Source organism: Mesorhizobium sp. M8A.F.Ca.ET.165.01.1.1, from assembly GCF_004792065.1.
In the GTDB taxonomy this organism is placed as follows: domain Bacteria; phylum Pseudomonadota; class Alphaproteobacteria; order Rhizobiales; family Rhizobiaceae; genus Mesorhizobium.
Map to the genome: position 1 here is coordinate 113,344 of NZ_SRTH01000011.1, position 93,440 is coordinate 206,783.

General features: G+C 58.8%; 68 protein-coding genes and 16 pseudogenes (1 of these 84 running past the window's edge). 48 read left to right on the forward strand and 36 right to left on the reverse strand.

All coding sequences use genetic code 11. The features are described 5' to 3' along the window. The 6 genes from bioB to EN808_RS25145 all read left to right on the forward strand — a co-directional run. Positions 1 to 759, forward strand: partial view of a biotin synthase BioB gene (bioB, locus tag EN808_RS25120; protein WP_245454882.1) — the 3' portion only. Its footprint begins 210 nt before the window's first position; only the last 759 of its 969 coding nucleotides appear in the window; its start codon lies beyond the left edge, outside the window; the stop codon is at positions 757 to 759. Continuing rightward, positions 756 to 1,895 carry an 8-amino-7-oxononanoate synthase gene (locus EN808_RS25125; protein ID WP_024505572.1) on the forward strand — a complete coding sequence of 380 codons (1,140 nt, stop codon included), beginning with the start codon at positions 756 to 758 and terminating at the stop codon, positions 1,893 to 1,895. Before bioB ends, EN808_RS25125 begins: the two co-directional genes overlap by 4 nt. Then, entirely contained in the window at positions 1,892 to 2,527 is a 636-nt protein-coding gene (gene bioD / locus EN808_RS25130; protein ID WP_063169254.1) for a dethiobiotin synthase, read from the forward strand. The genes EN808_RS25125 and bioD overlap by 4 nt, the downstream gene beginning before the upstream one ends. Next, positions 2,527 to 3,792, forward strand: coding sequence for an adenosylmethionine--8-amino-7-oxononanoate transaminase (locus EN808_RS25135; RefSeq protein WP_126080683.1), 1,266 nt, complete (start codon positions 2,527 to 2,529; stop codon positions 3,790 to 3,792). The genes bioD and EN808_RS25135 overlap by 1 nt, the downstream gene beginning before the upstream one ends. Then, positions 3,789 to 4,772, forward strand: a complete 984-nt coding sequence (locus EN808_RS25140; RefSeq protein WP_126063924.1) for a beta-ketoacyl-ACP synthase III — start codon at positions 3,789 to 3,791, stop codon at positions 4,770 to 4,772. The genes EN808_RS25135 and EN808_RS25140 overlap by 4 nt, the downstream gene beginning before the upstream one ends. A 173-nt stretch (positions 4,773 to 4,945) precedes the next feature. Beyond that, a complete protein-coding gene (locus EN808_RS25145) occupies positions 4,946 to 6,589 on the forward strand; it encodes an MFS transporter (RefSeq protein ID WP_126063923.1) in 1,644 nt (547 codons plus the stop codon). Positions 6,590 to 6,823: 234 nt separating this feature from the next. On the opposite strand, the pseudogene hemN reads toward EN808_RS25145, so the two are convergent. Both hemN and EN808_RS25155 read right to left on the reverse strand, forming a co-directional pair. Beyond that, positions 6,824 to 8,150, reverse strand: a pseudogene (gene hemN, locus EN808_RS25150) (oxygen-independent coproporphyrinogen III oxidase). A 470-nt stretch (positions 8,151 to 8,620) separates the two neighbouring features. Beyond that, a complete protein-coding gene (locus EN808_RS25155; protein WP_024505577.1) occupies positions 8,621 to 8,977 on the reverse strand; it encodes a hypothetical protein in 357 nt (118 codons plus the stop codon). A 682-nt stretch (positions 8,978 to 9,659) separates the two neighbouring features. On the opposite strand from EN808_RS25155, the pseudogene EN808_RS25160 reads away from it, so the two are divergent. Beyond that, positions 9,660 to 10,799, forward strand: a pseudogene (locus EN808_RS25160) (porin). 482 nt (positions 10,800 to 11,281) lie between these two features. On the opposite strand, the gene EN808_RS25165 reads toward EN808_RS25160, so the two are convergent. From EN808_RS25165 to glyA, 9 genes and pseudogenes are all read right to left on the reverse strand, one after another. Further along, complete coding sequence (locus EN808_RS25165; RefSeq protein ID WP_126080682.1) at positions 11,282 to 13,153, reverse strand: acyltransferase family protein; 1,872 nt, start codon at positions 13,151 to 13,153, stop codon at positions 11,282 to 11,284. A gap of 83 nt (positions 13,154 to 13,236) precedes the next feature. After that, complete coding sequence (locus tag EN808_RS25170) at positions 13,237 to 13,797, reverse strand: CpaD family pilus assembly lipoprotein (protein ID WP_063169261.1); 561 nt, start codon at positions 13,795 to 13,797, stop codon at positions 13,237 to 13,239. A gap of 12 nt (positions 13,798 to 13,809) precedes the next feature. Then, on the reverse strand, positions 13,810 to 15,231 hold the full coding sequence (locus tag EN808_RS25175; RefSeq protein ID WP_050580548.1) for a type II and III secretion system protein family protein: 1,422 nt from the start codon (positions 15,229 to 15,231) through the stop codon (positions 13,810 to 13,812). Between the two features lie 71 nt (positions 15,232 to 15,302). Then, entirely contained in the window at positions 15,303 to 15,989 is a 687-nt protein-coding gene (locus EN808_RS25180) for a response regulator transcription factor (protein ID WP_024505585.1), read from the reverse strand. Between the two features lie 812 nt (positions 15,990 to 16,801). Further along, positions 16,802 to 16,970, reverse strand: a pseudogene (locus tag EN808_RS37145) (transposase); the annotation flags it as partial. 714 nt (positions 16,971 to 17,684) lie between these two features. After that, positions 17,685 to 18,719, reverse strand: a complete 1,035-nt coding sequence (gene tdh, locus EN808_RS25190; RefSeq protein WP_126063920.1) for an L-threonine 3-dehydrogenase — start codon at positions 18,717 to 18,719, stop codon at positions 17,685 to 17,687. A gap of 65 nt (positions 18,720 to 18,784) precedes the next feature. Then, positions 18,785 to 19,798 (reverse strand): adenosine kinase, encoded by a 1,014-nt coding sequence (locus EN808_RS25195; protein WP_126063919.1) that lies wholly within the window; start codon positions 19,796 to 19,798, stop codon positions 18,785 to 18,787. A gap of 100 nt (positions 19,799 to 19,898) precedes the next feature. Continuing rightward, positions 19,899 to 21,074, reverse strand: a complete 1,176-nt coding sequence (metK, locus tag EN808_RS25200) for a methionine adenosyltransferase (RefSeq protein ID WP_063169265.1) — start codon at positions 21,072 to 21,074, stop codon at positions 19,899 to 19,901. A 57-nt stretch (positions 21,075 to 21,131) separates the two neighbouring features. Then, a pseudogene (gene glyA / locus EN808_RS25205) lies at positions 21,132 to 22,452 on the reverse strand (serine hydroxymethyltransferase). A 100-nt stretch (positions 22,453 to 22,552) separates the two neighbouring features. Between glyA and EN808_RS36420 the strand changes: the two are divergent. Beyond that, complete coding sequence (locus EN808_RS36420) at positions 22,553 to 22,753, forward strand: hypothetical protein (protein ID WP_024505365.1); 201 nt, start codon at positions 22,553 to 22,555, stop codon at positions 22,751 to 22,753. Between the two features lie 1,137 nt (positions 22,754 to 23,890). Here the strand turns inward: EN808_RS36420 and EN808_RS25220 are convergent. Then, on the reverse strand, positions 23,891 to 25,825 hold the full coding sequence (locus EN808_RS25220; RefSeq protein WP_024505366.1) for an HrpF/NolX family T3SS translocon protein: 1,935 nt from the start codon (positions 25,823 to 25,825) through the stop codon (positions 23,891 to 23,893). Between the two features lie 301 nt (positions 25,826 to 26,126). Further along, positions 26,127 to 26,825: a secretin N-terminal domain-containing protein gene (locus EN808_RS25225; protein ID WP_024505367.1), complete on the reverse strand. Its 699-nt coding sequence runs from the start codon at positions 26,823 to 26,825 to the stop codon at positions 26,127 to 26,129. 187 nt (positions 26,826 to 27,012) lie between these two features. On the opposite strand from EN808_RS25225, the gene EN808_RS25230 reads away from it, so the two are divergent. The 12 genes from EN808_RS25230 (at position 27,013) to EN808_RS25285 (ending at position 36,564) form a co-directional block, all read left to right on the forward strand. Beyond that, positions 27,013 to 27,522 carry a nodulation protein NolB gene (locus tag EN808_RS25230; protein WP_024505368.1) on the forward strand — a complete coding sequence of 170 codons (510 nt, stop codon included), beginning with the start codon at positions 27,013 to 27,015 and terminating at the stop codon, positions 27,520 to 27,522. 36 nt (positions 27,523 to 27,558) lie between these two features. Next, positions 27,559 to 28,395, forward strand: coding sequence for a type III secretion inner membrane ring lipoprotein SctJ (gene sctJ / locus EN808_RS25235; RefSeq protein ID WP_272483026.1), 837 nt, complete (start codon positions 27,559 to 27,561; stop codon positions 28,393 to 28,395). Next, a complete protein-coding gene (locus EN808_RS25240; RefSeq protein ID WP_269470858.1) occupies positions 28,340 to 29,026 on the forward strand; it encodes a nodulation protein NolU in 687 nt (228 codons plus the stop codon). The genes sctJ and EN808_RS25240 overlap by 56 nt, the downstream gene beginning before the upstream one ends. Further along, a complete protein-coding gene (sctL, locus tag EN808_RS25245) occupies positions 29,023 to 29,646 on the forward strand; it encodes a type III secretion system stator protein SctL (RefSeq protein ID WP_024505371.1) in 624 nt (207 codons plus the stop codon). Before EN808_RS25240 ends, sctL begins: the two co-directional genes overlap by 4 nt. Next, a complete protein-coding gene (gene sctN, locus EN808_RS25250; RefSeq protein ID WP_024505372.1) occupies positions 29,643 to 31,001 on the forward strand; it encodes a type III secretion system ATPase SctN in 1,359 nt (452 codons plus the stop codon). The genes sctL and sctN overlap by 4 nt, the downstream gene beginning before the upstream one ends. Further along, a complete protein-coding gene (locus EN808_RS25255) occupies positions 30,977 to 31,489 on the forward strand; it encodes a hypothetical protein (RefSeq protein ID WP_032899688.1) in 513 nt (170 codons plus the stop codon). The genes sctN and EN808_RS25255 overlap by 25 nt, the downstream gene beginning before the upstream one ends. 89 nt (positions 31,490 to 31,578) lie before the next feature. Continuing rightward, positions 31,579 to 32,607 carry a type III secretion system cytoplasmic ring protein SctQ gene (gene sctQ / locus EN808_RS25260; protein ID WP_095769044.1) on the forward strand — a complete coding sequence of 343 codons (1,029 nt, stop codon included), beginning with the start codon at positions 31,579 to 31,581 and terminating at the stop codon, positions 32,605 to 32,607. Further along, positions 32,600 to 33,265 (forward strand): type III secretion system export apparatus subunit SctR, encoded by a 666-nt coding sequence (gene sctR / locus EN808_RS25265; protein WP_029354851.1) that lies wholly within the window; start codon positions 32,600 to 32,602, stop codon positions 33,263 to 33,265. The genes sctQ and sctR overlap by 8 nt, the downstream gene beginning before the upstream one ends. A gap of 2 nt (positions 33,266 to 33,267) precedes the next feature. Further along, on the forward strand, positions 33,268 to 33,543 hold the full coding sequence (locus EN808_RS25270) for an EscS/YscS/HrcS family type III secretion system export apparatus protein (RefSeq protein WP_024505375.1): 276 nt from the start codon (positions 33,268 to 33,270) through the stop codon (positions 33,541 to 33,543). Between the two features lie 8 nt (positions 33,544 to 33,551). Then, entirely contained in the window at positions 33,552 to 34,370 is an 819-nt protein-coding gene (gene sctT, locus EN808_RS25275) for a type III secretion system export apparatus subunit SctT (protein ID WP_024505376.1), read from the forward strand. After that, on the forward strand, positions 34,367 to 35,404 hold the full coding sequence (locus tag EN808_RS25280) for an EscU/YscU/HrcU family type III secretion system export apparatus switch protein (RefSeq protein ID WP_024505377.1): 1,038 nt from the start codon (positions 34,367 to 34,369) through the stop codon (positions 35,402 to 35,404). Before sctT ends, EN808_RS25280 begins: the two co-directional genes overlap by 4 nt. A 356-nt stretch (positions 35,405 to 35,760) precedes the next feature. Beyond that, on the forward strand, positions 35,761 to 36,564 hold the full coding sequence (locus EN808_RS25285; protein WP_024505378.1) for a hypothetical protein: 804 nt from the start codon (positions 35,761 to 35,763) through the stop codon (positions 36,562 to 36,564). Positions 36,565 to 37,089: 525 nt separating this feature from the next. On the opposite strand, the gene EN808_RS25290 is transcribed toward EN808_RS25285, so the two are convergent. Further along, positions 37,090 to 39,204, reverse strand: coding sequence for a hypothetical protein (locus tag EN808_RS25290; protein WP_245454733.1), 2,115 nt, complete (start codon positions 39,202 to 39,204; stop codon positions 37,090 to 37,092). A 1,348-nt stretch (positions 39,205 to 40,552) separates the two neighbouring features. On the opposite strand from EN808_RS25290, the gene EN808_RS25295 reads away from it, so the two are divergent. The 6 genes from EN808_RS25295 to EN808_RS25320 all read left to right on the forward strand — a co-directional run bounded on the left by EN808_RS25295 (position 40,553) and on the right by EN808_RS25320 (position 46,461). Continuing rightward, on the forward strand, positions 40,553 to 40,882 hold the full coding sequence (locus tag EN808_RS25295; protein ID WP_081714433.1) for a hypothetical protein: 330 nt from the start codon (positions 40,553 to 40,555) through the stop codon (positions 40,880 to 40,882). Between the two features lie 71 nt (positions 40,883 to 40,953). Next, positions 40,954 to 41,196 (forward strand): nodulation protein NopA, encoded by a 243-nt coding sequence (locus EN808_RS37150; RefSeq protein WP_224570034.1) that lies wholly within the window; start codon positions 40,954 to 40,956, stop codon positions 41,194 to 41,196. 117 nt (positions 41,197 to 41,313) lie between these two features. After that, positions 41,314 to 42,204, forward strand: coding sequence for a hypothetical protein (locus EN808_RS25305; protein ID WP_024505382.1), 891 nt, complete (start codon positions 41,314 to 41,316; stop codon positions 42,202 to 42,204). A gap of 232 nt (positions 42,205 to 42,436) precedes the next feature. After that, complete coding sequence (gene sctV, locus EN808_RS25310) at positions 42,437 to 44,500, forward strand: type III secretion system export apparatus subunit SctV (RefSeq protein WP_024505383.1); 2,064 nt, start codon at positions 42,437 to 42,439, stop codon at positions 44,498 to 44,500. A gap of 53 nt (positions 44,501 to 44,553) precedes the next feature. Beyond that, positions 44,554 to 45,096: a tetratricopeptide repeat protein gene (locus EN808_RS25315; RefSeq protein WP_081714429.1), complete on the forward strand. Its 543-nt coding sequence runs from the start codon at positions 44,554 to 44,556 to the stop codon at positions 45,094 to 45,096. An 894-nt stretch (positions 45,097 to 45,990) separates the two neighbouring features. Then, on the forward strand, positions 45,991 to 46,461 hold the full coding sequence (locus EN808_RS25320) for a MucR family transcriptional regulator (RefSeq protein WP_024505385.1): 471 nt from the start codon (positions 45,991 to 45,993) through the stop codon (positions 46,459 to 46,461). 228 nt (positions 46,462 to 46,689) lie between these two features. Here the strand turns inward: EN808_RS25320 and EN808_RS25325 are convergent, their stop codons facing one another. Then, a complete protein-coding gene (locus EN808_RS25325; RefSeq protein WP_008874821.1) occupies positions 46,690 to 46,902 on the reverse strand; it encodes a cold-shock protein in 213 nt (70 codons plus the stop codon). Between the two features lie 524 nt (positions 46,903 to 47,426). On the opposite strand from EN808_RS25325, the pseudogene EN808_RS37155 reads away from it, so the two are divergent. Then, positions 47,427 to 47,643: pseudogene (locus tag EN808_RS37155) on the forward strand (transposase); the annotation flags it as partial. A gap of 794 nt (positions 47,644 to 48,437) precedes the next feature. Here EN808_RS37155 and EN808_RS25330 read toward each other — a convergent pair. Further along, positions 48,438 to 49,559 carry a DUF418 domain-containing protein gene (locus EN808_RS25330; protein ID WP_024505387.1) on the reverse strand — a complete coding sequence of 374 codons (1,122 nt, stop codon included), beginning with the start codon at positions 49,557 to 49,559 and terminating at the stop codon, positions 48,438 to 48,440. Positions 49,560 to 50,313: 754 nt separating this feature from the next. Between EN808_RS25330 and EN808_RS25335 the strand changes: the two genes are divergently transcribed. The 7 genes and pseudogenes from EN808_RS25335 (at position 50,314) to EN808_RS25365 (ending at position 60,454) form a co-directional block, all read left to right on the forward strand. Further along, complete coding sequence (locus EN808_RS25335) at positions 50,314 to 50,772, forward strand: response regulator transcription factor (protein WP_224570033.1); 459 nt, start codon at positions 50,314 to 50,316, stop codon at positions 50,770 to 50,772. Between the two features lie 244 nt (positions 50,773 to 51,016). Then, positions 51,017 to 51,449 (forward strand): annotated as a pseudogene (locus EN808_RS25340) (helix-turn-helix domain-containing protein); the annotation flags it as partial. 619 nt (positions 51,450 to 52,068) lie between these two features. Further along, entirely contained in the window at positions 52,069 to 52,728 is a 660-nt protein-coding gene (locus tag EN808_RS25345; RefSeq protein ID WP_024505389.1) for a response regulator transcription factor, read from the forward strand. Further along, positions 52,725 to 54,053: a HAMP domain-containing sensor histidine kinase gene (locus EN808_RS25350; protein WP_126063917.1), complete on the forward strand. Its 1,329-nt coding sequence runs from the start codon at positions 52,725 to 52,727 to the stop codon at positions 54,051 to 54,053. The genes EN808_RS25345 and EN808_RS25350 overlap by 4 nt, the downstream gene beginning before the upstream one ends. Positions 54,054 to 55,986: 1,933 nt before the next feature. After that, positions 55,987 to 57,291 (forward strand): annotated as a pseudogene (locus EN808_RS25355) (pitrilysin family protein); the annotation flags it as partial. A gap of 549 nt (positions 57,292 to 57,840) precedes the next feature. Next, a pseudogene (locus EN808_RS37820) lies at positions 57,841 to 58,566 on the forward strand (pitrilysin family protein); the annotation flags it as partial. Between the two features lie 412 nt (positions 58,567 to 58,978). Next, entirely contained in the window at positions 58,979 to 60,454 is a 1,476-nt protein-coding gene (locus EN808_RS25365) for an NAD-dependent succinate-semialdehyde dehydrogenase (RefSeq protein ID WP_095486045.1), read from the forward strand. A 786-nt stretch (positions 60,455 to 61,240) separates the two neighbouring features. Here the strand turns inward: EN808_RS25365 and EN808_RS25370 are convergent. Next, positions 61,241 to 61,756 carry a DUF2285 domain-containing protein gene (locus EN808_RS25370; RefSeq protein ID WP_224570032.1) on the reverse strand — a complete coding sequence of 172 codons (516 nt, stop codon included), beginning with the start codon at positions 61,754 to 61,756 and terminating at the stop codon, positions 61,241 to 61,243. 793 nt (positions 61,757 to 62,549) lie between these two features. Here EN808_RS25370 and EN808_RS25375 point away from each other — a divergent pair. Together EN808_RS25375 and EN808_RS37665 are read left to right on the forward strand one after the other, a co-directional pair. After that, complete coding sequence (locus EN808_RS25375) at positions 62,550 to 63,005, forward strand: transposase (RefSeq protein ID WP_256748481.1); 456 nt, start codon at positions 62,550 to 62,552, stop codon at positions 63,003 to 63,005. Positions 63,006 to 63,885: 880 nt separating this feature from the next. Beyond that, complete coding sequence (locus tag EN808_RS37665; protein ID WP_281035763.1) at positions 63,886 to 64,014, forward strand: hypothetical protein; 129 nt, start codon at positions 63,886 to 63,888, stop codon at positions 64,012 to 64,014. Here EN808_RS37665 and EN808_RS25385 read toward each other — a convergent pair. The 3 genes and pseudogenes from EN808_RS25385 to EN808_RS37165 form a co-directional block, all read right to left on the reverse strand. Next, complete coding sequence (locus tag EN808_RS25385) at positions 63,980 to 64,609, reverse strand: hypothetical protein (protein WP_126080679.1); 630 nt, start codon at positions 64,607 to 64,609, stop codon at positions 63,980 to 63,982. The two genes, EN808_RS37665 and EN808_RS25385, sit on opposite strands and share 35 nt — an antisense overlap. Before the next feature lie 192 nt (positions 64,610 to 64,801). Further along, a pseudogene (locus EN808_RS37160) lies at positions 64,802 to 65,115 on the reverse strand (ATP-binding protein); the annotation flags it as partial. Between the two features lie 10 nt (positions 65,116 to 65,125). Further along, positions 65,126 to 65,658, reverse strand: a pseudogene (locus tag EN808_RS37165) (IS21 family transposase); the annotation flags it as partial. A 516-nt stretch (positions 65,659 to 66,174) separates the two neighbouring features. Between EN808_RS37165 and EN808_RS25400 the strand changes: the two are divergent. Then, positions 66,175 to 66,531 carry a hypothetical protein gene (locus tag EN808_RS25400; protein WP_126080678.1) on the forward strand — a complete coding sequence of 119 codons (357 nt, stop codon included), beginning with the start codon at positions 66,175 to 66,177 and terminating at the stop codon, positions 66,529 to 66,531. 569 nt (positions 66,532 to 67,100) lie between these two features. Here the strand turns inward: EN808_RS25400 and EN808_RS25405 are convergent. Both EN808_RS25405 and EN808_RS25410 read right to left on the reverse strand, forming a co-directional pair. Further along, the gene (locus EN808_RS25405; protein ID WP_063169281.1) at positions 67,101 to 68,417 is read right to left on the reverse strand and encodes a HipA domain-containing protein; all 1,317 of its coding nucleotides are present in this window, start codon (positions 68,415 to 68,417) and stop codon (positions 67,101 to 67,103) included. Further along, positions 68,407 to 68,745, reverse strand: a complete 339-nt coding sequence (locus EN808_RS25410) for a helix-turn-helix transcriptional regulator (RefSeq protein WP_063169282.1) — start codon at positions 68,743 to 68,745, stop codon at positions 68,407 to 68,409. The genes EN808_RS25405 and EN808_RS25410 overlap by 11 nt, the downstream gene beginning before the upstream one ends. 611 nt (positions 68,746 to 69,356) lie before the next feature. Here EN808_RS25410 and EN808_RS36430 point away from each other — a divergent pair. After that, positions 69,357 to 69,853: pseudogene (locus EN808_RS36430) on the forward strand (aldehyde dehydrogenase family protein); the annotation flags it as partial. Between the two features lie 512 nt (positions 69,854 to 70,365). Here EN808_RS36430 and EN808_RS25425 read toward each other — a convergent pair. Together EN808_RS25425 and EN808_RS25430 are read right to left on the reverse strand one after the other, a co-directional pair. Further along, positions 70,366 to 70,826: pseudogene (locus tag EN808_RS25425) on the reverse strand (OB-fold nucleic acid binding domain-containing protein); the annotation flags it as partial. Between the two features lie 307 nt (positions 70,827 to 71,133). Then, positions 71,134 to 73,065: a potassium transporter Kup gene (locus tag EN808_RS25430; RefSeq protein ID WP_126080677.1), complete on the reverse strand. Its 1,932-nt coding sequence runs from the start codon at positions 73,063 to 73,065 to the stop codon at positions 71,134 to 71,136. A gap of 975 nt (positions 73,066 to 74,040) precedes the next feature. On the opposite strand from EN808_RS25430, the gene EN808_RS25435 reads away from it, so the two are divergent. From EN808_RS25435 to EN808_RS36435, 5 genes and pseudogenes are all read left to right on the forward strand, one after another. Further along, complete coding sequence (locus EN808_RS25435; RefSeq protein WP_063169289.1) at positions 74,041 to 74,319, forward strand: AlpA family phage regulatory protein; 279 nt, start codon at positions 74,041 to 74,043, stop codon at positions 74,317 to 74,319. Further along, positions 74,316 to 74,948: a hypothetical protein gene (locus tag EN808_RS25440; RefSeq protein ID WP_063169290.1), complete on the forward strand. Its 633-nt coding sequence runs from the start codon at positions 74,316 to 74,318 to the stop codon at positions 74,946 to 74,948. The genes EN808_RS25435 and EN808_RS25440 overlap by 4 nt, the downstream gene beginning before the upstream one ends. A gap of 702 nt (positions 74,949 to 75,650) precedes the next feature. Further along, positions 75,651 to 79,184 carry an autotransporter domain-containing protein gene (locus tag EN808_RS25445; protein ID WP_082826570.1) on the forward strand — a complete coding sequence of 1,178 codons (3,534 nt, stop codon included), beginning with the start codon at positions 75,651 to 75,653 and terminating at the stop codon, positions 79,182 to 79,184. Between the two features lie 243 nt (positions 79,185 to 79,427). Next, a pseudogene (locus tag EN808_RS37170) lies at positions 79,428 to 80,111 on the forward strand (integrase); the annotation flags it as partial. A 116-nt stretch (positions 80,112 to 80,227) separates the two neighbouring features. Then, positions 80,228 to 80,464, forward strand: a complete 237-nt coding sequence (locus tag EN808_RS36435; protein WP_063169293.1) for a hypothetical protein — start codon at positions 80,228 to 80,230, stop codon at positions 80,462 to 80,464. Positions 80,465 to 80,625: 161 nt separating this feature from the next. Here EN808_RS36435 and EN808_RS25460 read toward each other — a convergent pair. Together EN808_RS25460 and EN808_RS25465 are read right to left on the reverse strand one after the other, a co-directional pair. Beyond that, positions 80,626 to 80,826 (reverse strand): annotated as a pseudogene (locus EN808_RS25460) (SMC-Scp complex subunit ScpB); the annotation flags it as partial. Positions 80,827 to 80,919: 93 nt separating this feature from the next. Further along, positions 80,920 to 81,180: a hypothetical protein gene (locus tag EN808_RS25465; protein WP_095769041.1), complete on the reverse strand. Its 261-nt coding sequence runs from the start codon at positions 81,178 to 81,180 to the stop codon at positions 80,920 to 80,922. A gap of 217 nt (positions 81,181 to 81,397) precedes the next feature. On the opposite strand from EN808_RS25465, the gene EN808_RS25470 reads away from it, so the two are divergent. Both EN808_RS25470 and EN808_RS25475 read left to right on the forward strand, forming a co-directional pair. Then, positions 81,398 to 83,560 carry a prolyl oligopeptidase family serine peptidase gene (locus EN808_RS25470; RefSeq protein WP_126080676.1) on the forward strand — a complete coding sequence of 721 codons (2,163 nt, stop codon included), beginning with the start codon at positions 81,398 to 81,400 and terminating at the stop codon, positions 83,558 to 83,560. Between the two features lie 38 nt (positions 83,561 to 83,598). Then, on the forward strand, positions 83,599 to 84,297 hold the full coding sequence (locus EN808_RS25475; RefSeq protein ID WP_063169295.1) for an OmpW family protein: 699 nt from the start codon (positions 83,599 to 83,601) through the stop codon (positions 84,295 to 84,297). 307 nt (positions 84,298 to 84,604) lie between these two features. Here the strand turns inward: EN808_RS25475 and EN808_RS25480 are convergent, their stop codons facing one another. From EN808_RS25480 to EN808_RS25515, 9 genes and pseudogenes are all read right to left on the reverse strand, one after another. Then, entirely contained in the window at positions 84,605 to 84,805 is a 201-nt protein-coding gene (locus tag EN808_RS25480; protein WP_244514237.1) for a hypothetical protein, read from the reverse strand. A 144-nt stretch (positions 84,806 to 84,949) separates the two neighbouring features. Beyond that, positions 84,950 to 85,609, reverse strand: a complete 660-nt coding sequence (locus tag EN808_RS37175; RefSeq protein ID WP_063169296.1) for a hypothetical protein — start codon at positions 85,607 to 85,609, stop codon at positions 84,950 to 84,952. Between the two features lie 101 nt (positions 85,610 to 85,710). Further along, positions 85,711 to 86,366, reverse strand: a pseudogene (locus EN808_RS25490) (IS630 family transposase); the annotation flags it as partial. 68 nt (positions 86,367 to 86,434) lie between these two features. After that, a pseudogene (locus EN808_RS25495) lies at positions 86,435 to 86,669 on the reverse strand (aldehyde dehydrogenase family protein); the annotation flags it as partial. A gap of 308 nt (positions 86,670 to 86,977) precedes the next feature. Further along, positions 86,978 to 87,226: an aminotransferase class III-fold pyridoxal phosphate-dependent enzyme gene (locus EN808_RS37670; protein ID WP_063169297.1), complete on the reverse strand. Its 249-nt coding sequence runs from the start codon at positions 87,224 to 87,226 to the stop codon at positions 86,978 to 86,980. After that, entirely contained in the window at positions 87,187 to 87,414 is a 228-nt protein-coding gene (locus EN808_RS37675) for an aminotransferase class III-fold pyridoxal phosphate-dependent enzyme (RefSeq protein WP_263485461.1), read from the reverse strand. Before EN808_RS37675 ends, EN808_RS37670 begins: the two co-directional genes overlap by 40 nt. 221 nt (positions 87,415 to 87,635) lie before the next feature. Continuing rightward, the gene (locus tag EN808_RS25505) at positions 87,636 to 89,618 is read right to left on the reverse strand and encodes an argininosuccinate synthase-related protein (protein WP_063169298.1); all 1,983 of its coding nucleotides are present in this window, start codon (positions 89,616 to 89,618) and stop codon (positions 87,636 to 87,638) included. After that, positions 89,615 to 90,559: a DMT family transporter gene (locus tag EN808_RS25510; RefSeq protein WP_082826572.1), complete on the reverse strand. Its 945-nt coding sequence runs from the start codon at positions 90,557 to 90,559 to the stop codon at positions 89,615 to 89,617. The genes EN808_RS25505 and EN808_RS25510 overlap by 4 nt, the downstream gene beginning before the upstream one ends. 657 nt (positions 90,560 to 91,216) lie before the next feature. Next, complete coding sequence (locus EN808_RS25515) at positions 91,217 to 91,435, reverse strand: helix-turn-helix transcriptional regulator (RefSeq protein ID WP_029354714.1); 219 nt, start codon at positions 91,433 to 91,435, stop codon at positions 91,217 to 91,219. Between the two features lie 109 nt (positions 91,436 to 91,544). On the opposite strand from EN808_RS25515, the gene EN808_RS25520 reads away from it, so the two are divergent. Further along, entirely contained in the window at positions 91,545 to 91,811 is a 267-nt protein-coding gene (locus tag EN808_RS25520) for a DUF2285 domain-containing protein (RefSeq protein WP_063169299.1), read from the forward strand. 438 nt (positions 91,812 to 92,249) lie between these two features. Here the strand turns inward: EN808_RS25520 and EN808_RS25525 are convergent, their stop codons facing one another. Beyond that, positions 92,250 to 92,483, reverse strand: a complete 234-nt coding sequence (locus tag EN808_RS25525) for a helix-turn-helix transcriptional regulator (protein WP_082826573.1) — start codon at positions 92,481 to 92,483, stop codon at positions 92,250 to 92,252. 115 nt (positions 92,484 to 92,598) lie between these two features. Between EN808_RS25525 and EN808_RS25530 the strand changes: the two genes are divergently transcribed. Next, a complete protein-coding gene (locus EN808_RS25530) occupies positions 92,599 to 92,880 on the forward strand; it encodes a DUF2285 domain-containing protein (RefSeq protein WP_063169301.1) in 282 nt (93 codons plus the stop codon). A 438-nt stretch (positions 92,881 to 93,318) separates the two neighbouring features. Further along, positions 93,319 to 93,440 (forward strand): leucine zipper domain-containing protein (locus EN808_RS25535; RefSeq protein ID WP_245474027.1); only part of this gene is annotated, 122 nt, incomplete at its 3' end.

Sequence of the window (93,440 nt, forward strand, 5' to 3'; positions counted from 1 at the left end):
GAAACCGGTGTGAAGGCGTCGAAGCTGGTGGACGTCAAGCATGTCATCGACGAAGCGGCCATGGCGCGTGATGGCGGCGCAACGCGCTATTGCATGGGCGCGGCGTGGCGAAGTCCCAAGGAGCGCGACATGGAGGTTGTGGTCGCCATGATTGAGGGCGTCAAGGCCCTCGGCATGGAGACCTGCATGACGCTCGGCATGCTCGATCTTGAGCAAGCTGCTCGCCTGAAGCAGGCCGGTCTCGACTACTATAACCACAACATCGATACCTCTGAGCGCTACTATGGCGAGGTTATTTCAACCAGGACTTTTGCCGACCGGCTGGAAACGCTTGGGCACGTGCGCGCGGTTGGGATGAAAGTCTGCTGCGGCGGCATTGTCGGGATGGGAGAAGAAAAGACCGATCGCATCGACATGCTGGTCACGCTCGCGAACCTGCCCGAGCCGCCGGAAAGCGTGCCGATCAACATGCTTATTCCCATCGAAGGCACGCCGCTTGCCGCGGCCGACGCCATCGATCCGATCGATTTCGTCCGCATCGTTGCGCTCGCGCGGGTGATGATGCCGAAATCCTATGTAAGGCTGTCCGCCGGCAGGACGGCGATGAGCGACGAAACGCAGGCGCTGTGCTTCTTTGCCGGGGCCAATTCGATCTTTGTCGGCGACACGCTGCTGACGGCGGGAAATCCCGGCGAGGACAAGGATACCCTTCTGTTCCGGCGCCTCGGCATTGAGCCTATGGAACTCGCCACGCAATGAAGGAGGCAATTCTTGCCCGCTATGACGCAACCTTGCGGGGACTGGGGCGCAAGGACCGGTTGCGGACGCTCGCACCGCGCGCCGGGCTCGACTTCTCGTCGAACGACTATATCGGACTTGCCGCCTCCAAAAGACTGGGCGATGCGGTTTCGACGGCGATTGCGCGGGGCACGCCAGTGGGCGCCACCGGATCGCGGCTGTTGCGCGGCAATGCACCGGAACATGAGCAACTGGAGGCGGACGCAGCGGCATTTTTCGGAGCCGAGCGTGCACTGTTCTTCGGCAGCGGCTATATCGCCAACTTCGCTCTGCTGACGGCCCTGCCGCAGAAAGGCGACCTGCTGGTCCTCGACGAGCTCGCTCATGCCAGCATGCATGAGGGTGCCCAGGCCGGGCGCGCTGAGTTCAAGCTGGCCGCGCACAACGACGTCGACGCTGTCGAGGACGCAATCACCCGCTGGCGCGCCGAAGGCGGCATGGGGCGGGTGTGGATCGCCTTCGAAAGCCTTTACAGCATGGATGGCGACCGTGCGCCGATGGAGAGCCTGGTCGCGCTGGCTGATCGGTACCAGGCATTCATCGTCGTCGATGAAGCGCATGCCACCGGCGTCTGGGGACCGGACGGCCGGGGACTGGCCGCCGCGTATGAAGGCCGCGACAACATCGTCACGCTCCACACATGCGGCAAGGCGCTTGGCGCATCCGGCGCGCTCGTTACCGGACCGCGAACACTGTGCGACTATCTTATCAACCGGTGCCGGCCATTCATCTATGCGACCGCACCATCGCCGCTGATGGCAGTCGCGGCACGTGAGGCGCTGACTATTCTGTCTGACGAGCCTATGCGTCGTGCTCAGTTGCACGAGCGTGTCGCTTTCGCGAGCCGGCAATTGGCCGAACGCTGCGGCGTGATGCCCAGCGGTTCGCAGATCCAGCCGCTTGTGATCGGCGATAACAGCCGCACCATGGCGGTGGCGGCAGGACTGCAGGCACGCGGCTTCGACATACGCGGCATTCGCCCGCCGACAGTGCCTGAGGGTACGTCGCGCCTGCGCATTTCGCTGACTCTCAACGTCGACGAAGCCGACATTTCCGCCATGGTCGAGGCTCTCGTCGGAGTGTTGGCCACAGCATGACCAAACGCATCGTCGTCACCGGAACAGACACTGGAATTGGCAAGACAGTGTTTTCGGCCGGACTTGCCGGGCTGCTCGACGGCTTCTACTGGAAGCCGGTGCAATCGGGCCTCAACGAGGAGACCGACAGCGAGGTCGTCGCCCGGCTTTCCGGCTTGCCCGACGGACGCGTGCTGCCCGAAGTCTATCGACTGACGATGCCGCTGTCGCCGCATCGATCAGCCGAAATCGACGGCGTCGCGATCGAGGCCGACGATCTTTCATTTCCGGTCCTGCCGACACCGCTCGTCATCGAAGGCGCCGGCGGGCTGATGGTGCCGCTCAATCGACAGACAAGGTTCATTGACATATTCGAACAATGGCGGCTGCCGGTCATACTGTGCGCCCGCACCGCGCTTGGCACCATCAATCATACGCTGTTGTCGATCGAGGCCCTGAGAGCCCGCTCCATCCCGCTCATCGGCATTGCCTTCATTGGCGAAGAGGTGGCCGATACACAAAGGACAATCGTGGAATTCGGCGGCGTGCCGCAGCTGGGCAGGCTGCCGCACCTCGGTCCGCTGACGGGTGAAACGTTGAGAGATGCAATGATTTCCGGCTTCGACCTGGCCATGATTGCCGGAGGCGACTGATGGCGGAGTCTCGAGTCTGGCATCCGTTCACGCAGCACGCGCTAGAGCCCTCGGTCCCTGAAATCGTGCTGACTGAAGGCGCCTATCTCCACAAGGCCGACGGCTTCCGCATCCTCGATGCGATTTCTTCCTGGTGGGTCGTCACCCATGGCCATCGCCACCCCCGCATCATGAAGGCCATCGAGACGACCGCGTCGAGCCTCGACCAGATCATCTTCGCGGGCTTCACCCACGAGCCGGCCGAACGGCTGGCCGAGGCGCTTATCGGCATCGCACCCGCCGGCCTCGACCGGGTGTTCTATTCCGACAGTGGCTCCACCTCAGTCGAAGTCGCGCTGAAGATGGCGCTCGGCTATTTCCGCAACATCGGCGCGCCGCGTTCGCGCATCGCCGTCATGGAGCACAGCTATCATGGCGACACGATCGGGGCGATGAGCGTCGGCGCCCGCGGCGTCTTCAACGCCGCCTATGATCCTTTGCTGTTCGAGGTCGACGCCATCCCCTTCCCGGCCGCCGGGCGCGAGCAGGAAACGCTGGATCGGTTCGAGGCCGTTAGCCGCGACCGGCGCGCAGCCGCGCTGATCGTCGAGCCGCTGGTGCTTGGCGCCGGCGGCATGCTGATGTATCCGGCCTGGGTTCTTGCCGAATTGAAGAGGATCGCCGAAGCCTCCGGCACGCTGCTGATCGCCGATGAAGTGATGACCGGCTGGGGGCGCACCGGAACCATGTTTGCCTGCGAACAGGCGTCCGTCTCGCCCGACATCTTGTGCACCTCGAAAGGTCTGACCGGTGGTACCATCCCGCTGGCCGCCACGATCGCCACCGATGCCATCTTCCACGCTCACTTTTCGGAGGATCGCAAGAAGACGTTTTTCCATTCGAGCTCCTACACCGCCAATCCGATCGCCTGCGCGGCAGCACTTGCCAATGTCGAGATCTGGCGTGACGAGCCGGTGGCCGAGCGGATCGCGGTCTTGAGCGCGAGGCAGGCCGCCGGGCTGCAACGCTTCCGGGTCAATCCATATTTCACCGACTGCCGGACAACCGGCACCATCGCGGCACTCGACCTACGCACCGGCTCAGCCGGTTATCTGGCCGAGATCGGGCCAAAACTGCGCGCTTTTTTCCTTGAGCGGGGGCTACTTGTGCGCCCGCTCGGCAATGTCCTCTATCTTCTACCGCCCTATTGCATCACCAGCGACGAATTGGGCGGGCTCTATGACGCGATAGAGGAGGCCGGCGAACGCTTCGGCTCGCGGCCATGAACCTATCGTCGCGCGTTCTCGGCTTCGGCCATCATGCGCCGGCGCGCAAGGTCGAGAACCCGGAAATCGAAGACCGGCTCGGGCTTGAGCCCGGCTGGATCGAGCGGCGCACCGGAATTCGCTCGCGCTTCTGGGCAACAGACGAAGACACGCTGTCGGGCCTTGCCGCCTCTGCCGGCGACATGGCGCTGACCAATGCCGGTATCGACCGCGGCGACGTCGGTCTACTCTTGCTCGCCACGTCGACGCCCGATCACCTTCTGCCGCCAAGCGCGCCGCTGGTCGCACATCGGCTGGGGCTAGGCCGCGCCGGAGCGATCGACCTGACCGGCGCCTGCGCCGGCTTCATCTATGCGCTGATGTTCGCCGACGGGTTCACCCGCCTGCACGGCAAAGCGAGCCTTGTCATCGCCGCCAACATCCTCAGCCACCGCATCAATTTGGCCGAGCGCGCCAGCGCCGTGCTGTTTGCCGATGCCGCCGGCGCCATGGTGATCAGTCCTTGCGATGACCCGGATCGAGGCATTCTCGGCGCTTCGGTGGATTCCGACGGCTCGCGCTACGGGCTAATCCAGATTCCCGCCGGGGGAAGCAACACTCCGTTCCATGCCGACCTCGACCTCGCGCAGACACGGATGACGATCACTGACGGCCGTGAAGTATTCAGCAAGGCCGTGGAGATGATGACCGCCTGCTCGAGAGATGCGCTCACTGCTGCCCGACTGAGGCCGCAAGACCTCGATCGTTTCGTGCCGCATCAGGCCAATGCGCGCATTTTCGACGCGGTCGGCAGGAACCTCGGCATCGCTGATCACTCGATCGTCAAGACGATCGCCGAATATGGCAACTCTTCCGCCGCGACGATCCCGCTCTCATTGTCGCTGGCCCATCGGGCGCAGCCGTTTCGGCCTGGCGAGAAAGTCCTCTTGGCGGCAGCGGGTGCGGGTCTCAGCGGCGGCGCGCTTGTGGTGGGAATTTAGCAAAGCAATGCTTGCGCACAGGACTGCTCATGAATGAGACTATGAGAATGGCTCAATACGTAAATAGTCGCCGGCAAGCTCCATAGAGCTGGGTTCCGTGCGGTGCTCCGCGATGTCTAAGTATCGACCCGCTTGCTCAAATCGCAGCGCTCATCGAAGGCCAGCAATACCTCATGCAGAGCGAAAATCCTCAACCGCCCGTTTCAAAGACGCTCGCCCCATTTCGAAACAAGGTGTTTCGCTCAATTTGGGCGGCCACCCAGATTTCCAGCCTCGGTTGGCTAGTGCAAACGGTCGCCATCAGTTGGCTTATGGCAACGATTTCAGCGTCCGACCTCATGGTGGCACTCGTCCAGGCCGCATCCACATTGCCGGTGTTCTTCCTCTCAGTTTTCGCCGGAGCCATTGCCGACAACTTCAGCCGCCGGTGGGTGATGTTTGCGGGACACTGCCTGATAGCATCGGCGTCGACGACGCTGATGATTTCTGTGGGTCTGGGATTTGTCAGTCCTTGGCTGATTCTCGGGTTAGGTTTCCTGGCCGGCTGCGGCTTTGCCTTGAATGATCCGGCTTGGCACGCTTCGGTCGGCGATATCCTTCACAAACGCGACATTCCGGCCGCAGTGACGCTTATGTCCGTCGGATACAACATTGTGCGCAGCGTTGGTCCGGCCTTGGGGGGCGTGATCCTGGCCGTCTTTGGGCCGCTGGCCGCTTTCGCCTTGGCTGCGGTGAGTGATCTGGCGCCCATAAGCGCGATATGGCGCACCAAATGGGAGGTCCGCTCTTCGCCTCTCCCTCGTGAGAGAATGACGACGGCAATTCATGACGGAGTGCGCTTTACTGCGATGTCTTTGGAGATCAGGGCAGCGACCGCCCGAGCCGCTCTTTTCGGATTGGCAAGCATCTCCATTCTGGCGTTGCTCCCCCTCGTCGTCCGGGATCAGTTGAAGAGTGGGCCAATTGTCTACGGTATCTTATTGGCCGGCTTCGGCATGGGTGCTTTCATCGCGGGCATGGGCAACGGCTTCTTGAGGAAGGTCACGTCTCAAAACAGGCTGGTGGCCTTCGCCTCTGTGGCTTGTGCAGTCTGTTGCCTCTCCCTTGCCCTTACATCGTCGATTCCTGTGGCGGCCATTTCGCTGGCGCTCGGCGGAGCGGGTTGGCTTATCACCTGGACGGGCATTGACGTGTCGGTGCAGTTGGCAAGCCCAAGGTGGGTTGTAGGCCGCACGCTCTCCATTTACTACGCCTTGAGCGCAGGCGGTATGGCTGCTGGCAGCTGGATCTGGGGTTCTGTCGCGCAAAACTATTCCTTGACCTTAGCATTGGAGGGCGCCGCAGGCGCTCTGTTGCTGGTTGCAGCAGCGGGGATCGTGTTGCCGGTCCGTCCCTGGGAAGAAACCGATCAAGAAAGTTCAGTTTTTCATCCGCCGGACGTGGCTCTCGATCTGAAACCCAGAAGTGGCCCTATCGTGGCCAAGGTCGAGTATTTGATATCGGAGGAAAATATCGAGGCCTTTCTGGGCTCCATGCGCACGCGGCGACACGTCCAGAGCCGTGCCGGTGCACGAAACTGGACGCTCCAGCGAAATCTGCAAACACCGTCACTTTGGACGGAGACATTCCGCACCCCCACCTGGATGGACTTTCTCCGCCTAAATCATCGACTCACCGCAGCAGATAAGGAAGTCGCCCAGCATCTCCTGTCACTGCATGAAGGAGAGGTGCCTCCGCAGACAGTGCTTTCGATTGAACGGACGACCGAGGCAATTCGTACCCGTACCTCGACAATCTTTTCTCGTCCTCCAAGATGACGCCATCAAGCTGCTGTCCAGGGACAGGGTGGATCACCGGTGCTTTGCAGAGCACAGCCTCACACCGAGAGCAGCGTGCTCCGGGTTGTGCGCTTTCGCGCGCACCCAGGCGAGATGATGGTGAACGCGGCGTCAAGTGGAAGTCCCCTGCATACGCTTGCGGAGTCTTCTGCGAGAGCCCATGCCGACGAGCGCCAAACAAGGTTTGATGCCTTTCGGCGTCGTGGCCTCAACTCATCGATTCGCGAGAAAAGCATCGAATGCAGCAGCAACGGCGCGAACAACAAAGCGGTGCTCCGGCCGCACGCGGATGAAGCCGTTTTCGACGTCCAGGATCCCCTCCTCAGCCAGCGTCACCAAACTCTCAACTGAATCGAGAAAACGAGCTGGTTCGATTTCGTGGGCGGCACAGATGGTCGGCACGTCGGCCTCCAAATCGCACATCAGTCGCTCGATGATCGCTGCGCGCACCCGGTCATCGTCGGTCAGACGGTGACCCTTTGATGTCGCCAGACGTCCACTTGCGATGTGCCGGGCGTAAGAATCCCGTGTTACTTCGTTCTGAACATACCCCTCGCGGACTCGGCCAATAGCCGACGCGCCTAAGCCGATCACGTTTTGCAAGTATCGGCCGAGTATCCCAGCGAATTACGCCGTAGGCGCGCCCGGTCTTCTGCGCTAGCGCGAGTTCGTCGTCCGGCGGAGCGAAATGATCGAGCCCGATCTCCCGGTAGCCAGCGCCAACCAGTGTCTCGGCGACAGCTGCAGCCTGTTCGGCGCGAAGATCGCCGTCCGGTAGACCTGCCTGCTCGATAGGCGCTGGTTCTTTATCACGGAAGGAATATGCGCGTATCCGAACACCGCAAGCCGGTTGGGGCGCATGGCGACCGCAGCCATCGCGGTCTGGATGCAGGACTGCACAGTCTGTTTCGGTAGACCGAAGATGAGGTCGAAGTTGATATGGCCAACGCCATGCCGGCGGAGATTTTGGACTGCAGCGGCCGTCTGCACCTTACTCTGGATCCGATTGATCGCCTTTGCACATCGGGATCAAAGCTCTGCACGCCGATGCTCGCGCGGTTGACACCGTTAGCTGCCAAGGCTTCGGCCATTTCCGGTGTGAACGTTCGGGGATCGATCTCCACGGTGATCGCAGCAGTTTTGCTGAAAGCGAAGTGGCGGCGTAGAAATTCCATCAGCGCCAAGTGCTCGGCTGGCCCGATAAGGTGAGGCGTTCCGCGCCGAAATGCACATCGCTCACCGGCAGCCCTTGCCGCACTTGCTCCGACACCAAACTGATCTCCTGACGCAGCACCGCTAAATAATTAAGGATCGGGCCGTTGCGACGGATGACCGCGGTAGGGAAGCCGCAATACCAGCACATGGATCGGCAAAACGGAATGTGGAAATAGAGCGACACCGATTCGTCGGCCGGGAGGCCCCCCAGCCATTCCTCATAATCGTCAGCACCAACTGCCGCAGAGAAGTCTGGCACAGTCGGATAGATGGTATACCAAGGCGGCCGGGGGTCCCGGTACTTTGTCAGGATTGAGGTGTGCAAGGAGCTGTCATCCCACGTCGCTGATCCATCATTCTTTCGTTGCGCGCTCGTCCTGGTCTCTGACCTAAGTCAGTGCGTCCCGCTTATGTCGCAGTCTCGTTTGGACAGGATGGGGTCAACCACGCCGGGGAGCGCGCGTGCCATGGTTGCGCCTGAGGTGATGGTGCGGTGCCGCATTCAACGTCTGAGTAGTACGTGACGCCAGTGCAGTGTGCTTGAGGCGTCTGCGGAAGAACTTTGCAATGCGAAATTCATGTCCGACGCAACGGACCTGTCAAGCCTCGTTCAGACGCCATCCAGGTCCAGCCAGCGGCCTTCCCTGCCGGCCGAAAAACCATACCGGCTTTAGCCACCGAGACGCTCTAAAGCTGACGTCGGCTCATTTGATGAAAGGAGGACGCCGCTAGGGGGTGCACAAGGTTCCCCGGCTTGACGTCGCTTCGAGCGAAGAGCGGCGGTGTGGCTTGTCGTCAAGCGCCGGGCAGCGTGCCCCCTACCGATATCCCGAAAAGATCGACCAAGATGGCCATGCCGACGCCACACGCGGTCTGGATGAGGCCGACCATGAAAATGCGATTGGCGCGTTCGTAGATGGGGCGCCGCAAGGAACTCATGTCGAGCAGCATGGACAGCGCTCTCATCTGCAGTGCGATGCCGAGCAGGATCGGCACTACGGCGAACAGATCGTAGAGTTGCCATGGCAAGGGGTTCGCGGCCCAATGAGTGAGGAAGCCGAGCGAAAAGGCAAGCAGGATACCCACGGCAGTGATTGTGCCGTTGCGGAAAATGGTCTCGATCGGTTCTTCCTTCGGATCGTGCTCGTCCAAGCGGCTTCCTTTCGTTGCTCTTTCCGTCGAGACTAAGTTCTCGAGAATGCTGTTCATCGCCAATTACTCGAGGCGAGCCGTAGGCAGCCGTTTCAGGGTGCGCTCCCTCTCGCTTCCGGCCGCGCAATGTACCTGCACGGCGAACTTACAGCGGCGAAAAGGTGCTGCGGCCACCATGCGACGCCTCGGACGCGCACGCCCTCTGTTCCTGGCGCAGCCCTTGCGGAGCGTACGCGCAGTGATCCTTCTCGGTAGCGCATGGCGCGGCCTCCGTTGCGGTCAGACGGGAAGCCGTCGCTGTTAAACGAGACTGTCACATATCGAACATGGCGAACCGTGTCGCACATTGCTTTTCGCAGTGACCCTCAAAAAAAGTGATTCCAGCGAGACGAAGGCGCGTCGGCCCGATTTTGGTGTCGGCCGCATTTACGCTTCAGGTTGGCATGTCGCTTGCTGCTCTATTTCGGAGAGCTGCAGCGGTCCGACCGGAGTGTTTCACATGTAAACGATAATGAATCTCCTAACAGAAAACACTATTATAAGTACATGTGGCTTTTACGCTGGCTCACCTCTCGTGTCAAGCGCTTTGGCGTCCACATATTGGAGACAACACGCACAAAATTTAGAGGAAAAGCTTGCTCTTTCGCCTCTATCCTTTTTATTCCTTCATGGAGATCTAGACATGTACATCAAGAGTCCTCTTCTCGGCTTAACTGCTCTGATGACCGTTTCCGTCGGTCGAGCAGCTGGCGCCGAGCGGGAACCGGCCGAGTACATCAAGATCTGCGACGTCCTCGGCTCGGGATATTCCTATATTCCCAACACCGAGACCTGCCTGCGCATCGGCGGCTATGTCCGTTACGATATCGGCCTGGGTGACGTCCGATCGTATGACAGCGCAAGAACCTCGGACGTGAGAACTGGCGAGGACCAAGGCACTTGGCGAAACAGCACACGCTTCACGTTCAAAACTTGGACCGGCCAGCAGACCGAGCTCGGCGCGTTGACGACCTATACCGAAACCCACGTGAATTTTGGCAACAGCGCTAACTCGCATGACAGTCCTCAGAACTATGATTTCAACAGCGGCCTCGCACTGGCTTCTGCCTAGGTCGAGCTGGGAGGCCTGCGAGTTGGCAAGGAGGGGTCGGCCTTCGATACGTTTGTAAGCTACGCTGGCGACGTTCTCGATAGTATGCTCGTTCCGTCGGCCGGCTTCGACACCAACGTGGCTCAGTACCACTTCGACGCCGGCAACGGCATTTCGACTGTGATTTCGCTCGAACAAGGATCGGGCTCAGCCGGTACTATCGACAGCTATATTCCGCACGTTGTCGCCGGCTTGAAATACACGCAAGGCTGGGGCTCGATCACCGGCGTCGCGGCTTATGACAGCAATTACGAAGCTTTTGCCGGCAAGATCCGCGTCGACGTCGCTGTCACAAACCAGCTGTCGCTGTTTGGACTCTTCGGCTACGGTTCCAATGCCAGTCTCAACGAGGACTCAAACGGCGCAATTGCCAATCATGGGCGCGGCTCGTACAAAATCTGGAACGGCCAGTGGGCTTTCTGGGCGGGCGCCACCTACGAGTTTGACGAGAAAACTTCGTTCAACCTTCAGGTCTCGGGTGATCAGCTCAAGGATGCTGGTGTGGCTGCAAACGTCGCCTACATGGTCGTTCCCGGCTTCACGGTCACAGCCGAGGTCGATTACGACCACTACGGCAACTCTGGCCTCGGCCCTGCCGAGCCTACCGCCGTCAAGGGCACGAGCAAGCCGAACAGCGTCGGCGGCATTCTCCGCTTACAAGGCTCATTTTGAAATCTCTCCAGTCGCGAGCATGGCAAAGGCACTTGCCTCGACAACGCACGCATGGAGAGCTTCGTTCGCCATCTTGAAGTCTGCATCGACCGTCCACGGCCCATCGTACCAACTAGAAACTGAAAGTTATGAGCCCTGTGTACTACACCTAGCCCTTGACCTGCCCGATGAACCGGCCAGGGGCCGTCAGTTCAAATTCGGGGCCGCTTAGAGGGCAGTGTGAGGCCGTGTTAGGTAAGCGCCACTGCAATGTCGAGGCCGCGACACGCCTGTCGCTTTGGACGGCTGGAATTGCCCTTCGCGGCGCCATTCATTCTCTCAACATTTACGTGATAATGCACGCTGAGTCCGAGCCGCGTGGCAGCACCCATCCTAGGTCACTATCGGGGGGCCTTAAACCTGAACAGCTCCATCGTCGCGGCTGCTGCGGAAGCAGGAGCTATCACTGGGACCCGTACTGGTGCTTGTCAGCCGCTGAGCCGCTACTTCGTCTTAGGAAGAGCATTGTCCTTGCCAAAAGCCGGCCAGTATTTCGAGATTGCCAGTGTGGCGCCGGCTGAAGAGAAATGACCATAGTCGAAATATAAAAACTCTCCTCTATCGGAATAGGCGCAGCGTCCTGCGCTGCACAGGAATTTCAGCGGATCGATGAATGTGGCGCCTTTGGTAAATGAGCGCACACGTTCGTTGATGTCGGGGTCCATCGCGATCGGCCAGGACGTATCGTCCAGATTTTGGCGCTTGGCGAAGAACGCAATTTTCCGGACGTCAGTTGGGAACTGCGGAGACTGGCCGATGACAAACACGCGCACGCCCAGGGCACGAAGCGTAGCGATTGTTTGCTGAAGACCGTCGAAACCTCTGACCTCATAGTCACTCCATCTACCGCTGAGGATAACCGTCTTGATGTCCGCTTCCAAGATGACGTCCAAGGCCTTGCGATTGAACCGGACACAATCAAGACGATCGTAAGGGTAGTAATAGAGTATCGGCGCGCAGCTGGCGTACGTATATTCAACGATGTTCGCCTGCAATCGATTTATGTTAGCACCCAAGCCGGAAACATAGTGCGCGGCGAAGGAGTCGCCCCACAAAAAAACCGTTGTTGGAAAACCGCTGGTGCGCGTGCAATCCTCCATATTCCAGCTTTCGATCCGGCTGGTGCCCTCGTTGAAACAGATGCCATTCCTCCAGTCCCCGACGGAAATGCGCCGCTGGACATAGTCCGGAAACCGTTGCGGAAAGCCATTGCCGAGCGCCCCCGCCGCTCCGCCGGCACAAAGGACAACGATCGCGAGCGCTGAAAAGGCGAAGATAGGCCCCGGGGAGGTGAAGGCCCTCTTCTGTCGAAACGGCTGCTCTACAAACTTCCAGGAGAATGCAGCCAATGCGAGGCTTGCCACCAACATCGCACCGGTCATCAACGGATCGAGTTTTTGGAACGAAAGATAGTGCGCGAACGCATTGAGAGGCCAGTGAACAAGATACAACGAATACGAGATGAGCCCAATCCAGACCAGCGGCCGGACTTCGAGCATGCGGGTGGCGACCGTCGAGGGGGTATTTTGGCCAACATAGATCAGAAGGGCCGTTCCGATGCATGGATACAAGGCGTTGTAGCCTGGGAACGGATCACTCGCCGAAATCGCGAAGAACCCGATGGCGAGAAGGCCAAATCCGGCCACCCCCACCGACTCCATCAGGAATCGGTTGCCCAGCGGCGAGGGGCATTTGAGCATGAGCAGGGCGCCCAACATGAGTTCCCAGATTCGGGTCGGCAGCAGATAGAATCCGGCGGTGGGTGCCAGCGATGTCGCCATCACCGCCACTACGAAGCTGCAGAGAATTATCGGAAGAAGTGTCGTCAGCCAGCGCTTCCCGATGTAGCGATAGATTAGGAACATCAGGATTGGTGCGAAGATGTAGTACTGCTCCGCTACGGAAAGCGGCCAAGTGTGCAACAGTGGTAGAAGCGCGGCATCGATAGAGAAGTAACTTGACGTTTTCCAGAAGAAAACGTTCGACCAGAAGGTCGAGGTAGCTATGATGCTAAGACTGAATCCGCGCAGATCCGGTGGCAGAAGAATGAACAATGCTGCAATGCAGGTGAGAAGCATCACAAAGACGAGCGCCGGCAGAATGCGCCGGGCACGGCGCCAGTAGAAGTTGACGATGGAAAATTGGCCGCGTTCAAGGTCATCCAGGAGGCTTCCGCTGGTTAGGTAGCCGGAGATGACGAAGAAGATATCGACCCCGCTAAAGCCACCCGGGATCGCCGAAATTCCGAAATGAAAGAGTACGACCGGAAGTACAGCAACGGCCCTAAGGCCCTCGATATAGCGCCTATATTGCATCCAGCGGTTCCTTTTATTTTAGATCAGGACGCGATTGGAAGCTTTCAATCTCCGGTAGGAGTGCTGCCGAGATAAGGGCGGTATCAGCCACCTTTATCCGTCCCGAATGTTCTGTAAGTTGCAACTGGTACAGAAGCACGATCGCCATCGCCGGCCTTGACGGCCTGATTGTCGAGCAGATCGCGCGGATCGTTGACCATCACGGCCAGGTTATGTCCTGTCGAACAACCAAGCGGCTGTTTGAAGGATTCTTCATTGGGTAAGGCACCATATGAGGGACAGACCGGCGGACGGGCGTGATAGACAATCGCCTCAATTCGCACTGAGCCGGCGTCGTGTTGATCGCGCAATTGAATGTTGTCTTCTTCGATTGCCAACTGCCTGGCCTGATGGGCTACCCCTGCGCTGAGCTGGGGCGAACCGCTGATGAGGAGGTGGATGGCATCGAACCGGCCGCGACTGGCCTTGTCTAGGAAAACACGCAAACGCTGCCGTTCGGAAGCGCGCAGGCTTTGCAACGTCAGGACGGTGGTCTCCTCTCGGACAAGCATTGGTGCCGATGGTTCGACATCAACTGGCGTAGTGCTTGTGCAGCCACTTACGCTTGGTGCCAGAGCGACAAAGAGGATTATAAAACGCAACATCTTTGGATGACACTATTCGATGATGAAGCCGAGACCGCCCTGGGCGCTTGGCGCGCCCGCACGGATAGCAGCGCGGTCTCGCGGGGGACTTGTCACGGAATTCGTCGGAGCGCCCCCTCCGTTCAAAGCCGGTGCCGCCCGCTCGGTCGGTGCGCTCATCTGGTTTGGGTTGGAGCCTGGTCTTACAATGTAAGGCGTAACTAGAATGACCAGTTCTGACTCCTCTTTTTGAAACGAGGTCGAGCGAAAAAGCGGTCCCAGGATCGGCAGTTCTCCGAGCCAGGGAAAGGCCCTGACATCATTGTTGACGTTCCGCCTGATTAGACCGCCGATTGCGAAGCTCTGGCCGCTGGCGAGTTCGACGACCGTATCGGCTCGGCGCGTGGAAACTGCCGGCACGGAAATTCCGTTGATTTGCACGGCACCTTGCGTCGACAGTTCACTGACTTCGGGCGTTACGTGAATGTTGATTTGATTGTTGCTGAGAACTGTCGGCACAAATTCCAGACTGACGCCGAAGTGACGGAATTCAACCGATACCTGCCTGTTTTCCTGCAGGACAGGAATGGGAAATTCGCCGCCCGCGAGAAAGCTGGCCTTTTCACCCGACATAGCGGTGAGGTTCGGCTCAGCCAGGACGGAAGCTATATGCTCCTTGGCGAGCGCGTCGAGAACCGCGCTGACGTTGACGGCACCGTTGTCGAATCCGATTTCTGCTGTACCGCCACCCTGGGTTGAACCAGACCCAGCGCTTGCAGCGCTTCCGCTTAGAACGCCCACTTTGAAATTGCCGATTTGACCGAAGGCGGACAAGTTGACGCCGAGTGACTTCATGGCGCTGCGTGAGACTTCGGCTACGCGCACGCTGAGGTTAACTTGCAGGGATCCAGCGACCTTGATGTTGTTGACGACTTGCGCTCCGTCGCCCAGATATTGCTCAGTGACTCTTTTTGCGGTGTCGGCGACCTCTGCGTCGGGCGCCGTCCCGCTAAGGATTGCGCCGCGCGGCGTATAGTTGACGCGGATGGGATAGTCGCCGACCTGCTCCCGCAACATGGCGCGTAAATCCCCGATCGGTTGCGTGACAACGATACGCAATTCGGCGAGAGGCTCGCCATTGCCATCCAAGGCGAATAGGCTGGTCCGCCCCGATTTCTTGCCAAAGACGAAGATTGTTTTGCTCGATGGCGCCTGAAAATCCGCGATCGTGGGGTCAGCAACAAAGATGGTCGTGGCTGGCGCGGGCAGATGAACGGTCTCCCCGAGCGAAGAGGAAAGGGTCAGCGTGGCGTTGATGCTATTCGAAGCCGCATGCGGCGGGCCTTTGTCCTGCTTGTTTTGCGCCGCGACACCAAGTGGGAAAGTCACAATAAGCGCGCAGAGGAGATGGCCCAGGTAACGGGGAACTGCAGGTCTTGTAACCTTGTTGGCGATCGCCCGCCAATTGAGCGCATGGCAAGGATGTTGAAGGATCAGCAAAATAGATCTTCTTTCGATTCGACAAACTATGCGGACGAGGCGTCAGTCAATTCTAGGATGTAACCAATGCCTCGGATGGTCTTGATCCGTGGCGTTGCACCTGATCTGGTCAGATGTCCCCGTAAACGATAAATTCCGACTTCAAGCGCGTTGGCAGACACGTCGTCGTTGAATGAATAGAGGTGATCTTCCAATTGCGCACGGGGCACGATGCGGCCTGCCCGGTTAAGCAGGTGCTCTAGAATACAGAGTTCGCGACGTGCGATCATCATTGGGTGCCCATCAACGAAAACCTGGCGGGCGACCGGATCAAAGTCGAGATTGCCAAATACGAGCCTCAGGTCGGTCATCTGTGTCGCCCGGCGCAGAATGGCTCTCATTCTGGCAATAAGCTCATCGGTAGAGATGGGTTTGAGCAGAAAGTCGTCCGCACCACCGTTGAAGATCGCAATTCGCTTATCGAGATCGTTAAGGCTGCTCATAATGACGGCAGGAACTGAATGCCCGTGGGTCCTCAACTGCCTCAGCCAACCCAAGCCATCGCCATCTGGCAGAGCCAATTCCAGCAGGAGAATTTCATAGCTGGCGCAAGAAAATGCACTCGAAGCCAGTTCCAGAGTACCAACGACATCAACGACGAAGCCGCCATCCCCGAGCGCAAGTCGCATGGCGCGCGCAAGATCCGCATGATGATCCACGAGCAGCGTTCGCATTTCATCTCCTCTCGAAGAGGGACGGCCCATCGAACGCGTCACCGGCGGCCATCTGATCGGAGCACACGGCGCGCAACTCGTCGCAGCTCTCGGAACTGGTCCGAGTCGGAGGGACATGCAAGTCGCTCGGTGGCAATAGGCGCGGGTGAGGACCAACTGACGGGCTCAAATACGCCGGTCGGCGAACCCACGAGGCCAGCAACCCGCGTGCGATTTCTCGTTGCATCATCTCTCCTACGTGCAGCCCCTGCGCTCGCAAGGCAGCGTCGCGGCTCAGAGCCCGATTCCCACAGAGGGTAGGGTTAGCTTTCGAGAAACTGATTGAACAAATCGATTATTTGGATCGAATGCATCCACGGTATGGATGCAGCGCACCATCTTCAACGACTGCGGCGTCCTGATGCACTGTTGTGTCTGTCGTGCTCTGCTTTTTTCGCTGTCCTTCAAGGCTGGCGAGCCTGGTGGAACCTGCGCGTCATTGGCTTGGTAGCTTGAATGCTCAACAACGGAGCGCCCTGCGCAAAGCCGCTCTCATTTCCAAAAAGCCTTGCAATCTGGTTGGAGCACTTCGCGCTCGACACCAAAATAGGCGAGGAAAACTGACGTCTGACAGGGATGTACATGCAACAGCCGATTTGCGGCACCAGCAAACGACCGCGTTCAGGCTGAAGATCGACGACCAACGGCTCCTCGATTTCCGCACCGACCGCTTTTACAAGCTCTTCCTGTGCGGGCGGATGCCGGCAAACAGCAGCACAGGGTCAGCGAAACCGGGAGCGGGCCTGCTTGATCGCCATGATCACATTGCCGCTGTCGCGCGTGCGGAGCGGAATGCAATCGGTCCAGCCGGCGGCAATCCGGTCAGCACCATCGTCTGCACGAAGCTCCCTGACGAAGACGTGCCCGAATGCGCTCAACAAAGCCGGGCGGCGGATCTTTCCAATCGCCGAAGGTGCGGGCTGGCACCGAGCGGCGAACTGCGAACTCATTCCTGCCCGGCGGCGCTGGCCGCCGCGAGCGTCGATGCGGACCCAGCCGCTCCGAATCCTCCCACAACACGATGAGCGCGTCGCGGACATCGCTGCCGTAACAGCGGCTGCGGCTCTTGCCCGCAGACGGCCTCTGCTCACGACGGTTCATAAGACGGATCGCGCGCTTGCGAATAATAGCCGGTTACCGCCTCGAACTCATCCAGAATGCGCCGCTTGTCAACGCCGCAATAAAGCTCCACGATCGCCGCTTCACCGTGTCGCCATGCTGAGCCGCGCCATCCTTCCCCCGAACCGGAATGGCACGACCTGTCCATCCCCTTTGGAACAGGACACTATTGGTAACATTTTGCTTGAGGCAATGCGGCTCGTTGCCTTCCTTTTCGCTGACCGGAAGGGTACCGGAAGTCGTCTATCGCATTTTACCCGCTGAAAGCGGCAACACCTCGACCTCAATCGCAGATCATAGGAAATAGACGATCGCGTCGGGGCCTCAGCATCGGTTCACCGGGTTTCCGTCATCGACTGAAGCGAATTGCCCCATCGACCGTCACCGGGTGGGCCGCGATACGTCGCCGTGTATGATTAGCGAGCGCACGTAGCGGAGCCATAGCTCTCCACCCAGCCATGTTCCCCTAGTTGGAAAATGTCCGGCGGACCAGAGGTGCTGTCGTCAGCTTTTCCTGAATAGCGGCCAAGGCAATCCCTACCAGTCCATCACCACCTTGCCGGAACTGCCGCTCTTCATCGCATCGAAACCGATCTGAAAATCGTCGATGCCGATGCGGTGGGTGATCAGGCCGGAGACATCCAGCGGACCCTGCACAAGCGCGATCATCTTGTACCAGGTTTCGAACATCTCGCGGCCGTAGATGCCTTTGAGATGCAGCATCTTGAAGATGACCTTGTTCCAGTCGATCTCGAAGCCGGTCGGCGCGATGCCCAGAATGGCGATCTTGCCGCCATTGTTCATGGTGTCGATCATGTCGCGGAAAGCGGGGGCGGCGCCTGACATTTCGAGCCCGACGTCGAACCCCTCGGTCATGCCGAGCACCGGCATGACGTCGCGCAGCTTCTCCTTCGAGGCGTCGACGACATGCTGGACGCCGAGTTTCTTGGCTAGCGCCAGCCGCACCGGGTTGATGTCAGTGATGACCACTTTGCGCGCGCCGACGCATTGGGCGACGAGCGCGCCCATGATGCCGATCGGCCCGGCGCCAGTCACCAGCACGTCCTCGCCGACCAGATCGAAGGACAATGCGGTGTGGACGGCATTGCCCAAGGGATCGAAGATCGCGGCAATCTCATCGGGCACATCGTCGGGGATCGGCACGACATTGTGCTGCGGGATCGCCAGATACTCGCCGAAGGCGCCTGGACGGTTGACGCCGACGCCGAGTGTGTTGCGGCACAGATGCCCTCGCCCGGCGCGACAGTTGCGGCAATGGCCGCAGACGATGTGGCCTTCGCCCAATACACGCTGGCCGACCTTGTATTCGGTGACCGCTGCGCCGAAATCGGCAACGGTGCCGACGAATTCATGGCCCGTCACCATCGGCACCGGCACCGTCTTCTGCGCCCACTGGTCCCAATTGTAGATGTGCACGTCGGTGCCGCAGATCGCCGTCTTCTTGATCTTGATCAGCACGTCGTTGGGGCCGATTTCCGGCACCGGCACCTCTTCCATCCAGATGCCCGGTTCGGCCTTGGCCTTCACAAGCGCCTTCATCATGTTCGACATCAGGATTTCCCTATTCCGTGATTGCGCTTCTGGCGAGATAGCCTGCACAACGGGAAGGTAGGCCACTAACTCGTTTGAACGTCCGGAATGGTCAGCCCCGCCTGCTCGGCCTCGCGGCGCAAATTCTGACGGGGCCTGGGGCCGATCTGCTGGATCACCAATCCGGCTGCCAGTGAGCCAAGGTCGCCGCAAGTCTGCAGGTCGCGGCCTTGCGTGTAGCCATGCAGGAAGCCGGCGGCATAGAGATCGCCGGCGCCCGTCGTGTCGACCAGTTCCTTGATGGCGGTCGCCTTGATCACCACGGTCTCGTCGCCGCGCACGATCACCGAGCCTTTTTCCGAGCGGGTGACGGCGGCGATCCGGCAATCCTTGCGGATCTGGGCCAGCGCCTCGTCGAACGACGATGTCTGGTAGAGCGACTTGATCTCGTGGCTGTTGGCAAAGACGATGTCGACCGTGCCCGAGCGCATCAGGTCGAGGAATTCGTCGCGGTAGCGGTCGACGCAGAACGAATCCGATAGCGTCATCGACACTTCTCGGCCTGCCGCGTGCGCCAGCTTCGCCGTCTGGCGGATTGCCTCCTTGGCGCGCGGCGGGTCCCACAGATAGCCTTCGAAATAGGTGACCTTGGCGCCGGACGCCTTGTCGGCTTCGACATCCTCAGGGCCAAGCTCGACGCAGGCGCCGAGATAGGTGTTCATCGAGCGCTCGCCGTCGGGCGTGACGAAGATCATCGAGCGCGCCGTCGGCGGCTCACCCTTGAGCGGCGTGGTGCCGAAGGCGACGCCCTGCGCATGGATGTCGTGGGCGTAGATTTCGCCCAGCGCATCGTTGGAGACCTTGCCGAAGAAGGCCGCGCGGCCGCCAAAGCTGGCGACGCCGGCCGCCGTGTTGCCGGCGCTGCCGCCGGACGCTTCGATCGCCGGACCCATGCGGCTGTAGAGCAGTTCGGCGCGTTGTGTGTCGATGAGGTTCATCGCGCCCTTGATGATGCCGTTGGTCTCGAGGAATTCCTCGTCGCACTGGGCGATGATGTCGACAATGGCATTGCCGATGCAAAGCACGTCATAATCCGGCATCAAAATCTCCGCCAAAACCCGAGCCGGCTTCTTGCCACGCCGGCCGGGCGTGGTCTCGCGAGTTGAAATGGGTTGCCGCATGCGCTTGATCCAGCCGCCCTCACGCAGCTGCCGGTCCGGCTTCACGCAGCAAATCGTCAGCTTTGTCCGTCTTCTCCCAAGTGAACTCAGGCTCTTCACGCCCGAAGTGTCCGTATGTCGCCGTCTTGCGGTATATCGGCCGTAAGAGATCAAGCATCTTGATGATGCCTTTCGGTCGGAGATTGAAAACCTCGAGAACAAGGCGCTCGATCCTTTTTTCCTCGATCCTTGCGGTTCCGAAGGTATTGACCATGACAGAAACCGGACTGGCCACGCCGATCGCGTAGGCAAGCTGAACCTCGCAGACCTCTGCAAGGCCGCTGGCAACGATGTTCTTCGCGACATACCGGGCGGCATAGGCCGCCGAGCGGTCAACCTTGGATGGGTCCTTGCCCGAAAAGGCACCGCCGCCGTGACGCCCGGTCCCACCGTAGGAATCGACGATGATCTTCCGTCCTGTGAGGCCGCAGTCGCCGGCAGGCCCACCGACCACGAACCGCCCTGTTGGGTTGACCAGAAATCTGATCCCCGAAGTATCCAGGTGGGCCGGCAGGACCGGTTTTATGATCTCCTCAATGACGCCTTCGCGGACCGTGGCTTGTGAGACCGCTTCGTCATGCTGCGTTGACAGGACTATGGTATCCAGCGCCACCGGGCGGAGCCCTTCGTAGCGTACCGACACTTGAGATTTCACGTCCGGACGCAGCCAGCCAAGCTGTCCCGCTTTCCGGACCTCGGCCTGTCTTTTCGTCAAATGGTGAGCGAGTTGGATCGGCAGGGGCATCAATGTATCCGTCTCGTTGCATGCGAATCCAAACATGATGCCCTGATCCCCTGCCCCTTGCCCGAGATCCTGCCCTCGTCCTTCATCAACGCCCTGGCTTATGTCGGGCGACTGCTCGGTGAGGGCCAGAACGACGGCGCAACGTCGACCATCAAAGCCAATCGCATCATCGTCGTAGCCAATATCGAGTATCGTATCGCGGGCGACTTGGCTGTAATCGATGTGGGCATGGCTGGTGATCTCGCCAGCCACAACGACCATCCCCGTCTTCACCAACACTTCACAGGCGACGCGCGCCTTCGGATCGGTGCGCAGGACCGCATCGAGAATGGCATCGGAGATGTTGTCTGCCATCTTGTCGGGGTGTCCCGCGCCGACGGATTCGGAAGAGAACACGAACTGCCTGGTCATAAAAATGCCCTCGCTTCAAGTGCTGGAGTTAGTGAGGAGTTTCTGGATTGGGGTGGCTTATCGGTCGCGGATGCCGGGAACATCGAACGCAGTGCAGAAGTCGGCAACGTCTCTTCGTACGCTCGCATGAACTTCCTGGTCATCGGGCTGGCGGCAGACCGAGTCGATGAAAGCGGCGATCTGCACCATCTCCGTTTCGCGCATGCCCATGGACGTCACCGCTGGTGTCCCTAAGCGGATGCCGCTTGTGACCGACGGGTCCCGCGTGTCGCCCGGGACCATATTGAAATTCGCAATGATGCCTGCACGCGATAAGCGCTCCGCATAGGCTTTGCCTGACAGCGGCCGGTCCCGAAGATCAAGGATCAGCATGTGATTGTCAGTGCCCCCAGTGACGAGTTCATAACCTCGCTCCAGAAGCGCCTGGGCCAGAGCCTTGGCGTTGTGGACGATCTGCTGACCGTAGACACGAAAGGACGAGTTCGCTGCTTCCTGCAAAGCGACGGCAAGCGCGGCGATAGTATTCATATGCGGTCCGCCTTGCAGAAGAGGGAACACGGCGCAGATTGTGTTTGCTCTTCGGATGATGGAGGGGCTGATAACGGTCTTCATTCCTTGATAAAATGAAGCCACCCCGGGGACCGCGGATCGACTTGTGAGAGGTGCTGGTGACCACATCGCAATGGGACACGGGGTTCGGATGCACTCCTGCGACAACCAGGCCGCAGATGTGGGCGATGTCAGCCACCAGATACGAGTTCACCTCCGAAGCAATTTCGGCCATTGCCGCGTAGTCAAAAATACGCGGATAAGCAGTTCCGCCGACCCAAATTAGCTTCGGGCGTTCCCGCTTGGCGGTCTCGCGCAAGTGGTCATAGTCAATTTGCTGTGTCTTTTCGTGCAGCCTGTACGGGACGCGCTGATAATCGCTGCCGGAAAAATTGACGGACCAACCGTGAGTCAGATGGCCGCCTTCGGGTAAAGGCAAGCCCATGACTTTGTCACGGGGGCTCAAAAGCGCGCGATAGACAGCCTGGTTGGCTGGCGAGCCTGAATAAGGCTGGACGTTGGCGTGTTCACTGCCAAATAGCGCTTTCAGGCGCTCGATCGCGAGGGTCTCAAGCTCATCGACGATCTCGTTTCCGGCGTAGTAGCGCGCACCGGGGTATCCCTCGGCATACTTGTTGGTGAAAATCGACCCGGTCGCTTCCAACACCGCCGAGGAGGCAAAGTTCTCGGAGGCGATCAGTTTGAGAGTTGTCCGCTCCTGACGCTCCTGTCTTAGAAGCAGTTCGTGAACGCGGGAGTCGACGGCGGCTAAGTGAGGCCGCCCGTAAGTGTCGGGCTGCGCGATGGCGCCGCCGGCGGAGTTATCCATGGTAGTCGCGCTCCATTTGGACTGATCTATTTCACGATCAAGCAGGCGGTCCCTTCAACCGCGCGTCTTGTATTGCTTCCAGGCGTTGTAGGTCTCTTTTATGATGGCCATCATCGTGGGGCAGGAGATCGACCACCAATTGAGCCAGCCCGCCATCCTTGCCTCCTGCTTGCATATGGTACGAAGACTGCGGACGTTGTTCGTTGCAGCAAAGAAAGTTGGCTCTGCCCAGCCGCCGAACGTGGCGTCGAACCTGCTCGCGAGGCAGACTGGTAATATCGGCCAGCTCGCCGACGGTTAGATCCGCATGCGCGCAAAGGCCCAGGATTCGAAGGCGATCAAGATGCGCTGCCGTCCTTAGGCGATTTACCAGTGTCAACATTGGTTGGCATCAACCCGGACGGGATGCAGCAAGCCGCTAGCCCTTCTATCCCCATCAATCCGCATGAGACCTCTCTCGTCATTTGCTGTAAATCCGCTGGTATGGATGCTAATGGAAGATGGATCACAGTCCTTTCTACGACTAAGACGCCAGATATTGGGGCTAATGTACCACCTGACAGGAGACTACACTCACGAACATTATGTGAATTTTTTTTAACGTTGCTGAGAATCAAGGGTGAGGTTTGGCGAATGTCTCGCCGTCGACTGTCGAATCCTGCCCGACGGGATTATGGGGTGCGTAGCCTGCTTGTCCTTTCCACATGACCAGCGACGATGGGGCGGAGGCGGCAGACATAGCTCTGGAGCATGCTGCGGTATCTTTGGCCTGAAGCCGAGGAAGGCGGACCGTGGCTTCCGCGCCGCTGCCGGGAGCCCGCGAACAGGCCAAGTTGATCAGCCGGGTGTTGCCGTCATAGAGCGTGAGACCCAAAGCTGGCCAGCCGCGCCCTGAGGCTGACGCACCGCTCAGCGTCCACCTTGCTCTCGAAGCCCATCGGCATAGCGCCGATAACGACTTGACCGCGTGCGTGTCGACGAGCGATCGGTGAGCGCAAGGATCGAGGGTGCAGTGCAGGATAATGCTGTTTTAAATCAGCGCTGTTTTCAGCCGACTGCCTTGAGCGTGGGCACAAGGATATAGGCCCAAGGCAGGAGATCATCGTCTGCTGTTCGGGAGGCCGCCCTGGGCGCGCGACAGCCGTTCCTTCGGCTGCGCCGCTCCGCCACCATTCGCGCCGTGCCTTCCGGAGACCATTCCCGCTGCCGGCCGGCGCCCGTGAAAACCTCGACCCGGCGCACCGGCTCGAGATGGCTGGGCTCAGCGTAACTCTGAAGTCGTCATATACCGAAGCCTTCACAGACTTCGGACATCCCCCTCACAGTCCGATCCAGATGGCGTCAGGAACACCGCTGCGTTGATGCGGATGAACCCCTGCTTGTGCCACAATGACCCTTATGTCAGCGCGCGAGCCAAAGCTTCCGCGCAAGGCGACGGCTAGGATAAGGCAATGCCGACGAAGGGCACATTGCTTGCCACACTCTGGAATGATGGCATGCTCGGAAGGCCTAGGCTTTGCTCAGGGCCGCCTGCAAGGCGCGCTTTGAGGTTATTCACATAGCCTTCTGCGTAGTCCTGCGCCGTCGAGACCGAAAGATCAATGCCTGCCGCCAAGGCCTCTTCCATCAGGTGCTTTACGAGCCCATTTCGAATGGCCAGCTTGACCTCGGGGCCTGCGATAAGGCCGATCGCCTGCGCGGCCATATTGAGGCCAGCTTCCTCCAGCGCTCGCTTCATATCGCCTCCGTTAATGGCCGTACGCAGGAGATTGGCTGCTTGCGACTCAGCCTCGAGAACCATCGAGGCAAGATCGGCTACTTGTCCGAGGCCCGGAATGAAGCTGAGCAGTCCCACCGCCGTTGCCGCCAAGTCGAGCACTTTCGTCTCGATTTTGAGCACGGAGTCGACGACGTGCATGACGGCCCCGCCGTTCTTTTTGGCTGACTTAATGTCAGGCTGGTCCATCAGGCCCATCTTCATGTCCGCGACGGCATTCTGCTCTTCTGCGGTTTGGGCGCCGTGGGTGATTGGCTGCTGAACGTTGCGGTTCGCAGACGACATGTTTGTGCAAAAATGGGCAAAGTCTTTTTTGCTGATATTGCCGGAATCAACCGTATGCCCGCCGCCAAAGTCGAAGAATTTATGATGGGTCTTATAGCCCGTGATCGAATTGTTCAGGAGGCCAAACAGAAGAGGATCTGAAAGGAGCTGAGAGGCTGCTTCCCGCACTTTCGGATCAAGGCTCTTGTCGTCTTTCATTTTCGCCAGTTTGTCGCGAGTCAGAACACCGCTTCCAAAGAACGTGTCCTGATGGTCCTTGATCATCTCGACCGTATTCAGCTCAGTTTGCGTGAGGCTCATCGACGATGAGGCGACTTGCAGGAAATCCTCTTTGTGCATCTTCCCTTTCGAGCCACCGCACAACTGGTTCCAAGCATCGGGGTGATCGAGGAAATATTGCGCCGCCGCAATGACCTGGGGCGGAAATTTGCCGTTTTTCGATTCGCCGCCGACCATTTTCTTGAACTCATCCAGACTCAGGTCCTTGGACAGATTTTCGGAGTACCGGTAAAACTCCCGCAAGGCATCGCTCAAGGTCATGACCGAAGGCTGCAAACCTCCGCTGCCGTCGGATGGTATGTAGTTCTGCTCGTAGCTTCGCGCTTGGGCTTCCTGAAATGCAGCAACTTGTGGGTGGTGGTTTGAAAATCCGGCCAAGTCCTTGGCGTTGATCTTGCCTCCACAGCGGCCGTCGCCCTGCGAGCCAATCGCATAAAAAAGTCCCGAATCCTGCTGCAGTCCCTGGATCGCCGCTTTCAGATCCGGTGGCGTAGAGGGATCATTGGCTTTGTCGGTCAACGACTTCCAAGTAAGCGGGCATTGGTCCTTGTGACGGTTGAGTACCGCAACAATCTGCAACTCAGCCGTGGTCAGCGACCCACCGTTCCACGTGATTCCGGGGCTCGGCCTGGGAGCCGGCTCGATCTTCGGAGTGACGCCGAGCAGATGTTGGGCTTCAGTCGCCTTGGAGCGTTGCGATTGGTCCTCCTTGAGAGCCGCCCTCATATTTGGCGGCAGCAGATCCAGTGGGTGTTGCTCCAAGCCATTCAATGTCAAGACATCCGGTGCCAGATGGCCCAAAGGGTCCTGCCGCAATTTATCCATTGTCGAATCAAGATTCGACGCTGGCAGATCCCCTTGCGCGAAAGAGCCGGGCTTGTCTGCCAGCACACAAGTGGACAGCATCGCTTCGAAGCACGATGCACTTTGCTGATGCTGGGTCGCAAAATGGGAAACTTTCAGGCCCGGCCAACCCCTTGCGGACTGTAGCGAATTTGAGCGGTAGAAAGTTGAAAGATTACTGGCCGACATTATGCATCCTCAGACGTGACGTTGAAATCCCCACAAGAGACCCCGACAGAAGATCCCTTGCGTTTCACAAAATTCGACAATTCCAAGCGTCGGCAGGTCACGAATGCGCCTGCCCTGCCTTCAATTGCTGTGTTCCGGGCCGGCTCCAAGGTTCGGTCCAACACAATGGCCGGAGTCACCGCGAGAGCTGCCGGGACTCATCATGAGCGGATTAGCTTTCGAGAAACTGACGAGTTTGCGAAGAGTTCACAAAGGGGTAGCCGCAGTCATGTTCTTCAGAGCTGCGGGAAATCCTCAATGTTCATTTCTTGCCCAGCTCAGGCTTCCCGCCAACGCTATCCTGTTGTGGGATGTCAGAAGAATAAGAAGCATCCGGTCGTCCGTCGCGAACGACCGTAGTGGAGGAGCCGCGAAACAAGATCAGCACTGATTCCTTTGGCGTTGCCGCTATGTGAGTCTGCGCCTGCGCCTGCGCCACCAAGCCGTTAAAGGTCTGCTCCACGAGTGCGACGAAGCGCGGTGGACCGGAAACGAAGACGAGGCCATTGCCTGGCACGGGTTTGACCACATAGCGCTCGTCGGAGATATCAAGCTTGTCGAGAGCCCCCTTGAACGCATCGAAGCGAATCGACGTCATCAAAAGCATTCGAGTTTGCGATTCTTGTGCAGCAGACACATAGAGCACAAGGCCGTCATAGTACCATTGTAGACCGTAAAGGTTCGTCAAGCGGTCGAGGAACGCGCGCGGTGGCAAATCAGGCATACGTCCGCGAATTCGCCCCTTCACCGCAGGACTGATGTTGACCCTGATATTCAGGTTGTTGCCGAATTCCTGCAACGCTGCAGCGAGCTCCTGATCCAGAACCGTGTATCTATAGGGTGTCGCCGGAAGGGACAGCGGGACTGCATGCGCCGGGTGAATCCCGGTGGACAGAAAAAACCCGGCACAAAGAAGTCTCAAAACATGCAGGGTGACGGGTTGGATAAGCGTTCTCGGCATGTCGCACTGATAAACCAAACGCTGAAATCATCACAAGTGACTAAATTGCCGAAGAGATTTTAGATTGTCGAAATGACGCCGCCGTTAGTCAGCTTGTTGTCAGCTTGCCCCCCTAGGAGTGTTGCGCCGACACCGGGTGATGAATGGGCGGGGCTCGCCCGGTCAGAGAGAGCAACCGAGTCCTTACATGATGATGCCTGTCACGTCGATCTCTGCCACTCTAACGGCTGGCCTCCCCAGGGTCGGATCACCGTCGATTGTCGAGCAGGCCCAGTTTGAGCGCGCCTTAGGGCATGCAGCCGACTCGCTGAAAAACGATGCCGCCGCGGGGCCAGCGAGTGCGGCGCCAGTTGCTGCGGCGATGGATGTTCAGCGCGCGGCTGCGCCGACGAGCGGCATGGGCGATCGCGTGTTGCAGACGATTTCCTCCCTATATCCACACAACACTGTTTCCTTCCCCGCGCTCGACCATGACATAGCCCTTTCGAAGGGCGCTCTACCGGGACCGGCGCAGAAGCTTCCCGTTCCAGGTGAGGCGGGAACCGGAATCTCGGGCATTCCCCAACAAGGGCAAGACTTCGAAACGATGATGGCTGGTCTTCGGGATGTTTACAACGGCGTCACCCAGGTGGCGCTTATCTCCAAAGGCGTCAGCGGCGTCACATCATCCGTGAATAAACTTTTGAAGGAAGGCTGAACCGCGCGCATGATTGGCTTGGCCGAGGGCGAAATCATGCGTGGCCTGTCAGGGTGGCGGTCGGTTAGACTTGTCATGCTGCCAGTTCTCGTCGCCCTCACTGCTTGCAAAGCCGACCTCTACACGCAATTGCAAGAGCGTGAGGCAAATGAAATGCTCGCACTTCTTGAAGACAACGGGGTCGCCGCGATCCGGGTGGTCGCCAAGGATGGAACCAGCACGATCCAGGTTGACGAAAAGCTGCTCGCCTTCTCAATCAACCTTCTGAACGCCAAGGGGCTGCCGCGCCAATCCTTCAAGAACCTCGGTGAGATATTCCAAGGATCAGGCCTGATTGCCTCGCCGACCGAAGAGCGTGCCCGTTACGTGTATGCCCTGAGCGAAGAGTTGTCGCGGACGATCAGCGATATCGATGGCGTTTTTTCTGTACGTGTTCACGTCGTGCTGCCGCATAACGACCTTGTGCGAGCCGGTGCCACGCCATCCTCGGCCTCGGTGTTTATCAGGCACGACGCAAAAACAAATGTCGCGGCTCTGCTGCCAAAGATAAAGATGCTTGTAGCCGACAGCATCGAAGGCCTGTCCTACGATAAGGTGGAAGTGGTTTTGGTGCCGGTAGAACGGTCCGCACACGAGCAACGGCCCGATCCGACTGCTGTTTTGCCACAAGCATCACTACCTCTTCCTGCGCCACTTCTGGCGACCGTAACAGGTTTTGCCGCGGCCGTATTCGCCGTGGCCTGTTATCTCTTGATCGGCGTTGTTACGCGTCGGCGCAAGCAATCAACCGGCGTTTCCAAGGTCGAGGGGCGCCGGGATGCTTCTGCTGTCGAGGCCATTCGCAAAAGAATGCCTGCAATTGGACGTGGGTGACATCTCATTGCCAATGCCTATACAGACCGCCCGACCTGATGGTCCGCACTTTCCGGGCGCGAGCGAGCTTGCGGCTTCGGCCCATCCAACCCGTCTTGCGGCGCGTCTTGATCCAGCGTTATCGGCCGAAACGTTAGTGAAGTTGCAGAAGTGTTCCAGACTGCATCCAAGGCTGGCAGAATTGCTGGGCAACGATGACGTGGATCTGAACCACATCGGCTGCAGGCCGGACCTTCTACGCGGGCATGATCCATATCGAGCGGCCCTTCTTGCTGGTAGTATCTGGCATGCCCGTTCGCTGGTCGCGTTTGTCTCTCAGCCTGAGCTTGCCATCCTTGTTAAACGCATCGGCGTGGATGCACACGCATTCGGAATCCGACACCTGCTGCATGCTGTTGACAAAAGACTGATCTCGGACCCAGAAAAACTCGCTCAGCAAATCGAATACGATGGACACGCATGTCTTGGAGCTTGGCTCCAGGACAGTTCAGCGACCGAGCGTAACCGCGTGCTTCTTCGATTGCCCGAGGGGACTGCCGCGGAGACTCCAGCACATGAGCATTGGACCGCCGCCGGCCAATTGCTTTCACTTGTAGTAGCTCATTTTGAGACAGAGACCCCGGTGAAATGACAGTCGAACTTTCCGAGGGGCCAATAGCGCCGCAGATGCGTCCAGTCGGACCACTGATACCCGCGAGCGAGCTCGAAACCTGGCACAGCGCCGCGCAAGCCCTTGCCGCGGCAGAACGGCATCGGCAGCGCGTTCGAAACTGGGCACGCGCGGTTTACCAGCGGGCGTGGGCGCGCGGCCACATGGAGGGCTCGAATGCAGGCACCGAGGAGATGGCAGGGTTGATTGCGGAGACAATCTCCGAAATCGCGCGACGAAAGGCGGCTCTGGAGCAGGAATTGCCGCAGCTCGTGATGGAAATATTGAGCGATCTTATCGGCGCTTTCGATCCGGGCGAGCTATTGGTGAGGGCTGTTCGTCACGCCATAGAGTGTCAATACAGCGGCGCCGACGTTTGCCTTCATGTTTCTCCCATGCAAGTCGACATGCTTGCACGAGAGTTTGCTCGATGCGACGGCCAGGATGGTCGACCAAGGGTGCGGATCGAGCCCGACCCGACATTGTCGCCGCAACGCTGCGTGCTGTGGAGCGAGTACGGCAATGTTGACCTTGGACTTGACGCCCAGATGCGCGCGCTGCGCCTTGGTTTCGGGACGCTCTGTGAGAAAGGCGAGCTATGAGAAAGCCCGTCCCAGAACATAACGCTGACGCCGACACTCGAGCTCTCGTTCCAGCAATCTCGTCTTTGAGGGCTGCGGCCAAGCGAATTGACACGCGTGCGGTGCGCGGTCGGATCACGCGGGCTATCGGCACACTGGTTCATGCCGTCTTGCCAGACACTCGTATTGGGGAACTTTGCCTCCTAGAGGACCCGCGAACCGGGCTGTCGCTCGAGGCCGAGGTGATCGGCCTGTCGGGTGATGGTGTATTGCTGACACCGATCGGGGACTTGGTGGGCCTATCCAGCCGCGCAGAGGTCGTGGCCACTGGCCGAATGCGTGAGGTGCCCGTCGGCGGCGATTTGCTCGGTCGCGTGATCGACAGTCGTTGCCGCCCATTGGACGGCAAAGGCGAAATCAAGACCGTCGAAACTCGGCCCCTGCATGGCAGAGCCCCCAATCCGATGACGAGGCGCATGATTGAGCGGCCATTCCCGCTTGGGGTCCGTGTCCTCGATGGTCTGCTGACGTGCGGCGAGGGCCAGCGGATCGGGATTTATGGCGAGCCAGGTGGTGGCAAGTCGACGCTGTTGTCACAGATCGTAAAGGGTGCCGCCGCTGACGTCGTCATAGTGGCGCTCATAGGCGAACGTGGACGGGAAGTTCGTGAATTCATCGAAAGGAATCTTGGTGAAGAGGGCCTTCTCCGTACGGTCGTCGTGGTTGAAACATCCGACCGCTCGGCGGTAGAGCGTGCGCAATGCGCTCCAATGGCGACTGCGCTCGCGGAATATTTCCGCGATCAAGGCCTACGCGTTGCTCTCATGCTGGATTCGCTGACGCGCTTCTGCCGCGCTATGCGCGAAATAGGCCTTGCTGCGGGTGAGCCGCCGACGCGACGGGGCTTTCCTCCTTCCGTTTTTGGCATGCTGCCAGGCCTGCTCGAGCGCGCCGGCATGGGTGAGCGGGGCTCAATCACGGCCTTCTATACGGTGCTTGTAGAGGGTGATGGCACGGGTGATCCAATCGCCGAGGAATCGCGTGGTATTCTCGATGGCCATGTCATCCTCTCACGCGCTATTGCGGCGCGATCGCATTTCCCCGCTATTGATGTGCTGCAGAGTCGCAGCCGCGTCATGGATGCAGTCGTTTCGGGGACACATCGCAAGGCAGCATCCATTTTCCGCGAGCTCCTGTCGCGCTATGCCGAGACCGAGTTCTTGATCAATGTTGGCGAATACAAGCCAGGTGGAGATCCCCTGACTGACCGGGCTGTCGCGTCAATCGACGAACTGAGGGAGTTTCTGCGCCAGAGCGAAGATGACGCGTCAGATTTCGAGGAGACGGTCGCATGGATGTCGCGTCTGACCGCGTAAACTGGATTCAGTCTTCGAGGTTACGGCTTCTGAAGGAAATGCAAGAGCGTCGTGCCCTTGGCGAGCTGTCCAAGAAGGAAGCCCAGCGCGATGTGGCCGCCTCAGCCGTACAAAATGCCTCTAGGGAGCTTGCAATGATACAGCAACATTGTTCAAGAAAAGAAGCAGCGCTCTATCAGCATCTGATGTCACTCGACAACTTGTCTAGCGCAGCGCTCGACCGTCACCGCCTTCACACTGAACAACTTGCCGCTGAGATCAATTCCAGACGGCAGATGCTTGATGATACCCAAATCGCTCAAGAGGAGGCTGAGATGGCGGCGTCCAGGACGAGGGAGCTATGGGTCATATGTTCGGCGGCAAGGGACAAATGGCAACAAATCGAGGACGACGTGCGGCGCGCCGTCGAGACTCATTCGGAGGCCGCAGCCGAGATCGAGGCCGACGATGAGATACTGCTGAAATATGCGAGGGGGTCGCTTGCCTAAATGCCGCGCAACCGGATCCGACGGTCGCAAGAGGTCGTCCGAATGACACGACCGTGCAGTCTTTGATAGGCGCTGCGGTCACACCCGCCATGTTCGAACCAGTTCTGAAACTGTCCCACACGGTTGTCTCGTGGCTCAATGATACAGCAGCGCCGCGCACGCCGTTTCAAAGCCGGATCAACGAGGTGCCGCTATCGGTGCGAACGGCAGGGCTTGTCTGGCAGCAGGAACCTGCTGCCATTCCGATGCTTGACTGCGTCTGGAGAGTGGGAGCCGAAACGGTCATCTTGTCACTGTCGCGCCCGCTCGTAGAGGAGTTCATCACGACAGTGCAGAACGGCTTGGCCTTCCCTTCCGAGCCAACTGCTTCGCTAATTCTCGAACTCGCTCTGGAGCCGCTTGTCACTCGACTGGAGGAGACGACGCGTCTGAACGTGCAACTCGTGCGGGTATGCGAAGCCACGATGCTGGCTCCTCATCTTGAACTCGACATCATTTTCGGCGCGGTCAAGGGCAAGGGCCGTCTATTCCTGTTCACGCCACTTGACGGCTTAGTACCGCCTGCGTTTCGCGCGCTAGGCGAACTGCTTGCCCAGTTGCCGCGGCAGCTGGGCGGGCTGCCTCCAGAGCTCCCGCTCATTGTTGCAGGAGAGGTCGGCACGCTTCGCCTTCCTGCGGCGCTTCTTCGAAGCGCATGTGTCGGTGATGCATTGTTGCCCGATATTGCGCCGTTCGGCCGCGGCCAGATCACCCTAGCTGTCGGCCAGTTGTGCGCCGAGGCGGATCTTGACGGCGATGAATTAATCTTGCGGGGGCCTTTCCGCCCGCGACCGTGTCCTTTGGAGAGTGCGCATATGACACAACCCGGATCGCAACTGGAGCTTACTAAGGATCTCGACGATGTCGAGATCGTGCTTGTCTTTGAATGCGGCCGCTGGCCTATTTCTCTTGGGGAATTAAGAAGTGCCGGCGAAGGGCATATTTTTGAACTTGGATGGCCGATCGACGGCCCGGTCGACATAGTGGCCAATGGTCAGCGTATCGGGCGTGGCGACATTGTCCGCATCGGAGAAGAGCTGGGCATCAGGCTCCGTGGCGGGTTTGCATGCAATGAGTGAAGCTCAGCCGACAATCCTGGCGCTTCTTGCGGTTACCGCCGGACTCGGTCTGCTGGTTTTAGCAGTTGCCACGACAACGGCCTTTGTAAAGGTATCAATTGTTCTTTTCCTCGTCCGCAATGCGCTCGGGACCCAGACCATACCACCCAATGTGGTGCTGTACGCCGCGGCGATGATCCTCACTATGTTCGTTAGTGCGCCCGTTGCTGAGCAGACCTATGACCGCATGTCGGATCCCAAGCTCCACTATCAGACATTCGACGACTGGGTAAGCGCCGCTAAAGCCGGAAGTGAGCCCTTGCGCGAGCATCTCAAGAAATTCACAAATGAAGAGCAGCGGCGATTTTTCCTATCTTCGACAGAAAAGGTCTGGCCAGAGGAAATGCACGCTGCAGCCACGCCTGATGACTTTGCAATACTTGTACCATCTTTCTTGCTATCAGAATTGAAGCGCGGATTTGAGATAGGATTTCTACTTTATCTGCCTTTTATTGTTATAGATCTGATAGTGACAACTATCTTGATGGCAATGGGTATGTCGATGGTCTCACCAACTGTTATATCTGTCCCGTTCAAGATCTTCTTGTTTGTTGCCATTGATGGTTGGTCAAAATTGATGCATGGGCTTGTGCTGAGTTATACGTTACCGGGAGGCTGATCATCACTGAATCCAGCATCATTACTCTTATGAGCCAATCACTGGTGGTTTTCATGATCTGGATTCTACCGCCGCTCATTGCATCAGTGGTTGTCGGCCTCGTCATCGGCATCCTCCAGGCGGCGACGCAGATCCAGGATGAAAGCTTGCCGCTCACCGTGAAGCTTCTGGTCGTTGTCGCGGTGATTGGGCTGTTTGCTCCTGTGCTAAGCGCCCCGCTCATAGAGCTAGCCGATCAGATCTTCACCGAGTTTCCCGCAATGACACTTAGCTACTAGTCCGCCCCATGGACGCGCCATCGGCCGATATTCAAATTCTGATCCAGACGGCTCTCGAACTCGTCGTTGCGGCAGGTCTTGGGGCAGCCCGCGCGATGGGCATCATGCTGATCTTTCCCGTATTCACACGCTCGCAGATCAGTGGGCTGATCCGGGGCTGTTTGGCTGTTGGCTTCGCACTACCATGCCTGGCACACGTCAGCGGCGGATTGCCGGCGCTGGATCCTGATACGCGCCTGATCCAGCTAACCCTGCTCGGATTCAAGGAAGTTTTTGTCGGTGTACTCCTTGGCACTTTTCTTGGCATTCCGCTTTGGGGCCTTCAGGCTGCCGGGGAGCTTATCGACAACCAACGCGGCATCAGCAGCCCGACCGCTTCGGCCGATCCCGCGACGAACAGTCAGGCTTCCGCGATGGGCGTTTTTCTGGGGATCACTGCGATTGCCATATTCGTCGGATCAGGAGGCCTGGAAACTTTGATCAGTGTCCTGTACCGCAGCTACTTGATCTGGCCGGTGTATCAGTTTCACCCGACACTGAGTGGGCCAGGAGCAATGGAGTTGTTGGGGCTTCTCGACAGCATAATGCGCACGGCATTATTGGTATCGGGGCCTGTCGTGTTCTTCCTGATACTGATTGATATATCGATGATGCTGCTGCGTCGCTTTGCCCCGCAATTTAAGGCGAGCCAACTGTCTCCGGCAATCAAGAACATTGTCTTTCCAGTTCTCATGGTCACCTACGCTGCCTATCTGGTGGAGAGCATGAAACTGGAGGTCACACGTGCCAACGGCGTGCTGGAGTGGTTCGACAAATTGCTGCCATGAGCGACACAAGTGAAGAGAAGACACACGCCGCCAGCCCGAAGAAGTTAAGTGAAGCGCGCAAAAAAGGACAGCTGCCACGTAGCTCCGATTTCGTCCGCGCGGTCGGGACTTGCGCTGGGCTCGGCTACCTTTGGCTAAGAGGCAGCGTGATCGAGGACAAATGCCGGGAAGCGCTCCTATTAGCCACCAAGTTGCAGAGCCTACCTTTCGATACCGCGGTGCCGCAGGCATTGGTTGTGCTCGTCCAACTCACAGTCGCGGCTGTTGGCCCGCTGCTTGGAACCCTTGTCGCCGCGGTGATTTTGGCCAGCCTGCTAGCCAATGGTGGATTTGTCTTCTCTCTGGAGCCGATGAAGCTCAGCTTTAAGAAAATTGACCCCTTTGAAGGGCTGAAGCGCTTGGGGTCTGCTCGTTCCATGGTCGAAGTCTGCAAGACCATGTTCAAGGTATTGGTTCTCAGCGCAACCTTTTCCATTGTCCTTCTCGGGATGTGGAAGACAATGGTCCCTCTGCCGATCTGCGGCATGGGCTGTGTTGGCCTCATCTTTATGGAGACAAAATTGCTGATGGGAATTGGCGCCGGCGCACTGCTGGTCGGCGGACTGATCGATCTTCTGCTCCAGCGCGCGTTGTATCTGCGCGAAATGCGCATGACCAATACCGAAGTGACGCGCGAGTCGAAGGATCAGCAAGGAGCGCCAGAGTTGAAAGGTGAACAGCGTCGCATCCGCGAGGAGGCGGCCGACGAGCCTGCGCTTGGCGTGCATCGCGCCACGCTGGTCTTAACAGGAAGGGCGGTCCTGATCGGTCTGCGTTACGTTCGCGGTGAAACCGGGGTGCCGTTCTTAGTTTGCCGTGCCGAAGGTGAGCGCGTTTCACATGTGTTGAGCGAGGCGCGGGCACTACGCCTGACGATCGTCCATGACCATGTCTTAGCGCGTCAGCTGATAGGCACTACAAAACTCGGCCACGCGGTTCCTATGCAATATTTCCAGCCTGTCGCGAAAGCATTCTTTGCCGCAGGCTTGGCCTAGTCATTGGAAGTCCACGACTGCCCAGTTCAAAACTGACCTGGCTCCATGCTAGTGGCAAATGTCGGCTGGCCATCCGTGCCCCAGTGTCTCTGTCAGGCCAACCGCGCAACCGCGGGCCTGGGGCAATCACTCCCCTCGGATCTGCCACCCAGCAACTACGGCAAGTCCTCCGGGCATGACCTTGCAGCCTCTGCTGGCCGGTGCGTGGCGCAGTCCGAGGTTTTGAGGCCGGCAGTGCGGATTTGATTGGTGCAGCCGTTGGAATGCCCTCGTCAGCTAGTCGTCAACTAAGCGCCCTATGTTGAACAGCCGTGCTAACTTGAGCTCGGTTGCGAAACATAGGAGTACGAATCGTCATGTATGGTCGAATTGGTGGCTCATCCGATAGTTACCGCGCGCATAATGCCGGCGAGCAATCGGATGCAGGAAGCGAAGGGTTCGCGGACACATTTGCCCGAATGCACTTATCCGGATCGGAAGGTAGCGGCGCCTCATCATCGGCGGCTCCCCAAGCATACTCCCTCAATTCCCGACCTCCTGTGGTGGAGATCAACAGGACTTCCTTCAGGAGACAGGTGAGGCAATTTCATGGTGATGAAATCACGCACATCGCCGACAATCCTCAAGAGTATTCGGAGTTCGTATCGTCACGAGCCAGGCGCACCGCGGACGTTGCTCAGCAATATGGCATCCGTCGAGATACGGAGCACGCGCGATATTTCAGTTACCAATTGGGAGACCGGAGTGCCGGACTGCTGAGAATGGAAGGCGGATTCAGCATGAACGAGTTCGAATCGGAAAGTTGGCGGGAACAATTTCCTGGTCGAACTGAGGTCACTTCCATAGTGGATCTTCAAGTCGCCCATCCGCTCGTCGAAAATGCGGGCGATATTCTGCTGGAGCATCAACTTCGGATAGACGGCGACCGACCGTTGCTGAATTGGCGTGCGGCTAATCCGGAAGCACAAGCGCGCGCGCAGACGATGGGGTTTGTTGAAGTGGATCATGGCGACCTGGTGCTTGACCCTACGCAGCATCCCGACAAATGGACGAAGAACAGTGCCGGTGAGTGGCAGCGTGCAGGCAAACCTCCACTCTATCTCCACAAAACCGAGGATAGCGACAGCAGCGATAGCGGGTCCGACGACGATTTCATGTGATTTGTCGACCCGCCGCCGAGCCTTGCAACTGGTGACGGTTGCAAGGCTGTTGGCAGTGAATGCTAATTGTCCGGCGACAGCCCCGCCTTAGCGCCAGCGCCGCCGAGCAATCCAGCCCATCTCCCAGACAATAAACTGCGGATGCGCATCGTGGGTGCTTGCGAGCGGATTGTATTCGGGCCGGAACTCCGCCTCTTGGAACCGAGCTCTCCCGAATCCAATTTTCTCCACCACACCGTTGGGTCGTTGCGATGCGCCGATCCCGATCGGATCGGCTATGCCTGCTCCGCGCTCGCAGGAAGACCTTCCGCCTCGATCTTGGCGGCGCGATCTCGGCGATAAGTTGGATGGGAGGCAAGATACGCCGCCACGTCAACAGCCGGTAACGCGACATCGCAAATCGGCCCTGACGGTAGCCGATCGACTCCAATCGCCGGACCGCAACTCGCGCAGCGGCATTCGCGGTTTGGCCAGGAGAAATGCTCGCTGACTCACAGCGTGGCCGGCCGCATTCTGAGTGCCCTGTCATGCAGCCTGCGCCGACGGGAGCTCGGCACGCGAATGGCGTGGTTGGCGGCCAAGCCCTGAGGTCAACAAGGACTTACAGAAAGCGGGGGTGAGTTTGCCGCGATGAATTATGACCTTCTCGCGACCGGACCTAGCATCGGCTTCCTCTCGCTCTCGATTGTAGCCGCGCTGTTCGTTGGATTTAACGTGGCAAGCGGTGAATTCGGAATCAGCCAGCCCTTCCAAGTTTCTGGCCATGACGGGGCGACTCGTGTGGATGTGCACCCACATCGGGCTCGGCATCGCACCATTGACCAGCATCTTGGGCTGCAGCTTCATCTCAAACAGCTTTCCTGGCTCGCCACGCAGCGCGACCGGTGCCTCCGGCGGCATCAATTCGTCGGCATTGCACAAATGTTCCAGGTATTTTTGCGCCGGAAATGCGTAGGTCTTCATGCAATCAGTCGTAATGCCGGCTTTTCCTTCATTCAATGCGTTGGCCTGTCCCAGCACCATGTTCAGCAACCCTTTGAGCTGGTCTGTGCGTTCGTGCACTTTGGGTAGCTGGGTGGAGGTGAGTAGCAGGCGTACATTACGCCCCTGCAACCCGGCGAGACAGGTTTGCATCTCAATGGCCTGGGCTCGCAGGTACTGGGCCACATCGTCCACGACCTTACCGGCCTCCTCAGGCTTCATCTGGCGCACTTGGGAGACGACGCTTTGCTGACCGGCCAGATCGAACTGCAAAAGTTCGTCCAATCGTTTGAGCCGCTCCGTCAATACCTCCATTGACAACGCGGCGCCCCCGATTGTCGAGCCTGCCCCCGACGAACTCGCAGCCACCTCTTGCGCTCTCACCTGTGTACTCGCAACTTGATCCGAGCGCGCGAGAACCTTGGCTGCTGGCACTGTGCCGGCGTTCGCAGCGACTGGTGTTGATGGCTGCCCGGCGGCAGAAGTCCCGGCGCGAGCTGCCGACTTATGCTTTGACTTCCCTTTCCTTCGCGCTGTAGTGCCTTCTGACACTGCAGCCGTACCAGCAGTGCCAGCCGGTATCGCAGCGCCTGCCCTGGCCGGCATCGCAGCGCCCGCCTGGGCCTGTGGCGCCATGATGGCTGACGGCGGAGACTGCAGGTTCAACAAGTGCATGGCATCGTGCGCAGTGATCCATGCATCGTCCACGATCCGTTCGAACAGTTTCAATGGGAGGCCGGCATCTGGGTAGGTATGGCTTAGCTTGGTATGCACCTCGTGCAACGCCAATCCAAAATCCGAAAGCCGCTCCATGATTTTTTCTACAACCGCGCAATCATGAGCGTTGAGTGTTTTGCCATCATCCATTATGCCCTTCGCCAAAGAGAGGGCGCGAAGAGCTTCTTGAGCGGCGCTTGCCATCAGCTGCACCACTCCATTTCGACCGACGAGGAGTTCCTTCAAATCTGGCTCGAACCTGCTCGCCCGCAGTTCAATCTTGGCCCGCGCAAGACCGATCCGCTCACGGACCAGCCAGATCCTGACACTCAGTACCGAGCCGGCACGCAGCCGCAGTGCGCACCGCTCGGCTTCCCGCATCACGGGCGTTCCACTGGATAGGCTAGCGGTGGCAGCGCAGGCGGATCGCTGCCGTTCGGAGCGCCATGCCTTTTTTTCCCACCACTTAATTGCCGCCGTATGGTGGTTCTCCACATTTAAAATCAACAGCTCCTGCCGGTCCGCCTGGGAGTAGGAGTAGAGTTTATCGACCATACCTGCCGCTTTCTTGGTCTTTTTGTCCAATTTCGTGATCGTCGACAGGCCAAGTTTGTCTACTTCATTCGCGGCGTCGCACACGATCTGGCAACATCTACGCACCTTGTCGTCTGGCATAATTGTCTGCGCCTCAGCCGCAGGCAGGCTAGCGCGGTACTCCAGAATTGCTGAGGCTGCATCGACGACCCGACTGATCAGCTCCACCGCCTCCTCGGGGACGTCGGTTTTCCTGGCCGCAGCCTCGCAATCAGTCAGTTGTTGAACAAGACTGTTCATTCTGAGCTGTGTCGGACTGATATCTTCATTTGACGATGAGCTGGTGCCTTCCACCTGCGCGGTTGATAGTTGGCTACCGACCGGCGCCATGGCTTCGCCCTCAGACATGGAGGGAGAACCGCGCCGCCTTGCGGCTGCGCCACGTGGCGCTACGGTTCCGCGTGGTGGCGCAGCGGCTCCACGTCGCGGTGTGTTCAGGATTTGATCTTCGCCAATCGAGGCGCCTGGCAGACTTTCGCGGGCATCGCCTGGACCGCGCGCAACTGGAAGGGAGGAGGGCCTCCTATCGGCGTCCCCAGAGCGCATCTGCTCCACAACGGAATCGAATGACTGTCCACCTTCTCCCGCAGCAAGACTTGATTGCGAAAGGGAACTGCTCGCCCGCCCCGCGCGGCTGGCTCCAGTTTCAGCCTGCGATTTCCGTGGTCGGCCAATGCCCTTCATATTGCGTCTCCGTAGTAGGCGAGAATGTGCTGCTATTGTGCTGGCGGCTGACGAGACCAGCGGCATCTTTCGGTTAACGTCACGGTCAGCCAGACCCGCGACGGCGTAATGTTCCCGCCAAAGTGCTTCTCAGTAGCAGGCCAAGATTGGCCCGAGCTCACAGGACTTTCGCAACGTTGCCATCGATGTCCTGAGATTATCAGCGCTTCAGTCCGCCGATTTCCAGGAACAGCGAATGAAATCAGACCAACTCGGCTAGCTCCCCTTCCTAGACACGTGCCTGACGATTTTATTGATGCGTCACTCCTCTCGTTCGCCACCGACAAAGTCACACATTTGCTTCAGAGAAGCGTGTGCGTTGCGTATCACGCGGACCATTTCGATCTATAGTTACAAAAAGTGTCGAGACGGGACCTTTGGATCCGAAGGTCAGGCACGGCCGGCCTAGATAGACCGCTTGGCTGACGATTAGCTGACGATGGGAGTTCTCACGAACAGGGCAAGAAAATCCGACCGCTTCAAGCTTTCGATATGGTGAGAAGAGGATCCGCACCGGCCTCCCAAAGCCGGCAGACCATCCCATGTTCGTACGGTCGCCGACCTTCTCGAAGCCAATGAGCTCACCGCGCCGGGCCGTGATGTGCAGGCGAGAGAATGGTGATGCAAAGACCGAGTTCCTGCTCGTTGCGTGCGCCCGTGGAGCCAGCAAGAATACGGTCATTGCGGTCATGCAGCACGTGGACCGTGTCTCCTGTTCGACACCACAGCATCGAGGATGCAAACGAGCTGCTGCGGCTGCCATTCGGTCGCGGCATGCGTGGACGGCGGGATTGGCCGAACAGCCGAGATCGTGGTCGACTGTTCGATGCGAGAGCAACATCCTGCAGAGCATACGTTTTTGCGCTGGCCGGTTTTTGTCAAAAGCCGTCAGGTTCTCGAAAGCTCCCGCCCTTAGCTTGATCGAGGCTAACCTTTAACACGTCGCCGCCAATGGCAAATGCCGGAGTACCTGATGATAGCAGCAATTGGGAGTGGAGTTGGCAACCTCGGGACTTCCTTGATCCGAAAGGGCCATGGGGATTCGAAATCCGAGCATTCTGGTGATGGCAAGCCGGCTGATGGCAATGATGGCAAGCCAGCTGGTGGGAATGATGGCAAGGCAGCTGGCGGGAACGATCGGGCGGATAACCGGACCGTTTCAAATGATCAACTTCAAGACAACTCACAGTCTGCAGCACAAAGTGAAGCCTTCCAAAGTATCCTGCGATCGTTCGCGTTCCAATTCGCGAACGATGCGATGGCTGAGGCCGATGAAGCTTTGGATGACACAGAAGATGCCTGACGCGGGAAATCCGGCGTGAGGTCATACAGGCCGTTATTGACGGCACAACTCCAACAGAAAAAGGAATGATCATGGCTGCAGTTGATAATAATAAAAAATCAGGCAATACCAATACCAGTAGCGCCGGCAATACCGATAAAACTAACAGTGGCACTCCCGGCAATACAAGCGGAGCTGATGCTACTGCTTTTCAGGCGCAAGTGCAGGAACTAACCAATGTTAGCTTGGAGGCGACGAAAAGGAGTGTCCAGTTGCGCACTCTAACGACCAATCTCCAGACCATCAAGAAGGCCGCCGACGAACGCGTTTCGTAATGTCGGAAGCGGGTTTTAGACTGCCCCCTAGCGCGTCTCCTTATTGACGCGACGTAGTCCCGAAATGAGCCGCATGGCAATTGCCATGCGGCTTCTATCCTGTTTGAGAGATGCTCTGTGGATGACGCCGTTTCCCTCCGTTTCGAAGTGCGTTCGGGGCACTATTGCGGTCTGACCGGCAAGACGGATCTTCAAAAGTGTTTAATCGGCAGCGGCTTCGATGCCGATTTGGTCTTTGTCGAGCAGGGACTGGCACCGCATCACCTTCGTGTAACTCTTCTTGGCAAGTCGATCGAACTGGAGGCGCTTGCACCCGGACTCAGTATCGAGGGCAACCGGAATATCGCCGCAGGCCAGTCCGTTGTTGTGCCCCTTCCTGTCGTCCTGCTCGTAGGCGAGATGTCCATTGCTTTGTCCGTGCAGGATGCAGAGCCGCCTGGTTCGACCGGCATACCGCGCCTACCGATCGGTGTGCTCGCCATGGTCATAATCAGCTCACTCGGGATCGGCGCGCTTTCAGGCACGATCTCCTATCTTGGCAATGCAAGTGGATCGAGCCCCAATTCACTTCGGGCTGAAGTCGCGTCCAGAACGATCAGTCACCGCGCTGACAATGAACTTACGGAGGCAGCGGCCCAAGAGCTGCAGGAGGAAGTCGATCGAGCGGGTCTTCTCGACGTCAAGATTGGGTCGGCAAAGGGTGTTGTGACCGCCGAAGGCACCGTCACGTCTGAATCGGTCATCAGCTGGCAGAAGCTTCAGCAATCGTTCGATCGTCGCACCAAGGGTACTCTAACACTGGTGAACGGAGTGCTCATCAAAGAGGAGAAGGCGCCATCCGCAATCGCGGTCGAAGCTGTGTGGCATGGGGTCCAACCATATATTGTCATCGACAGCGAGAAGTATTTTGTCGGCGCCATTTTGGCTGATGGATGGGTGGTCGAACGTATTGAGGACAGCCGTGTGCTGCTGAGCAGGAATGGCCGCATTGCTGCTCTCCAATATTGAAAGCTCGCAGGCCCCATCAAGCAGCACTCTATGGCCAGCCAAACATCCTGTCGCGCTCGGTGCTGACAAGCTGGCTGCGTTGGAAACATTTGCTGCCCAGCCATTTCGCGCCTGCTTGTGGCTCTCATGCAGGGTCACGCGCTGGCCAAGGCTGAGGCGCCTTCGGAGTTCGAAAGCCACGTTTCATGGCGTAACAGCAGAGTAAGTCTCAACCGATTGCAAAGGTGTCTCGATGGCCAACGTCCTGCGTGACTTCATCAAGCGTGCGCCGGCCAGCCCGGATTTAATGGTTGCGTTGATGCTGCTTCTGGCTGTCGCGATGATGGTCATGCCTATCCCGGTCGTGGTGGTCGACGCCCTGATAGGATTCAATATGGGGTTGGCCATACTGCTGATGATGGTTGCCCTGTATGTCAGTACTCCACTTGATTTTTCCTCTTTGCCCGGCGTTATTTTGATTTCCACTGTATTCCGTCTCGCGCTCACGGTCGCAACGACGCGACTGATCCTGGCCGAGGGGGAGGCCGGCAGCATTATTCATACTTTTGGCGATTTCGTCATTTCAGGCAATATCGTGGTGGGTTTCGTCATATTTCTGGTCGTCACCATGGTGCAATTCATGGTCCTCGCGAAGGGTGCCGAACGGGTGGCAGAAGTGGCGGCGCGTTTCACGCTGGATGCTCTGCCGGGCAAGCAAATGGCGGTCGACGCAGAGCTACGCAACGGCCACATCGATGCCAACGAATCCCGCCGGCGGCGCGCCGAATTGGAGAAGGAAAGCCAACTCTATGGCGCGATGGACGGCGCGATGAAATTTGTGAAGGGCGATTCCATCGCCGGGCTGGTGGTTATCTGCATCAACATGCTGGGTGGAATTTCGATCGGCCTGCTCTCCAAGGGCATGTCCTTCGGCGAGGTACTGCATCACTACACTCTGCTGACGATAGGCGATGCATTGATATCGCAGATTCCGGCCCTTCTGCTCTCCATTACTGCGGCGACCATCGTCACCCGTGTGACTGGGACGGCGAGGATCAACCTCGGTACAGAAATGGTCAGTCAGCTCACGGCCAGCACTCGAGCCTTGCGACTGGCGGCCGGCGTCCTGGTTGTAATGGGGTTCGTTCCTGGGTTTCCCCTCCCCGTCTTTCTGATGCTGGCCGCAGTGTTCGCTGCGGTAAGCATTGTCAAGGCTGATGTGCTGGGCGCCGGCACTGCCGATGCGAAAGGTGGAACTGCAGCGGAGCCTAAGCAAGCCGCGCCTGCGAAGGAATTCCCGATCGCATTTTTTCTAGCGCCAGATCTTATGCAGGCGGTCGATCAAGCCGAATTGCAAAAACATATTGGGCGCGTTTCGCTCCTGGTCACAGCCGATCTGGGCATTATCGTTCCTCGCATCCCTGTCTTGGTTGACGAGCAGCTGCCTGAATCGCAATTCCGAATTGATGTCGAGGGCGTGCCAGTCGAACAGGACGCCTTAGATCCAAACCAGATGGCGCTCCGAGCCGATGTAGCGCACGTCGACTCGAGCGGTGTCCCCCTTAGACGTGAGCCGAAAACGGACACACTCCCGGTTGAACATACCCCTGCAAAGGCCCTTACGGGCGCCGGCACGGAGCATAGGGCTCCCGGCGAACTCCTCGCCTTGCGCGTCCATGCAGCGTTGACCCGCTACGCACCGCGATTGGTGGGCATCCAAGAGACCCGACATTTCCTGGGCCGAATGGAGCAGGAATATTCTGAGCTTGTGAAAGAGGTGCTACGCACGACGCCGATTCCTCGGATTGCCGATGTTCTGCGCCGCCTCCTGGAGGAAGGTATCCCAATCCGCCACACCCGTCTCGTGTTGGAGGCATTGGCCGAATGGAGCGAGCGTGAGCAGAACGTTGCCCTGCTGACGGAATATGTCCGTTCTGGTTTGAAGCGACAGATCTGCCACCGCCATGCCAACACGGAGGGCATCGTGTCCGCCCTGGTCGTCGAGCGCGAGAGCGAGGATGTGATGCGTGGCGCGGTTCGAGATTCGGATGCAGGCCCCTATCTCGCACTGGAGGATCGGCAAAGCGAAGCGATGCTATCACAGATACGTCAGGTCCTTTCGAACGCAGAACCGGGTCAAACCCGCCCTATTCTGTTGACGTCGATGGATGTCCGACGTTTCGTCCGCGGCTTTCTGACGCGAAACGGGGTTGATCTCGCCGTGCTGTCTTATCAAGACCTCGCCTCCGACTTTACAATTCGCCCCGCAGGATCCGTCACACTCCCGCACGGATCGAACAGCGGATTGTTAGAGTAGTCCCACCTTTCCTAACTGAACGCCACGCGCCTCCCCGATAACTGAGAGATAACATGAATAGTAATACAGTTTCTCCATCGCCTATGTTTCTGCGCCGGAACTCACTTCTTTTTGCCGTACTCGCCATTCTGCCTTTGGGCGGTTGCGCCAGCTGGCAAAAGCCGGCTCTTTCCGTGCAGGAGACATCTTCCCCCGAGTTGCTCAGCGCCGATCAAATCGATCCGGCTATGCGCGAACGCATTTTGCGCGAAGTTGGTCAGGATGTTCAAGAGCGGGCTTTGCGGGATGAGGTGAAGCAGCACCCGGACAATGTTGATGCGGCGATACGACTTACAAATGCCTTGGTGGGCCAGAAGCGCCCGCACGAAGCGGTTGAGGTGCTCGACAGCGTCTTGGTTGCAGCCCCAGGAAACGTACGTGCATTGAATGCGAAGGGCGTGATTTTGGACATTGAGGGGCGGCATGACGCGGCACAGGCCCTGTATCGGCGAGCTCTCGAAAACGAGCCAGGCAATCAGATGGTGCAGCATAACTTCAATCTGTCGCTTGCCTTTAACGGCAAGTCCAAACAACCAAGGTTAGCACGATCGCAATAGGTGGGCACAGTGCATGCGCAGCCTGTTCCCCGGCTCGAACACGCGCTCGGCTCCCATCATAGATGGCCCCCTGAAGAGAGCCATATCTATGCAAAACAGTTGCTCCAGATCTGGCCGGCAGAGATCGGCAGGAGAGCCGGATGACATCACGCGGCCACCCGCAAGGCCACCCGCCTCGCTTCGTTGCCAGAGCGCCCTCTCCCTCGCCGGTCACCGTCTCGCAATGCGGCGACCTGGCTTAAGGCGGTCGACCGAGCGCCCGATGCAGTAGCCATGAATACGTAACGCAGCGATGGACCCGCCGGATCGTGTCGCGCTTGTGCTGGCCGTCCCTGCCATTACAGCACGGTGATTGTAGCTGGATCCTATTCTAGAGGCATCGATGGTGTGGATGCCTTCGATCCAAACAATCGATTTGTTGAATTCGTCCGCCTGAGGAAATTAGCTGCGGCGATCCGACTTCCGACGCCTGCAGGCGCAAAACCAACAGCGTGAGCGCTGCGGGTCCGGAGGCAGGCTGCAAAGTGCAATCACCAGCGCTGATAAGCGGCAAGTGAAGAATGTATCGCTCGGGCGACTCCTGTGTTGTGCACGGTTGCCCCGCGAGGTGAACTGTAGCAGCTTGGCAGCTCAGCGTTCACGAAAGGAGAAAAGATTTGGGGCCAAGCAAAGACCGGCTTTTTTGATTGTCTTGCTGTATCGCTATGGTGGGGCGGGCGCGACCGCTCCCATAATTCAATACGCTGCCTTTAGCGATGGACGATGACGGGATGCGTCGCCGAGACTTCAATGGTGGAGGAGCAGCGCACCCGTCGATCCATTTGCTTTCAGCGGCAACCGCCACTATGAAGCGACACTTCGCCCAACTGTGTTTCAAGCTGCCCGGAGAAGTTTATGACAGAAGAACCCCACAAGACCGACATCCTCATCGAGCTCACTGCCGATGTTGTATCAGCCTACGTCTCCAACAACCCCGTCCCGGCGGGGGAGCTTCCTGCCCTGATCGCCCAAGTGCACGGGGCTCTAAACGGCACGGCTGGACTCATACCGGCAGAAGAGCCTGTGCCTGTAAAAAAACCTGCTGTCCCGATCAAAAAGTCGATCGAACCGGACTACATCATTAGCCTTGAAGACGGCAAGAAATTCAAATCGCTAAAGCGCCATCTGGCGACGCACTATGGTCTGACCCCAGACGAATATCGCGCCAAATGGGGTCTGCCGTCGGATTATCCCATGGTGGCGCCGAATTACGCCGCTGCGCGCTCCGCCTTGGCCAAGACCATGGGACTCGGCCGCAAACCGAAAGAGCCGGAAGCCCCAGCCACGGCGCCGGCGAAACGGACCCGCAAGAAGGTCGCAGCCTAAATCCGTATCAACAGTCGTTCGGACGCGCAGCAGCCGTTGGCCCAATCTGCGCGGAATCAAAGGGCGGGGATGAGCCCCGCCTTTCCCGTCCAAGAGCCTCATTTCCAGAGTAATTCATGATGGCTCCAGCAATCCCTGCCGCGGCATTAACTTGCATGCTCCGGCCCGGGTTTCGAGCCGTCAATGCGTTCCGGCGATGACGAACCTTGCCAAGGCTTTCCCGGACCGTTAGCCAGCCTTGCTGAGGCTGCCTGCAGAGGACTTTCCCGTGCGGCGATCCTGTTCCACCTCGTAGTTGATCTTCTGGCCCTCATTAAGGGTCGACAGGCCCGCTCGTTCAACAGCGGAAATGTGGACAAAGACATCCTGACCGCCGTTGTCAGGCTGAATAAAACCAAAACCCTTCGTGCTGTTGAACCACTTCACCGTTCCAGTCGCCATATCCATTCCTTTGTAATAAGTCGCAACTTAGGCAGGCCATTCACGCCAGCCTGATTTGTACACGAGACTTTAGGCGCATCAAAATCGGAAAATTGCAAGGCCCACTCGATCGCCTGATCTCCAGCAGCAACTGCAACATATGCGAGGCGCGTGCCAGACGAGGCGTATGCCAGACGTTTCGTCGTGCGCTGTCGCTCGAACGTTGACAGAAACAATGACACACCTTGCAAACTCGGCACATCTTGTGGACGTGCTCGGGTCGCTTCTCGACTGCGATACCCGCTCCTGACCGGGTATCGTCGGCCAAAATGAGGGTTTTTGTCATGTGCCGCCAGACCGAAAGATCAGGCGCGCAGCGACCTGCACATTCAAACCGGAACCCGCGAACCTCGATTAGCTTCTGCCTGCTCCGAAGGGCGGTAGCCTGCTCTGAGGCGGGCCACTGTCGGGTTGAAAACCAACTGTCGGGTTCGGAACCCCAGATTGTCGGCAAGGTACGCGCCGCCCACTGGTTGGCCAAAGGGCACTGGCTCCTGATCCTGCCGCCATGCTCGCCCGATCTCAACCCGATCAAGACAGGTCTGCTCAAAACTCAAGGCGCGGCTGCGGAAGAAGGCGGCCAAAACTTTCGACGCTCTCTGCGGAACTCTCGGCGATATCTGCCAGCTGCTGGAGCCAAATCAAAAACCATTAATTGCGACAGGTGATTTTATGACATTCATTGCGAAGAGGCCAGAATGAACAGCGGAAGAGAGTAGCAGCTCTCTGGTCGCGGCGAGGTGGATCGTCGACACGATCGGCACCTGGCCCGTGCGGGGATCGCACCGCAGCCAGCACCAGAGCCAGACCTTGACCGCTTGCCTTGCTCAGGCGCCACAACAACGAGTGGCTGGAAGCAGATCCACGTGAACTCAGCGATATCGATCAGACGATGCTTACCCTCATGAAAGCCGATCCCGACGCTGTCCAGCGCCGCGAAATCCTGACCAGCATATGGCGCATCGGATGCCACCGCCTGCACACTCACCATCGACATGCCGGAACTCGGAACCAAAGGCCGCAAGCCTCGCCGGCCTCGGCAAAATGGAGCGGCCGCGCCTGGGCGGCCGGGCCAATGTTCGCCAGGCCCTCTACATGCCCGGCCCTTCGCCCTGCGCTTCAACCCCGACCTCAAGGCAAAATACCAGGCGCTAAAGGCGGCAGGCAAACCCGCAAAGGTCATCATCTTGTTGCGAAAGCTCCTCATCCTAGCAAACGCTCTCCTCAAGGCGCAGCGAAAATGGCCCCTAAAACCCTTGACCGAAACGGATACCTTAGCCTTTCAGGTGAGGCGGGCCGAGATAGACCAACCGCGGGTTTAACTTCGCGAGTTTAAGCTGATTATGCCGATGCAACTCTAGCGCCTGCGCGACCGTTTTAGCTTCCATCAACAAGGCGGCAGGGTGGGAGGAAGTACCCTCCCCTGCCGCGAACAAGCTTTGGACAAAGCCCCACCTTGTCCGTAATGTGATCGGGAGGCCGGGGCGCGGCGGTGCTCAGCGGATGTGACGCGCGAGATCTGCGACCCTACCCATCAGCACTTCCATCGGTCCTCGCTGGAAGACGCGCAGCCAAAGCACCGCAAAAGTGCTGATAACCACAACGAAGCCAAAGAGCGTGGACAGGCTCTCGTCTTTGAAAATGTTTATCTTCATAAGATAGGCTATTCCCGCAATGTGCAGCACATAGGCCGTCAAAGACATCGAGCCGACTGCGATTATTGGCCAGACCAGCTTTCGCAGACGCGGGAGCGCATCCACAGCGAGCATGCAAGCCGCCAAGATGATCATTGCGCAACCGGTGCTGCCCACGATCGAAAGCGTCGTTTCGCTATGAGGTGCGGCTATCCATGACGACTTGACTATAAATGACGACTTGGAAGGCTCAAAAGCGCCGTCAACGTCAGACCACCACAAGGAGGTTTCAGTCAAAGCGCGGGAACTCAGCGCGAGCAAGGATCCCCCATGGCCCAACACGGCCAGCGCGACCCCCGCCAGACCAAGGCGCCAATGCGCTGCTAGCGTATTAAGATTAAGGCGCGCGATGGCCATGCCAGCGATGAGGAAAGGAACCCAGGTCACCGCGGGATAGTAGCCGTTGACCATGAGGTTGAAGACCGGGTCGAGGAGGTTGGGGGCAACCGACAGAAGGGAGGAACGGACTTGCGGGAGAACTAATGCCGTAGCGGCAGCGATCAAGCCCAGCTGATATGCGCTGAGCCGATGGAGCGGCAATACCAACAAGAAGCAAATTCCGTAGTATTCTAGGATGACTTCGACCTGGGTACCGAGGCAGCCCAGGATTGAGCCAAGCGCGAGCAAAACAAGGGCACGAATTGCGACTCTGGCGATGGCCTGTCTACCGGCTATCCCCGACTTCGGCGCCTTGCGACCTGTAATCAGGAGGATTGAAAAACCGGCCAATACGGCAAACAGGGCCGACGGCCGCCCATGGGTTAGTTCCATCAGAAACCCGACTAGTCCTCCTTCGCCGGGGTCGGGACCGAGATGGGCGGCATACATCCCGAAGACAGCCAGGCCCCGAGCGAGGTCGATGCCGACCAGCCGATCTACTACCGACCCATTCCTAGCGTCGGCAACCGGTGCCTTCATTACCATGGTAGATTCCCTTGCTGGGTGTGTGGATCGCGGGAGCCGCGATAGGAGAGCCGGTCGGCTGCTGCCGTCGCCTCGTGAAAGGGTTCAAAACATCGCGCCATCTGGCGCATCGAGCCGGCGACAGAGCTGTTCAGCCATTAGCCTGGGGTAAGAACAACAGATCGGCTCACAAAGCCTGTGTCACGGACCTGAAAAGTGGTGTCGCGGAACCGTCGTTTTTTGCATGATGGCTAAGCCGAGAGATCCACTGCACCGACGAGAGACTCAGCGACGTTAGATATCCGATCAGTACGCCGCGGCTCCGCCGGTGACGATCACCCCGGGTGTCAAGGCCAGGGCGTAAACCTGCCATAATCTGTGGTAGTGCGCCCGCGACCAATCCGTTCGACAAAGCTCGGCGCATGGTCGAGCCAATCATATTCTTCCATGTGGCTGTTGCCTGAAAAACCGAAGACGCCGTTCGCTGGTCCAGCTGTTCCAGACCTCGGCCTGCGTCGGTCATTAGAACCGGCGCGCCTGTTTCCCAAATCAATTTGCTGATGCAGCCGCCGGGGGTCACATTGAGCAAAAGTGCCGAGGTCAGGACGGGTTTCATAGGGGCTCTTCGTTTGGCTTTGTTAACGACCCCTTTCTTGCAAGTTGTAGCTGACAGCAGCCTGAAAGCTCCCCAAATAATTCGCTGCCGCCGGTTCAGCCTATTGTCAGCTTCGACCAATAAGATGGGAGCCTTGCCCTCATACCGGAGCTCGGCAGCATGATGCGAATACTGCTCACTGAAGACGATAAGGACCTTGGAAGTGCTATGCACGATCATTTGGTGGCTGGTGGCCACGCGGTCGACTGGGCCAAGAACCTGTCCGAAGCGCGCGATTATGCAGCTGTGGTCGGCTACGACCTTATTTTGCTCGACGTTCACCTGCCGGACGGCAATGGGATCGACTATCTGCGGGAGCTGATCAAGGAACTTGAATCGGCACCGGTCATCATTCTGACAGCCTGCGATCGGATTTCGCATCGCATCGAGGGCTTCAACGCTGGAGCCGACGACTATTTGGTCAAGCCGTTCGATCTGGGGGAACTCTCAGCGCGTATCCATGCAGTGGCACGTCGCCATGGGCATTTTCCGGAGCCGCAATTTTCGGTTGGGACGCTTTCCATACAGGCAGCCGAGCGACGCCTCTTCCGCGACGGGCAGGAGGTCTACCTGACTTGACGCGGATGGGCGGTGCTCGACTACCGTCTGCCCCAGCCCTGCACGGTCGTTTCAAAAGGGAAGATCGTGGACGCGCTTTTCGGCAGACGGCGCTGATTCATACTCTAAAAGAAAATTCGGCTTCCAGTTGCCTTGGCCATGACTGCCCTTCCCGAAAGATGGGTGACAGTTCATTCCGGATAGATGGGTTACACTTTCGGCCCTTTGCAAGGAGAGCAAGGTGCCTTGGAAGGAGTGTAACGTCATGGAAGAGCGGCTGAAGTTCGTCGCCCGGCTGCTGGACGGCGAGAAGATGGCGGTGCTTTGCCGGGAGTTCGATATCTCGCGCAAGACCGGCTACAAGATCCTCACGCGCTACAACGACAGCGGCCTGGAGGGGCTGACGGACCGATCGCGGCGGCCCTATCGCCACGCCAATCAGCTTCCGTTTCAAATCGAGAAGCTGATTGTGCGCCTCAAGCAAGACAAGCCGACATGGGGTGCGCCGAAGATACGCGAGCGGCTGGCCCGGCTGTATCCGGATGTGCACCGGCCCGCGATCTCGACCGTGCATGCCGTGCTCGACCGCCGGCATGGTCGAGCGCCGCAAGCGCAGGCGCAACAGGGCGACGGGGACACCACTTTCAAACGGCTGTCGCCCTAACGATCTTTGGTGTGCCGACTACAAGGGCGAGTTCGGCAGAGAACACGGCCGGGACAGGGGATCACAAACACTTGACCGTTCCAGACCCTGGCAGTGGCGCATCGATTGACCGTTGGCTCTGTTCGTGGGCACCGAAAATAGGGCCTTCTTGGTCCTCGGCAGAGAATATGGCCCGGACGGGGGATAACAAACACTTGACCGTTCCAGACTCTGGCAGTGGCGCATCGATTGACCGTCGACTCTGTTCGCGAGCGCCGAAAATACGGACGACCCCTATGGTCAAAGTGCACTTCTGACCTGCTAGGCACTGTTCGATAACTGGAGGCACCCGCTACGGTGCCCTCGTATTTAAGACACCTGTCAGTTTCAAGCCTGGACATTGACGCGTGGCGCGGCTGCCATTCGTTGACCGCCACGTCGAATTGCCCGCCAACCAGTGTACAGCCGCCGGTGGTCACATTGAGCAAAAGTGCCGAGATCAGGAGGGGTTTCATAAGGCCTCTTCGTTTGGCTTTGTTAACGACCCCTTTCTTGCAATTGTAGCTGACAGCAGCCTGAAAGCCCCCAGATATTCGCTGGCGCCGGTTCAGCCTACTGTCAGCTTCGATCAATAAGGCAGGAGCCTTGCCCTCATACCGGAGCTCGGCAGCCTGATGCGAATACTGCTCATTGAAGACGACGACGACCTTAGAAGTGCTGTGCACGATCATTTGGTGGCTGGTGGCCACGCGGTCGACTGGGCCGAGGGCCTGTCCGGAGCGCGCGGTCATGCAGCTGTGGCCGGCTACGACGTTATTTTGCTCGACGTTCACCTGCCGGACGGCAATGGCATCGACTATCTGCGGGAGCTGATCAAGGGGCTTGATACAACGCCGGTCATCATTCTGACAGCCCGCGATCGGATTTCGCACCGCATCGAGGGGCTCAACGCTGGCGCCGACGACTATTTGGTCAAGCCGTTCGATCTGGGGGAACTCTCGGCACGCATCCGTGCAGTGGCACGTCGCCAAGGGCATTTTCCGGAGCCGCAATTTTCGGTTGGGACGCTTTCCATACAGGCAGCCGAGCGACGCCTCTTCCGCGACGGGCAGGAGGTCCACCTGTCTGGACGCGAATGGGCGGTGCTCGACTGCCTTCTACGCCGGCCCGGTTCGGTCGTTTCAAAGGGGAGGATCGAGCACGCGCTTTATTCATTCAATTCGGAGTTCGAGAGCAACACAGTGGAGGTTTATGTCAGCCGGCTCCGCAAGAAGATCGGCGGGGATAGAATAGCAACCGTGCGTGGCTCCGGATACAGGCTCGTGGTCACATGACGAACTCGAACAGCATGACGAGAAAGCTGATATCGTGGTTAGGCGGGGCAACGCTCCTGGTTTGGATCGCCGCCCCAACCATTGCTGCGTTCATTTTTTGCAATAATGTAAACGAAAGTTCGGATGACTTGCTCCAGGCGAGCGCAGAGTACAGAGAACCAGAGCTGATCAAGGTCTTGAATGGAAAACACGTTGATCAATACAATAACCACTTGCCAACTTATAAAAAGTACTGGACCTATCGTGAGCAGGTTATTAATAAGTACGGGGTAGTGCTTATTTCCGAACCGGAAGAGGGTCAGCAGCCCTTCCCTGATGCTCCCCTGAGTAACGGCTTTTGGGGAAACGCTGATTACCGCGTCTACACAGAGGAGATCCAAGACGGCGTGTATCATCAGTTGGCCGAACCGCTTGATGGCCGCCGTACCACAATCGCGAAGGGCGCACTTTTTGTCTTCCTTCCGACACTCGTGCTCCTGCCCTTTAGCTTAGCTGTTTGGTGGATCGTGATCCGGCGCTCGCTGCGGCCAATCGAGGTACTGCGACAGCAGATCGGATCGCGCGACGGCGGCAATCTGTCACCAATGGACTTGGGCGATTTCCCGGCAGAGTTGGCTCCAATCGCGGCATCCGTCAATCGGCTTCTCGATCGTCTGCGGGCGGCTCTCGAGGCCGAACGCGAGTTCGCCGCAAACAGTGCGCATGAACTGCGCACGCCGATCGCAGGTTCAATCGCTCAGATGCAGAGATTAGTGGCCGAGCTTCCCAATGGGTCGGCCAAAATGCGTGCGCGCGGCATCGAGCAAGCGCTGTCGAGCCTTGGCCGCCTTGTCGAAAAAGTGCTTCAGCTCGCTCAAGCCGAATCGGGGGTTGGCATGGCGGATCACGCGATCGATCTTGTCCGATCGGTTCGGCTGGAAATCGACGACCTGAGGAAAAAGCCGCAATATGCCGGACGCCTGCATCTTAACGTCGACGGCTGCACCACTTTGATGCGCAAAGTGGATGTCGATGCGTTTGGGATCCTCCTTCGTAACCTGATCGAGAATGCGCTGATACATGGACTGCCCACTGTTCCGACAACAGTTTCCGTCCAAACTGATGGAACCATCGCTATTGCAAACGCCGGACCGGTGGTGCCCCTCCCCGACCTCGAAGGGCTTACAAAGCGATTTAGTCGTGGTGCTACTCCTGCTGCGGGCTCAGGCCTTGGTCTACATATCGCTAACATGGTTATCCAGCGGATCGGTGGCAGTCTAGAGCTTGCGTCGCCCGCCCGCGGTCGCAATGATGGTTTCGAGGCGATCATACGAATTCCTCAATGACACCGGTGAATTCGACGACAGTTGGACACAGGGCGGATTGCTGGCAAGGCTGCTGACAGGGCGAACTGTACGGCAGTATGTATACGGCGTAGAAATCGTACTTCACACAACGCATTTCGGCCGCGGCAATCAATGCCGCTATCATCGTCTGAGCAGTTCGATCGAAGCGACACGACATGATCGGCAAAATCGAAGGCTCCGCCTCACCGCTCGCTCGATTTCGCCCGGGGAGAAAAAAGGCCATCCGAGAAAGTGCAAGCCGCCGCGCAAAGGCGACGTGTCCAATTGTCTGGGTGCCCCTGTGCGCCGGCCCGATCGGGTTGGCGGGGTCCAGTAAGGACCCGGACCAACCATTCCATTTAGACGACCGGCAGGTTTTAATCGGCGTCCGGATCGCCGTCCCAAAATGCCCCAAGTATACGGCTAGAAAGGCTGCCAACGATCGAGCTTTGGTCGGAGGCGTGCTTGTCAGCGTCTTGGGTGCTTGACCGGCCTTTGCAATGGCCATCGCCATCGCAAGTATCGTGCGTGGCCAGTGAGACCGCAATTTCATCAGCCTGGAGCCGACCGTATCGGTGCTTTTTTATGATTTAGGGATTTTTCGTTTTCCTCTTGGATCATCACGGGTTTGGAGAGGATCTGGTGTTAAGTGCCATTCGGAGCGCCGGCGAACCGCCCGAAATTAATGTGGTCGAGTGATGAAGCCTCCCGAATGCGTTAAACGAGACCCTTTATGGCGGCCCTGGCTGACAACAGTCTGAAAGCTGCAAGCGGCATGCGAAAATGGGGCGATCCTGAATGACGACAGATGCTATCAACATGAAAGAGGCTCGCCCTGAAAGCTGAGCACGCTTTATGCTCAGGCTGCTGACAAGGCCAAAGCAGCGTAAGTGCGTAGTGAAATCCAAGGTCCACATGGGTCGTCGCGCGTCCCATGCGCCTGGGAAGGCGCCGGCCCGGCCAAGCTTTCCCAGCTCGTCCGCATGATGCTTCGCTGAGCGTCAATGGACGTTGGCGCGAGACCAAGGCGTCGTGCGTTGCAATCCGGACGGTCCAGGGTATCAGGAGTTTCACGGCCTCGGCCCGCTTGGCTGGCCACAGTTGAAGCTCCAACGTACCGGCTGGCACCGGGAAATTGGGCTCTGCGCTGCCTCAACGCTGATGGCACGGTCAATGCTTGCCTACCGATGGGGCCGCCCATGCCGTGATGCTGTCGGTCGACGTTCGCAAACCAGACCCTCGCGAGACCCAGCGAAGGGGCTCGCCGGTACGACGAGGGACCTTACCTCTTTATGCGCGGCATCATTAGCCTTACACGTCGTCCCTCGCGCTCGGGTCTTTGTGGGGCGGATGAAGTCCTGATCGCGGTGGCACTGCTGCATGTTTGCGTAAGACCCATCCAGTCACGATCGCGCTGTCCTTCGATGTCGCGGTGCTGATAGGCGGGCAGATCGGTGTGCGCGGCGCCCGCCAAAGGATCGTCGTCACGCCGGAGGAGGCGAGCGTCATAGCCGGCGCGCCGGCGAAAGGCGCTTTCTGTCGGATGCCCGACAATGTCGGATATCGCAAGTATCAAGGTTGGATCAAACCTTGCGAATCGGGGCTTTCTTACTTGGCACGGGGCATGCTCAGGTATCCGCAAACACCCAATGGATAACGAGCAGACTTCCCATGGCCTCACCATGCCGAAAGTTTCCCGGACGCATCCAAAGATGAGGCTCGCGTCAGGCCCAGCAACACGCTGACGGCTCATGTGGCTCGGCGTCGCGTGCCGATCCACTTTCTCCCAATAGGCGTTCGGGAGACATAGATCCTTCAAAATGAGGAACAGATCACTTTGCCAGGAACGCAGCCCATAACCCCACTCTCCCTACCAGAACTACCAAGCAAGCCCCGCACTCATGGGCTTCGCAGGACGTCCGTTGCGTCCGAGTTGGTCGGCGCGGGGCCGGCTCCGATCCCCGTCGCATGGGAGGACGGCAAGGCGAGGGATTTCGTGCTCGACAACGGCATGGAGGTGGTCGTCATTCCCAACCACCGGGCGCCGATCGTCACCCACATGGTGTGGTACAAGATCGGCAGCGCCGACGAGCCGCCGGGCAAATCCGGCATCGCCCATTTCTTCGAGCATCTGATGTTCAAGGCGACGACCAACCATGCGGGCGGCGAATTCGACCGCGCAGTGTTCGAGATCGGCGGCTCCAACAACGCCTTCACCTCCTCCGACTACACCGCCTTCTATCAGACAGTGGCGCCGTCGGCGCTCGAGCTGATGATGAGCTTCGAGGCCGACCGAATGCGAAACCTCATCCTGACCGACGATGTCGTCAAGACCGAGCGCGATGTGGTCATCGAGGAGCGCCGCTCAAGCACCGACACCAACCCGCAGGACGTTCTCCATGAGGAGATCGACGCGACGCTGTGGCAGAACCACCCCTATCGCATCCCGATCATCGGCTGGATGCAGGAGATCGAGCAGCTGAACCGCGTCGACGCCACCGTCTTCTATGAAAAGTACTACTGGCCCAACAACTCCGTGCTGATCGTGGCCGGCGATGTCGAACCGGACACGGTGCGGGCGCTGGCCGAAAAGACCTATGGCAAGGTGGCGCGCGGACCTGACCTGCCGCCGCGCATCCGGCCGGTTGAGCCCGAGCAGAACACCAGGCGCACCGTCACGCTCTCAGACGCCCGCGTCAGCGTGCCCAGTTTTTCGACGCAGTGGGTGGTGCCGTCCTACCACACCGCCAAGCCGGGCGAGGCCGAAGCGCTCGACCTGCTGGCCGAAATTCTCGGCGGCGGTAACCGCGGCCGGCTCTACCAGGCGCTCGCTGTCCAGCAAGGTATCGCTTCCAGCGCCCGCGTCTATTTCCAGGGCACTGTGCTCGACGACACCAAGTTCGCCATCTATGGCGCACCGCGCGGCGATGCCAAGCTGGCTGATCTCGAAGCGGCGGCCGCTGCCGAAGTTGCCCGCATTGCCGAGGATGGTGTCAGCAACGAGGAACTAGGCAAGGCCAAGGACCACTATTTGCTCAATATGATCTTTGCGGAAGACAACCTGGACTGGCTCGCCAGCATCTACGGCTCGACGCTGGCCACCGGCGGTACCGTGAAGGATGTCGAGGAACGGCCGAATCGCATCCGCAAGGTTACCCCCGAGCAAATCAAAGCAGTTGCCGCCCGCTATCTCGCGTTCGACCGTTCGACCACGGGCTATCTCTTGCCCAAGACGGAGAATCAAGAGATGACGCTCGGCGCTCGGCCCCATGCTGCGATGAACATCCAGGAGGTGAAGTCCGAAAAGGGCATCATCGCCTGGCTGGTGGAGGACCACACAGTGGAAATCGTCAACATCGGCTTTGCCTTCAAGGGCGGCACCAAGCAGGACCCGGTCGGGAAGGAGGGGATGGCCAAACTGATGGCCGGCCTGTTCATCGAAGGCGCTGGCCATTACGACAGCGGTGCCTTCCAGGTGAAGCTCGACCATGCCGGCGCCGAAATGAGTTTGGACGCGCAAAGCGACGACATCTACGGATCGATGTGCATGCTTTCCAAAAAGCAGGACGCGGCGTTCGGCCTGCTTCGGCTCGCGCTGAACGCGCCGCGCTTCGAGCAGGGGCCGATCGATCGCGTCCGCGCCGAGATTGTCTCCCGCATCGTCGGCAGCGAGCGAGACCCTAACGCCATCGCTCAGCGCAAATGGCTGCGCGCGATCTATGGCGCGCATCCTTGTTCAAGGCCGGGAGAAGGCACAAAAGAGAGCCTCCCCGGCATCACGCCGTCCGACCTCCGCGCCTTCCACCAGGCCATTTTCGCTCGCGACGGGCTCCATATTGCCGTGGTGGGTGACATTGACGCGAACACGTTGAGGGAAAGGCTTGACCAGCTGTTTGGTGATTTGCCTGAGCAACAAACCCTCGTCCCCGTCTACGATGTCGCGCCGAAACTCGGTCAACTGGTGGAGGAGAACTACGACCTGCCGCAGACTTCGCTGACGTTGGCCTGGCCTGGCGTGAAGCCTAGCGCGCCGGATTTCTACGCGGCCGTGCTGCTGAACGACATCCTTGGCGGCTCATACTTGACTTCCCGCCTTTACGAGGAGGTACGTCAAAAACGCGGCCTTGCCTATCACGTCAGCTCTGAACTAACCCTTGACTCGCTTCTGGTTACGACAGAGACACGCTCGGACTGCGCTGCCCAAACACTGAGCATCGTGCGAGATGTGGTAAAGCAGATGGCGCAGCAAGGACCGACCGGGGCCGAGCTCAAGGCGGCGAAGAAGCACCTGATCGGCGCCTATGCCATCGACCAACTGGGCTCGACCCGCTCGATTGCAGACCGGCTCCTGGATTTGCAGATTCACAAGGCCGACGTCGACTACAACCAGCGTCGCGCCCGCAGCATCGGTCGGGTGACGCTCAAACAGGTCAAGGCGGCGGCCAAAAAGCTGCTTTCGGCCGAGCCCGCCATTTTGGTGGTCGGCCCGCCGCTGGGCGGCAAGGATGAGTAAAGAAACTCATCACACCTTCCTTCTTCATCGGGGCTTCTCGTGGGAAGAGCGTTGGAGGCCCGTGGGCCAAGCAGATCATGCAGACGCGCGGAGTCGTTTTCGCCGACCTTGCGCGGCATTGGCGGTCCGGCGGCCTCTCGCCGAAATGGCGCTCCTCAGCATGTATGCCGCCTTTTTGCAGAATTCAGTCGCACGCCACCAGCAGGCATGGTGGATGAAGCAAACATCCGACTGCTTAATCCATCAATTGATGAACCGCGGGCACTCAAACTAACGAAACTGCTGTCTTTTCATCGGGCTAGCGTGGTCTACCAGCTGCTTTGCCGAGGCCCTACGACGAACCCACTGGTGCAGAATACACACTGACGGCCCGTCGACCTGGATGTTCGCTGCGTTGAGGAGGAATCCGGTATTGCCCCTGTGCCTGCCGATGATCCGTCGCCTGAAATCCCCGCACCTGTTTGGAGCCATCGACCGCCTGCCGGCACTCGGCAGACCAGTTGGCAATAAGACGTTCGAGGTCGTCAATCCGTCGACCGGCGAAGTTTTGGCAGAGCTTCCCGATATGGGCGTGGAGGAGACACGTGCTGCGGTAGACAAGGCCTATGTTGCGCAGTCGGGATGGGCCGCGTTGACGGCCCGAGAACGTAGCGACGTTCTTTGGCGATGGCATCAGCTGATCATCGACCATGCAGGCGATCTCGCCGCGATTCTGACTGCGGAAATGGGCAAGCCGCTTGCCGAAGCCATTTCAGAGGTATCGCATGCGGCGGCGTATCTGCAATGGTATGCCGAAGAGGCCAATCGCGTCTATGGGGAGACGATCTCGGCACCCTCGACAGACCGCCGAATGCTAGTGATCAAGCAGCCCATCGGCGTTGTTGGCACGATCACGCCATGGAATTTCCCGGCCTCCATGGTGGCGCGCAAAATCTCGCCGGCCTTGGCTGCGGGCTGCACAATCGTGCTCAAGCCCGCTGAACAGACGCCGCTTGTGGCTGGCGCAATGTTCGCCCTCGCCCATCAGGCCGGCTTTCCCGATGGCGTGGTCAACCTGATCTATGCGTCCGAAGGTGATCGCGTGGGCCGTGAACTCTGCACCAATTCCAAGATTCGAAAGATCAGCTTCACCGGTTCGACGGAGGTCGGACGGCTGCTGATGCGTCAGTGCTCTGACCAGATCAAGAAGGTCAGCCTTGAACTCGGCGGCAATGCACCTTTCATCATCTTCGATGATGCCGACATTGACGGTGCTGTTGACGGTGCGGTCCAGGCGAAGTTCCGCAATGCCGGCCAGACCTGCGTTTCCGCGAACCGCATTTACGTCCAATCGAGCGTTCACGATGAGTTCGTCAAGAAATTCGTGGAAAGAATCCGGCACTTGTCGGTTGGCGACGGATTCGATGCCGGAGTGGACATCGGACCGCTCATCGACAAGCATGCTCTGGCCAAGATCGAGTCTCACATCGCAGATGCCATTGCGAAAGGCGGCACAATACGATGCGGGGGCCAGCGTATCGGCAAGAATGGCACGTTTTTCGAACCCACGGTCCTCACCGAGATTTCCAGCGTCATGGCAGTCGCGCAAGAGGAGACATTCGGGCCGCTCGCGCCGATCATTCGCTTCAACGATGCGGATCAGGTCGTGCGCGAGGCCAATGACACGATCTACGGCCTCGCCGCATACTTCTATGCCTCAAACCTGAAGCGGGTCTGGCGTGTGGCAGAGGCTCTGGAATATGGCATGGTTGGCATCAACACGGGACGCATGTCCTCGGAGGCGGCACCGTTTGGCGGGATCAAACAATCCGGCATCGGGCGGGAGGGTTCCCGTCATGGCCTCGAGGACTATCTGGAAATGAAATATCTTTGCATGGGCGGGATTTGAAACCTGCTGCACTGTCTCTCCGCCCCACCGGGGGGCGGCCTGCGGTCAATGCCGCCACCTAATTGGAAGTTCCAAACGCCGTTGACCTGAAACACGGATGCCCGGCAGGAGACTGAGCTCGCTGCCGGGCCGGACATGCCTTGGGAGGGCATAAATCAGCGCTCCTAGGGCCGATGGGCCACTCAGTTCGTGCGCCTTTTGCCGATTGCGTTGCATGTGCCGTGCCAAGCCAAAAAGCATTGATAAACCGCCGATGGATCAGCTTTTGCCCTGTTGCGCATTCTACATTGTGGGATATGCGACAATGCCCAAGCGGTTGAATCGTCGTGTTGCAGAACCCCAGACGGGTCATGACTGCTATTCTTAGGACAGTGCGCAGCAAGCCGCTACTCGCTGCACTCCAGGCACACCATTTCCATAATCAAGCGGTGGGTGCTATGTCTGACCGAGCTGTCGACCAGGGAACGGTGTGAGGCCTCAAATCCCTCCATATTGTTGCACCCGCCGGTCCAACAGGACTGCAGGTCCGGACTCAAAGGATCTTGGCTGCTATGGCGACATTGCGGTGCACGCCGCTTTCCGACCAATGATGTGCGTCCAGGTCGAGGCCGGCCCTAATGAACCACCGCCTTGGCACCCTCGCCCATCTCATTTTCGGCATCGACAAGCTAGACCAGAGCGCACTTGCAAGGCGCCATGCAGTCCTGTCGGCGGGCGAACTGTTGGTGACGGGTACAGCTGCGAGCGAACGTTCATCCACCGACGCACAGCGCGGACTGTCGCTTTTCAAATTAGGAAATCTCTGTAGCCACCATTCATGAGCGCGCGGCCACGCGAGACGGCCCGACGGATGCGGTCGCGCAGATGATCGCGAGGATCCGCCCAGTCGGCATGGACGCGCCGTTGACCGATGAGAACTTCGGCGAGCTCGCGATGAGGTGCTCCGGCGAGCGAACCGTCGAGCGCACGAAGAACGAAGGACAAACGAACGCCGCGCTTTTCCGGCGCAAACAAGCGGGGGGGCAACTGTTGCCCTAGACTGAGAGCATTGAGGCACTCCAGTCCCCTCAGTCGATGCTTTAAAAGCACCGCGGGCCAGATGGCTTGCGTATGCAGGCAAACAGGGTGGAGGATATTCGCGCCCGAGACGGCGAGCTGCAGCGCGTGGTCCGCATTGCGAAGAAGAACATGCTGGCTCTTGTCGGGCGCCAGCAGGACGATTGCACGACAGGGCAATGCCGAGAGTTCGAACGGCGGTGTCGGCGACGAGGCAGGCAACCGTTCCGCAATGACCGGCAGCACATGGACGCACCAGAGCGGACACCAGAATACGACCGAAGCGCGGCCACAAGACTCCGCGAAACAGAACACCCCAGCGTGACAGGTCGCCGGCCGACGCGACCATATCGAGAAAGGATTGGAGAGACCAAGTCTTGCAATGCTGGCGCGCAGCGGTCAGATCGCGCTGGAACGCTGGATTGCGGCGTAAGAACTCCCAAGCCCACTCCCGCAGCGTCAGGCCAGCGGTGTAGTCGTATGATCTTTCATCCCGCCAATCGGCCTGATCCGCGCCAGTCAGGAGATTCATGACTGACATCCCCTGCCCGCGCCTGCGTGCGTCGAAACATTATGCCACTTCGCAAAGCATCGGCGTAGGCAGCAGACGTCGAAGACCCCGTTTCGTTGAAGCGTCAGCCATCGCCACTGTCGGCGACAGAAGATGTGCCCAAATTGCCACCAGACCGTCGAACTGGCACAGCGACGGCCAGCGCGACCTGGAATTGATCCCGTAACAGTCATCGGCTCCTGCGTCGCGATCCAGACGTCCCTTGAAGGCGCAGTAGCGCGGCAGTGGATCGCACGCTGCTTGTCGGCAAGTTGTCGTAGCGGCGGCGCCATAGGCACGGTCATCGGAGGGTCTCCTGCGGCAAGCTTTCGCCATTGGAGGCCAATCTCCCCGCTAGGGCAGCCTGTGCAGTTGCACAGGTGAAGCGGATCAATCAGGGGGAGCCATGGCGGAAACTGGATGATGGCGGCTTGAGGAGAGCGGCGTATCGAGGCGGGTGATGAAGCCTGCCAGTACCTCTCAAGGAGAGTGATACGCCATGAACGAGACTATCAACACATTGTTCGCCTTCGTCAGCCCGACGAAATCGATGATACCCTGACGGATGTACTTCGCAGCGGCGCGCGCAAATTGCTTGCGCATGCGATCGAGATGGAGGCCGAGGCGTATGCCAAGGCGGTCGACTGCCTGACGAAAGATCATATTGCGTCGCTGGCGCTCTACGATTTCCCCGCCCAACACTGGGATCATCTGCGAACGTCCAATCCCATCGAAAGCGTCTTTGCAACCGTTCGCTATCGCACGGTGCGTACCAAGGGCTCGCTATCCTCGAAAACCGCCCAGCTGATGGTCTTCAAGCTGTTGGCCGCGGCCAGGAAGTGGCGACGATTGAAAGGACAAAATCAGTTGCCGAAACTCATCGCAGGTGCCAGGTTCCTGGACGGAATCCAGGTCATCGAAACGAAGCCGCAGAGCGCCGCTTGATCAGCCTCGTCACCCAAATTCCAGCATAGCTCCATCGGAACTGCCAGCCTTCCTTGCCGATCAGGCGCATATCAGCGCTGACGATACCGAGGACGGCGATGGCGGTCACCTCCAGGCCGCCGAGTAACGACCCTCAAAACACCGCACTGGTCGAGGCCAGCCTGAACCGGTATCTTGTGCCTGCCCTCGGGAGTCGCTCTATCCACCATGTGATCGACACCGACATTGCTAACGTCACCAAGAAGATCGTCGCCGGGGGTCACCCGCAAGCGGCTAACACGGCCTTCTGGTGTATGCGGGCATTTTTCAACTGGTGTCGCAAACCGCCGCAACGGCTCATCCGCGGTTTCCCCGCGAGGGATTGGAAAATCCGGATCCGGCCCCGATCGTCAAGCGCAAGCGAGTGGTGAACGATGCCGAACTGGCGGCTATATGAACGGGCTGTGAGCCCGAACCGGGCGATATCGGCTATTCGTTCGGCTCCATCGTCAAGCTGCTCATTCTGACCGGACAGAGGCGTACGGAAGTTGCCGCGATGCGTTGGTCCTCAACCTTGAAGCCGGAACATGGAACTATCGGGTGACCGCACGAAGAACGAAGAGCCTACGCTTATTCCGCTGCCCACACTGGCGGTGTCGGTCCCCCAGACGGTACCGAAGACCAATGACACGTTTTTTTCCCTGCGAGGGGCAACGAAAGAAGCCACTTCTCAGGCTACGCGAAGGGCAAGAAGGCTCTAGACGGCAAGGTCAATACTGACGGGGTGGCTTTGGAGAACTGGACCCTTCACGATCTGCGCAGGACGCTCGCGACAAATCTCGGCAGGCGGCAGGTATTGCCACACGTCATCGAGCACATACTGAATCACAAGGCGGCGTCCTTGACAGACATTGGCGAAATCTACAATCTCTATAGCAAAGTCAAGGAGAAGCGCGAGGTGTTGCAGATGTGGTCAAATCACATCGAATGGCTGATCAAGCAGGCTGCGGATGACGCTCTGGCGGCGTAGCTGCTGGCATGGGCGGAAGATGCGGCGCAACAATCGTCAGAGCCTCATCGAATTGGAGATCATGCTTGACCAGCAAATGCGCGGCCAATGCTTCGATGGCCGACCAGTGATCGAGTACTAGCCGGGCCGTGCAATCTTCGATCCGCCCCCAATCGGGGCGGCGCGGCATCAGGAACCGCAACTCACCATAGATTCGCTTGGCATCCGCGTAGTCGCAGCTCCCCTCATTCCCATCGGACGCATTCATCGCCATATCGCGCGGGTCCAGATAGCCTTCGAATGCGGAGTCTGCAAAAGGACCTGCCAGACACGCAACTATCTCCCGGATCGCATCATCGCGTTCCAAACATCGATCCATATCGTCCTCGAAAATCGGCTTTCGCTTCGAGGTGAATCCTTGCGCTGAATAAAAACCCGCGCCTTCGACAACACCACCGCACTCTCCGTCACCGGCGTCGGGGTAAATACTAACACTTGAGAAAGCAGGGAGTTCACGGTCGTCGTCGAACGTCTGACGGTGCAAAACGATGGCGGCCACCGCGTGCCCGGCTTCGTGATGCGCCACAAGCGGCAGATATTGGGAGGCTACATTCATGCGGTGCGGCTCTCAGGTCTAGTTTGCTTTTGCGCATAGGACCGCAATTGTCGTGCCAACTGGGAAAATCGTTTCGGGCAATGCGATCGCTCCGATAGCGTTGCGTCTCCTGTCTGACATTGTTGGGAAGTCGACACGCGCCCGTCGCAATGCGGTCGACCTTCCGCGCGAGTTGGGTGACCCGTGAAGGCGGCCGACCAGGACGATGTTGCGCTGATCGGCGACGAAGGCGCGGCCGGGCGAGATCGCGCATCAGGGGGTGACCGGCGTGTCGGCGAAGTCGAAGTCGTCGATGTCCTTGGCCAGCGGCAACTTGGCGACAGCGAACTGGTATTTGATGGAGCGGGCCTGCTTCTCCGATATCTCGGCCTGCAAGAGATCACCGACAATCCTGGGCGGCTCGTGCCGTCGCTTGATGGCGACGCGCCCATGATCTCGTCATAGGCTCTGCGCATTCCGTAGAGCTTCAGCGCTCCCATCAGTTCCAGTACCTCGGTGCGTTCCATGGCTGTTTGTCCTCCTGAGACTGTCATAGCGGGTGCAGTCGGCGACACTCGTGAGCTAGCTTCAGCGCTTGGGGAATGGAAAGGATCGTGCCCGGCGCCGGATCGCGGCTGCGGGCCAGGATGTTGAGGATCACCGGCGCCGACGATGCACCGTGCTCGATGGCTTCCTGACAGGCGGCCTCGACCGCGCTCAATCCGTCGGTCAGCACCCAGGTGAGGATCAACACCATCTGCCGGTCGACGTCATCAACCGCCTTGAGCTGCGCCGCACCTTCTCCATTGCCGACCGCACGACCCAGCTAAGGAACGGCGCGCGCCGTGTGCCAGGGATCGTAGACGACCTCGTTGCGGCCAAAGGAGCGAACGTGTTCTCCCACGACCACGCCATCCTCTGGCGGATGCGATCCGATCGACATAAGCATGGATCTCGACGGGCCGACCGACGGCACTCGACAGCACCGAGTATTTGTTGTTGTCGAAGCGCACCGTGCAGGTCTTCGACACCGACGGGGGAATGCAGTGGAAGCCGTCGAAGCGACCGGCAGCCGCTCCCGCTGCGGCTTGGCCGCATTCGCCGACAGCAGCCGGTCCCGCGTCTCACGCCGAGCTCCCATGCGGGGATAGGGCTGGTGCTTGCGCTCGTAGCGGAACTCCGTCTGCTCAGAACGCAGGACCTTGCGCACCACCTTGCGCGAGATCTTCAGCTCACGGCAGATCGCCTTGATCGACTTCCCCTGGACCAGCGACAGCCGACGTATCTTTGCAATCGTCTCTAAAACCAACATCCAAAACACAAATGCCTCCGATCAAGCCGGAGGCATCTTGATGACCCCATCGTTAAAGGGTCCCGTTTGGACGAAAATCACCCTTTAAACAGGGTCCCCATTCCACGAAAAATCAATGCACTACCTTCCAAAGCTGCGAGAGATCGCCACCGACCGCTTTGAAGGGGCTTTCGGCGGTCTCGTCAGCGAGGTTGTGGCATGAAGAAACATCAATCCACAGCATTGGGCCGAAGCATGCCACGGGCTCATGCCGCGGGAGAGCGGGAAGATATTCTTGAAAGAAGCGGTCTCCGACATCAATACCGACAGGATGGGCAGCTTTCTCACATCACTTGAGGTCGAGCGTGGCAGTTGCGACCCGCAATGCAAGGCTGGCGGCGATGGATGCCTTTGCGCGGTTCCTGATTTCGGAGCACCCCGAATATTAGGATACGCTGCAACTGGTGGTGACACTTCCCTTCAAGAGGGCGCGTGGGTGGCACCTGTCGAATATCTCGATGAGCCCGGAAATCAAGAGCGTCCTGGCGCGTATCGTCCGCCGCACGCCTTCTGGACAGCGGGATTACGCTCTGTTTTCGCTGATGTTCAATACGGATGCACGAGTTCAGGGATCCTGAATCTTCGATTGTGACCTTCGTCTGGTATCGCCCTGTCCCGCCGAGCAAAGCAACGACCGCCCCACACTGCTCACCCGGTTCGGTGTTCCATACTTGCTGCGCACACATGGCTGCGGGCGAAGGAACCACCATGGCGGAAAAAAGCATCCATCATCGCCCTTTGCGGGACACGACGGCCATCCACCTCGTCAAGGCGGGTGTTGACATCGCCACCATCAGTCGATGGCCAGGCCACTCGGGCTGAACTAACGATGCGCTACGCCCAGGCCGGTATCGATATGAAGCGGCAAGCGCTCGAACAAGGCTTCCCCGACGTGATGTCATCGGCAAAAGATCAGACGATCATCGCTTTGATGGCTGGATGTTTGGCTGGCTGCACCGCTTGTAGACGCTCAGTTATGTGGAGTTGTATCGCGGGAAGTCGCGCGTCTTGGGCTTTTGCGGTGTCAGCTCCACATCTCTCCGCAGTGCACGTTGTCACTGTTGAAGAGCCGTTTGTTCAATCTTCGTCCTGGCACGGCAAGGGTTGTCGATATTGTGGGCGTCTTGCGCTTGCCGAGCTTGTCCGAAATCCAGCGCCGGATCAGGCGTGAACACTGTTGCGTAGTTCGTCAGCCAGAGCGCGGAGAACGTCGGCGCTTCCTTCCAGCGCCGTAAAAGCGTAGGGATTGAGGAACTGTCGGCCCCAGAACAGATTGCGATCTGTGCCGGATAGCGTAGCTTCCTCGCTGACACGCGGCCAATTCTCCGCAATGCATCGGAGCTGGCCTTCAACAATCGCAAGAGCTTCCGGCGCGCTGAGCAGGAAGTGATGCGCCGCTTCAAGGCAGGACGCTATCCGGCTCATGCGGTTATTGCCGCTGATGAGCATGGCCTGGCTGGCCTCCTGGCCACTGCGGGCCTGCGGACAAATATCGTACGCAGGCGTGAGGGTGAGCTTAGCGCCGTCCCAGAATGCCGCATGGTTGCGGGCATGATCGTCGGTGTTGCCGCAAAGTATGTTGAAGACAATGCGGCTGAACAACTCGCGCAGAGTTTCCGACGGCGCGGTGAATCGGTGGCGAATGATCTCCGCCAAATCCTGGTAGCTGGCGTAACGCGCCATCATCTCATCGAGCGCGAGCATCGTCAGCGCTGAGACCATGGATTTGCGTTGCCAGCCGCCCGTGACCTTGATCCGGTCGAATCGCTCGACGAGCAACACGTCGTTGCCTGCGGCGCGAACGAGCGAGACGGATGCCGCTCTGATGCCGCACAAGGCGGCAAGCCGCATGGCTATGAATTCTCCTTTGACGACGCTGTAAAGGTCGGCAGACGAGGAAAATTTCGCGACATGCTTGACGGCGTCACCCTCGATCAGCGCCTTTGGCCTTGCGCCGCCGATCGAGCTGCCGTGATGCAGCGCCTGATCTAATTCGGGGGTGAGCGGAATACCTTTCTCTACCCGCTCCGCCGATTGGACAAGCTCTTCGAGAGTGGCATTGGCCAGTGCGCGCGGCTCGTAATGCATTGGCGAAAACTGAAAATCGAGCGCGCCGATGCGGTCCGAGCCTGATTCCAGCAAGAACGTCAGTTCTGAAATATCGAGCCGCGCGATTTCATCGCCCTTCACACCGAATTTGCGGTTTAGGATAACCCGTCGTCCCCAGGCATCAGGGGCAGCATCGCGGATGCATCCCGGCATGGTTAGGCCAGGAAGCAAAGGCAATTCGCCTGCCTTCAGGGGCAGTTCCGGGAGATAAAGCGGGATCGCGCTTCCCAGTTCACGAAAGCTCCTGCCATAGTTGAAGCTGACGAGTCCGTCATGGGCATATAGCCGCCCGGCGACAACCGGCGCGGTCTCGCCCGGCAGCCAGACCCAGACATAGGCTTCGTCGTACTTGGGGACCTTAGAACTCATCGACGATCTGCTTGCCGGCCTTGTAGACGTGCTTCGGCAGCAGCGCGATGCGATCGTCCATGCGGCCTGTGAGGGCTGTGATGCCATTGCCGTCGGCATCGAACAGCTTCACACCGACAATGGCAGCAGCTTCGAACATCAGTCCGATTTCGACTTTGGGATCGCCCTTCTCGATGCGCTGCAGGGTGCTGCGTGAAACACCGATTCTCTCGGCTAACTCCTGTGCGGTTAACCGGTGCTGCATCCGGCCAAGCCGGATGGTCTTACCGAAAAGGCCAAGCGCTTCCATCGCGTAGCGCGAATAGGTGCGTTTATACGTTGCCTTCATTCGGGTCTCTGTGACCTATGCATGATCCATATCGCCTTCTTTCGAACTTTATATAGGTAATGTCACAGAGCGACTGCCAAAGTCAAGACTCCGTATCGCAAGCGTTACCCATCCGAACGAGGAAGGCGGATATTGCCGACGGCTCCTGCACAACCGGCCAGCTCTGCGCGTCTCGGGCGAGGCGGAGATCTGGCGCTGGATCGCGGACAGCCTTGAGACGCCTCGCATGAGTCATTCATGGGCGGTCCCTGGTGCGGGGCCGCGGCGCTCGACTGCTGGCCGACATTCTCGGCGGCGGGACCCGCATCCGGCTACACCAGCACTTTTCGACCGCATACGCGCCCAGCTTCTCTCCGAAATCATTGCCAATGAGCGCGAACCTCATGCGATCGCCGAGCTGGCCTGGCGGCGCGGAATCTACGCACGCATCCGTATTCGAGACCGCCCAAGGGAGGCTGACTAGCGTAACGCCCTCCGATCTAAGCGCCTTCCACAAAGCCGCTTTCGCACGCGACGGGCTGCATGTGGCGGTCGTAGGCGACATAGATGCCAAGCCCTGAGAGTAAGGCTCTACCAGCTGTTCGGCGATTTGCCTCAGAAACTGGCGCTTGCCGGCGCGAACCAGTGGTATCGCGAGGGCGAGCACGCCGAGCGCTTTTCCTCCGCCCTCCACTGACCACAGACCCGCACGCAACGAAGCCGCGCTCGATCTTATCGTGGCGTGGCTAGGTGCAATGTTTGCTCTCGCCATCAGGCCGGCTTTCCCGATGGCGTGGTCAACCTGATCTATGCGTCCGAAGGTGATCGCGTGGGCCGTGAACTCTGCACCAATTCCAAAGATCAGCTTTACCGGTTCGAACGAGGTCGGACGGCTGCTGATGCGTCAGTGCTCTGACCAGATCAAGAAGGTCAGCCTTGAAACCGGCGGCAATGCACCTTTCATCATCTTCGATGATGCCGACATTGACGGTGCTGTTGACGGTGCGGTCCAGGCGAAGTTCCGCAATGCCGGCCAGACCTGCGTTTCCGCGAACCGCATTTACGTCCAATCGAGCGTTCACGATGAGTCCGCCGAGAAATTGTGGAGAAGGTCCGGCACTTATCAGTGGTCCGACGTCTACTCCCGGAGCGAAGCCGTCGCCAACCCAAGATCGAGTCCCACATCGCAGATGATAATTCGATGCGGGGCCGAACGATAAATATGCATGCTTTGGCCACCCCGAGGCAGGGCTCATTGAGATGATCCGACCGCCTTGGAACAAAGATGGGGTAGAGCAGATGAAGCGTTGGCAGCGTGTCTCCATTCGACGCGAGCGCTTAGGATGGGATCACGATCATTCGCATCACGCGCAGCCGCAAGGGCGATGCCATGGCTACTTTGGAATCGTTGAAGTGGTTTGAGCCGGACAGTCACAAATACACCCGTTACGCCGCGGCTCAGGAAACGGGGCGGCGTCCGGCGGTGGAGGTGCTCGCTGACTTAAAAAGGGTGCGGGCAGTCGTTGCGCTTGAGAGCGACGACATTTGGGATCCGGCACGGGGTGACCTGCTGCCAATCGGCAGTTAACAGGGTCCGACAAAAGTGTGCACAACATGCTGCTGAAGTGGCCTCCGGAAGCGCTACCGGAAGTTACGCGTCTTGAACTTGATAGGGTCGATATGGTCATACTGCATCGACGATGTCGCGCCCCTTCGGCATGCCGCGCGGATCGATGCCCGATCCGCCGTGATGAGCCTCGTCCCTCGGCCGTGCGGCAACGGAAACGGCGTCTTGCGGTTTCCCACGCTGGCCAGCCCGGCCGACAGATCGGTCAGCTCGTGGGCGACGAGGTGCACCACCTCCTCTTCCGTCGGATGCGTCCGCGGACGCCGAGCATGGCCGAAGCAAGAAGCACGCGCCGGAATTTCTCGAGAGATCTTGACCCAGACGACGACGTTTGCCGCACCCGTCTCATCCTCCAGAGGAACATGAAGCCTTTGGCCGAGCCCGGCCGCTGCCGGACCAGCACCAGGCCGGCGGCCTCGAGCCAGCTTCTGCCTCGCGCCTGCATAGCATCCTGACAGGTCACGGTGCGGCGCCGGTTAGGCGGCACGCCGATTTTGGCAACGCTAGCCTGTGAACTGAAGAATGAAGGTCGGACTTGCGGCACATCGATTAGGTTCAAATGATAAGTTGCTGCCCGGCGAGGTCGTTTCAGCGCATCTCGACTGGTGGGTCGGCAAGACAATGCGGAACGGAAATGATCGCAGGCGTAAAGGACGGCTTTCGGGGCCGGAAGCTTCAGGCCTGGAACCGGACCCCAGTTTGGCGCAAGCATCGTGGCCTCCGCCCGGTCAGGCATTCACCGGCTCGCGAAATGCCAATTGATTCTGCTTAACCGGGCATACCTAAACGGCCACTTGCGTTCCGATCTCGACCACACGTCCGGTCGGGATCTGGAAATACTCCGTCGCGTCGGCGGCCGTGCGCGCCAAGCCGATGAACAGCTTGTCCTGCCACACCGGCATGCCGGAGTTGGGTGACGCCTTGAGCGAGCGACGCGACAGGAAGAAGGACGTCGTCATGATGTCGAACTTCCAACCCTGCTTGCGGCAGATCGCCAGCGCACGCGGGATGTTAGGCTGTTCCATGTAGCCGAAGGTCAGTGTCACCCGCATGAACAGCTCATTGATCGTTTCCATCTTGATCCGCTCGCTGTCGGGCACCACGGGCTGCTGCGCCGTCACCACAGAGAGGATGACGTTCTGTTCGTGCAGCGCCTTGTAGTGCTTCAGGCTGTGCATCAACGCGGTCGGCGCACTGGCGGGATCGCTGGTCAGGAACACGGCCGTACCGGACACCAGCTGCGGTTTCTTCTTCAACAGATTGCCCGCAAGGAAATCGAGCGGAATCTGGTTCCTGCGCGTCTTGTCAAATAGATACCTGCTGCCTCTTATCCAAGTCCACATGGTCATCACGATCACTGCGGCAATGGCAAGCGAGGCCCAGCCGCCTTCGAATACCTTGACGATGTTAGCTGCAAAGAAGCCGGTATCGATGAAGACGAACACCGCCATTAAGGCTATCGCGACGCCGAGCGGCCATTTCCAGATGCGCGTCATCACAACAAAAAGCAGTATGTTCGTCACCAGCATATTGCCGGTCACCGAAATACCGTAGGCCGAGGCCAGCCGGCTGGATTCGCCGAAGCCGACCACCAGCAGCATCACCACCAGCGCCAGCATCAGGTTGATGCGCGGCAGATAGATCTGGCCCGACTGTTTTTCCGACGTGTGCTGGATGACGAAACGCGGCAGCATGTTGAGCTGTACCGCTTGCCTGGTCAGCGAAAAGGCGCCGGAGATCACCGCCTGGCAGGCGATCACGGTCGCCGCCGTGGCAAGCACGACCATCGGAATAAGCGTCCAGCCCTGGTTCATCTCGAAGAACGGATGACCGACAACGCCGCCATTTGCCAGCACGAAGGCGCCTTGCCCGACATAATTGAGCAACAGACAAGGGAACACGATCGCCAGCCAGGCGAGCACGATCGGCTTGCGGCCGAAATGGCCGAGGTCGGCGTAGAGCGCCTCGGCTCCGGTGACGGCGAGGAAGACTGCACCAACCGTAACGAAGGCGACGTCAGGCGAGTTGACCAGGAACGACACGATGTAATGCGGGCTGATTGCCAGCAGGATTTCCGGGTCGTCCATGATGTGGTTGAGCCCGGAAAGGCCGATGGCCAGGAACCACAGCGCGGTAACGGGTCCGAACACCAATCCTACGCCGCCGGTGCCAAACCGCTGTACCGCAAACACGATCGCCAGGATGGCCAGTGTCAGCGGCACCACATAGGGCTGGAACGTCGGCGTGACGACATTCATACCTTCGACCGCCGACAGTACCGAGATTGCCGGCGTAATGACGGCGTCGCCAAAAAAAAGCGCCGCGCCGACGATGCCGATGCCGATGCCGATGCCGAGGATCACCGCAGAGCAGGTCGGGAAACTGTTGCGCGCCAGCGCCATAAGCGACAGCACTCCGCCCTCGCCTCGATTGTCGGCGCGGAGCACGAACATGATGTATTTGATCGTCACGGTGATCGTCAGGGACCAGATGATCAGCGAGAGTACGCCGAGGATGTCGCCACGGCTGGCGACGTTGCCACCCGCTGATGCATGCAACGCCTCGCGAAATGCATAGATCGGGCTGGTGCCTATATCGCCATAAACGACACCTAGTGCGCCCGACATCAGCGCCTTGGTGCTGTGCTGCTCGACCTCAGAATGGCTCGATTGTTCGACAGGTTCTGCCTCGTTACCAGCATTGGTAAGGGCCATGGACGACACTCCGATAAGCGCGCGGTGCTCTACGCTTGCTGCACTGCAATATCAAGTTCCGTCACGTAATGTCTGCCGTCTCGCCTGTCGTTGCTCGCCTTGGTAGACTCGCCAGCCCGCAGCCCTACCGAGCAGCAATAGCGCCCCGGCAGAACCCTCAATCGCCCAGATCAATGAATGGTTATCGCCCACAGTGCCCCCCCGCGATGCGGCCGATGGCGACCAGGGTGTCGTGGGCGCACAAGGATGGCGCTTTCCTGATGACGCCGTGCTCCAGGTGTGATCGCACCGTTGCTGCGCAAGCCATTTACTTGCTCGTCCCAGCGAGGACCGTGGCCAACTGGAACGCAGGGCCACGCCGCTCACCGGCCGCACTTTGCGGCGCAGATAACGATTCGATCTCCGCGGCGAGATTCTGGTTGAAGAAGCCACCAAGCTTGTCGAAGGACACACGGTCGTAATATCGACATGCCAGTATCCGCAACCCAGAAAAGCTCCTTGGGCTCCGCTGCGCGCGCCACGAACAACCCGATCTTCTCTGCGAAGAGGACGCCGTAATCCTTCAGGTTGAAGCCAAACCGGGGGGCGGCCGTGACGTATGGGCGAAGGGCTAGGAGGCGGGTTCGGTGAGGAACGGCATTGATGTCCACGCCGTCTCCTGGAAAGACAGAGGAATGCGGTGTCACCGACTGGCGCCGGAGGTTGATCCGGTGATTAGGAGGAGCACTCGTTGTCGGATTCTCGACGATGTCGGACATCTGACACAACGCTGCCAGAGCGATCACGTTGTTCCGAAACGATTTTCCCAGTTGGCACGACAATTGCGGTCCTATGCGCAAAAGCACTGCGATGCCGCACCGACTGGAAGAACTCATCAATGATCACGCTTTTCGAACATGTGGGCGCCGCTACCAACACTAAGCGTTCCCGATCAAACGGAAGCCTCTATCCCTTCTTTCTGAAGGCTGTCCGGACATGAACGCATTTGATGTCCGTCCAACGCTGGATGCTCCCGACGACGATCTCTATCTTTGGCTTGAAGATGTGGAAGGCGAGCGGGCACTTGCCTGGGCCGCCGGCCAGTCGGCAAAGACCCTGAAGCACTTCAGTGGAACGCAGTTCGAGCGCGACCGCGCGACTCTGAAGGCAGGCCTGTTCCCTAAGCGGCGTCGCATCTCCCCCGGCCGAGTCGCATGGCTTGAATCCGATATCAGGGCTTGGATGGAAACTAGATCTGAGAGCCGCACCGCATGAATGTAGCCTCCCAATATCTTCTCCCGTCTGTGGCGCATCACGAAGCCGGGCACGCGGTGGCCGCCATCGTTTTGCACCGTCAGATGTTCGACGACGACCGTGAACTCCCTGCTTTCTCAAGTGTTAGTATTTACCCCGACGCCGGTGACGGAGAGTGCGGTGGTTTTGTCGAAGGCACGGTTTTCTATTCAGCGCAAGGATTCACCTCGGAGCTAAAGCCGATTTTCGAGAACGATATGGATCGACATTTCCAACGCGATGAAGCGATCCAAGAGATAGTTGCGTGTCTGGCAGGTCCTTTTGCAGAATCCGCATTCGAAGGCTATCTGGACCCGCGCGATATGGCGATGAATGCGTCCGATGGGAATGAGGGGAGCAGCGACTACGCGGATGCCAAGCGAATCTATGGTGAGTTGCGGTTCCTGATGCCGCGCCGCCCCCGTTGGAGGCGGATCGAAGATCGCACGGCCCGGCTAGTACTCGATCACTGGTCAGCCATCGAAGCATTGGCCGCGCATTTGCTGGTCAAGCATGATCTCCAATTCGATGAGGCTCTGACGATTGTTGCGCCGCATCTTCCGCCCATGCCAGCAGCTACGCCGCCAGAGCGTCATCCGCAGCCTGCTTGATCAGCCATTCGATGTGATTTGACCACATCTGCAACACCTCGCGCTTCTCCTTGACGTTGCTATAGAGATCGTAGATTTCGCCAATGTCTCCGGTGCGGGCTCACAGCCCGTCCATATAGCCGCCAGTCTGCTGCCTTCGAGTGGCCCATGTTGGCCGCGGCCAGGAAGTGGCGACGATTGAAAGGACAAAATCAGTTGCCGAAACTCATCGCAGGTGACGGTCTGGTGGCAATTTGGGCACATCTTGTGTCTCGTCGCCAGTAAACACGGATGCCCGGCAGGAGCTGAGCTCGCTGCCGGCGGAAATCGTAGAGCGCCAGCGACGCATTCTGATCTTTCGTCAGGCAGTCGACCGCCTTGGCATACGCCTCGGCCTCCATCTCGATCGACCTGAACCGGTATCTTGTGCGCCATCCGGACGATCTGGGAAAGCTTGGCCGGGCCGGCGCCTTCCCAGGCGCACGGGAAGCGCGACGACCCATGTGGACCTTGGATTTCACTCCGCACTTACGCTGCTTTGGCCTTGTCAGCAGCCTGAGCATAAAGCGTGCTCAGCTTTCAGGCCGAGCACTCATCCATTGTTGACAGCACCTGTCGTCATTCAGGATCGCCCCATTCTCGCAGGCCGCTTGCAGCTTTCAGGCTGTTGTCAGCCAGGGCCGCCATAAAGGGTCTCGTTAAACAATTCAGGAGGCCGTTCCAATGAACAATCAGTTTGCGAGACTTTTTCGAGGACCAGGTATGCAGGCTTGTTTCAGGACAAAGAACTTTCTGGCGGCAACCACCGCGATGACGACGGTATTCCTGCCGGCTGTGTCTCTCGGGGTGGGTCTGGTAGCATTTCCAACTGGAGAAGCGTTGGCCGACGACCCGATTTCGATCCCGCTGGAGTATGTCGGGGAAGGCCATGACCGCCTGGGCATCTGGGCCAAGATCAACAATGGCAACGCGCAGCGATACGTATTCGACACGGGCTCGGACCAGCTCAACACGCAGATCGGGTCAGAGGTGACCGGGGTCCGCCCGATTGCCGACACGCCTTACGTATATACGTACGGGGACGGAACGTATGGTAATAAGCTTCAGAACGTGGAAATTGATAAATTTACATATGTCGATCCAGATCAAAAGATAACAATCGACGGGCCGTCTGTAAGCGATAAGAAATACCGGGCTGCTCGCATTCTCGATTTTGTCTATACCCATGCGTATTGCAAGGACAACAATCTTAAGTGCACGCCGGGATCCGTGACGGATGGACTTAAAGATATGTATGGTCAGGATCTCCAAGAACCTTATCACGCCGATAAGGAGCAGCGGGCGAAAATGACCGCTGGCAAGATGGCAGACGAAGGCGGCGATTTCGCAGGTACATTCGGGGCCGGCGATTTTCTTGGCAAGACAAGTGTCTGGGGCATGATGGGCAGTGTCACCAGGTCTGGCTACGTGGTCTCCGCCAATGTGAATCCGGATTCCGAGAGCGACCAAACGCCTGGCTGTTCCCCCTGCACGATTGTCAACCTCAATCCAAGCCTCCGGGCCCAATATACTAATGCCATGCCATGGGGAGAACCCGAGGAAAAAGATCAGGATTCTTATCAGAATTTTCCTGGCTCTGGCGCCAATGCCTCGACCGAATACGAAGGCAGCTACAATCTGCAGTACACGGTTAAGGATGGAGCCCCACCAATCACCGACCCCAACAAGACCGCGGTATTGCTCGACACCGGCACACCGGGCGGTGGCAGTCTGGAGATCAGTGATGCGATGCTGAAGCAATTTCAGGATGCGGGCGTCAAACTTAAAAATGTTCGGAGAAATGAGCAACGCGAGATCGTAAGCGCATCGGGCAACATCCCGAGCGTTACAATCGCAGGAACGGATGGCGATCCGGTAAGGCTGGACAATATCGACTTCACCTACACCAGCGGCACGACGGAACAACCCAATGACCAGACCAGTTTTGTTGCCGGTCTTGACTTCTTCAAAAACAGATCGGTCATTTTCGATCTGGAGAAGAAGTATACCGCTTATACGTCACATTTCGTCACTGCCAGCAACTTCTCTACCGATTCATCCGCACCCGAAGGGACCGGTCTGAGCAGGATCACGACGAGCATGGGGAATGAGGGCGGGTTCGGCATAGCGGGTGTCGTCTCCGGCTCCGGATCGCTGACGCTTGATACAAAGACGGTGGTCCGGATGACGAATGTCAACACCTACACCGGCGAGACGAATATTGCTCAGGATGCCTATCTCTCGCTTGCGGGGCTCGGCAACATCCAACGGTCAGCGAAAGTCGTTGCAGACGGCACGTTCGATATCTCCGAACATGGAAATGGCAGCGACTATTGGGGAATCTCCGACGCCTACAACGATGCCCGTATTCGTAGCCTGAGTGGCAGCGGAACGGTCGAACTGGGCAAGCGTACCCTGGTGCTAACGGATTCGAACGACACGTTCGCCGGCAGCATCAACGACCTCGACGTTGATAACAATAATATGGGCGGCAAACTATTCGTTGCCGGTGGCGTGCAAACGCTGAGCGGAAAGAACAATTTTTCCGGCATGACGACGGTCGGTTCCGGCGCGGGATTGCTGCTTGCCGATACAGGTGTGCTTTCCCATGATGCGACCACGTCCGGCTTTCTCGGGAATGACGGGCAGATCGGGGGCACGGCTATCGCAAACAGCGGCGGTGTCGTCGCAGGCGGCGGCACCTACGGTGCGGTCACCATTTCCGAGGGCGGCACGGTCGCTCCTGGCAGTGCGACCGATCCGAGCAGGATCGTCACCACACTGACTGTCACGGGCGATTTCGCGCAGCAGTCCGGATCGATCTATCAGGTCGACCTCGCAAGGTCGTCCGATCTCATCGATGTTGGCGGAGCAGCGGCGATCGACAGCGGCGCGCAGATCGAGCTGCTGCGGCAGGGAACGCTATCGGTCGATGCCCGATATACTCTGCTCTCCGCAGCAGGCGGCGTAAGCGGCACCTATGGCGGGCTGACGGGGGCTCTGGCGACAGACGCGACGCCCTTCGTCGATTTCCAGCTCGTCTACGATGCCAACAATGTCTATCTCGATATCAGCCGCACATCGACGGCGTTTGCCGATGTAGCCAGCACCTTCAATCAACGCTCGGTCGCCGCAGCGGCTCAGGCGCTTGGAAGCGGTAATCCGATCCAGGACAACATCCTGTTCCTGACGGCGCCGGAAGCCCGCAACGCTTTCGATATGCTATCAGGCGAGGTTCATGCTTCCATTCATAGCGGCCTCATCGAGGACAGTCATTCTGTACGCGATGCCGCGAGCGAACGGATCCGTGCGGCGTTCGACGGCGTCGGTGCCTCCAGCGTTCCGGTGATGACTTATGGGCTGGGTGGTCTGGAACTGGCCCCGGCAACGAGTGAGAATTTCGCCGTATGGGGCCGTGGCTTCGGCGCCTGGGGTCATCTCGACAGCGACGGCAATGCCGCCGGTCTCGATCACTCGACAGGCGGCTTTCTGGCTGGCGGTGACGCGGCTGTCGGCGAAAGCTGGCGGCTCGGCCTCATCAGCGGCTACAGCCATACCTCCTTGGAGGCGGACGATCGCGCGTCGTCGGGCTCGAGCGAGAATTACCATCTCGGTCTTTTTGCCGGCACGCAGAACGGCAATCTCGGTTTTCGTTCCGGCCTTGCCTATACCTGGCACAGCATCGAGACCGGCAGGTCCGTGGTCTTTCCAGGCTTCGCCGACAGCCTTTCGGCCGATTACGACGCCGGCACGTTCCAGGCCTTTGGCGAGCTCGGCTACCGTATCAATACGGCTTCGGCTTCCTTCGAGCCCTACGCTAATCTCGCTTATGTGAATTTTGACGCCGATGGCTTCACCGAGAATGGCGGCGCAGCCGCCTTGTCGAGCGGGGATCGCTCGAGCGACACGGCGTTTACCACGCTAGGTCTGCGTGCGTCGACGGTACTGACCCTCGGCACCGTGACTGCTACCGCGCGCGGCGGTCTTGGCTGGCGCCACGCCTTCGGCGACGTCAGGCCGGATACCGCTCTTGCCTTTGCTGGCGGTTCCTCCTTCGCCATCAAGGGCGTGCCGATCGCAAAGAACGCAGCTCTGCTCGAAGCTGGGCTTGACGTAAACATCACCGAGAACGCGACGTTCGGCATCGCCTATCAGGGACAGATCGCCTCGGATGCCCAGACACACGGGTTCAGCGCCAAGCTCGGCGTCCGTTTCTAAATCACCCGCAAAAGAGATTGGTTATGAAGTCAGTGAGTGCATTTTCTTTTACCGTCGTTCTCGGCTCAGCGACGGTGATGTCTGTGTCCGCCGCGCGAACGGACGATGCCTGCTACAACAAGGCACAAAGCCTATGATGACGCAATGTTCAATCGACGACCTGAAGCCAGTCGATGGCGAGCTTGACAAGCTCTACAAGGAGATGGAGACCCGGCTCAAAGAGTCCCGGCGCATGTCCAGGAACTGGTCGAGACCGCGAGGGGCTACAACGCCACCTCGGAGAACACGCGCGACGCCTACCCCAAGGATTGGCGGCATTTTTCCTCCTGGTGCCGGCGCGCTGGCTTCGATCCCCTGCCTCCGGGCTCGAAGGTGATCAGGCTCAATATCAGCGCCTGTGCCTCGGGCACCGCCGCCGGCGATCCGAAGCGTGGCGCCCCTGCCCTTTAGTTTGCGACCATCGAGCGGCGGCTTTCCGGCCTCGCCTGGAACTTTACCCAGCGCGGCCGGCCGTTGGACCGCGCGGAGCGGCATATCTATAAGGTTCTTGCCGGCATTCGCCGCAAGCACGCAAAGCCACCGCGGCAGAAAGAGGCGGTCCTGGCGACGATCTGCTGGCGATGATCGCCACGCTCGGCCACGACCTCAGGGCCTGCGCGACCGCGCTATTTTGCTCCTGGGCTGTGGCGGCGGCCTGCGGCGCTCCGAGATCGTCGGTCTCGACGTCATGCGCGACGACAACAGCGATGGCGCCAGCTGGATCGAGATTTTTGACGGCAAGGGCTGCTGGTCACCCTGCGCGGCAAGACCGGCTGGCGCGAGGTCGAGGTCGGCCGCGGCTCCAGCGACCACACCTACCCCGTAGTCGCGCTCGAGAGCTGGATCCGCTTTGGCCGCATCGCACGTGGACCCCTGTTCCGCCGCATCTTGTCGATCAGGTCGATATAATACGAAAAAGCCGCCGCCATTCGGGACGGGCGTCGGCTATCATGTCCAGCCATTATGCGGCGAGCGGATAGCTTTCGCCGGACCAGGCAGAGAACTTGGCGGCAAAAGCCTTCATCTCGTCGACCGCGAATGTGGTGCGCGGTTGCGAACTCGACTTGCTGGGCGAGAGGGACCTCGCCGAGAAAGGCGCTGACATGAGCGGGATGCTGCTTGGCCAAATCGAGATCCGCAAAGCAATCGGCCAGCGCCGCGTCGTCCAGCTGTACGCTGCAGGGCGCGTTCACGTCGTCAAGACGGATGCCAAATGCTTGCTCATAATGGCCGCAAGGTAATCGTTTCGGGTCGGAGACACAAGTTGCCGCCTCCTTCGCCGTAGAGTGGCCCGATACAATCACGATCGATATTGCCACCTCTTATCGATAGTGATCGCATAGTTCCCTGATTCGACTCTCAACCGCTCATATCAAGCGATTACTTCCATGTATCTGCTGCGCTAGCCCGTCCTGGCCTTGGAGTGTCGCTCCTCACCTCCTCCACCACTCACCAGCCCGATGGGAGTATCGCCCGCCAGCAGCTTCTCCTTGCTGAGCAGCGCGGCAACCTCAATCGCCTCGAAATCGGGCAAATCCCGCAGTGTGTCGAGGCCGAAGTGCAACAGGAAGGTCTTGGTCGTGACGTAGGTGTAAGGCGTGCCAAATTCAGCGGGCAGGCAGACGTTGACCCACAACAATCAAGGGGACGGTGCAGGCCAAGATTGCGGCAGGGCTTGGGCCCCCCACCCTTCTCCTCAGAACTCCGCTGCTTCCAGCTGGCGGCTGAAACTCACAGGCGCAGCCAGCTTGGTCTCTAACAGCATCGATCGCATCATGGTGTCTGCCATGAATCCGTGTGCGTGAAGCGCTCCAGAGCGAAGATGTTGGGCGTCAACCAGGTTCACTCCAATGAGCTTCACTTCTCGAGTTCTGCACAGTGTCCACGACTGGCGCCGGAGGTTGATCCGGTGATTAGGAGGAGCACTCGTTGTCGGATTCTCGACGATGTCGGACATGTGACACAACGCTTCCAGAGCGATCGCATTGTTCCGAAACGATTTTCCCAGTTGGCACGAAGGTTGCGGCCCTATGCGCAAAAGCACTGCGATGCCGCACCGACTGGAAGAACTCATCAATGATCACGCTTTTCGAACATGTGGGCGCCGCTACCGACACTGAGCGTTCCCGAGCCGACGGAAGCCTCTATCCCTTCTTTCTGAAGGCTGTCCGGACATGAACGCATTTGATGTCCGTCCAACGCTTGATGCTCCCGACGACGATCCCTATGTCTGGCTTGAAGATGTAGAGGGCGAGCGGGCACTTGCCTGGGCCGCCGGCCAATCGGCAAGGACTCTGAAGCACTTCGGTGGAACGCAGTTCGAGCGCGACCGCGCGGCTCTGACAGCCATTTTCGACAATCGCGACAATCTTCCCCTGATCGCGCGCCGTAGTCAGTACCTCTACAATTACTGGCGAGATGACGGTAATCCACGCGGACTGTGGCGCCGGACCACCCTTGCCGCCTACATGAAGGCGGATCCCCAATGGGAGCTACTGCTCGATCTGGATGCTCTCGCGGCTAGCGACGGAGAGGACTGGATCTGGGACGGCGCGTCCATCGAGCCGGAGAGACGGGAAAGAGCCGTTCTGCGCCTGTCGCGCGGCGGCAGCGACGCGGTCGTGCATCGCGAATTCGACCTGATTTCTCTGAGCTTTGTCGCCGACGGCTTCAACCTCCCCGAGGCCAAAGGCTACGTTAATTGGCTGGACCCTGACACGCTTCTGCTTTCCAGTGCGCTTGGTAATGGCATGGCCACCCGCTCCGGCTATGCGCGCACAGTTCGACTGTGGAAGCGTGACGCGGATCCCCTCACCACGCCGGCAATCTTCGAGGCCGGGTTCGAAAGCTTCCAAGTGTCTGGTCATTCGGACCGCACCGGCCGCAGCGAGCGCCTTTGGTTCATCGAGCAGCCGGCCTTCTTCGAGAAGATCAGCTGGATCGGCGATAGGAGCGGGCCGAGGAGGCAGATCGATCTTCCTCGCGACGCGTCGTGGCGGGTCTTCGGCGACTGGCTGGCGGTAAGGCCGCGCAAGCCCTGGACGGTGGGAGGCACCACCCATCCCGCCGACGCGCTGATCGTCATCTCGCTTTCCACTTTCCTCGCCGGCGGACGCCTTTTTGAGACCCTGTTTCAACCAGGGGAAAGGCGCTCCATGCAGTCATTCTTCTGGAATGACGGGAAGCTCATTATCTCTTACCTCGTCAATCTCGCACCGCGTTTCGAGATGTTCACTCCCGGCCACCAGGAATGGACGCGCCGAGTCCTGAACACCCTGCCCGCCGAAGGTACTGTCGACGTCTGGTCATTCGATGCGGCAGTTCACGAGACCAATGGAGAGGTCCTGATCTGTGCTCAGGATCCGATCACGCCGCCGCAGCTCTTGCTGTTCGATCTGAATGCCGCGCCGTCTCTCAGCGCTTCAGCAATCCTGAAGCGCAGCCCGGAGAATTTCGATGCATCCGGACTGGTGGTCACGCGCCACGAGGCAGTCTCTATCGATCATGAGCTGATCCCCTATACGCAGGTTGGTCCGGCGAACGGGAACGGAGATGCTCCGATTCACCTTTCCGCTTATGGCGGGTTCGGCGTATCATTCCTGCCCTACTACAACTCCCCGCTGGGCAAGCTGTGGCTCGAGCGCGGCGGCACGTGTGTCGAGGCGAACATCCGCGGCGGCGGCGAGTTCGGCACCCGCTGGCACGAAGCCGGGCGCAGGGAGGGCAAGCGTCTCGCCCACGACGATTTCGCCGCCGTTGCCTCCGACCTCGTGCGAAGGGGCATCACCCTGCCGAGGCGGATTGCCGCCGAGGGTGGCTCAAATGGCGGCCTGCTGATCGCAAACATGCTGACCCGCTATCCTGAGCATTTCGGGGCTCTGTTCTGCACAGCACCGCTTATCGACATGCGTCGCTACACCAAGCTCTTGGCGGGCGCGAGCTGGATCGACGAATATGGCGATCCGGACAAGGTTCACGATTGGGCTTTCCTGAAGGAAATCTCCGCCTATCACGCCGCAGCGCCGGGACAGCCCTATCCGCCTATCCTGATCGCCACCACGAAACGCGACGACCGCGTCCATCCGGGCCATGCGCGCAAGATGGCCGCAAAACTGCAGGCTCTTGGCTATCCCGCTTACTTCTACGAGGCCAGCGCAGGCGGGCACGGCTGCGGCGAGGACAATCGGGAGCAAGCCGCATTCATCAGTCTAGGCACCAATTTTCTCCGCAGCGCAATCGGCTTCAACGATCACCCTCCGGAGACGGCGGAACGCGTTGCAACGCAAGAGGGGCATTTGAGGTCCATCAACAATTCATTCGAGCAGGAGACGAAATAGTGCAGTGCATCCTTTCTGAACATCAAGGAGTGAATCTCATGGCGAGAACGCGAATGGGCGTAGCGCGGGCAACAGCAGCGGCGGTGGCCCTGATCATGGTGGGACAGCAGGCCGTCGCCGCGGAGCCTGCGCAAGCAGAGACCGTCCTGGCGGAGACGGGAGCCTCGGTCACCGAAGCGCCAATCCCTTGGCAGGTCCGCCTGCGGGCGTTGGGCGTCGTTACGAAAGATCTGGGCTACGTTGATACGCTTCCCGGCTCCGGTCTTTCGTATTCGGACACGGTGACGCCGGAACTCGATATCTCGTATTTCTTCACCGACAACATCGCCGCCGAACTCATACTCGGTACCACTTATGCCAACATCGCGGGCCAAGGGACGATCGGAGGGTTGGGCAACATCGGCAAAGTTTGGCTGCTGCCGCCGACACTCACGTTGCAGTACCATTTTACCGATCTCGGCGCGTTCAAGCCTTATGTCGGCGCCGGCGTGAACTACACGATCTTCTACAACCAGGACACTGGCAGCGCTGATGCTCTCAAGGTGAAGAACACGTTCGGCACGGCGCTGCAGGTCGGATTCGACTACATGGTGGACCAGCACTGGGGCCTCAACTTCGACGTGAAGAAGCTTTTCCTGAAGCCGGACTTCGACGTCACGGTGACCGGCGCGAAGCTGACGGGGAAGGCGGAGCTCGATCCCTGGCTGATAGGCGCAGGTGTCACCTACCGCTTTTGAATATCAGAGTGAAGTCTGCTTCCCGACTGCCGGTTTAAATGAAGGGCGCCTCGCGCGCCCTTTTTTACGGTCGACACTGCAGCGCAAGACCTCATGAAGCTATTGTCGGGCGGGGTTCTCTTCCGGCGGACCAAGAAGATGCACTGGCCAACCGGCCTTGCGCCTGAGGTGGAGTGCTTAGAAGCGCTTTGGATCGGGACGGGCTTTGGTATTGTGGGTGGAATGCTTCAGCCAGACCATTTGCCAGCATCGTCTCCCGGACGTCATGTGTGAGCTTCTTTGTCAGCGCAAGGCGAACACGGATCTCCTAGCAGGCCGTTGAAGAAGTGTCCCGTTTGGCCTTGAGGATTGCCTCGTCGCCGTTGTGATAGAAGGTGATGTCGATGGAGCCGTCGTCGAGCAGTTCAGCATGGCCGTCGCCTGTGACCTCGTCCATTTCGTCGAATCCGACCCATGTGAAGAAGACCGTCGACGGGCCGTAGCCGAGTTCGAGGGTTAGATGAGCCAAACGCCAGTGGGGCGTCCTGGGGACGACGCGCGCGAGATTCTGGTCGTGGTGGCCAGCCCAATACGATGTGAGAAGTTGCTGCCGGTGCGGGTACCGGAGGTCGCCGATAGTGACAGCCGATGTTCGACAGCGGCAAGGACATGCTCAGCCGTCAACGCGCCGAGGGCTTGGCCGGGAATGGTGGTGATGGAACCAATCCAGAAAGCGGCGGCTGCCCAGGAGAACGCCTTCGCGGGACTTTGACTCCAGTCCGCACACCCTGCTCAGATAGTCCGAAAAAGAGGTCAGAAGCGGAGCATCCGGATTATTATCTACACTGGGAACAGAAGCATGGAAGCGTTCTGGAGCCACTCGCCGCGCGTTTACCAGTGCCGACACTGCTCCAAGCTGACTATCTGCCATGACCACCTGCCGAACGTAGTCCGTTGATGCCACCGGTACCCTTCGCGGTCTGCTCCAGCGGGAAGATCGGGTCTGATCGACCCTGCTGACCTGTGCGGCGGCCTCTCTCGCTAGGGCGTCCCCCTTCCTGTCGTCCTCCTCCGCCGCTTTCGGCTGCTTTCGGCCCGCCGCCCTCGCCAAGGCGTCGTAGTCGGTAAGCGCGTCCTCCGTCTCCTTTAGGGGCTTCATCGCGTGACTAGAGTTTAGCGCGTGTTTGTAGGCGGCGGACCGAATGGTCGTCGAAATGCCACTCAGCGCCACCGCAAGATGCCCTAGGGCTTCCGCCTCATGATCTGACAGCGGCACGTCACGATTAGAGCCGATTGCCCTGCCTTCTTCCAGTTTCACAATGTTTGTAGTCATTTCCTGCTCCATCGCGTTGACTGAGATACGATGGAGACGGAAGTGGAGAACAAATTTTTACAAGCAACTAAGATGATATTCTCGTCAACGGGACAATAGTGGACGTTGAGGGCGGCGAACAGGGTGGTGGTGCCGTTGCGCTTGTAGTCGTGCCTCATCGTACCGAGCCGCCCCTTCTTCATCGGCAGGCCGGGTGGGTGCGGTCGAGCGCCGGATCTGGCTCTTTTCATCGACCGACAGAACGATGGCATGGGCCGGCGCATCGAGATAGAGGCCGACGACGGCGCGCAACTTGTCGACGAACTTCGGATCATTGGAGAGCTTGAACCTGGCGCCAGCGGTGGGGTGCGAGACCATGCGCCTTCCAGATGCGCCTGACGGCGCTGGCGCTGATTGCGGCGGCTTGCGCCATCATGTCGGCGGTCCAGTGGGTCCTCTCGCCCGGCGGATCGGCAAGCGTCAGTGCCACGACGCGCTCGCCGACATCGGGACCGAGCGGCGGAATGCGCCACTGTCGCGTCTTGTCGCGCAGCAGCCCGTCACAGCCTTCCGCGGCAAAGCGCTCCTGCCAGCGCCAGACGTCGGTCTTCGACTTGCCGATGCGGCGCATGACCTCGCCGGTGCCGACGCCGTCGGCGGGCAAAAGCACTATCTCGGCGCGCCAGACATGCTTTTGCGGGGCGTTGCGATCCCTGATCAGCGCCGTCAGACGGACGCGATCGGCCGACGAAACGGTGAACGATCTTCCTGTGCGCATGCGCCAGACTCGCACGCGCAGGCCAGAAAGGGAATCTCTGATTGGACTCCTATGTCAGGCGGGAACCACTAGACGCCGAGACCGCCGATGCAGACATGTTTGGTGTCGAGATAATCCACGATGCCCTGGAGGCCGCCTTCCTTGCCGAGGCCCGATTCCTTGACGCCGCGGAACGGCACCTCCGGCGTGGTGATCAGGCCTTCATTGACGCCGGTACTTCAGTCCTTCCATCACGCGGAAGGCGCGACCGAGATCGCCGGTGTAGAAGTAGGCCGCGAGGCCGAACTCGGTGTCGTTGGCGAGCGGCGTGCCCGACCTGAGACATGGGTGACGTTTTGTACCGGACACGGATGAAGTGCACCCCTCGGGTGAGCGTTTGCTCGATAATATCCACTGAAGTGAAGCAGTCGGTCTTAATGCTGGAACTCATGCCACCCGACCGACCCGGGAATTCGCAGCAGCGGCGCCGTCGAGTGCAGAACGAATGCCGTCAACCAAGGGGTCGATCTCGCTTTCGGTGATTATATAGGGCGGACAGATTCCAAGCACGTCTCCCATATTGCGGATCATGACGCCGTGCTCGCGGCACCGCCGCTCGACATCGCCGATCCTCAGCTCGGGCGCGAAGACGCGACGGGCGCACGATCCTCGACGATCTGAACCCCCGCGATGAAGCCGCGGCCGCGGGCTTCACCGACAAGCGGATGGTCGCCGAGCGCGTCCGCGAGGGCTCCATGCAAGTGATCGCCGAGACGACGCGCCTGGGTCACGAAATCGATCTCGCTGTAGATCCTGATCGCCTCGGCGGCGACGGCCGCTATCACCGGATGACCGGAGTAGGTGAAACCGTGACCGAACACGCCGACCTTGTGGGCCTCGTCAGCGGCGCATTGATAAATCTTGTCGAGATAATGACGCCGCCAATGGGCAGGTGACCGGATGAAAGCCCCCCGGCGATCGAGAGCATGTCCGGTTCCATCCCAAATGTCTGGCTACCAAACCAGTTCCCGGTGCCTCCGAAGCCGCAGACCACCTCGTCGGACAGCATGAGGATAATTTCTCACTTTCTTGCGAAGATCGGGGGTGTCCACGGTCATTCGTATTACGCGAGATCCGCGAGGCCAAAAACCATCATACCAGAGAGGCGAAACTGCTATCTAGGTGTTTAGATGCAAGAAATTAATCCTGCATTGTTCCCGCACCAGGAACACCCGAGAGGATACCAAGCAGTATTGAACCTTGTTGAAAATGCTCTCGGCGCGCTGGGCGTTATAATTTCTCGAAGGCGATCACAAGGACGTCGCGATAAGCGTACGGCATTTTCAGGTTTTCGGCCACAATCGACGATACATCGTGAAAGGTTTCGCGGTCGTTGCAGATCACAAAATCATTCGGGGAGTTCATTTCGACCTCGCCGAGGAACTCCTTTGAGGCGTCGGTGATCATGCTCATGCCGCCGGTGACGTTGACCCGCCCAATCATATAGCAAGCAATGAAGTCCACCCCGTCCTGGTGAAGGCCCTCGGGTGCCGGTTTGCCATTTACACCATCGCGCGCGACAATCCGGTAGGGATGGATCTTGATATTCCAACGATCATGTCGGGCGGCTTCACATAGAATTCTGCAGAAACCTGTCAGAATCTTTTCTAAGACGGGATGGTCTATAAAGGAGTTTTCAAGGGGCTCGAAGTGGCGCTTGAAGCCGCCATTCAGATGATTGACACTTTTTGATTGTTCGTAGGGGGCGTGGGGTAGGAGCCTAAAGATTCCGTCAGTCGCGTCATATTCAAAAGCGCTATAGCGCCGGTAACGATATGTTCCGCCGTCACGCATGTATTCATCGAGAAGAAGTCGATTCCAATGGTCAGCAAAGTTCTTCCAGGCTGCATCAATTTCGATGCCAAAGCAGGCTTCGGCGCGCTCGCCTTTTGAAAACCACCATCCATTTGTCACCAGACCGTCAGTGCATTGTTGACTGAGGTTGGCCGGCGCCTGGGGTGCGTTGTTTTCCACGGGTGTCTCCCTTTTGGTGACTTGGCGAGGACGGAACGCTTTGGACAACGCTATGTGGGTTGCGGCTTGGTATTCCCAAAGGTCGCGGTCCCTAATGTATCTCGGCGTCCTGGCTCGGATCGACCGAGGTAAAAAGCGTGTGTGATCGACTATGTAGCTGACGCTCCCGCTAACGCCCTCGAGGGCGGATGCAATGGCCCGTTCGCACATCTGGTGAATAGTACTGCCCCATGCACCTGAAACCGCCTCTTGGGACCAGGCTTGCTCAAGCCCTTGCTTCAAAACGATTGATGCCACGTCAAGAGAAGCGGTTTCGAGGTGACGCAGCGCGTCGAAGATAATGGCCGCGGCAGGGGCCTCGCGGACTTCGAGAACCTTTTGGCCGGTTGTGATGTGTTCAAGCCCGACAAAGCGGCCGTGCCCGAATTTGCCGACCGTGTTATTCAGGAACGGGATTGCGTCGACCAATGCAACATCACGGTCATCAATTGACACGAGACTTCCGTCTGCAAACCCGAGTTTGATCTCTACCGGCTGCTCTGCGGGAATGTGGCGCGTCCAAGCAAATGCCTCCTCGGGGATGGAAAAGTTCTCGGGATCTTCCAAAGGCCCCGACTCGAATTCCCGACACCAGAGGTTTTCGTCCGCGCTCCACGTGCGGTCCGCCACAAAAGTCGCTCCACACTTGGACAGGTCGGAGGTCTTCTGTTGTCGGGATATCACAGAGCATTCATACGGACTGCCGAAGTTGCCGGAAAATCCTGAGCGCTTAATGCTATTGTTAAGGCGCGGAAGACTGTTTTGAGAAAGGTTTGCTGTATGAAGAACCAGCCGTGAGTTGATTGACCTAGCATGATTAACAACCAAAGATGCGATTATGGGACGGCTCAACGAACTGCTCAACGGATAGATGCCAAGGTACTTGGCGTGGGCTCGAATGGCTGATTTCACGCCTTGTTCGACAAAGGCATCCCGCCCTTCGAGGCAGACAAAGCGCGCGCCGAACATGGCTGCCGTCCGTTCCAACAAAGGCTGATCGATGCGCGTTCCGACATCCGCTGCGACAGCTTCAATGTTCGCAAAGCCAAGGCTTTGCAGCTTGTAGAGAAGATAGGTGCTGTCGAGACCGCCGCTGAACATGGTTGCAACTGGTGCGGTTCGGTCCGGAAAAGCCTCCAGATCTTCAAAACTCGAAATGCCGCCGATGGCGGGTTTGGTGGAAGCCAAGATGGGGTTCATTTGGATGTCCTGCTCTCAAACCAGATGCCAGCAAACGTCGCAGCGAGGACGAGGCCTGCGCCTATCAAGCTCGGTACTGTCAAAGGCTCATTCAGAAGAAGGTGCGCTAGAACGAAACCAAAAAAAGGTTCTGTTCCCATCAAGAAGCCAACCCGTGTCGGTGTGGATTTTCTCACTGCGGCATTTTGAATGTAGAATGCAGCGAGGGTGCAGAAGAGTGCAAGGAAGGCAACAGCGCCCCAAAACTGAAGGGTGGCCCTCACAACAAGGCCTGAAATTCCGAACTGAGCGACGGCCAAAACGAAAGTAAGTGTTGCCACCGTCGATCCTTGGATGGCCGTCAGGGCTGCAGATGAAATCTGCCGGCCGGCCAGAAGGCGTTTGGTGGAAACGACCATAACCGCTCGCAGAATCGCGGCCCCCAAGACAAGCGCGTCACCCGGGCTGAACCTGCTGATCCCGCCAGTGAGAATGCCGACACCGATGCACGCTATGGCAGCACTTGCCAAAATGCCCGTAGGTGGAAGTCGCCGTGATAGCCCATAGTCGATGCTCGGCGTGAAAATCACACAAAGCGATATGATCAAGGCCGTGTTCATTGCGCTTGTCGATGCAACGCCGTAAGTTTCAGCAATAAAGATGCAAAAAAGTATTGTTCCCAATGCGAAGCCGCGGATGAAATCGCCCCAGGAGACCAATGCGATCTCATGTCTTGCAGCCACTGCCGTAATGATCGTAGTAATCAGGAAGCGATAAAGAACAAGTATCGAAACCGGCGCGTAGAACAGTGCGCCTTTCCCGACCGGATAGCTCGCCCCCCAAACGAATGCGACTCCCAGCAAGGCTAGATCCACCGAGAAAGATGGCGTCCGTGTTTTCCTGACAGGTATTGGAGAACTTTCGAAAACGTCCACCTTCAAAGTTTCCTTTGTGTTAGCCATCCACCCCTGCTGCGAGGGTCAAACAGATCAGGTCGTTCAGCCTCTTGGGCGATCCGTGCCGCGGCGTACTTGTTTTTGGTAACGCAAGTGCCGTGCCGATTCGGAAAACCATTGCTAGACAACAACCTGGTCGCCTTGATAGTTCGGCGGTTCATGTCCATTGTTGTCAGAATGCCGACAATGACTTCAACTGCAGGGATCCTACCGGCAGGGCCTCAAGGCGAACACGCGGCTCCAAGATGCCGACACGATGGCTGGTTCAGCCATGCTTCGACAGTTGCCTGTTTTTTCAGTTCCTTTGCTGTTCGTGCGCTAACCGCAACGCTCCATACTAGTCTCGCGTGGCTGTCCCCGTGGGGTGGGCGGCAGAAAGCGATTAGGCCCGCTGAAAGAGGCGAACCGCATCCGAAGGATCGTAACCAAGAGAAGGACCTGAAGCGAGAGCGAAGGTTGCGGGAGGCCGCGGCGGGCCTAAAAGGCAATGCCGACCGCCCCAGGAAAGGCTGACAAAAACCGCAGCGGCCGACTGTCCAATAGGGTGCGCCGGGCCAGGGCGAGCCAAATGGCAGGGGCTGCCGGGGGACCCTAAGAAAAGCCTGGGTTCACGAGCACCCGGCGCGCGCCATCAGGCGGCCAGCTACTTGGAGGGCGGGTGTATCATGCCTGTTTGTCGGGCCGAACCAGATCCATGTGGCTGACGCCGAGGGCCAATGCCAGTTCATAGATCGTGATAATTGTCGGATTTCTTCGGCCTTTCTCCAAGCCGCTGATGTACTGCTGACTGAACCCGGAAATCTCCGCAAGCTGCTCCTGCGTCAGGCGCTTCCTTTGCCTGATCCTCTGCACATTCCGTCCGACCAACTTGCGCATATCCATGCACGCAAGCCAGCGGATCAGGCGGCTTGAGTTTATCAACTATAATATGTAATCCACATTTAGCAGGCACAGGGCTTCGCGGGTCCATTGGCCGGAGATAGAATTAGCGATGTTGCAGCCCAGATCGAACACGCCGTTCGCCGACGAGGTCCCCTGGTCGGACCGCATTACAGCCTACGACAAGGACCACTTTACAACCTATATGAGGCTCCTGGACGCCTCGGCCGACAACGCCACTGAAGAGGAAATGGCCAAAGTGATCCTCGGCATTGATCCGGCACGCGAACCTGAGCGCGCACGCAACGTTCTTCGCAGTCATCTCGACCGTGCAAACTGGGTGGTGACGAGCGGCTACAAGGATTTGTTCGCCAGTTGACGAAATGGGCGGTGCGGTCGCTTCGCTTCAAGCAACGAAGTCGCGCAACCGCCATGCATCGACGTATCACCACAGCGCGGATGGCCCAGCGCTTCGCTGTCTCATCATTTTGTCCTCCGCTCGCCAATGGCTGCTTCCCAGGAATGGGTGCGGCGGCGAATCATGACAGGAACGGGTCCGCCGTCTGAGCCGCACCGCATCCGAAGGGCCGGATGGACAACCTACTGAAAGCTCACAGCTGGCTAAGGGTTGCGGGACGCCGCGGCGGGCCTAGAAGGATGCGGCGCCACCTGCTGAGAAAGGCACAAAACAGAGCGAATTGCGAGAGTCTAACGACGCGCTAGGAGGCGCAGCGGAATGGTCGAGACGCCAGAGCCAAGAAAAGCGGGGCTCGACCCACCGGCACACGGCACGCGCGGTGATGGGCGCGGGCGCCCACTACGTGCGCAGGCTCAACAGAATCTCACACGGATCAGCATCGAGGGCCGCAGTTACGTCGAGAAACTCAATGACATCGAGACGCCGTTCGCCACCCTCATATTTCGCCACGAAAGATTGCGGACGACCAAGCTTCTCAGCCACCTGCGCCTGCGTCAGCCCTTTGACATTGCGCAGTGAGATCAACTGGGCCAGAAACCGCTGGTGGCGGGGAGATCGAAGAGATTTGGGCATTTAGGTGAACCGGCAGGTAGAGACCGGCTCAGCGACTAATCCCCGTTTCGGATTATCCCATTTTGGGATATTCTGCCTTGGATCCAGCGATCAACATGCGAGGTTCGCGGCAGACATGAATCAATCAACGGGAACAGATAGGACTCAAAGCTCAACACTGCTCGACGAAGTCCCTTGGTCTGACCGTCTTACCGCCTACGACAGGGCGCACTTTACCATCTATATGAGGCTCCTGGACGCCTCAGCCGATGAGGCGCCCGAAGAGGAAATGGCCCAACTGATCCTCGGCATTGATCCGGCACTTGAACCGGAGCGCGCCAGGAAGGCGCTTCGTAGTCATCTCGACCGTGCGAACTGGATGGTGACGAGCGGCTACAAGGAATTGTTCGCCAGCTGACAAATTCGCAGTGCTCGGTCATAGAAGCGTTCCTGTGCCATTGGTCAGGCTGATCGGGGCCTGCACCACAGACGCGCCGGCAAAATGGACCCGGTGGCGAGCACAATTCAGTTCCCAGGAAATCGGGGTTTGGCAACTGTCCGAGCGTCTGACGTGATAGAAGGTTCCGCTCTGTCTGGATGGGTATTAGCCCGGAGCAGCACTCCATATCGTACCGGCGCTCGACGAAGGGTCCACCTCTTCGCTTTCAAGCCGCATAACCGATAGCCATCGCCCTAAGTCAAGGGTTAGAGATTACCGGCAGGCAGGTATGCAAGCGGGCCATCCTCGGAAACTATATAACCGCACGACTAGCTGTGAGCTTTCGGGAGGTTGTCCATTCGGACCGGACCGGGGAGACTGGAGTTACCAAGCTTCAGCACTCACCGGAGGGTCCGAATGAACATCCATAAGAATGCCCGTCTCACACCGCTGCGTCGAGAGGAGATGGCGCTGTCGGTGATAGAAGGCGCTTTCTCCAAAGCCCATGCGGCGCGTGTCTACGGCGTGTCGGCCAAGAT

Excerpts from the sequence above, each read along its gene's own strand:
- EN808_RS25330 (WP_024505387.1), bottom strand. The coding sequence starts at position 49,559 with ATGGTAATGAAGGCACCGGTTGCCGACGCTAGGAATGGGTCGGTAGTA.
- EN808_RS25335 (WP_224570033.1), top strand. The coding sequence starts at position 50,314 with ATGATGCGAATACTGCTCACTGAAGACGATAAGGACCTTGGAAGTGCT.
- EN808_RS25240 (WP_269470858.1), top strand. The coding sequence starts at position 28,340 with ATGCTTCTGCTGTCGAGGCCATTCGCAAAAGAATGCCTGCAATTGGAC.
- sctJ (WP_272483026.1), top strand. The coding sequence starts at position 27,559 with ATGCGTGGCCTGTCAGGGTGGCGGTCGGTTAGACTTGTCATGCTGCCA.
- sctN (WP_024505372.1), top strand. The coding sequence starts at position 29,643 with ATGAGAAAGCCCGTCCCAGAACATAACGCTGACGCCGACACTCGAGCT.
- EN808_RS25350 (WP_126063917.1), top strand. The coding sequence starts at position 52,725 with ATGACGAACTCGAACAGCATGACGAGAAAGCTGATATCGTGGTTAGGC.
- EN808_RS25515 (WP_029354714.1), bottom strand. The coding sequence starts at position 91,435 with ATGGATATGCGCAAGTTGGTCGGACGGAATGTGCAGAGGATCAGGCAA.
- EN808_RS25475 (WP_063169295.1), top strand. The coding sequence starts at position 83,599 with ATGGCGAGAACGCGAATGGGCGTAGCGCGGGCAACAGCAGCGGCGGTG.
- sctL (WP_024505371.1), top strand. The coding sequence starts at position 29,023 with ATGACAGTCGAACTTTCCGAGGGGCCAATAGCGCCGCAGATGCGTCCA.
- sctT (WP_024505376.1), top strand. The coding sequence starts at position 33,552 with ATGGACGCGCCATCGGCCGATATTCAAATTCTGATCCAGACGGCTCTC.
- EN808_RS25345 (WP_024505389.1), top strand. The coding sequence starts at position 52,069 with ATGCGAATACTGCTCATTGAAGACGACGACGACCTTAGAAGTGCTGTG.
- EN808_RS25530 (WP_063169301.1), top strand. The coding sequence starts at position 92,599 with ATGAATCAATCAACGGGAACAGATAGGACTCAAAGCTCAACACTGCTC.
- EN808_RS25405 (WP_063169281.1), bottom strand. The coding sequence starts at position 68,417 with ATGAGTTCTAAGGTCCCCAAGTACGACGAAGCCTATGTCTGGGTCTGG.
- EN808_RS25385 (WP_126080679.1), bottom strand. The coding sequence starts at position 64,609 with ATGAATGTAGCCTCCCAATATCTGCCGCTTGTGGCGCATCACGAAGCC.
- EN808_RS37675 (WP_263485461.1), bottom strand. The coding sequence starts at position 87,414 with ATGCTGTCCGACGAGGTGGTCTGCGGCTTCGGAGGCACCGGGAACTGG.
- EN808_RS25135 (WP_126080683.1), top strand. The coding sequence starts at position 2,527 with ATGGCGGAGTCTCGAGTCTGGCATCCGTTCACGCAGCACGCGCTAGAG.
- EN808_RS25230 (WP_024505368.1), top strand. The coding sequence starts at position 27,013 with ATGATGATGCCTGTCACGTCGATCTCTGCCACTCTAACGGCTGGCCTC.
- sctR (WP_029354851.1), top strand. The coding sequence starts at position 32,600 with ATGAGTGAAGCTCAGCCGACAATCCTGGCGCTTCTTGCGGTTACCGCC.
- tdh (WP_126063920.1), bottom strand. The coding sequence starts at position 18,719 with ATGTCGAACATGATGAAGGCGCTTGTGAAGGCCAAGGCCGAACCGGGC.
- EN808_RS25465 (WP_095769041.1), bottom strand. The coding sequence starts at position 81,180 with ATGTCCGACATCGTCGAGAATCCGACAACGAGTGCTCCTCCTAATCAC.
- EN808_RS25470 (WP_126080676.1), top strand. The coding sequence starts at position 81,398 with ATGAACGCATTTGATGTCCGTCCAACGCTTGATGCTCCCGACGACGAT.
- EN808_RS25435 (WP_063169289.1), top strand. The coding sequence starts at position 74,041 with ATGAACGCATTTGATGTCCGTCCAACGCTGGATGCTCCCGACGACGAT.
- EN808_RS36420 (WP_024505365.1), top strand. The coding sequence starts at position 22,553 with ATGATGGCCATCATCGTGGGGCAGGAGATCGACCACCAATTGAGCCAG.
- EN808_RS25180 (WP_024505585.1), bottom strand. The coding sequence starts at position 15,989 with ATGCGAACGCTGCTCGTGGATCATCATGCGGATCTTGCGCGCGCCATG.
- EN808_RS25280 (WP_024505377.1), top strand. The coding sequence starts at position 34,367 with ATGAGCGACACAAGTGAAGAGAAGACACACGCCGCCAGCCCGAAGAAG.
- EN808_RS25145 (WP_126063923.1), top strand. The coding sequence starts at position 4,946 with ATGCAGAGCGAAAATCCTCAACCGCCCGTTTCAAAGACGCTCGCCCCA.
- EN808_RS25440 (WP_063169290.1), top strand. The coding sequence starts at position 74,316 with ATGAATGTAGCCTCCCAATATCTTCTCCCGTCTGTGGCGCATCACGAA.
- EN808_RS25315 (WP_081714429.1), top strand. The coding sequence starts at position 44,554 with ATGAATAGTAATACAGTTTCTCCATCGCCTATGTTTCTGCGCCGGAAC.
- EN808_RS25140 (WP_126063924.1), top strand. The coding sequence starts at position 3,789 with ATGAACCTATCGTCGCGCGTTCTCGGCTTCGGCCATCATGCGCCGGCG.
- EN808_RS25410 (WP_063169282.1), bottom strand. The coding sequence starts at position 68,745 with ATGAAGGCAACGTATAAACGCACCTATTCGCGCTACGCGATGGAAGCG.
- EN808_RS25225 (WP_024505367.1), bottom strand. The coding sequence starts at position 26,825 with ATGCCGAGAACGCTTATCCAACCCGTCACCCTGCATGTTTTGAGACTT.
- EN808_RS25295 (WP_081714433.1), top strand. The coding sequence starts at position 40,553 with ATGATAGCAGCAATTGGGAGTGGAGTTGGCAACCTCGGGACTTCCTTG.
- EN808_RS25165 (WP_126080682.1), bottom strand. The coding sequence starts at position 13,153 with ATGCAATATAGGCGCTATATCGAGGGCCTTAGGGCCGTTGCTGTACTT.
- EN808_RS25505 (WP_063169298.1), bottom strand. The coding sequence starts at position 89,618 with ATGAACCCCATCTTGGCTTCCACCAAACCCGCCATCGGCGGCATTTCG.
- EN808_RS25255 (WP_032899688.1), top strand. The coding sequence starts at position 30,977 with ATGGATGTCGCGTCTGACCGCGTAAACTGGATTCAGTCTTCGAGGTTA.
- sctQ (WP_095769044.1), top strand. The coding sequence starts at position 31,579 with ATGTTCGAACCAGTTCTGAAACTGTCCCACACGGTTGTCTCGTGGCTC.
- EN808_RS25525 (WP_082826573.1), bottom strand. The coding sequence starts at position 92,483 with ATGCCCAAATCTCTTCGATCTCCCCGCCACCAGCGGTTTCTGGCCCAG.
- EN808_RS25520 (WP_063169299.1), top strand. The coding sequence starts at position 91,545 with ATGTTGCAGCCCAGATCGAACACGCCGTTCGCCGACGAGGTCCCCTGG.
- EN808_RS25325 (WP_008874821.1), bottom strand. The coding sequence starts at position 46,902 with ATGGCGACTGGAACGGTGAAGTGGTTCAACAGCACGAAGGGTTTTGGT.
- EN808_RS25195 (WP_126063919.1), bottom strand. The coding sequence starts at position 19,798 with ATGCCGGATTATGACGTGCTTTGCATCGGCAATGCCATTGTCGACATC.
- EN808_RS37175 (WP_063169296.1), bottom strand. The coding sequence starts at position 85,609 with ATGACTACAAACATTGTGAAACTGGAAGAAGGCAGGGCAATCGGCTCT.
- EN808_RS25220 (WP_024505366.1), bottom strand. The coding sequence starts at position 25,825 with ATGTCGGCCAGTAATCTTTCAACTTTCTACCGCTCAAATTCGCTACAG.
- EN808_RS25170 (WP_063169261.1), bottom strand. The coding sequence starts at position 13,797 with ATGTTGCGTTTTATAATCCTCTTTGTCGCTCTGGCACCAAGCGTAAGT.
- EN808_RS37150 (WP_224570034.1), top strand. The coding sequence starts at position 40,954 with ATGGCTGCAGTTGATAATAATAAAAAATCAGGCAATACCAATACCAGT.
- EN808_RS25430 (WP_126080677.1), bottom strand. The coding sequence starts at position 73,065 with ATGGCCCTTACCAATGCTGGTAACGAGGCAGAACCTGTCGAACAATCG.
- EN808_RS25320 (WP_024505385.1), top strand. The coding sequence starts at position 45,991 with ATGACAGAAGAACCCCACAAGACCGACATCCTCATCGAGCTCACTGCC.
- metK (WP_063169265.1), bottom strand. The coding sequence starts at position 21,074 with ATGACCAGGCAGTTCGTGTTCTCTTCCGAATCCGTCGGCGCGGGACAC.
- EN808_RS25510 (WP_082826572.1), bottom strand. The coding sequence starts at position 90,559 with ATGGCTAACACAAAGGAAACTTTGAAGGTGGACGTTTTCGAAAGTTCT.
- EN808_RS25445 (WP_082826570.1), top strand. The coding sequence starts at position 75,651 with ATGAACAATCAGTTTGCGAGACTTTTTCGAGGACCAGGTATGCAGGCT.
- EN808_RS25125 (WP_024505572.1), top strand. The coding sequence starts at position 756 with ATGAAGGAGGCAATTCTTGCCCGCTATGACGCAACCTTGCGGGGACTG.
- sctV (WP_024505383.1), top strand. The coding sequence starts at position 42,437 with ATGGCCAACGTCCTGCGTGACTTCATCAAGCGTGCGCCGGCCAGCCCG.
- EN808_RS25290 (WP_245454733.1), bottom strand. The coding sequence starts at position 39,204 with ATGTCTGAGGGCGAAGCCATGGCGCCGGTCGGTAGCCAACTATCAACC.
- bioD (WP_063169254.1), top strand. The coding sequence starts at position 1,892 with ATGACCAAACGCATCGTCGTCACCGGAACAGACACTGGAATTGGCAAG.
- EN808_RS25285 (WP_024505378.1), top strand. The coding sequence starts at position 35,761 with ATGTATGGTCGAATTGGTGGCTCATCCGATAGTTACCGCGCGCATAAT.